At 48.2% G+C, this 105184-nt stretch carries 83 protein-coding genes; 33 read left to right on the plus strand and 50 right to left on the minus strand.

The features are described from left to right. The first annotated feature begins 98 nt into the window (after positions 1-98). The 5 genes from AC1RJL_RS15350 (at position 99) to AC1RJL_RS15370 (ending at position 6837) form a co-directional block, all read left to right on the plus strand. The gene (locus AC1RJL_RS15350; protein WP_492915546.1) at positions 99-2660 is read left to right on the plus strand and encodes a hybrid sensor histidine kinase/response regulator; all 2562 of its coding nucleotides are present in this window, start codon (positions 99-101) and stop codon (positions 2658-2660) included. A gap of 10 nt (positions 2661-2670) precedes the next feature. Beyond that, on the plus strand, positions 2671-3603 hold the full coding sequence (locus tag AC1RJL_RS15355; RefSeq protein WP_492915547.1) for a chemotaxis protein CheB: 933 nt from the start codon (positions 2671-2673) through the stop codon (positions 3601-3603). 62 nt (positions 3604-3665) lie between these two features. Next, on the plus strand, positions 3666-4148 hold the full coding sequence (locus AC1RJL_RS15360; RefSeq protein ID WP_492915549.1) for a chemotaxis protein CheW: 483 nt from the start codon (positions 3666-3668) through the stop codon (positions 4146-4148). 15 nt (positions 4149-4163) lie between these two features. Further along, complete coding sequence (locus tag AC1RJL_RS15365) at positions 4164-4511, plus strand: FKBP-type peptidyl-prolyl cis-trans isomerase (protein WP_492915551.1); 348 nt, start codon at positions 4164-4166, stop codon at positions 4509-4511. A 28-nt stretch (positions 4512-4539) separates the two neighbouring features. Next, a complete protein-coding gene (locus AC1RJL_RS15370; RefSeq protein ID WP_492915554.1) occupies positions 4540-6837 on the plus strand; it encodes a thrombospondin type 3 repeat-containing protein in 2298 nt (765 codons plus the stop codon). Between the two features lie 248 nt (positions 6838-7085). Here AC1RJL_RS15370 and AC1RJL_RS15375 read toward each other — a convergent pair whose 3' ends face one another. From AC1RJL_RS15375 to AC1RJL_RS15390, 4 genes are read right to left on the minus strand one after another with little or no spacing between them, the layout of a single operon-like run. Beyond that, positions 7086-7343, minus strand: coding sequence for a hypothetical protein (locus tag AC1RJL_RS15375; RefSeq protein ID WP_492915556.1), 258 nt, complete (start codon positions 7341-7343; stop codon positions 7086-7088). 16 nt (positions 7344-7359) lie between these two features. Then, a complete protein-coding gene (locus AC1RJL_RS15380; protein ID WP_492915558.1) occupies positions 7360-7812 on the minus strand; it encodes a lysozyme inhibitor LprI family protein in 453 nt (150 codons plus the stop codon). A gap of 25 nt (positions 7813-7837) precedes the next feature. After that, entirely contained in the window at positions 7838-8092 is a 255-nt protein-coding gene (locus tag AC1RJL_RS15385; protein ID WP_492915560.1) for a hypothetical protein, read from the minus strand. 35 nt (positions 8093-8127) lie between these two features. Continuing rightward, complete coding sequence (locus tag AC1RJL_RS15390) at positions 8128-9933, minus strand: S8/S53 family peptidase (RefSeq protein ID WP_492915562.1); 1806 nt, start codon at positions 9931-9933, stop codon at positions 8128-8130. 178 nt (positions 9934-10111) lie between these two features. Between AC1RJL_RS15390 and AC1RJL_RS15395 the strand changes: the two genes are divergently transcribed. Further along, a complete protein-coding gene (locus tag AC1RJL_RS15395; RefSeq protein ID WP_492915564.1) occupies positions 10112-10339 on the plus strand; it encodes an AbrB/MazE/SpoVT family DNA-binding domain-containing protein in 228 nt (75 codons plus the stop codon). 81 nt (positions 10340-10420) lie between these two features. On the opposite strand, the gene AC1RJL_RS15400 is transcribed toward AC1RJL_RS15395, so the two are convergent. The 12 genes from AC1RJL_RS15400 to AC1RJL_RS15455 all read right to left on the minus strand — a co-directional run bounded on the left by AC1RJL_RS15400 (position 10421) and on the right by AC1RJL_RS15455 (position 26104). Next, positions 10421-10777, minus strand: coding sequence for a hypothetical protein (locus tag AC1RJL_RS15400; protein ID WP_492915566.1), 357 nt, complete (start codon positions 10775-10777; stop codon positions 10421-10423). A 229-nt stretch (positions 10778-11006) separates the two neighbouring features. Further along, entirely contained in the window at positions 11007-11732 is a 726-nt protein-coding gene (locus AC1RJL_RS15405) for a 16S rRNA (uracil(1498)-N(3))-methyltransferase (RefSeq protein WP_492915568.1), read from the minus strand. A 2-nt stretch (positions 11733-11734) separates the two neighbouring features. After that, the gene (locus AC1RJL_RS15410) at positions 11735-12862 is read right to left on the minus strand and encodes a prenyltransferase/squalene oxidase repeat-containing protein (RefSeq protein WP_492915571.1); all 1128 of its coding nucleotides are present in this window, start codon (positions 12860-12862) and stop codon (positions 11735-11737) included. Next, positions 12859-13647 carry a class I SAM-dependent methyltransferase gene (locus AC1RJL_RS15415; RefSeq protein ID WP_492915573.1) on the minus strand — a complete coding sequence of 263 codons (789 nt, stop codon included), beginning with the start codon at positions 13645-13647 and terminating at the stop codon, positions 12859-12861. The genes AC1RJL_RS15410 and AC1RJL_RS15415 overlap by 4 nt, the downstream gene beginning before the upstream one ends. Then, positions 13634-15037, minus strand: coding sequence for a glycosyltransferase family 4 protein (locus AC1RJL_RS15420; protein WP_492915575.1), 1404 nt, complete (start codon positions 15035-15037; stop codon positions 13634-13636). Before AC1RJL_RS15420 ends, AC1RJL_RS15415 begins: the two co-directional genes overlap by 14 nt. A 62-nt stretch (positions 15038-15099) precedes the next feature. Next, positions 15100-16236, minus strand: a complete 1137-nt coding sequence (locus tag AC1RJL_RS15425; RefSeq protein ID WP_492915577.1) for a DUF5924 family protein — start codon at positions 16234-16236, stop codon at positions 15100-15102. Positions 16237-16915: 679 nt separating this feature from the next. Beyond that, positions 16916-17941 carry an alpha-L-glutamate ligase-like protein gene (locus tag AC1RJL_RS15430; protein WP_492915579.1) on the minus strand — a complete coding sequence of 342 codons (1026 nt, stop codon included), beginning with the start codon at positions 17939-17941 and terminating at the stop codon, positions 16916-16918. Continuing rightward, the gene (locus AC1RJL_RS15435; RefSeq protein ID WP_492915581.1) at positions 17938-19536 is read right to left on the minus strand and encodes an inactive transglutaminase family protein; all 1599 of its coding nucleotides are present in this window, start codon (positions 19534-19536) and stop codon (positions 17938-17940) included. The genes AC1RJL_RS15430 and AC1RJL_RS15435 overlap by 4 nt, the downstream gene beginning before the upstream one ends. Positions 19537-19599: 63 nt before the next feature. Then, on the minus strand, positions 19600-20415 hold the full coding sequence (locus AC1RJL_RS15440; RefSeq protein ID WP_492915583.1) for an ATP-dependent zinc protease family protein: 816 nt from the start codon (positions 20413-20415) through the stop codon (positions 19600-19602). A 112-nt stretch (positions 20416-20527) separates the two neighbouring features. Next, entirely contained in the window at positions 20528-21412 is an 885-nt protein-coding gene (locus tag AC1RJL_RS15445) for a lysophospholipid acyltransferase family protein (protein ID WP_492915585.1), read from the minus strand. Between the two features lie 179 nt (positions 21413-21591). Beyond that, the gene (locus AC1RJL_RS15450; protein WP_492915587.1) at positions 21592-25005 is read right to left on the minus strand and encodes a glycosyl hydrolase; all 3414 of its coding nucleotides are present in this window, start codon (positions 25003-25005) and stop codon (positions 21592-21594) included. Positions 25006-25537: 532 nt separating this feature from the next. Next, entirely contained in the window at positions 25538-26104 is a 567-nt protein-coding gene (locus tag AC1RJL_RS15455; RefSeq protein WP_492915589.1) for a CBS domain-containing protein, read from the minus strand. A 394-nt stretch (positions 26105-26498) separates the two neighbouring features. Between AC1RJL_RS15455 and glyQ the strand changes: the two genes are divergently transcribed. From glyQ to AC1RJL_RS15480, 5 genes are all read left to right on the plus strand, one after another. Further along, complete coding sequence (glyQ, locus tag AC1RJL_RS15460; protein ID WP_492915591.1) at positions 26499-27467, plus strand: glycine--tRNA ligase subunit alpha; 969 nt, start codon at positions 26499-26501, stop codon at positions 27465-27467. After that, positions 27467-29593 (plus strand): glycine--tRNA ligase subunit beta, encoded by a 2127-nt coding sequence (gene glyS / locus AC1RJL_RS15465; RefSeq protein ID WP_492915593.1) that lies wholly within the window; start codon positions 27467-27469, stop codon positions 29591-29593. The genes glyQ and glyS overlap by 1 nt, the downstream gene beginning before the upstream one ends. A gap of 63 nt (positions 29594-29656) precedes the next feature. Further along, positions 29657-29962 carry a hypothetical protein gene (locus tag AC1RJL_RS15470; RefSeq protein ID WP_492915595.1) on the plus strand — a complete coding sequence of 102 codons (306 nt, stop codon included), beginning with the start codon at positions 29657-29659 and terminating at the stop codon, positions 29960-29962. 50 nt (positions 29963-30012) lie between these two features. After that, on the plus strand, positions 30013-30588 hold the full coding sequence (gene gmhB / locus AC1RJL_RS15475) for a D-glycero-beta-D-manno-heptose 1,7-bisphosphate 7-phosphatase (RefSeq protein ID WP_492915597.1): 576 nt from the start codon (positions 30013-30015) through the stop codon (positions 30586-30588). A 24-nt stretch (positions 30589-30612) separates the two neighbouring features. Further along, complete coding sequence (locus AC1RJL_RS15480; RefSeq protein WP_492915599.1) at positions 30613-31386, plus strand: lysophospholipid acyltransferase family protein; 774 nt, start codon at positions 30613-30615, stop codon at positions 31384-31386. A gap of 93 nt (positions 31387-31479) precedes the next feature. Here AC1RJL_RS15480 and AC1RJL_RS15485 read toward each other — a convergent pair whose 3' ends face one another. The 14 genes from AC1RJL_RS15485 to AC1RJL_RS15550 form a co-directional block, all read right to left on the minus strand. Further along, positions 31480-31878, minus strand: a complete 399-nt coding sequence (locus AC1RJL_RS15485) for a hypothetical protein (RefSeq protein WP_492915601.1) — start codon at positions 31876-31878, stop codon at positions 31480-31482. 64 nt (positions 31879-31942) lie between these two features. Beyond that, entirely contained in the window at positions 31943-32701 is a 759-nt protein-coding gene (locus AC1RJL_RS15490) for a GNAT family N-acetyltransferase (RefSeq protein ID WP_492915603.1), read from the minus strand. Positions 32702-32735: 34 nt separating this feature from the next. After that, positions 32736-33176, minus strand: a complete 441-nt coding sequence (locus AC1RJL_RS15495) for a DMT family transporter (protein WP_492915605.1) — start codon at positions 33174-33176, stop codon at positions 32736-32738. After that, entirely contained in the window at positions 33173-33799 is a 627-nt protein-coding gene (locus AC1RJL_RS15500) for an NAD(P)H-dependent oxidoreductase (RefSeq protein WP_492915607.1), read from the minus strand. The genes AC1RJL_RS15495 and AC1RJL_RS15500 overlap by 4 nt, the downstream gene beginning before the upstream one ends. 93 nt (positions 33800-33892) lie before the next feature. Beyond that, positions 33893-34486, minus strand: coding sequence for a Crp/Fnr family transcriptional regulator (locus tag AC1RJL_RS15505; protein WP_492915609.1), 594 nt, complete (start codon positions 34484-34486; stop codon positions 33893-33895). A 151-nt stretch (positions 34487-34637) separates the two neighbouring features. Continuing rightward, positions 34638-36722, minus strand: coding sequence for a pectate lyase family protein (locus tag AC1RJL_RS15510; protein WP_492915611.1), 2085 nt, complete (start codon positions 36720-36722; stop codon positions 34638-34640). Between the two features lie 743 nt (positions 36723-37465). Beyond that, positions 37466-37789: a Na+/H+ antiporter subunit G gene (locus tag AC1RJL_RS15515; RefSeq protein WP_492915613.1), complete on the minus strand. Its 324-nt coding sequence runs from the start codon at positions 37787-37789 to the stop codon at positions 37466-37468. A 10-nt stretch (positions 37790-37799) separates the two neighbouring features. After that, a complete protein-coding gene (locus AC1RJL_RS15520; protein WP_492915615.1) occupies positions 37800-38069 on the minus strand; it encodes a K+/H+ antiporter subunit F in 270 nt (89 codons plus the stop codon). Further along, positions 38063-38629, minus strand: a complete 567-nt coding sequence (locus AC1RJL_RS15525) for a Na+/H+ antiporter subunit E (RefSeq protein WP_492915617.1) — start codon at positions 38627-38629, stop codon at positions 38063-38065. Before AC1RJL_RS15525 ends, AC1RJL_RS15520 begins: the two co-directional genes overlap by 7 nt. 12 nt (positions 38630-38641) lie before the next feature. After that, positions 38642-40144 carry a monovalent cation/H+ antiporter subunit D gene (locus tag AC1RJL_RS15530; RefSeq protein ID WP_492915619.1) on the minus strand — a complete coding sequence of 501 codons (1503 nt, stop codon included), beginning with the start codon at positions 40142-40144 and terminating at the stop codon, positions 38642-38644. Next, entirely contained in the window at positions 40141-40515 is a 375-nt protein-coding gene (locus AC1RJL_RS15535; protein ID WP_492915621.1) for a Na+/H+ antiporter subunit C, read from the minus strand. The genes AC1RJL_RS15530 and AC1RJL_RS15535 overlap by 4 nt, the downstream gene beginning before the upstream one ends. Next, on the minus strand, positions 40515-43367 hold the full coding sequence (locus tag AC1RJL_RS15540; RefSeq protein WP_492915623.1) for a monovalent cation/H+ antiporter subunit A: 2853 nt from the start codon (positions 43365-43367) through the stop codon (positions 40515-40517). Before AC1RJL_RS15540 ends, AC1RJL_RS15535 begins: the two co-directional genes overlap by 1 nt. 679 nt (positions 43368-44046) lie before the next feature. Then, a complete protein-coding gene (locus tag AC1RJL_RS15545) occupies positions 44047-47004 on the minus strand; it encodes a pectate lyase family protein (RefSeq protein WP_492915625.1) in 2958 nt (985 codons plus the stop codon). Positions 47005-47189: 185 nt separating this feature from the next. Beyond that, positions 47190-51500 (minus strand): pectate lyase family protein, encoded by a 4311-nt coding sequence (locus AC1RJL_RS15550; RefSeq protein ID WP_492915627.1) that lies wholly within the window; start codon positions 51498-51500, stop codon positions 47190-47192. A gap of 176 nt (positions 51501-51676) precedes the next feature. Here AC1RJL_RS15550 and AC1RJL_RS15555 point away from each other — a divergent pair, with 176 nt between their 5' ends. Next, complete coding sequence (locus AC1RJL_RS15555; protein WP_492915629.1) at positions 51677-52003, plus strand: hypothetical protein; 327 nt, start codon at positions 51677-51679, stop codon at positions 52001-52003. Between the two features lie 196 nt (positions 52004-52199). Here the strand turns inward: AC1RJL_RS15555 and AC1RJL_RS15560 are convergent, their stop codons facing one another. The 9 genes from AC1RJL_RS15560 to AC1RJL_RS15600 form a co-directional block, all read right to left on the minus strand. Further along, complete coding sequence (locus tag AC1RJL_RS15560; RefSeq protein WP_492915631.1) at positions 52200-54185, minus strand: pectate lyase family protein; 1986 nt, start codon at positions 54183-54185, stop codon at positions 52200-52202. A 99-nt stretch (positions 54186-54284) separates the two neighbouring features. Next, the gene (locus tag AC1RJL_RS15565; RefSeq protein WP_492915633.1) at positions 54285-57608 is read right to left on the minus strand and encodes a pectinesterase family protein; all 3324 of its coding nucleotides are present in this window, start codon (positions 57606-57608) and stop codon (positions 54285-54287) included. 103 nt (positions 57609-57711) lie between these two features. Then, the gene (locus AC1RJL_RS15570) at positions 57712-60165 is read right to left on the minus strand and encodes a fibronectin type III domain-containing protein (RefSeq protein ID WP_492915635.1); all 2454 of its coding nucleotides are present in this window, start codon (positions 60163-60165) and stop codon (positions 57712-57714) included. Between the two features lie 60 nt (positions 60166-60225). Then, entirely contained in the window at positions 60226-63180 is a 2955-nt protein-coding gene (locus AC1RJL_RS15575) for a TonB-dependent receptor (protein WP_492915636.1), read from the minus strand. Positions 63181-63813: 633 nt separating this feature from the next. Then, positions 63814-64974: an ATP-binding protein gene (locus AC1RJL_RS15580; RefSeq protein ID WP_492915638.1), complete on the minus strand. Its 1161-nt coding sequence runs from the start codon at positions 64972-64974 to the stop codon at positions 63814-63816. Between the two features lie 104 nt (positions 64975-65078). Then, positions 65079-66398, minus strand: coding sequence for an ATP-binding protein (locus tag AC1RJL_RS15585; protein WP_492915640.1), 1320 nt, complete (start codon positions 66396-66398; stop codon positions 65079-65081). 154 nt (positions 66399-66552) lie between these two features. Beyond that, on the minus strand, positions 66553-67254 hold the full coding sequence (locus AC1RJL_RS15590; protein WP_492915642.1) for a response regulator: 702 nt from the start codon (positions 67252-67254) through the stop codon (positions 66553-66555). Positions 67255-67301: 47 nt separating this feature from the next. After that, entirely contained in the window at positions 67302-67700 is a 399-nt protein-coding gene (locus tag AC1RJL_RS15595; RefSeq protein ID WP_492915644.1) for a DUF3019 domain-containing protein, read from the minus strand. A 61-nt stretch (positions 67701-67761) separates the two neighbouring features. Next, complete coding sequence (locus AC1RJL_RS15600) at positions 67762-68664, minus strand: MipA/OmpV family protein (RefSeq protein WP_492915645.1); 903 nt, start codon at positions 68662-68664, stop codon at positions 67762-67764. 289 nt (positions 68665-68953) lie between these two features. Here AC1RJL_RS15600 and AC1RJL_RS15605 point away from each other — a divergent pair, with 289 nt between their 5' ends. Next, positions 68954-69715, plus strand: coding sequence for a hypothetical protein (locus tag AC1RJL_RS15605; RefSeq protein WP_492915647.1), 762 nt, complete (start codon positions 68954-68956; stop codon positions 69713-69715). A 115-nt stretch (positions 69716-69830) separates the two neighbouring features. Here the strand turns inward: AC1RJL_RS15605 and AC1RJL_RS15610 are convergent, their stop codons facing one another. The 7 genes from AC1RJL_RS15610 to leuA form a co-directional block, all read right to left on the minus strand. Further along, entirely contained in the window at positions 69831-70904 is a 1074-nt protein-coding gene (locus tag AC1RJL_RS15610; protein ID WP_492915650.1) for an efflux RND transporter periplasmic adaptor subunit, read from the minus strand. 62 nt (positions 70905-70966) lie between these two features. Further along, positions 70967-72232 (minus strand): ABC transporter permease, encoded by a 1266-nt coding sequence (locus AC1RJL_RS15615; RefSeq protein ID WP_492915652.1) that lies wholly within the window; start codon positions 72230-72232, stop codon positions 70967-70969. A gap of 10 nt (positions 72233-72242) precedes the next feature. Then, positions 72243-73481, minus strand: a complete 1239-nt coding sequence (locus tag AC1RJL_RS15620; RefSeq protein ID WP_492915654.1) for an ABC transporter permease — start codon at positions 73479-73481, stop codon at positions 72243-72245. A gap of 5 nt (positions 73482-73486) precedes the next feature. Continuing rightward, on the minus strand, positions 73487-74215 hold the full coding sequence (locus AC1RJL_RS15625) for an ABC transporter ATP-binding protein (RefSeq protein WP_492915655.1): 729 nt from the start codon (positions 74213-74215) through the stop codon (positions 73487-73489). 275 nt (positions 74216-74490) lie between these two features. Beyond that, positions 74491-75783, minus strand: coding sequence for an ABC transporter permease (locus AC1RJL_RS15630; RefSeq protein WP_492915658.1), 1293 nt, complete (start codon positions 75781-75783; stop codon positions 74491-74493). After that, on the minus strand, positions 75773-77023 hold the full coding sequence (locus AC1RJL_RS15635; RefSeq protein WP_492915660.1) for an ABC transporter permease: 1251 nt from the start codon (positions 77021-77023) through the stop codon (positions 75773-75775). The genes AC1RJL_RS15630 and AC1RJL_RS15635 overlap by 11 nt, the downstream gene beginning before the upstream one ends. A 435-nt stretch (positions 77024-77458) precedes the next feature. Further along, on the minus strand, positions 77459-79126 hold the full coding sequence (leuA, locus tag AC1RJL_RS15640; RefSeq protein WP_492915662.1) for a 2-isopropylmalate synthase: 1668 nt from the start codon (positions 79124-79126) through the stop codon (positions 77459-77461). A gap of 372 nt (positions 79127-79498) precedes the next feature. On the opposite strand from leuA, the gene AC1RJL_RS15645 reads away from it, so the two are divergent. Continuing rightward, positions 79499-79963 (plus strand): Lrp/AsnC family transcriptional regulator, encoded by a 465-nt coding sequence (locus tag AC1RJL_RS15645; RefSeq protein WP_492915664.1) that lies wholly within the window; start codon positions 79499-79501, stop codon positions 79961-79963. A gap of 416 nt (positions 79964-80379) precedes the next feature. On the opposite strand, the gene gyrB is transcribed toward AC1RJL_RS15645, so the two are convergent. From gyrB to dnaA, 4 genes are all read right to left on the minus strand, one after another. After that, positions 80380-82800, minus strand: coding sequence for a DNA topoisomerase (ATP-hydrolyzing) subunit B (gyrB, locus tag AC1RJL_RS15650; protein ID WP_492915666.1), 2421 nt, complete (start codon positions 82798-82800; stop codon positions 80380-80382). A gap of 60 nt (positions 82801-82860) precedes the next feature. Next, positions 82861-83979 carry a DNA replication/repair protein RecF gene (gene recF, locus AC1RJL_RS15655; protein WP_492915668.1) on the minus strand — a complete coding sequence of 373 codons (1119 nt, stop codon included), beginning with the start codon at positions 83977-83979 and terminating at the stop codon, positions 82861-82863. A 52-nt stretch (positions 83980-84031) separates the two neighbouring features. After that, positions 84032-85135, minus strand: a complete 1104-nt coding sequence (dnaN, locus tag AC1RJL_RS15660) for a DNA polymerase III subunit beta (RefSeq protein ID WP_492915670.1) — start codon at positions 85133-85135, stop codon at positions 84032-84034. A 91-nt stretch (positions 85136-85226) separates the two neighbouring features. Further along, on the minus strand, positions 85227-86777 hold the full coding sequence (gene dnaA, locus AC1RJL_RS15665) for a chromosomal replication initiator protein DnaA (protein WP_492915672.1): 1551 nt from the start codon (positions 86775-86777) through the stop codon (positions 85227-85229). A gap of 556 nt (positions 86778-87333) precedes the next feature. Between dnaA and rpmH the strand changes: the two genes are divergently transcribed. From rpmH to AC1RJL_RS15760, 19 genes are all read left to right on the plus strand, one after another. Beyond that, positions 87334-87471 carry a 50S ribosomal protein L34 gene (gene rpmH, locus AC1RJL_RS15670; RefSeq protein WP_151033402.1) on the plus strand — a complete coding sequence of 46 codons (138 nt, stop codon included), beginning with the start codon at positions 87334-87336 and terminating at the stop codon, positions 87469-87471. A gap of 107 nt (positions 87472-87578) precedes the next feature. Beyond that, positions 87579-88109: a ribonuclease P protein component gene (gene rnpA / locus AC1RJL_RS15675; RefSeq protein ID WP_492915675.1), complete on the plus strand. Its 531-nt coding sequence runs from the start codon at positions 87579-87581 to the stop codon at positions 88107-88109. Then, the gene (gene yidD, locus AC1RJL_RS15680) at positions 88087-88389 is read left to right on the plus strand and encodes a membrane protein insertion efficiency factor YidD (protein ID WP_492915677.1); all 303 of its coding nucleotides are present in this window, start codon (positions 88087-88089) and stop codon (positions 88387-88389) included. Before rnpA ends, yidD begins: the two co-directional genes overlap by 23 nt. A gap of 1 nt (position 88390) precedes the next feature. Continuing rightward, positions 88391-90055, plus strand: a complete 1665-nt coding sequence (gene yidC / locus AC1RJL_RS15685; RefSeq protein ID WP_492915679.1) for a membrane protein insertase YidC — start codon at positions 88391-88393, stop codon at positions 90053-90055. 4 nt (positions 90056-90059) lie between these two features. After that, on the plus strand, positions 90060-91424 hold the full coding sequence (mnmE, locus tag AC1RJL_RS15690) for a tRNA uridine-5-carboxymethylaminomethyl(34) synthesis GTPase MnmE (RefSeq protein WP_492915681.1): 1365 nt from the start codon (positions 90060-90062) through the stop codon (positions 91422-91424). 122 nt (positions 91425-91546) lie between these two features. Next, positions 91547-92332: a nucleotide-binding protein gene (locus AC1RJL_RS15695; protein WP_492915683.1), complete on the plus strand. Its 786-nt coding sequence runs from the start codon at positions 91547-91549 to the stop codon at positions 92330-92332. Between the two features lie 738 nt (positions 92333-93070). Next, positions 93071-94987: a tRNA uridine-5-carboxymethylaminomethyl(34) synthesis enzyme MnmG gene (gene mnmG / locus AC1RJL_RS15700; protein ID WP_492915685.1), complete on the plus strand. Its 1917-nt coding sequence runs from the start codon at positions 93071-93073 to the stop codon at positions 94985-94987. Between the two features lie 86 nt (positions 94988-95073). After that, complete coding sequence (gene rsmG, locus AC1RJL_RS15705) at positions 95074-95709, plus strand: 16S rRNA (guanine(527)-N(7))-methyltransferase RsmG (RefSeq protein WP_492915724.1); 636 nt, start codon at positions 95074-95076, stop codon at positions 95707-95709. A gap of 36 nt (positions 95710-95745) precedes the next feature. Continuing rightward, positions 95746-96549 carry a ParA family protein gene (locus AC1RJL_RS15710; protein WP_492915687.1) on the plus strand — a complete coding sequence of 268 codons (804 nt, stop codon included), beginning with the start codon at positions 95746-95748 and terminating at the stop codon, positions 96547-96549. A 27-nt stretch (positions 96550-96576) separates the two neighbouring features. Beyond that, a complete protein-coding gene (locus AC1RJL_RS15715) occupies positions 96577-97488 on the plus strand; it encodes a ParB/RepB/Spo0J family partition protein (RefSeq protein ID WP_492915689.1) in 912 nt (303 codons plus the stop codon). Between the two features lie 286 nt (positions 97489-97774). After that, positions 97775-98173, plus strand: a complete 399-nt coding sequence (locus tag AC1RJL_RS15720; RefSeq protein ID WP_492915691.1) for an ATP synthase subunit I — start codon at positions 97775-97777, stop codon at positions 98171-98173. A 39-nt stretch (positions 98174-98212) separates the two neighbouring features. Next, complete coding sequence (gene atpB / locus AC1RJL_RS15725; RefSeq protein ID WP_492915693.1) at positions 98213-99118, plus strand: F0F1 ATP synthase subunit A; 906 nt, start codon at positions 98213-98215, stop codon at positions 99116-99118. 73 nt (positions 99119-99191) lie between these two features. Further along, positions 99192-99431 carry a F0F1 ATP synthase subunit C gene (gene atpE, locus AC1RJL_RS15730; RefSeq protein WP_039916140.1) on the plus strand — a complete coding sequence of 80 codons (240 nt, stop codon included), beginning with the start codon at positions 99192-99194 and terminating at the stop codon, positions 99429-99431. 51 nt (positions 99432-99482) lie between these two features. Then, complete coding sequence (locus AC1RJL_RS15735; RefSeq protein ID WP_492915695.1) at positions 99483-99953, plus strand: F0F1 ATP synthase subunit B; 471 nt, start codon at positions 99483-99485, stop codon at positions 99951-99953. Between the two features lie 11 nt (positions 99954-99964). Then, the gene (locus AC1RJL_RS15740; protein ID WP_492915697.1) at positions 99965-100501 is read left to right on the plus strand and encodes a F0F1 ATP synthase subunit delta; all 537 of its coding nucleotides are present in this window, start codon (positions 99965-99967) and stop codon (positions 100499-100501) included. A 22-nt stretch (positions 100502-100523) separates the two neighbouring features. After that, positions 100524-102068 (plus strand): F0F1 ATP synthase subunit alpha, encoded by a 1545-nt coding sequence (gene atpA / locus AC1RJL_RS15745; protein ID WP_492915699.1) that lies wholly within the window; start codon positions 100524-100526, stop codon positions 102066-102068. Between the two features lie 80 nt (positions 102069-102148). Beyond that, positions 102149-103012, plus strand: coding sequence for a F0F1 ATP synthase subunit gamma (atpG, locus tag AC1RJL_RS15750; RefSeq protein WP_492915701.1), 864 nt, complete (start codon positions 102149-102151; stop codon positions 103010-103012). 112 nt (positions 103013-103124) lie between these two features. Next, positions 103125-104504: a F0F1 ATP synthase subunit beta gene (gene atpD, locus AC1RJL_RS15755; RefSeq protein WP_492915703.1), complete on the plus strand. Its 1380-nt coding sequence runs from the start codon at positions 103125-103127 to the stop codon at positions 104502-104504. Between the two features lie 81 nt (positions 104505-104585). After that, positions 104586-105011 (plus strand): F0F1 ATP synthase subunit epsilon, encoded by a 426-nt coding sequence (locus tag AC1RJL_RS15760; RefSeq protein WP_492915704.1) that lies wholly within the window; start codon positions 104586-104588, stop codon positions 105009-105011. The last annotated feature ends 173 nt before the right edge of the window (positions 105012-105184 follow it).

The following is a 105184-nucleotide window of genomic DNA, read 5'->3' on the forward strand; positions in this document are numbered from 1 at the left end:
CCGAAGCCGAAGCCGAAGCCGAAGCCGAAGCCGAAGCCGAAGCCGAAGCCGAAGCCGAAGCCGAAGCCGAAGCCGAACAGGATGATTATCTGGCCGGGATGGATGAGCAAGTCGAGGATGAGGATTATGATCCCGAAATCGTCGAAATCTTTATCGAAGAAGCGGGCGAATTGCTCGAAGACATCGACCGTTCATTAAATGAATGGCAAGACGACTGGAACAATACCGACTGCGTTGAAGAGCTGAAACGTTCGCTGCATACCTTCAAAGGTGGCGCACGTCTGGCCGGCTTGAGCGATCTGGGCGACTTGTCGCATGACTTTGAAACCATCCTCATCGAAATGCCGCAAGATGCGGAACTCGACCAATCATTTTTCAACCGCCTGCACGATTACCAGGATCGCATGCACAGCGGTGTTGAACGTGCCCAGGCGCGCATGAGCGGCGTGCCCGCATCTACAGCCGGCATCGAACCCGAACCGCCGTTACTGGAAAACTATGTTGATGACGAGCCCGAATTCGTCAGCGTCGATGAGGTAGTTGCCGAAATCAGTTTCACCGCAGAAAAACCAAACGCAGAAGATGATGCCCCGACGTTCAACAAACCAACCATCGTGGTGGACAACACCCGCGATATCGGCGGAGGTTCGCTCGATCCTGAAGGCGGCTCAAACCCTAAACCGAATGTCTTGACCTTTGCCCCCAAAGCCAAACCGTCAGCGGCAGCTACCGGTGTTATTCCCGGTACCGAATACGGTGGCGGCCTGCGCTCGGGCAATAGCGGCCCTGCGCAAGTACAACACTTGGCAGCGCGCCGTACCGGCCCGCAAGAAGTGGTCAAAGTCTCGGCCGAATTGTTGGAAGAACTGGTTAACCTCGCCGGTGAAACCTCGATCAGCCGCAGCCGTATGGAGCAGCAAGTCAGCGACCTGGGCGGATCAATCGAAGAGATGGATTCCACCATCCAGCGTCTGCAAGAACAGCTGCGCCGCCTCGATATCGAAACCGAAGCGCAAGTCTTGTTTCGCCAGGAGCAGATGGCGCAGCACGAAGAATTCGACCCGCTGGAGATGGACCGCTACTCGCAATTGCAGCAGCTATCGCGCTCGCTGATCGAGTCCGCCTCCGACTTGATGGATTTGAAATATACCCTCGCGGACAAAACCCGCGATACCGAAACCCTGTTGCTGCAACAATCGCGGATTAACACCGACCTGCAGGAAGGCCTGATGCGCTCGCGCATGGTACCTTTCTCCCGTCTGGTGCCGCGCTTGCGCCGGATCGTGCGCCAGGCCGCCAGCGAGCTGGGTAAAGAAGTCGATTTCGAGCTGGACAACGTCGAAGGCGAACTAGACCGTAGCGTGTTGGAACGCATGGTTGCACCGCTCGAGCATATGTTGCGTAACGCGGTGGACCACGGCATCGAAATGCCCGACGAGCGTATTGCCGCGGGTAAAAATCCGAATGGCCGCATCCTGCTGACCCTTGGCCGCGAAGGTGGCGATGTCATCCTGCGCCTGATCGACGACGGTCGCGGTATCAACCTCAAACGCGTACGCGAAAAAGCCGTTGAACGCGGCTTGATGGCTGCCGATGCCCAACTCGCCGATCAGGACATTATCCAATTTATCCTCCACGCCGGTTTCAGTACCGCCGAGAAAGTCACCCAGATCTCCGGCCGCGGTGTGGGCATGGACGTGGTGCACTCCGAGATTAAACAGCTCGGTGGTGCCATGTTTATCGACTCCAATTGGGGTCAGGGCACTGAATTTACCATCCGCCTGCCGTTTACCGTATCGGTCAACCGCGCGCTGATGGTACAGATTGGCGACGATCTCTATGCCATTCCGCTCAACAGTATCGAAGGTATTGTGCGCGTCAGCCCCTTCGAGCTGGAGCACTATTATCAGGATGAGAGCGCCCGCTTCGACTACGCCGGCGAAAACTACTTGGTGCGCTACCTCGGCAGCCTGCTCGACTCCAGCGCGCAACCGAAACTCGATGGCCAGACCCTGCCGCTACCGGTCGTACTGGTGCGCAGTACCGAGCATACCGTGGCACTGCAAGTAGATCGCCTGCTCGGCTCGCGCGAGATTGTGGTAAAGACCCTCGGCGCCCAATTCAGTGCGGTGCGTGGCGTATCAGGCGCCACTGTAATGGGTGACGGTAGCGTGGTGGTGATTCTCGACCTGCACGCGATGATCCGCGAGCAGCTCGCGCTCGGCCTGCAAAACGCGATTTTACTGGAGCCGCTGCAAGCCGGCCTGATCGAAGAAGACCAGTCTGAAAAAACCATTATGGTGGTGGACGATTCGGTAACCGTACGCAAGGTAACCGGCCGCTTCCTGGAGCGCGAAGGTTTCCGTGTAATCGCTGCCAAAGACGGTGTGGAAGCCTTGCAATTACTCCAAGATCACGTTCCCGATGTGATGTTGCTGGATATCGAAATGCCGCGTATGGACGGCTTCGAAGTGGCGAAAAACATCCGCACCAGTTCGCGCCTGAAGCATCTGCCGATCATCATGATCACTTCGCGCACCGGTGAAAAACACCGCGAGCGCGCCTTCAGCCTCGGCGTGAACAAGTACATGGGTAAGCCTTATCAGGAAGATTTGCTGCTCACCAATATTAATGAATTGCTCGGCAAAACCGTGAAGTAAGGCGGCGTCCATGCTGCAACTGGGAATACTGGTCGATAGTGCCCATAAGCAGCAAGCGTTGGCCCAACTGGTCGCCCAGTCGGGTCATAAAGTGGGTTGTCATTTGTTGTTGGGTAGCACCCTGCCCTCCGCGCAGGAACAAGCGAAACAGCAACTAACGGAGCAGACACTGGACGCCTGGGTTGTCGATGTTGCCGAAGACTATTGCGACGAGTTGCACTTACTGGAAACGTTGTTCGCGCAGAGCCGGGTGCCGATTCTCCTCAGCGATAGCAGCGAATTTACTCTGGGAAGTGAGGGACACAGCGCCTGGTTGCGGCGCACCGGGCTGCGTTTGCAGCGTCTGCGCGGCGATATCAACTTGCAGCAGGCCAATCCCGCCACCGAACTCTGGGTGCTGGCGGCCTCGACCGGCGGACCGGCAGCGGTAAAACGGTTTTTGGCGCAGCTACCGCCCAATCTCGGCGTCGCTTTTTTGTATGTCCAACATATCGATGCCAATCAGTCGGTGACCTTGAACCGGATGATGACCAACGCTGGCAGTTACCCGGCGATGGTCGCCACCCAGGGAATCGTATTGGAAGCAAACAGCCTGACTTTGGTAACCGCGCGCGACCCGGTCGAGATACTCGCCAACGGTACGCTGGTGATCAATTATGGCCAGTCATGGAAAGGCAGCTATGCGCCCTCCATTGACCAGATAGCCGCCAATGCCGCGCGGATTTACCGCGAACAGTGCGGCTTGATTATATTTACCGGCATGGGTGATGATGGCGCGGCGAGTTGCCGGCTGGTAAAGCAAGTGGGCGGCAAGGCCTGGGTACAATCGCCCGATGATTGCACCAGCGATTCCATGCCGGTATCCGCCCTCGCCACCGGCTGTGTCAGCCTCAGCGGCACACCGGAATACCTGGCGCGCGCGCTGGCACAGTTGAAACGCTAATAAACCGAATTTCGCTAAGTACAATTGAAGAAGTACAACGAGACCAACAGGATCACACGTTCATGAGAGCTCCCCAGCGCATCGAGAAAAAAATACAAGAAGTCGCCAGCCTGCTCATTCCAATCCAGGGGCGCTTGCTACTCGCACCCAACGTGACCGTGGCAGAAATTGTACCTGTCTCCCAAGTTATCCCCGTGCAAGATGCACCGGCCTGGTATCTCGGCAACTGCGCCTGGCGCGAACAAACCATCCCGCTGCTGTCGTTTGAAGTGATGAACGGCGAAGACAAACCCGGCGTCGCCTCACGCTCGCGTTTTGCCGTACTCAACACCACCGGCGTCAACGAATCCCTGCCCTTTATCGCCATCCTCACCCAGGGTCTTCCGCGCCTCGCACGCGTCACCGAAGAAGAAATTACCCAGCGCGAAGATGCCGACAACAAACCCTACGAATTAATGCACGTCTCCTGGGCAGGCGAAGAAGCGGTCATTCCCGACGTGGAAGCCATTGAGCGCGCCTTCCTCGAATACCTGGGCAATCATTAAGCCGGAAAAAATTGCATGTCTGAAACCAACCAACTGATTGTCGAGGACCTGATCCCCGGCACCGGCAAAGCCGTGATCAAAGGCGCACTCATCACCACCCACTACACTGGCTGGCTCGAAGACGGCACCGAATTCGATTCCTCCCACCGCAAAGGCAAACCCTTCCAATGCGTCATCGGCACCGGCCGCGTCATCAAAGGCTGGGACCAAGGCCTGATGGGCATGCAAGTCGGCGGCAAACGCAAACTCCAAGTCCCTGCACATTTAGCTTATGGCGAACGCCAAATCGGCGCGCTCATCAAACCTAATTCTGATTTGGTATTTGAAATCGAATTACTGGAAGTACTTACCAGAGAAGATTAACTTCACCCATTTTATTTTTGAGAAAAGTATGAAAACCACTGGAATTCTAATTATTTTTTTTGGCTTGCTTTCTGCGTGCGGCGGCGGCGGGTCAAACAATAAAAATTCGACAGAAAATAACCTTTCTTCGTCAAGCTCATCGTCCGTAAATTATTCCGTGACACCTATCACAGAAAAATCGGCTGCACGTTTGGCGGGTGCTTTTCTGGATACACTTGCTTTGGCAAATATACCACCACAATTATCACCCAAATATGAATTAAATGATGGTAAAAAAACCGGAAAGTGTGACAACAACACAGGCTCATATGAAATTACCATTACTGATGGTGGGAAAAAAATAGACGAATCCTACAGCAATTGTCTAACTCTCGTTTTCTATACAGAAAACACTGGAGAGGACCTAACGCTTTCGGGAAAGCAAACAAAAACACAGTCTAAATCGAATAATCAAGACCTTATTCAGTATTCTTGGAATCATTTCTCGTACACTGATTCTTTTTCAGAAAAGGAAACTCTACATGGAAACGCAGAATTTAAAATTTCAGATAAAAATATTGCTGTTAAAATCAATGCGTCAGTAGAAAACTCGAAGCAAGGTAAATTTGAGATTAATAATTTCAATGTAGAACTGGATAAGAATAGTTCAAATTATTCAAACATATTACAAGCTAATGGGAATATTAAGTTAGCTGATGTGGCTGCTGCAAATGTTCAGTACTTAGCAACAGAAGCTAAAGTTATTCTAGCCGGTTTAAATTCCAACCTTAAAATTTACGAATCAAATAAAAAAATTAATATCGATCTAGATAGTGACAACGATGGGGTAATTGATGCAGCTGTATCACTCGCTCCTGACATTGTAGACTCCCTGTCAGAGAAATCCTTACTCACCAGTATTTCTCCTGCAATTACCGAGGGAAGTAACCATATAAATCTAAACTCATTAAAGTTAAAACCGTTTTCATTAAAAGAAAAATTTACTCACCCGTTAGGGCATTTATTAAGGATGCATCTGGAGTTTATTGAAGGAAATGAAAATGACTGGCAACGAATTGATGCCACCAGTTTTGCACTCAAAAGCCCTGCATCCAAAGAGTACACAACCTACAGGTTCTATGCTTACGCAACCGACGGATTTGGAAATCAGTCGCAAAAAATAGATATGACTGTTCATATCAGCGCAGATACTGATGAAGATGGTAATTTTGATATCTATGATAATGATGATGACAATGACGGTGTCGAAGATAGAGCTGATGCATTTCCGCTAGATCCGACAGAATCAAAAGATACCGACGGCGATGGAATTGGTGACAATAAAGATCCCGATATCGATAACGATGGAGTCTTAAATGCGTTAGATGCGTACCCCTTAGATCATAATTGCCAAACCATTGAAGAAGGCGATGGGAAAAAATGTTATCAGTCAATAATATCACCGAATGTCCTTTTTGTTGATGAAGATGGAATTTTTTACATTATGTCTTTAAGTAAAATTATCAACGGAGTACATACTGGAAAACACGACATTATTAAATGGGACTCAAAGTCTAAACGTGTTGTTGAGGTCGTAGATGAGATCATACCCAATCAAGCCATCAGAGGCATTTATGCCAATAACTCGCACCTATTTATATTTCATTATCAGGATTCGAAAAACATTTACGCATATAATACTGTTACAAACGAAGTAACTAATTATTTTGAACATAGCGATAAAATCTTAACCTTTACTCAAGATAGAGGATTTATGGTTTTAAATGTTATTGACTCGAATGGTGATATTTTTTACGAAAGTTACAATTCTAGAGGAGAGCTAGTTTCTAAAATCAATTGGTTAGTTACTATTGATAACATACCAACAGCGTTAATATTTAGAAATTCTGATCTTATACTATTCTGTAAAATTTCAATTTCAATAGATAACAATGGACAATTTACCGAAGTAGGCGACAGAGCACAAAGATGGAAAGATCCTTGTAATAGTAGTTATGATAAAATAATTTCTCCAGAAGGAGATTTCGCAGTCTTGGCAGGAATCTACGATAACTCAGGAAAACTACTCTTCGAGGGGGGCAGTTGGAACCTTGGCGTTCACAATATATGGACAACTCAAGGATTCACTTATGCCAGTTATTCTAATGGGCATTTTGAACTCAATGTAATCAGCCCTCATGGTGATAAATTATTTAATAGGGCCTTGCCGGATGGAAATTATGAACCTCATATCTATTTTAGTAATGACAGAATTGTTGTGTTCTCGTATCAGGAAAAAGGTGGTATTCGTATTGGTGTGTACGATCAAGAACTAACTCCCCTTTAATTAACTGAAAAATTACCACCGCGCGCTTGAGACTTTGCAAAAAAATTTATGCACATCCAAGCGCGCCGAAAAGTCTACAACTGAGCAACTAAATTTATTATGGACAATTTCATAATATAAAAAGGCATTAACTGAGTTTACACTCTCCCTCCAATGATAGAGATAAGGTTTACGCAAACTATACTCTTAACAGAAAGTAGATATTTTAAATATTGAAGTCATACATATAACTTCTAAATCTTACCATTCTACTTCTTTGAACCAAGCTGCTCTTCTTCTATTCTTGTTTTAATACCCGCCGAGCCCCAAGCAGTCGCAATTTTTGCTTGTTCTTCCGCGCTCATTAGTTCAAAGTTTCCGACAAGCGATTTATCAAATGTTAATTCATCGTGATGGATTGCAGCACCGGATGCGGTGACGGTGCGCCTAACGCTGTTAGTCGATGAGTTGTAGCTCACACTTACGTGGAGGCCTTCATATTCAAATTGCAGATTGTTATCTGACATATCAATTCCCTCGCTATTAAAATTTTTTTGCGTAATGCATTAACTGAATCACTCTGTTACGCACAATACTCGCTTTATATTGCCCGCGTGAGATACCGGATGAGGTGCCGAAGTCTTTGTTGGTCCAGATGCTATCAATAAAAGCGAATTCGAGGTCGCGGTATTTGATCCAGCTAAGTTGGGACACTTTGAGTTGTTTTTGTTTATCTTCCGGGAGTTTGGTGCGAAGGGTTTTGTAGACGGTGTTGAGTTCTTTGTCTAAAAACTTCAGGTAGTTTGCGTAGACAACGGAATAATCTGCAGTGGTGTTGCTCGGTTTTTCGATGGCGGTGATAAAGGGTTTTTCGCGGGTTTCAAATTGGGCGACTAAATCCGGTGCATCGGGGTTATCGATTGCGAAGCTTGGGTTGCTAAACACGATCAGTGCTAACGTCGCCATGGCTAACCATGAGTTGTAAATTTTCTGCATTTTATTTCTCCGTACCAGTTTAAATTTATTTCTTTGAACCTAACTGCCCGTCTTCAATTCTGCTTTTTAGACCTGCCGCACCCCAAGCGATCGCTATTTTTCCTTGTTCCTCCGCGCTCATGACTTCAAAATTTCCTACAAGGGATTTATCAAAACCTAATTCATCCTGATGGATTACCGTACCGCCTTCGGTCACGCTGCGGCTCACGCTATTGGTGGATGGATTGTAAGTCACACTTACGTGCAAACCTTCGTATTCAAATTCCAGATTATTTGACATAGCAATTGCTCCTGATTATTTACAGCTTACATTAATCAACGTATCCGCTTTAAACTTTGCACAGTAAGATCCAGCGCTTTGTGCATATCCAATCGCGCAGACAGGCCGACGTCGGGATGGTTGATTTCGTTGTTTCTTTCTGAGGGTAAAATCGGTGAGGTGAGATCATCGGCGTCGATGGGTTCGAAATCAGATTCTTCACCAATCGTCATCGCGCTGCGGCGTAATAAGATACGCAGTTGTTCCGGTTCCAATTGCGGATTTATCGAGAGCATCGCTGCAACCAAACCGGCAACCAGCGGCGTCGCATAAGAAGTACCGCAATGTTTTTCACCTTCTGCATTCACTTTTAATACCGAGCTGTGAACACAAGCGGCTGCGGTGATATCGACGCGCATATCAATATTGGATGCACCGCGTTTCATAACATAATCCGGATCATTCACCTTTGCATTTTTCTTATTGCTGCGTTCATGACCGCCGACAACTAATAACTGCTCAGTTACAAATGACGATGGCAACCGATATTCATCAAGGCCGGAAAAAGAGGCGCCGTTGCCCGCCGAATTAATCACGATCACATCGGGATGTTTCATGCGTAGCCAGAGAAAAAATTCTTCCAGCAATTCTTCATAACCACTCATCGCGAGGCCGGATCTCACCAGTGAATCTACATCCTTGCCATCCACATTTTTTGCGCCCACGCGATGGATGCCCCAACTCCAATTGAGCACACGCACGCCGTCTTCAACGAGATTGACTGATGCGGCGATATTCGCGGTAATGCCCGCATCGGAATTGCGATCCACAATCACATCAAAACCCGGCCCCGCTTTATCCAGGCCACGCAGAAAACCGGAATTGCCACCATTATTCCAGGCCGCAGCAAAAATCCCGGCGACGGTAGAGCCATGGGATTCCGGTTTTTGCGCATCGCGCGCGTAGAGACAAATACGTTTGCTATCGCGACGGCAATCACCGCGATAATCGGCAAAGTCGGGCGAATCAAAATCGACATTGCGCTCGATAACGCCGATCTTTATTGGCTGCGTGGGAATGGGTTGGGTTTTGGCGGGAATGCGACGTAAATAAAAATCAACGGCATTAAGAAAACGATTCGATGCCCACTCACCTTTATTGATCAAGTCCTCGCTAACAGAACCGTCACCCAAATAATTAGACGTGCCTGTTTCGCCTTCGATTTCTTTTTCTGCACCGGATTCTTCGATAATAACGGCATCAACACCTATCTCACTGCCAAGGCGCAAAACCGTTGCATCGCGCTCAATAAGATTGCGCGCGGGCAAGCGCAGTTGATAAGTATTTAAGGGCGGGATCAGACCGACAATTTTTGCGTTATATTTTTTGGCCAGACGGCGCACCTCGGTAATGCCATCATAATTTTCTTCAATAATGATACTCACCAGATCGACATAAGTCGTCAATCCATCCATATTTTTGCCAACTTCGTTTTTATTCGCCGCTACCACATGGCTGCCTTTCAAACTCAACCAAACCGGATTGCTTTTTTCCTGCCCCTGCTCCAGCCACAAGGGTGCACTGTTAAAATTAGCCGTAGGAATTTTGATTCTTAAAACACCACCGTTACGCTTCACAACAGCAGGCGATAACACTTTCCCATCCAGCAACACCCGCAACTCTTTATCGACTAACTTACCCTGCGTGCTGACACAAAACTCCTGCTCCGCCTGCGCAAAAAAATCACCACAGCGCTCAAGGTGGTCAATACGCAATCCATCGGCTTGCGCCCGACCCGCAACCAATGCCAACAATAAAACGATATTAATTAGCCAATACCGACAACAGGCAATTACCTGCATAAGATCCACTCGCTCGCAGCACTCAACTAAGAAATATGTATCTTATTGCGCCATTACGGCATTTGTATGTCTGGTTGAATACCAAACAACAATAATTCAGTATCAAAATCAGGTGAAACTGTGCAAATATCGCTCTATCAAGTACGTCTGGAAAATGGCTCATTCATAGGAGAACTCAATGCAAATCGCCAAATGGGGTAATAGTTTGGCCGTTCGAATACCCGCAAATGTATCCAAGTCGCTCGAACTCAACGCTGGGGATGAGGTACAAATCATCGCCTCAGCCCACGGTTTTGAAGTGATTAAAAATGAGAGCAAGGTAAAAGCATTGGAAACCATCAAGCGCTTTCAGGGGCGCTTGCCCAAGGGTTTCAGCTCTGATCGGAATGAACTGAACGGAAAATAAGATTTATTGATTTCGGAAGATATGCAGCATGGTCAGAAAAATGAGCAATTGACTATCAATAATCCACCCAACTTAAAATTTTTATAAGCAGGCTGCATAGCCGGGCATAGGACGATCAAAAAGTCCTTTTATGGGTTTTATGTCGCGCTGTATTTTTATCAAATCACCATTTCCATTTATTTTTACGCAGGTATATAGCACACCTAAATCGTTATCTGCCTTATGAGAAAAGAATACAGCAACGAAAAGCTTTCCATCCTGTTCGATAACATCTATGTGGCGATAAGGAGACAGTTCCAGTTTTGCCAAATCAGAATATCTGAGCTTAATGTGCTGCAATGCACTAAATATCACTGCAGTTTTATCAAATGAAAATAACTCACCTGCCCACAAGGATTGGGAAAGAAAAATTCCTGCAATTAATGATAGTCTCTTCATATTAACTCCTTAAAAGCAGTCAATCTAAACCTATTATTCGAAACAATAGTAACGCGCATTATCTCACCCATCGAGATTAGGGCATCAATATCATATTACTTTAACTTCCTCAGCCTGTCTGGCACCATCTTGGAGAACTACTGAGAAATCCTCGTTAGTTGAATTTTTATTACGCTCAACCCTTGAATAGATACTCTTCGTTTTTCTCTGTCGATATTCAACGCAACATTTACAAATCACCCCACAAATACTGCACCAAACTAATTGCGGCTACTGGTGCTGTCTCGGTGCGCAGCACGCGCGGGCCGAGGGTGAGGGCGTTGAAGTTTTTTGCTTGCGCTTGTGCTATTTCATTTTCGCTTAATCCACCTTCGGGGCCGATTAATAAGCTGAGGCTTTGTGGTTTCTGTTCGGCGGGTAAGGTTTTGCTGTCGCGATGATGGAGGACAAAGCGCAGGTCAGAGTTGACGGTTTGCAACCAATCGGAGATAGGTTGAGGTGTTGCAAGTTGCGGTAATAAATTGCGTTGGCATTGCTCGCAGGCGCTGACGAGGATTTGTTGCCAGCGATCCATGATTTTTTCCTGCCGCTCACCGCCCACTTTCACTTCGGTGCGCTCGGTAATTAACGGAGTAATTTTGGTGACGCCAAGCTCGGTGGCTTTTTGCAATACCCACTCAAAACGTTCGCCGCGCGAAATACCAATCGCCAATTCCAATACCAATGGTGATTCACGGTTATCTACAGTATGCGCTGCAACACTAACGGTCACATGCTTTTTACTGACCTCGTGAATAGTTGCCGCAAACTCACCACCTTGGCCGTTAAATAAAACCAGTTCGCGGCCGGCCTGCATACGCAGCACTTTGCTCAAGTGATGCGAGGCAGATTCTTCAAGCTCGGCCAGCTCACCGGTTTTTAAAATTTGTTCGGTGAAAATTCTTGGGATGCGCATAGTTATTCACTTAAAGATATTTCAGTCGTCGCCGGAAGCGATTGATCCACTTTATTTAACGCAGATTGTAAAAATAATGTCGCGGCGCCTGTGTGTTCAGTGAGTGCATCTGCAGCCAATAAAATTGCGCCCGCTGTCCAGGTCGTTTTTTCGCGCGGCCAGATAACCTGGTCGCGAAAATTGTAGCCAGTCCAATAGCCGCCGTCTTCATCCATAAACTGGTGCAACCAACTGAATAAATTAACTGCCTTTGCGTGTTCGCCTGCCGCTAACAGCGCCAGTGTTAATTCGCAGGATTCCGCAACCGTTACCCAGGGTTCATCACTGACACAACGGCAGCCGATATTATTTTCGACAAACGCTGTCCATTTGGATTCAATGCGCTGCTGGGCTACCTTGCCTTGCACGATACCGGTGAGGATTGGATAAAACCAATCCATTGAAAAACGTGTTTTTGGTTCCCAGGTGCGGTCAAAACATTCTGGGTGATGGCGCAAGGTATTACCCAGTCGGGTGTGCGATTTGCGCCACTGTATTGCGGTTTCTTTCAGTAGATCAACGGATGCATCCATGACCCCGGTAAATTTATCGCTGAGTGTTTCTGCAATGAAAATTGCACACTCAAGGCTTTTATAAATCGAACTGGATGCAGTGACCAGTGCATCTTTTTTCGCGCTGCCATCTTCTGCGACGGCCCAATAAATTTCGCCAGTGGGTGATTGGTGGCGCAATACAAAGTCGATTGCTTTTTTGACTGGCGGAAAAAATTCGCGCAGGAACTTCACATCTCCCGTGACCAAATAGTAATGCCATATACCGGTAGCAATATAAGCAATGAAATTGGTTTCGCGATGATCTGTATCGACAGGTTGATCATCCAGATAGTTAGCCCACCAACTGCCGTCAGCCAATTGTTCTTGTACCAACCACTCGTAGGCGCGCTGCGCAGCTGCGTATTCGCCACCGATAGTTAAACCCATAGCTGCTTCAATATGATCCCATGGGTCAGCTTTGCCACCGGCAAACCAGGGAATGCAGCCATTGGGCAATTGGGTTTGCAAAATATAATTGATTGTCGGGCGCAATAAACTTTCAGGAAAGAACCCTTTTGAAAGTAACAAATTTTTCATGTACTACCCTCTCCCCTAGCCGGTAGAGTAACGCAAGGAGCAGTTACCGGAGGAAGGGCGGGCGCCCGGCTAGGGTTGGGATCGTTTTTTTTGAAATACATCACCACACTTTTACCCAACAACGGATTCAAACATTTTTCCAGGGTTTGGGTAAGCCAAGGCTTTTCCATTAAGTCCCATACCAACAACCGGTGATACGCTTTGATCAGTGGATTCTGGTCTTGTGTTTTCCACCACAGGCATTTCAGCCACCAAAACGGAGAATGCAGGGCATGGGCCCAATGGCGTTTGTAGAATAAAAAATTGTTCCGCTCGATTTCCCGGCGCAACTCGTTACCGTTAAAAATCCGGATATGGCCACCTTCCACTTGATGATATTCATGGCTCAACCACCAGCAAATTTTTTCCGGCCAGGCGCGCGGTACAGTGATGGCTAATAATCCACCGAGTTTTAATATGCGTTCGATTTCTGCCAACACAGCTTGGTAATTATCAATGTGCTCCAGCACTTCACTGCAAATTATTTTATCGAAGCTGTGATCTGCAAAAGGCAAACGAGTTGCATCGGCTTGCTGTAAATAGAATTGTTTTGCCGCAGCACTTTGCGCAAAAGGCAAAAAACGCTCACGGCTGGTCAATAAATCGCGATGGCTTAAATCGACACCGATTGCCGTTACATCACCATGTAAATAAACATTGATTACATGGCGGCCTTCGCCGCAGCCCAAATCTAACACGCGGTCGCCACTTGCGAGGGGAAAGTCGCGGAAATTAATAGTGAGCATTCGATACCTGCTCACGCATAATCTGGTGATCTTCTGCTTGCGCGCGAATTGGTGCGCGGCCTAGTACTTGATAGTAAAAATGTTCCATTTTTTTACCCACACAATCCCAGCTGAGCTGTTGCAGGATATGCTCCCGCCCCACAGCGCCCAATTGATTGCGCAGTTCATCGTTCACTAATAATTCGCGCAATGCCGTTTGCAGATCATCAATATTACCTGCACGCACCAGCCGTGCAGCATTGCCGACCACTTCGGGCAAGGCGCCGCCGTTGCTGCAAATCAGTGGCACACCGCAGGCCATTGCCTCTGCTGCAGGTAAACCAAAACCTTCGTAAAGTGAGGGCACTATGGCGATGCTTGCCCGTGCGTATTCTTCTACCAGTTGCTGGTTACTGATACCGGATTTAAATTGCACTACATTTTGCAGATTTAGCGACTGCAATTCTTTTTCAGTTTCGCCTTGCTCTTTTAGTTTTCCAATGACCACTAGTTGCAGCTGGGGAAATTCTGCGCGTGATTGCGCGATGGCACGCAATAAAATACTCAGGCCTTTTAAGGGTTGGTCGGAGGAGGCCGTGGTAATTAAGCGAAGCGGGATACGCTGGAGATAGTCGAGCGGTTTAAAAATACTCGCATCGACACCGTTGGGAATGACCTGGATTTTTTCTGCCGGGCGATTAAAAGCGGCAACTATATCCTGCTGCGATTGGCGCGATACGGTGATAACTTGTTTGAGTTGCTGCACTACATTTTTTTGCATAGTCAAAAAACTATACCAGCGCCTGATTAACCAGCGCTGACTTTTTTGCGTTGCCGCGGCGAGCGCGAGATCGCGATCCTGCGTGATGGGATGATGCACGGTGGCGATTACCTTGACGCCGCGTTTTTGCAAATCGAGCAAACCGTAACAGAGGCTCTGGTTGTCGTGGACAATATCGTAGTGCGGTTTATGTTTGCGAAAATGTTTATTCAACCGGCGACCAAAACTGTAAGGTTCACCAAAAGCACCGCTCACCTTACTCCACCATTCGTAAAAATCGGCAAGCGATAAAAAATGTTTGGGGCGCAGCGCGCGGGTTGGATTCGGGTGCGCGTATAAATCGAGGCTCGGCAATTGGATTAATTGCACTCGCGGATCAAGTTCGGGATAAGGCGGGCCGGAAATCACATCGACCTTGTGCCCTAAATCAACCAGGGATTTACTCAAATAATGAAGGTAAATACCCTGTCCGCCCACATGGGGATGACTGCGGTATCCGAGCAAGGCGATACGCAAATTGCCACCGCTTTGCTGTTGCGTACTTTCTTGGGCAGCGTCGGTATCGGCCTGCGGGATATCAGCTTCGGCCGCTGTCAGTGCGGTTTTGTAGGTAACGGGCGAATAAGACATGAAACGGCTTACCTTGTTGGATCTGCGCATTATAGGCGTAGCGATGACATGGTAACCAATCCTTATTCTGTCGTTGTGGGAGTAATTGTGGGAGTGCTCGCCGGTGCATCAGCATAATCAGTGGCAGGTTCAGCGGTAGGCGCCGATGACGAAGCAGATGATGGCGCTGGATTTTCGCGTGAAGCCTGTTCAACCACACGGAAACGCAGTACACCAATCACCTGGTTCGCTTCCGTCACCACGCGAATCTGCCAACGGCCAAGCGAATTCGCGGGGAAGTTGACCTTGTGCGACCAAGCGCGATAACCGGCTTCGCGACCGCCGTTAATATCCAGCGCCACTTTATCGATTTGTTGGCCGTTCAACTGCCATACATGATAAATCCGTTCGTTCAAACCGCGCGGGGCGTGGATCGAGGTGTAGGCAAATATGCCGTTGCGCAACTGCTGCGGACTAACGGCAGCAAGCGAATTCTTGGGTGAGCGCTTGTCGCTATCGATATGGTCGGTGATCGCCACTTCGGTTAGCCACAGGGTGGCGGGCGGCACCCAGGGGCGCGCCATAAACGCAATTAAAGTTACAGCGACGGCGAGCAAAATAATCGCAATACCGCGTTGCCACCAGCGCCATGCCAATTCACCGGCCACGCTCGGCAAGGTAATCACCAGCGCAATACCCAATGACAAAGCGTAACTTTTTGAAGTCGGCAGTTGGAAAATTATCGGTAGTGCGGTGAGCAGAACCGCGAACAGGGTAACGCCATGAAAGGTGAAATACAGCCAGCGGCGCGGCGCGAGCCAGCGGAAATAAAGTGGGTCGATAATCGACACCAGTGCGGCAAATAACAGTACACCGGTAAAGAGTGCCTGTCCGCTATTCCACGCTGTGGTGATGACAAAAAACGGGATGATAAAAAACAGGCTTTCCTGATGCACCAACTGTGCAAAGTAACTCAGCAGCGGTGGCGGTAATTCCCAGCCAAAACGATTGACGACATAGCGGCGCAGGACTTTTTCCAATATCAGCCAGCACCAGCTCGCCAACATCAAAACAGCAATTATCTGCGCGATTTCTTCCTTGCGTTCGACGAGGAAAAAACTCGCCAGGCCAGAACCGAACCCGAACAGCGGCATCGCCCATGGAAAGCGCTCGGTCAGCGCTACTATTCGCGGCACCCACAGCGAAAGGGTTTTAAACATTTCCGGCCATCACATTTCCGGTCATAAATAGTTACCCGTGTCATCCTGTAATCAGATTGCGCAGAGTAACGCTTCCGGGATACATGTTTTTGTCTGTTTTACCGCATAAAAAGCGAATGATGAGGGACAGGGGAAATCCTAGTGTTTACGACCGGCATCAAAATGTTTATCGACTGCTGCTAACGCAAGGCCGCCGACAAATAACAACACCAACACTACCACCAGAGATACAGTACCGATAATGCCTGAAACTAACATAGTGACTTCTCCATCTGATTAACGCACTGATAATCAGTGCTCTCAGAGGTAGAATGCATCTTCACTGCCAGACAGGTTTTGATTTCAATCAAACAATTTTTTGCGAGGTTTGATCTAACGCAAGGTTTGGATTCAGTGGTGGTCGTGCGCGGCTCTTATGTCTTCTTTCTGTCGATCAAGCACAGCAAGCGTCACTCCCGCTAGTAAGAATAATGAATAGGCTCCAAGGAGCAAGGTGAGTAAGACTACGCCTGAAACAACCATAGCAATGTCCTCTAAATGGCTTTCTTATTGGCTTTGACAATGCAATCAGAGAGGAATTTGGTAATTGCAGCGACGTTTTTAGTCGTAGTTGGCTAAAGCAGCGCGATTGAAATAACCTGGAGATGTATCGGCATCCTTGCCGGTAAATCCATCGACCTTAAAGGCCGTCAGCAGTAAATGTTTTCATTACATAATCAACGCGCTGTTCGGCGGTACGGTGCATGCGTTCTTTAAGCGACTCGACATGGCGCAAGCGCGGCAGCAAACCGCGGCCATTCGCGACCTGGATGGCAAGGCCGGGGCGGGCGTTGAGCTCAAGCAACTGCGCGCCGCGTACTTTATCCAATACCAAATCAATACCGATATAACCCAGGCCGGTCATCTCGTAGCATTTGGAGGCGAGCAGCAGCCAATTGCGCCAATCGGCGATCCGGATTTCGTTGAGCGCACGCCTGGTATCCGGATGATGAGTCACTGGCTTGGAATGTTGCACCGCTTTGAGCGCGCGACCGGTGGCGATATCCAGCCCCACCCCCACGGCGCCCTGGTGCAAGTTGGCTTTGCCGTCGGACTTGTGGGTCGCGAGGCGCAGCATCGCCATCACCGGATAACCTTTGAAAATAATGATGCGGATATCCGGCACGCCTTCGTAGGAATAATCCCTGAAATAGTCGTCGAACTGGATCAGGTCTTCCACGATCACCACATCGGGCTTGCCACCCAATGAATAAAGACCTGCGAGGGCGTTACTCATATGGCGACGGATATCTTCGATAGTGATTTCCGCACCTGAGGCCTTGATAAATTTGTCGCCGCGGCGGCCGATGATCACCAGAATTCCTTTACCGCCCGAACCTTTAGCAGGTTTGACGGCAAAGCCTTCCAGCGCCATCAGTTTGTCTTCGATGTGGGCAATTTCGTGTTGCACATTGACGACGAAAAACAATTTTGGCGTTGCAACTTCGTATTCTTCTGCCAGCAACTTGGTTTTGAGTTTGTTATCCACCAGCGGAAACAAACTGCGCGGATTGTAGGCGGCGATAAAATCGTGGTTGCGGCAGTTCATACCGAGGATGCCCATGCGTTTCAAATTCCACGGGCTGACCCAGGAGTTCCACCAGCGTTTTACGCCTGCAGGGTGCACCGCCGTTACGGGCGCGGGAGTGGTTGGTGTTTGGCTCATACCCCGGCCCCCTTGTTTGAGTCGCCCGGCGTGGACACGCCTGCTTTGGGCTCATCCAGTTTACTCACCTCGGCGTTATCGACCATGGCGCGAAAGCGGCGCAATTCGGAGAGTTTGTAACCGGTGTATTGACCCATCAACATGATCAGCGCGAGCGCCACCAGGTTGAGCTCGGGGAAGTTGAAGGTCAGGTGACCTACCAGCGAGAACTGCATCAGGGTGTATGCAAGTACCGCCACCAACAAGCTGCCGCCGCCCTGTACCATCACTTCTTTGGGGCCCTCTTCTTCCCACAGGATCGACATACGCTCAATGGTCCAGGCGATAATGATCATCGGGAAGAAGGTGATAGTCATTCCCGTATTAAAGCCCATCTGGTAGCCGATAAGGCTGAGCGCGGAGATAATAAAGATCACCAGCACCACCAGTGTCGCAATCCGCGAAATCAACAATAAGTTCAGCCGCGAAAGATAAGTCCGCAGTACTAATCCCATCGCCACCACTGAGACAAAGCTCACTACACCCAGCACCAGCGACGTTTGCAAAAACGCCATAGCGATCAGGATTGGCATAAACGTGCCCGAGGTTTTGAGGCCGATAATGATGCGCATAAACACCACTACCAAGGCGCCGATCGGCAGCAGCAGCAACAGCTTGAACATGCTCTGCTCTTCAATCGGCAGATGCTGGATGCTGAGTACGCTGAAGACGCTGTCTTTGTACTGGGCTTTGATCAGGTCGAGCGCCGGAACGGTTTGATGGATCATTGAGAAGCTGACACGCGAGCGGTTACCGCCCGCAACATCGAGGATCGACTCGCCGCCGGTGTGCCAGAGCAACAGGTTTTCCGGTACACCCTGCTCGCTGGTGTAGGGGTTAAACAGCACCCAGTGATCTTCGTCATAAACCTGTACCAAGCGGGTCAGGTTTTGGTGGCGACGGGCATCTTCCAGATACAAACCCAACGCCGGGCGTGCGGCTATACCCGCCTGGTTGATCAATTTTTCCAGCAGCACCGATTTTTCTGTTTGCGCCGAGAGCAACAGCGCCGAGTTCTGGTCGAGGGTTTCGGAATTGAGCAGCTTGAGCAGCTCGCGCGCAAGGCTCTGCGGTGTACTGGATTTAGCCCAGGCAGTGTCCAGCACTTGCAGGGCGGCAGTCTCTTGCGATGGGCCGTCCCAATCGACATGAACGGCTTGCGGCGCTTGTGGCAGCGACGCGCTTTCCGCACCGGAATCAACTTCGATAAATTGGGTTTTGTAATAAATCGTCTGGGGGCCGACCGCTTCGCGCTTGGACCATTCGCCGCGACGTACACCATTTTCGCTCACCACCGAGTATCCATAACCGGGCGCCGCAGCCTGTTCGCTGAAACTGCGATAGCCGGGCGGGTCATCGGGCAGACCCAAGCGGGCAGTGACCGGTTCGCCGGTCGCATCAAAATCAATCCGCGCTTCAATTAACCAGACCGGCTTTTGTACGCCGGGGGTGAAGGGGATTTCCATTTGGCTGTGGCGCATCCAGGCTGTCGTCAAACCAACTAAAACCAGCAGGCCGATCACGGTGTAAAAGGGGGCGCGGGAAGGCTTTTTCATTAACAGGTTTCCTTAAATGCGGGCCGTGCACAGCCGGCGGAACCGCCGGCTCGGGGAATTGGACTAGTTTTTAGCCGCTGATGAACTGTTGGCGGAGTCATCAACACGTTGCAGGGGTGCGAGGTTATTGCCGCTCACATCCACCAACATCACATCGCGCAGCAGGTTGCGGCCAATCAGGAGGGGGAATTCGGAATCGCTGCGATCCGCGAGGATAAATTCGCCGCGCTGGGTGAGCTTACCGATGGTGAAACGGATCTCCACTACCGGACGGCGGTCAGGTGTGGGGTTGGCGGACTGCACCGTCTGGAAGCGCAGGCGTTTACGCTCCAATACATGCGGCTCTTTGGTCTCGGGATTGTAGATAGTGAAGCGCACCCACTCTTCTCCGTTGCGTTCAAACATCTGGATATTGCGGGCATCCATCACCGAATTAGGTACATTGGTGCTGATGCGCGCCTGCATCATTATGTTCAAACCGGCAATCAGCGCCTGCTCGCGCAAGCCGACAATTTGCTTGTCGGTCTGCGGTTGTTCTTTGGCCTGGGCTTTCGGATTGGCAACCACTGGCGGTGCCGGACAGACAATTTTGGTATCGCGCCGCTCAAGCACTTGCAACTTGGCTTCCACGACTTGTTGTTGCGCGGTCATCTGCTGTTGCACTTGTTGCACCTCGCGCAGGATCTCGGCTTGCTGTTCGCTAAATAGCTGGCCCTGGGTTTCTTGCCTGGTGATACAGGCTTGTGCCGCAGCCAATTCTGCCTGGGTCTGCTGCTGTAATTTTTGTTGGGTACAGGCACTGAGTAGAAACGCAGTCATGGCCACCAGCGTCAAGGTACGCACTGGCTGGCCGGCCATCAAAACAGATTTTTTATTCATCGCAACAACCGGAAATTTCAGAAAAATAGTTATAAAAAAACAAGTGGGCTAATTGTAGCCGCTGGTTTCCGCTAAAACACCTTTGTAACGGGATTTATACGGTGAATTGGCATCACTTGAATTGATAGTGTTTGGGATACCCGGGAGGCAGACGGCGAAAGCGTTTGTACTCCCATTGATACTGCGCCGGCGCGCGCCGCACGCAGGCAGCCACACTGGCGTTTAATCCGATGACAGAGGTGTGCTGGTCGGCGCTGTAGATTTGTTCGTCCGCCTCAATTACCACCAGCTTGAAACCACCGTCCACCCGCTCGGCGTAACAGGAGCACACCGCGCAACCGGTGCGCTGGATCAGCCCGTGTACCAGCGTCATGGTCAAGGCTGGCTGCCCGAAAAAGGGGGCTATCTCGCCGCCGGCTTCGGGCGCCGGAACCTGGTCGGGCAAAATGCCGACAATAGTGCCGCCCTGCAACGCTTTGAACAGCATCATTACGCCCTTGCGATTGGTCGGCGCCATGGTGATATTGAGCTTGCTGCGGCCGGCCAATACCAGCTCATCCATGTTGGGATTTTCAAGTGGTTGGTACATCGCCGTAAGATTGGCCACACTCGCGAGATAAGGCGCAACCACTTCCCAATTACCATGATGGGGCGCCAGCACCAGAACACCTTTGCCTTCAGCCAACTTCGCGCGGAGGATCTCATCCCCCTCCATCGCCACAATCTTGCCCTGTAGCCAGGACCAGGGCTGACGCCAGATAGACGCTGCTTCCATTGCAGTTTTGGCAGTTTGTTGCAGGCTTTGGCGAGCGAGGCGCTGCTGTTCGGCGGGAGATAAATCGGGAAAGCAGAGGGAGATATTCGTGCGCGTGACCTTGGCTGCACGGCTATTGCTCCACCACATCAACGTGCCGATAAGACTACCGAGTGCGCGCAATAACCCAAGGGGCAAAAGTGCCAGCCATTTAAATATCAGGGGAGCCAGATGGTCTTTCATGGAGCCGGTACCCGTACCTTGTTCTAGAGGCGCGAAGCTTACCGGAAAATCGCGGGGGAGGCAGTATCGCGTCCTGAAATGTAAACGAGAAAAACCCGGCGTCCTTGCGGACGCCGGTTGGCAAATTGCGCTGCCCCTCCCCAGCCAGCGCACCAGTCCCTGCTACAGGCTATGACTCATTAGGGCTGAACAGTCCACTGATGTGGCTGGTTGTTATTGTTAGCTTCACCGCGGGTAGCGGTATTCACCGTGAAGTAATAATTGATGTTGGAGCTCGGCGTCACATTGGGGATGGTAACTTCAAAACTGTTGCCCTGCACACGGATCATGTTGTTCCAGCCAGGCGTGAAGCACCAGGCCCAGTTGATACTCTCGCTGGCGGTAAAGGTAATTTTCACCCCGCCGTTGCTGTAAGTCGCCGTTGTAACATAAGCCACCGGAGCGCCGTTGGGCATCACCGCTGAGGCCGAATAACCGGCTACTGAACTGGCGGTACTCGACGGTACCGATGCACTCGACCTGGAACTGGAGATACTGGAAAGCACCGATGAACTGGACAGCGCGGAGAAGCGGGAGCTGGCAGTGCTCGATGCGACCGAAGAAGATACCACACCGGTGTAAGTCGCGGCTTTCCAGTTACTTTCCCCGGGGCCGGGATAAAACACCTGGCCGCTCGCTGGTGTAAAGGTATAGAAACGGACCTCTACCAGATCATTAGCTACATAGGCAGCACTGCGGCTGGCTTGGTAGGTATAGGTACCATCGCCATTATTGATCTCACTCCCTGCCTGTGCCTGCAAATCAATCACCACAAAGTCTTGCGCGCCGTTGCGGCGGGCAAACAAATGCACTTGCTGTTTGCGTTCGGGCAGGCGGATGCTGAACTGCATACCGCCATTGGCCAGCACCGTCATGTTGATGCCACCCGTTGTCACAACTGACGATGATGACGCACTGGACAGGGACGATGAGGACCGGCTGGAGGAAACCACCGACATACTACTGGCCGATTTACTGCTAACCGATGCGCTACTGGCAGAAGTAGCGACTGAACTGGATACAACAGCCAGGCTGCTTGATACCGCACTGCTGGACGACACAGGCGCGGCCACATTCGTATAGACTTTAAGTTCGCCCGGGTTGACCATCACTGTGGTGCCATCATTGAAGGTCACATTTTTGGCATTGGTTGCACTGGGGTTATACACCACATAAGTGCGGTCATTATCCTTGCGGAAGACGGTAAACGTGCTGTGGTTGGTCGCCACCACATCGTTATCGATACGGCCAAAACGGTGGAAGGTCTTGATCCAGGCGTAAGTATTGGCAAGCGAGTTGCCTTCTTCTGTCGCTGCGCTGGGGCCAGAGACCGAATTGCGCATACGGCCTTCGTTAGCGTTGAAGTTAGCCAAGGCTGCAGCTGGGTCATAGACCGCTTGATAGGCATAGAAAATCGCATCCCACATGGAAAACATGGTGCGGCCATTGGCCATGTAGTCAAAGTTTTTCTTCGCGTAGTCAGGGTATTGGCCAAGGTAGAGGGAGCCGGACTGGATCGGCAGCAAAATAATACCGTGCATGGCTTCCGGCAGGCCGCTGAACCAGGTGGCGTAATCGGTCTTGCCGCCCCACACCAGTGATGCCATAGGACGGGTATACGTGGGGTGATAATTGGTGCCATGCACATTGTTCCAATACTCCTGGATCGCAGTCATCTCGGTGGTGTAGAGGAAGATACCGGCATCGCGCACCGCGGTATTCCCTGTCTCCTCACCCCAGAGGATCATCGCCGTCCAGGCATTCATCGCCTCGGATGAGGACTCGTTGTTATTACCCGCACCAAAGCGCGCATGGCCGGACGCCCAGGAATGGCCAGCGTAGATATCGAAGTTGCGCAAAAAGGGAAACATTTTGCCGGTAGTGCTGGTAGCGGCATTGCGCGGACGCTCCCAGTTGCCGTAATCGCGCATCAGCAATTCGATCATGCCGCCAAATTGTTGGGGCTGTGCCCAGTTTTTGTCCGTGCGCGCCAGCTCTGCTGCTGCCCGCACAAAATAGCCATAGTGGAAGTGATGGTCATTCAACTCCTGGAGGCTGCCGAAGCTGCCATCAATCCCCAATAACGTGCCCCAGTTGCTGTTGTAATAGAACAGGTTTTTAGCAAAGGGGGATGGTTCCAGGTCGTCAATGACATCCGCTTTTAACCAGCCTTCCAAGCGCCATTTCAATTCGTTTTTGAACTGGGTTGCAGCGGCGGTATTGCCCACTTGCTGTGCCAACGGGATCAGCGATGCCACCTTGCCCAGGCGTTTGCCGGTGTAATAGGTATCGCGATGGGTGAAGGTCTCGCTGCGCACATTATCGATCAATCCCGACAGGCGGGCCTTGTCCGCCGTATCTGTCAGCGCGGGCATGGAGGGAATCACACCTTTGAACGTGGTCGCTGTGGTAAAGGCACTGCCTTCGGCCAGTTTCATCGTGCCGCGCGGGGTGAAATAGCTGTCGCCCGTCAGGCTCGCACCTGATGCCAGCTGCCGCCACTGGTGCGGGTACAAGCCCATCAGGGTGCCAGTCCCTGTGCTTTCGCTGTAGTTGCTGGTGGTCACGGCATAGGTGCTGAGCAACTTGCTGTCACTGGCGCGATAAGTCCAACTGACCTGCGAACCGGTGACATGGTTGTACGCATATTTGCTCACTAACGGCAGCACCGCACGGCTGGGCAGCGCTGCAACCGTGAAATACTGCTTGCCGCTCGGCAGGTTAGCGGTAAAAGCCGATGTGCCCAAGCCTGTCCAACTGGTACCGGCAGGGGCAAAGGCCGCGTAATTGCGCCCCTCGACTGAGAAACCAATCACTGCTGAGGTACTGTTACCCGACCAGACTTCCGGTGTTTTGGCAGCGGCAGGTGCTGTGCTGTGGGTGGCAAAACGGATGGTCGGGTTACCGCTGGTATAATGGGCAAACACATAGGGCGATCCATGACCAAAGGTCACATCCATAGCCCCTGCGCCAGCCTCCATACGAGTGGTGACAAACCAGTCGCTGTAGTTGTGGACTTTGGCACTGTAGTTACCGCTGGCAGCGGTATTACCCAGCACAAAATCAAGCTCCTTAAAATACACCGTCTCGTGGATCGGCTGCTCAACACCATTCACCCATTGGGTAGCCGGTGCCGGCATGGTGCCGACAAAGGCGTAATCTATCGCCCAGAAATCCTCAAAGCGCGGGGCATAAAGACGCACGCCATTGGTCTCCGGTTTGATCGCAAACGGGTGGGCATAACTGACATTGTGGCTACCGCGGGTACCCCAATCCAGCCAGGGGTCATTCACTCCCGCCCACAGGATCGAACTCCACCAGGAGTTGGTCGGCATTGGCTGGTTAGCCAGGTTAGTGGTGATGTGTTTAGTGGTTTGCACATCGCGGTTATCCGGAATGGCAGCATCAATACGATTATCCCAACTGGTTAAATAGCTGCCACTGCCGACGGCAACCGGGCTGTTTGTGGGGGTAGTGCTGGGGGGTGGATTGGTTTGCGCCGATACCTGCGCTGCCAGCAGCATAATCGCTGCGGCCGGTAAAATAACTTTCATATGAACCTCTAGAGGATAAATTGTTATTGGTTATTAGAGGGGTCATCTATCCTGTGGACCCACCGAATATGCCTGGCATGACCTGCTTTTTATTAACCGTCTTTATCAACTACCTGTGTTTAAAAAAGACTCACCAGTTACAAATCCGAACCGACAGAATCTACCCCCGCACGCATCGGTGTCGTCCCAGTTTGATACCGCCGGCAAGGTGGTATCCGAACCGGCCTGATGGTCATCTGAAAAGATAAATAAGTTAATAAAATCAAATAGATAAAGAAGTTACATTAAGTAACAGACGCTGCCTGGAATTTAACGATTCCCAAGGCGCGCAAGTGCCTTTACAGGTATTGGGACTGGGACGCCGGTTGGCATAACCCATGGCACAGACACTGCGCCGGACTTGAGAGCGGTGCCTGATACAACCATGAAAAGCGAGTCCCATAGCCAAAAAAAAACAGGCACAAAAAAAGCGCCTTGCGGCGCCGAAGAAGGGTGGAAATACAACAGATCAAACAGGGTTGGGTGGAGTAAATCAATACACTTTGATAGCAGTAAAAATATCGACAAACGTCAACTCTTTCTCAATTTCTACGGGCGAGTGCAGGCGGCGGGCAATATCGCGGGCACAGACTACACCGCGAATATGGTGCGCATGTGTATCGACTACCAACAGATATTCCTGATGCGCATTTTTCATGGTGGAAACCACATCGCCCACGGTGGCGTGTTTGAACTGCTCGAAATCGATAGCATTGATATTGGCGCGGGGATGCATCAGGTCGCGCACTAATAATTCGTCATAGTTGATGCGCAGCGCCATTTGTTTCAGCATCAGGTTGTGATGCGAGAGATCATCAAGACTGATTACACCGATAAATTCTTTATGCTCATCGACGACCAGTTTGATTTTAACGTTCTCTGCCTGCATCACTTCCACGGCCTCGGCGGCCTCAAGATGCACACTTACCATCGGCGGCGTGTGACGGCGGAAGTCAGTCAGGATGGCCAGCGCTGGTGTATTGCCCTGCACATCATCAAACTCTTCCGGTTGAACCAAATGGTCTGCTGGTGCCAACTCAAATACGTTTAGATTTTTCATAGTAAACCCCGACTTGGATAATGAATCACTACCTGAGAGCAACCAGATAACGTCGGAGCATCTATTTAGTAGTTAACAGCTACTGAAAAATGACGTCGTACTGATTTATCTCTTACGTCTGTGATTGCACCATAGGCGCCTGGTTCGGCGTTTAACACCGCAAAAACGGTCTTTTACGGCGGATTTACTCGGTGTTTACGCGGCCTTTACTCATCGGTGTCCTGACGCACCTTACCTTGTACAAAAAATCGGCAAGCGCAGAATTGATTAACACCATGGAATTTTTGCAGATACGGCGCTGGCGCTGCCATTAGGTCAGCAAGGTCGCTATAATCCCGCACTTTTCGCTCTTATCATCCACAATTTCGACCAACTTCTACCAATCAGGTCTGCCATGTCCGAAAAACGTTATGACGTAAGCACCTTCCAGGGTTTGATCCTTGCCCTGCAAGACTACTGGGCGCGCCAAGGCTGCGTGATTCTGCAACCGCTCGACCTCGAAGTGGGCGCCGGTACTTTCCACCCTGCGACCTTCCTGCGCGCCATCGGCCCGGAAACCTGGAATACCGCCTATGTGCAGCCCTGCCGCCGCCCGAAAGACGGCCGCTACGGTGAAAACCCCAACCGCTTGCAGCATTACTATCAATTCCAGGTCGCGCTGAAACCATCGCCGGACAATATCCAGGAACTCTATCTGGGTTCTCTGCGTGAAATGGGCATCGATACCACCATGCACGATATCCGTTTTGTGGAAGATAACTGGGAATCGCCAACATTGGGCGCCTGGGGCCTGGGCTGGGAAGTGTGGTTGAACGGGATGGAAGTCACCCAATTTACCTACTTCCAGCAAGTCGGCGGCCTGGAGTGCTTCCCGGTAACCGGTGAAATCACTTACGGTATCGAGCGTATTGCCATGTACCTGCAAGGTGTGGATTCGATTTTCGATCTGGTGTGGACCATCAATCCCAATGGCGACAAAGTCACCTACGGCGATGTATTCCATCAAAACGAAGTGGAGCAATCCACTTACAACTTTGAAGAAGCCGACACCGCATTCTTGTTCAGCAATTTCGATTTCTACGAAAAAGAAAGCCAGCGCTTGATGGAAAAAAACCTGCCACTGCCCGCGTACGAAATGGTGATGAAAGCATCCCACGCATTTAACCTGCTCGACGCGCGCCACGCGATTTCCGTCACCGAGCGCCAGCGTTTTATTTTGCGTGTACGCACTTTATCGCGCGCCGTTGCCCAAGCCTATTTTGATAGCCGCAAAGCCCTCGGCTTCCCACTTGCGCCTGAAGCTTTAAGAAATGAACTGCTTGGTGCTGCAAGCGCCGCCGGCTCCGCTGAGGAGAATAAATAATGTCTGCTGATTTTTTAGTTGAGCTGGGAACCGAAGAGTTACCGCCAAAAGCATTGAAGAATTTGATGGCCTCGTTTGCCGCAACTATCGAGAATAATTTAAAGGCAGCCGAGTTATCCTTCACCGCGATTAAACCCTTTGCTGCACCCCGTCGTTTAGCCGTGCTGGTAGAAAACCTCGCGAGCGAAACGCCATCGAAAGAATTGGTTGTCTGGGGTCCACCAGCGGCGATTGCATTTGATAAAGAAGGCCAACCGACCAAAGCAGCGCTCGCGTTTGCAGAAAAAAACGGTATCACTGCCTCTGCATTAAAAGCAGAGAACGATGGCAAAGCGGAAAAACTGGTTGCGCGCATTACCACTGAAGGTAAAAAAACCGTCGAGTTGCTTGAAGCGGTTGTAACCGACGCGCTGGCAAAATTGCCCATCGCCAAGCGCATGAAATGGGGCGCGAAACGCGAAGAGTTTGTACGCCCGGTGCATTGGTTGGTTATGTTGTTTGGCAGCGATGTAATTAACGCATCGATATTGGGTTTAACTGCTGGCCGCACCACTCGCGGTCACCGTTTCCATTACAACAACCCTATCGACCTCGTTAAAGCGAACGATTACGCCAGCGTATTAAAAGATACGGGTTTTGTTGTTGCGGATTTTGCCGAACGCAGCGCAACCATCAGGCAACAAGTGGAAGCCGAAGCGAAAAAAGTGGGCGGTGTTGCGGTGATCGATGCGGATCTGCTCGATGAAGTAACTTCGCTTGTTGAATGGCCAGTAGCACTGACCGGAAAATTTGAAGAGCGTTTCCTTGCCGTTCCTGCGGAAGCATTAATCGCCTCCATGAAAGAACACCAAAAATATTTTCATGTGGTGGATGCCAACGGCAAGTTGAAGAACAATTTCATCACCGTCGCCAATATCCAAAGCAAAGACCCGTCGCAAATTATCGACGGTAACGAGCGCGTAATTCGCCCGCGTCTTTCCGATGCGGCATTCTTCTTTGAAACCGATAAGAAAACTACGCTCGCATCATTGCGCGAGCGGTTGAAAACTATAGTATTCCAGGCGCAGCTTGGGACTATCTACGATAAAACCGAGCGCGTTGCCGGCTTGGCAAAACTAATTGCCGGCACATTAAACGCTGACACCGCATCGGCTGAACGCGCCGCACAATTGTGTAAGTCTGATCTTGTAACCAATATGGTGGGCGAGTTCGACGATATGCAAGGCATCGCCGGTTATTACTATGCAGTTAACGATGGCGAAAACGCCGAAGTCGCCGCCGCGATGAACGAGCAATATATGCCGCGCTTTGCGGGCGACCAACTGCCGACAACGACTACCGGCGCGATTATCGCACTGGCTGATCGTCTCGATACCATCAGTGGTATTTTCGGAATCGGCCAACAACCTACCGGCTCCAAAGACCCATTTGCGTTGCGCCGTGCAAGCATTGCAGTTCTCCGTATTCTGATAGAAAAAAATATAGCTCTTGATTTGCGTGATTTAATACGATTTGCTGTAAATCAACATCCCCTACTCGCGACATTTAACGTATTACATAGCGCCGCAAAACATAATGATTCAACAATAACCAGTGAAGATATTGTTGATAAAGTACTTGGATATATGCTGGAGCGCATTCGTGCGTTTTATGAAGATGCAAATATCCCGGCAGAGGTTTTCCAATCGGTAACGGCAAAACAATTGTCGCAACCACTGGATATCAACCAGCGTGTACTGGCGGTAAATGAATTCAGCAAGTTGCCGCAAGCACAAGCATTGGCTGCTGCCAACAAGCGTGTATCGAATATTCTCGCCAAACAAAATGCTGTTGTGAGTAGCAATATAAACGCTGCGCTTTTGCAGGAGGATGCCGAGAAAAACCTGGCGCAAGCCGTCAGCGCAAAAGCAGCGGTGGTTGCACCTTTGTTTGCAGCGCGCGAATACACCAAAGCACTGGCAGTACTCGCCGACTTACAACAACCGGTCGATGCATTTTTTGACAGCGTGATGGTGATGTGTGATGACCAAGCGCTGCAACAAAACCGCTTGGCCTTATTATCCAAGCTGCGTGGATTGTTTTTGGAAGTGGCCGATATTTCTTATCTGGTACCGGCCAAAAATTGATTTCATCAATAGAAGCATTGCCGAGCTTTGCTTTGAAATGCATGAGTTTAAGATGGAGGTTTCATGAAAAAAGTAATTTTGGGATTGTCGCTGTTATGCAGTGTTTCTGTTGCTAATGCTTATACCGAATGCGTTATTACAATTAATAAAATTTATGCTGGCGATGATGGAACCATTTGGGCGACTTATGATGAAGGTGGTGTTTTCAATATTTATAAAGAAGATCCAAATTTAAAAAATTCATTAACATTAATGACTGCCGCTTTGATGGGTGAAAATAAAATGGTTGTTCGCTTCAAATCAGACAATGTCCCTTGCAATCAAGGAAAAACTGCTGATTTCGCAGGAATTTGGTTATTAAGAAAATAAAATCTTTCATTAATATGCCTATTCATAATGGTTTTTTGCGGTAAACATACATGAAACTAATCATCCTCGACCGCGACGGCGTTATTAATCACGACCGCGAAGACTTTGTAAAATCTGCCGATGAATGCATACCTATCAGTGGTAGCATTAACGCTATCTCACGTCTGAGCGAAGCCGGTTTCACAGTGGTGATTGCAACCAACCAATCTGGATTGGCCAGAAATAAATTCGAGCTGGAAGATCTGGAAGCCATGCATGAAAAAATTACTGGCCTGGTGGAAGAAAACGGCGGGGAAATTGGAGCGATTTTTTATTGCCCGCATCATCCCGATGAAAATTGCAAATGCCGCAAACCTAAACCCGGCATGTTGGACGCCATTGAAGCCGAATTTAATACCTCGGTGGAAGGCTGCTATTTTATCGGCGATAGCCTGCGCGATTTACAAGCGGCAATCCAGAAAGCGTGCAAGCCCGTATTGGTAAGAACTGGCAATGGTGTACGCACACTCGCGCAACTGGCAGTTCCGGGTTTACAAACTGACGCACCATTAGTTACACACGAGCAAATACAGGTTTTCGATAATCTCGCTGCCGCTGTCGATTTTATTATTGACGCTACGCCTTAACAAAAACAGATAACGGAAACTAACGTGCTCAAACTTCGCAGTCTTATCTTCACTATCGGCTACAACATAAGCAGTGGTTTAATGGGTTTTATTGGCGTCATTATTTGGCCCATTTTCCCCTATGCCTGGCGCTGGCGCATAGTCACTTGCTGGAACCGTTTTGTAATGTTCTGGCTACGTCTGTGCTGTGGTGTACGCTTTGAAATTATTGGTAACAAACACGCTGACCAATTTCCCTGTGTGGTTATGGCCAAACACCAGAGCACTTGGGAAACCATGTTTCTGCAATATTATTTTGGCCCGGTCAGTACAATCCTTAAAAAGGAATTATTTTACATTCCGTTTTTCGGTTGGGCGCTAGCAAGCTTGCGTCCTATCGCCATCGACCGCAACAACCCGATACAAGCACTGAAAGATATTAAAAAGAAAGGCATTTTGCGGTTGCAGCAGGGCAATAATTTTTTGATTTTCCCCGAAGGCACACGTACACCTGTTGGACAGGTTGGCAACTATGCTCGTAGTGGTGCCGACATTGCGATCACCGCCGGTGTACCGATTATCGCCGTTGCGCACAATGCAGGCGAATGTTGGCCACATAAAGATTTTTTAAAATATCCCGGTACCATCCGCATTGTTATCAGCGAACCTTTTGTCACCGAAGGCAAAGACCGCAAACAATTAACCGAAGAAGTCAAAAACTGGATTGAAGGTGAAATTGCCAAAATGCCGCCGGCAAGAAGAGATGGTGTGCGTATTGTGTCAACTACAACGGAGCTTGAGCAAAGCCCATCGGAGTAAAATGATGGGTGTTGTTAAAAAAATCCCCGCAACCTTTAGGTTGCGGGGATTTTTTTATGTGGAATATCGTCTTAACCTACACTATTTTTTCAGTTAATTGTATATGCGGTGATCTACACAATTACCTACAGCAGATGCCTGGGCACCGCTGAGGTTACAGCTCCTGCTTGTTTCATTCCGAATATTCCAATAAGGCATGGTAAAAGTAAAATTAACAACTTCCGTTTTCACCGCTTGTGGCGCAGGATTTCCACTGCAAATCAAATAATGAATAGTAACCTGCACACCGTTAGTGGTTGCACCATTGGGTACACCGCTTGTGGGGCCATAGGTGTTAGAACTGGAAAGATTCCATGCACAATCAGATTGCATGTAATTACCATAGGTTCCACTTAACGCTATATCGCCTGCAAATGCTTGCGCGGAAAATACCAAAGCTGAAATAACACCTGTTGTAAGCTTCACTATATTTTTAATGGTTAGCATTTTCATAGATTAGTTCCTTTATAGTTTTTACCATTATTATTAATGGCGCTTTTTATACTAGAACCAACTGTTAATTTTGCAACGAAGATCCAGACGACACACGTTTGTAATTTTTGATTACAAACTGCGGTACAAATCCGAGTTGGCGATAAAGCGGCTCTCCCACCGCCGATGCCTGAAGCATCAGGAAGTCTCCGCCCAAATCGATAGACAGATTAATGACATATCGTATTAGCGCCCTGGCAAGTCCTCGCCCGCGATAGGCTGCCGGAACTCCCACCAAATGAGCACCGACAACCGCGCCGGTCTTATAAACCAATGCAGTCGCCACCGGTTCACCATCTTGCTTTACCAATAGCAAGGTCACATCAATATCCCTTGCTACTTTTTCGATTGCCGCAATATCAATCCAATAACTGAAAGCCGCACTTGCAGTTGCTGTCCAGGCTTCCAAATCCTGTTGAGTTTGTACCTTCGTGATATCCAACACTGGAATCTTCTCGCGTTGTGCAGTTTGCAAATCAAGGTACATGGCCAACTGCTGGAATGAAACAGTAAAGCCTTTATCAAGTAGATTGTGCTCCAGTTGTCCAGACTTCTCACCCGCACCCATCCACACCGGAATAACAGCACGCGCTGGTAAATGCGGCAATAAATTATCGATAGCGGTGATCTGGTTTGCGCTTGCACTCCAGTCAAACCAAAAACGATTCGGCCAGGTATGCGAAATGGTTAACCCATCCAGCACAAACGCCGAATTATTTTCCACGCCCATTTTCCGCCAGAGCGAAGTCAGGTTATCAATATTTAATTGATTTAAATAATTCACAACTATCACCTTTTAATAAATTAGTGCAGGTATGTTACGAGCGATTAATTAATACGATACCGATAACCATCGCGAGTGCGCCCATAGATTTTGAAAAATTGATTGGTTTGATAGGCAAATCGAACCAGCCAAAGTGGCTAACCAACATCGCAATAAATAATTGCCCTGTCAGCGCAAAAGACATCATAGGGCCAACACCCATACGCGGAATGAGAAAATAAAACGAGGCAACACCGAATGCACTGATCGCACCGGAGAACCATAAATGCAGCGGTACAGATTGCACATTGATAAGCGAAGGTAATTGGCGTGTTGTGAGTGCGATAACAATCAGCACACAACAACAGGCCACAATAAATGTAATCGCGGCGGAGAGCAGCGGGCTTTTTAGTAACACACCCAGCTGCGCATTCATTCCCGCTTGCATTCCGATCGCTGCACCTGCAAGCAACGCCAACCATGAAAAATAATTCATAGCAGGGTTACCATATCCTTCGCATCAAAACGCACTTTCTTTTCACGCGCGCTTTTATCTTGCGGATGGCGAATACCAATCGGGCATACGGCTGTGGTGGTGAGGTTTTTTTCGCGCAAACCTAATACGCGGTCATAACTGTCAAATTCAATTCCCGTCATCGGGCAGGTATCGATTTGCATTAATGCGGCACAGGTCAGGAAATTTCCCAGCGCGATATAGGCTTGCTGGTGCGCCCACGCCTGCCGTTCGGTTTTATCCATTACTGCCAGCGCGGCTTTGTAATGCTCCTGCATATCCACCAGTTGTGCAGCTGCAACACCGCGCGTTTGTGAAAATTGTTTGATATAGCGATCCACAGTCCCATCGCCAATGTTGGTGTGCGCCGCAAACACCATCAGGTGCGAGCAATGAGCAACTTTTTCTTGCCCAAGTGAAAACTCAACCAATTGCTGGCGAATAGACGGCGATTGAATCACCAGTAAATGATAAGGCTGTAACCCATATGAGGACGCGCTGAGCCGCGTTGCATCCAGCAAGTGTTGCACCTGTTCAGCTGCAATTATATTTCCGGAAAATTCCCGCACGGCGTAACGCCAGTTAAGGGCATTAATAAGCTTCATCGTTCACTCCCATTGCTATAACCAATATGGCCAGCATAGGACGCCAACGAATCCATTTCATTTACATAGGTTGATGAATTGAGAACTAATCAATCAACTCAGCTTTTTGCGAATACGGCTTAATTGTGTTGGAGTGATACCGAGATGGGAAGCAATATGGTGTTGCGGCAAACGCTCGACCAGAAAGGGATAATCCTGGATAAATTGTTGGTAGCGCCGGGTAGCATCTTCCTGGACTATGGCGATTTCGCGTGCGTCTTTGGCGAGCAGCCAGTTTTTTTCCAGATAAAAAATCTGGAACAGTTTTACATCCTCGCGCTGGTGGAGCAATGCGCGGTATGCAGGGAAATCAATTTCAATAATCTGTGCTGGCTCCAGGGCCACAATCGCAAACGCCGATGGCTCATGGCGCAATAATGCAGTCATGGAGCCGGGAAAAGTCCCTTCGTAGAAAAAATTCTTATTATATTCATTGCCCTTCTCATCAGTGATAAAGGTTCTGAATAAGCCGGAATACACAAAGGCAAAAGAGGATGGAATTTCCCCCAGTGAATACAGCACCTGATGCTTTTTTAATTCGCGGTATTTACTGATCGCTACCAACGCCGCCCAGGTTTCCTCACTTATAGGTGAATAGGAATCCATGGCTTTTTTCAATGCGTCAAATGCGTCGATTGCAGCGCTCATGAAAAATCCCGATCATAAAAAGTATGTGTTGATTGTAGGTAATTCGCTAAAGATCCTCCAAGATTTTTTACATAATAAGTTTTACATAATAAAAAGCCCCGTTGCAAAACAACGGGGCTTTCCAGTGCGATTGCAGCTAACTATTCAACGCTTATCGCGTTTGGCAAGGTACTTTACCCAAACCGAGTACGTAGTACTTGTCACCTGCCAAGGGTGAGTTGTAAGGGATCTGGCCATATTTACCTGCTGTTGCGCTCACATAATCAATCAAGTCCTGACCGGCCGCAAAGCGCCAATTATTGATCGTAGTTTGCGATGCAGCAGTGTAATTGCTCGCTAAATTGGCGACTGTACCATTGATAGCAGTGAGCGCTGTTTGGGTAGAGCCAGTCACGTTACAGGCAGCATCACTAAACCAAAGGAAGTTGCGATCATTGCGGAACGAACCATCGCTAATATCCTTAAACAGATTCTTGCTGATCTCTGCGAGTGATGCCTCAACGGTGCTCTTTTCCTGATGCACTGAATTTACTACAAACACACTGTCTTCCATCAATGCACTGGCACCCACACGTAAACTTAAAATCTGGTTGCGATAATTGACAAACACATTATTGAACATATGGGTTTTACCATGGCGCAACAGCGGCACACGGCGCAAGGTATTGCCCAATAATTTATAACTGTCGTCGGTGGTGATAAATGCGTTGTTGTGCATAGTGGTGGTGATTTGTTTATCAATCGTGTGGCTATCGCTGGAACCGTGCAACACTGCGCGTTTTACATTGACCAAACGGTTGAACGACATAGTCACATTGTAAGCGCCGACTTTTACATCGAATGCGGAATCGCCGGTGGTATCAAAGGTATTTTTGTGAATCCAGATATCGTGCGATGCACCGGTAGAGCGAATCATATCGGGATCAACATAATGGTCTTCGGTGTGACCCGCACCTTTGAAATTCAAATGGGTGAGAATCACGCTGTTGGCAGTTTGGGTTGGTGTGCCGGTTTGGTCTTTACCAATCGCAAAGCCACTGAACAGGAAATAAGCCTCGCTGCCGCGACCATCAATGGTTTTGTTAGAGCCGATCACCGGGTTGCGAATCGGGTTGTTGGATTTGTTCATCGCCGTGTTAAAAAATTGTGTTACGCAATTTGCGCTGCTCACACCATTTTTTGCGCACCACTGCGTGTAGTTCACACATTCGGCTTCAGTCGCACCGAGAATGGATTGCACAGTTGCATTGCTGCAACCCAAACGGTACATACCAATTTCGCTTGGCTGCGCGAATTGAATTTTGTCGAACACAATCCAGTTGTGCGCTTCACCGGTAATGGCGGTAAGAATTTGTTGCTCGACCGAGGTGCTGGAATTTTTGGTGATGATGGTGAGTTTGCTGTTGCCGTTCGGATCAAAACCGCCGAGCGCTTTTTCGCCGTAGCCAACCGGCTTACCCAATGTTTTCGACAAACAACTCACAATTTCCTGATCGGTTTTTAACGAGGTATCGCGCCAGTTAACCGACGGATTAGTTGCAATGCGAATACAGTCAGCGCTGATGCTGCCATTGTTGGGAATCGAGGAAACACTGCTGCCGGACTTACTGGATACAGGAATACTTGAAGCAGCAGTGCTCGATGCCGGAACACTGCTCGGAGCAATAGAAGATTTGCTACTGGAGCTTGATGATGTGCTGCTTACTGCGGTTGAGGATTTTGAAGAACTCACCGCCGCACTGGAAGACGATTTGCTCGATGAGGCCACAACACCAGTTGCGTTATAAACTTCAAATTCTGCAATACCGGGTGCGCTGGTCGCATTCACAATCAGGTTAATTTTTTTCGCGCTGCGTGAACCCAGGTTAATGACCTTCTCCGCACCGATTCCAGTACCGGTTGCCAATACCGCGCCGGTATCGTTATTGACCAAACTCCATGTGGTCACTTTGCTGCCCGATTCGCGCAGGATCACAGTGTTAAACGTTACCGCACTGCCCCACTTTATCGAGACACGTTGATTGCTGGTACCGCTGGCGAGCGACACAGTAGCAGTATTGCCATCGCGTACCAGCTTGGTGTTATCAAAACCCGAACCATCGGCTCCGGCGGAGGGACCGGTCACGGCCAAATTGGAACCCAGGGTCTGTGCTTGCACTGCGCAGGCCAGCAGGCTGGCAGCGGCGCCATATGCCAGGCAGTGGCCAATACGGCGAGTCATTGGTGTTATTTTCATGATGATTACCTTATTCGTGGCTATATCGTTGTTATTCGGATGGTTGTTACGCAAAAAACAAACGCATTCCCGCCGGCATCGCAGCAGGGATAAAGACCGAAAAACGCCGATACGCTCGCCGACAGGCAAACGCGATTTATGGCTGCTGGGCAGCACTCGTTTGGAAGGAAAGCTTAAAAAATTCTTAAAACAACTCTTAAAAAACCTTGGGGGGATGAACAACCTTACAACTCATCCCGGGCACCGGTTTTATTTTTATTATCCAGCGACCCGGCAGGATCGCCTTGAAGGCTAAACCTGCGGCGTACACGCCATGCACATGTTGTCGAGGGTTGCCATACTGCGCCCCGGCGCTGACAGCGTCAACGGCGATTTGATCAATTTCAGCGGCTTATTGTGACAAAAATACTAAAAATGCCAGCGAAAACGATTGCATTATTTTGCTAAAAATCATGTAACCGTTTGCTTGTACTTTTATCCGGCACCGGGGCAAACCGGCAGCGATCCTAAAAGTTTGGCGCTTGTTGCCCGGTCATCAATACACGTGATCATGACTTCCCACATCCACCAACATAATGTCTTGGTCGGTAATGATAAGTTCCAGCACGATCCGGTAACCCCATATTGATGGATACCGAGGAAAGTCCGCTTAAACGGCCTTGCAAGCTGTGTAACCTGAGTGAGGGGTGATAGGGATTTAGCTCCAGTAACTCAAGCGTTTTTTATTGCTGAGTAAAAATATTCTATTCCCAGGGTTTATTGCGCGTCCGCTCCATCGCTTCCAGTTTTAAATGCAGCGCTGCTTTGGCGGCAATATGCGCGCTCACGGGAGCGGTGATGAACAGGAACAGGGCGATTAACAATTCATGCAGACTTAAGCCATCGCCGCGGTTGGAAAAGAAAATGACAGAACCGGTAATCACACCGCCGACACCGAGGGTGGTGGCTTTGGCAGGGCCGTGCAGGCGCATGTAAAAATCCGGCAGGCGGGTGAGGCCGATTGAGCCGATCAATGCGAAAGCCGCACCGACGAGAATAAAAAAACTGGCGAGATATTCAATCCACATATTGGTTTTCCTATTCGATGATATCGCCGCGCAATAAATATTTGGACAGCGCGACTGTGCCGATAAAACCCATGATCGCAATCAGCAATGCCGCTTCAAAATACAACATGCTGCCTTGAAAGATTCCGAACAACACCAACAGCGCAATGGTATTGATATACATGGTGTCGAGCGCAACTATACGGTCGGGCAATGACGGGCCAATCACCAGGCGGCGCATGTTCAGCGCGATGGCGACACAGAACATAAACATGGCGATACCTACAGCAGTAGTCAGCATTCAAATATCTCCTTGAGCGGTGCTTCGTAGCGTTCTTTTACCAAGCGGATTTCCACCTCCACATCGGTAACATGCAAACAATGCAGGAGCAAGTAACGGCCGTCTTTGCTCACATCGGCGGATACAGTGCCAGGGGTGAGCGAGATAATGCTGGCGAGCAAAGCAATAGTGAAATCATGCTCGATATCGAGCGGGACTTTTACGAAGGCCGGTTGCAATTTATCGACCGGGCCGAGGATGCGCACAGCGAGGTTGAGGTTAGCGATGATGATGTCGTAAAAAATGATGGCGCCCATTTTCATCACCAGCAGCGGCTTGCGGATATGCAGGGCTTCCGGCCAAAAGGCTTGCGTGAGCCAGGGAATCAACCAGGCCAGGAAAGCACCAAGCAGAAGCTGGCCGGGGGCGATGCTGTTATTGAGTAGCAACCAGACAATCACCATATAGACGCTGAGCATCTTGTGCGGAAACCAGCGGCGCGGCTTGAGCTGGTTTCCGCTCGTGCCCGAAGAGTTTGACGTAAGGTTTGGATCGGGTTTCGTGTTTGAATCCGGATTCATCGTATTTCTCTCCTATCGTACACGGAATTGCTGCATCGCCTGCAGGTACGCGCCCGGCTCCAGCAGTTGCCGCGCTACTGCCTGGGTATATTCCAGCACCGGGCTGGCTGCAATGGTGACAGCACCGACACAACAGAGCAGGCCAATTACTGCCAACAGTGCACCTTTATCGGCGGCGGGTGCCGATTCGACCTGATCGGTAGTCTGCCAGAAAATCATTGAACCGGAGCGACTCAGGGCGATCAGCGTAATCAGGCTACCGCCCAAGACGATCAGCCAGAGCACCACCGCATCGGCTTGCACACCTGCTGCGGTGAGCAGGAGCAACTTGCCGATAAACCCGCTAAAAGGCGGCAAACCGGCAACCGCCATGGCGGCGATAAAAAACAAAACACCGAGCAATGCTGATTGGCGCAATCGCGGACCTTCGCCGATATGGTCGAGCAATTCACCGCGCTGGCGCAGGATTAAATCCGCCAGCAGGAATAACGCGCCACAGATCAACGTAGAGTGGACGAGGTAATAGAGACTCGCCGCCAATCCGGCCTCGCGTTCAAGGGCGATACCGGCAAGCAAGGTGCCGACCGAGACAATCACCAGATAGGCTATTTGCACGCGCAGCTCCCGCGCCGCCAAGGAGCCGAGTAACCCCAGCACCAGGGTGACCAAGGCAATAGGCCATAACCACATCCACGCAAAATTAGCTAAAGTGCCGGCATCTTCGCCGAAAATCTGCGTGTAAACCCGCACAATCGCATAGACACCCACTTTGGTCATGATCGCAAACATGGCAGCGACGGGTGCGCTCGCCGCGGCATAAGCGCGCGGCAACCAAAAGTACAAGGGTGCCATAGCCGCTTTAAGCCCGAATACCACTAGCAGGAGGATGCCGGCAGTGGCAGCCAGAGGTGCATCGGCGGGATCGAGTTTGGCGATTTTATCGCCCAGGTCGGCCATATTAAGTGAGCCGGTCACACCGTAGAGTGCCGAAACTCCCATCAAAAACAGTGCAGACCCCACCAGATTGACGATTACATAGTGCAATCCGGCGCGCGCGCGCTCCACACCACGGCCATGCAATAACAAGCCGTAGGAGGAGATCAGCAGGATTTCAAAAAACACGAACAGATTGAACAGATCGCCGGTGAGGAAAGCACCGTTCACCCCCACCAGCAGGAAATGCACCATCCCGTGGAGCCTGTCGCCCGGCGCATCATGACCGCGCACCGCGTAGGCGAGGCTGAAAAATGCAAGGACGGCCGTCACCAGCAGCATCATCGCGCTCAGGCGATCCAGTACCAGCAAAATGCCAAACGGCGGTAACCAGTTCCCCGGAGCATAAAGGCGAATTTGGCCGTCATTGGCCTGCATCAATAACCCGATACAAATGGCGAGCGACGCGGTAGCGGACAAAAGGCTGATGCTGCGGATCAGCCTGCGCCTCCCCGACAGCAAAATAAGCAGGATTGCCGTGATCAGCGGCAGGACAATGGGCGCGAGAATAGCGTGGTTCAAACCTCGTCCTCCTCTAGCGGCCGCACGGGCTTGATCGGCTTTTCACCGATGGCCGCGCTGCCATCTACATGGTCGTTGCCCAGTTCGGCCCGGGCGCGCAGGGACAGCACCAGCAAAAATGCGGTCATTGCAAATCCAATCACAATCGCGGTCAGCACCAGCGCCTGGGGGATTGGATCGGCATAGGTTTCAGACGAACCAATCACCGCCGGTGCACCGGAGCGCAATCTGCCCATCACAAAGATAAACAGGTTCACCGCGTAGGAGAGCAACGTGAGGCCGAGGATCACCGGAAAGGTACGGGCACGCAGCAGCAGATACACGCCGCAACTCACCAGCACTGCAATTACTATTGCAACGAGGACTTCCACTAGCGGGCCTCCTTGGTATTCAGGACGCCTGATCCGGCATTTAATGAATCGGTTAACGGCTCGGGCTCGGGCTCAATAGTCTGCGCAAGGTTGCCCAACTGCGATAGCATCAATAAAGTCGCGCCTACCACTGTGATATAGACACCCACATCAAACATCATCGCCGTGGCCAGCTCTATCTCCCCGATCACCGGTATATGCAGATGAGTAAAGGCAGTAGTCATGAAGGGATAGCCAAATAGCCAACTGCCCATGCCCGTGAAGGCCGCTACCAGAATTCCGACCACACTCAAGCGCCCGTAATCTACCGGCAAACGCTGGCGCACCCACTCGGTGCCGCTACAGATGTATTGCAGGATCAGGGCGATGGCGGTAATCAAACCGGCGATAAATCCCCCGCCCGGCTGGTTGTGGCCGCGCAGGAAAATAAACACCGACACCATCAGCGCGAGCGGGAAAAACATACGCGACAGCACGGTAATGATGATGGGGTAAGGGTCCCGCGTCCATTGGCGACCGTGACGGTCAGTGCGCGGTACCGGCAACTCCAGCCCTTGCAGCATCAGGTACACACCCAAGCCGGCAATCGCCAGTACGGTGATTTCGCCAAAGGTATCAAAGCCGCGGAAATCGACCAGGATTACATTGACCACATTGTGGCCGCCACCGCCGCTGAGACTGTTCGCGATAAAGAAATCGGAGAGGCTGGTATCGTATGGCCGGGTGAGGATCGCCAGGGTAAACAGGCCAACCGCTATACCCGTGCCGCCCGCCAATACCATATCGCGGAGCGCCCTCGGCCAACTGGATTCGTAGGGGGTGAGCTGGGGTAAGAAATAGAGCGCCAGCATCAGCAAAATAATGGTGACCACTTCCACCGAAATTTGGGTGAGTGCCAGATCCGGCGCAGAGAAGCGCACAAAGGTGAGCGACACCACCAGCCCCACCGCACTCAATGCCAGTAACGCGGCGTAGCGATTGTGGTGGCTGGATACAGTGACAATGGCCGCCACTATCATGATGGCAGCCATGATCAAGCTAATGCCGTCGACCTGTGTAAGCGGAATCTCGCCCAAAATGTTGCCGAGCGGCCAGAATTCGACCGTCGCCATTACCAGAGTCGCAGTAATAATCACCGCCACTGACCGTTGCAATGAACCGTTTTCCACCGCATCGGTACAGCTCTGGGCGAAACGCACCAGCCGCTGGATGCGCTTTTCAAACACCGCTTTCTGGTCCACGCGGTAGCCGCGCTCATAGAAGGCAAACAAGCCTTTACGCTGGTAGTAGAGCAATAATCCACCGCCCAGGGCGACAAAACTCATCAACAGCGGCAAGTTAAAGCCGTGCCAAATCGCGAGGTGATAACGGGGAACATCCGTACCCAATACCGCATACGCCGCGGCATGCAACAGTGGTGATACCAGCAGGTTGGGCATTGTTCCCAATGCCAGGCACAGTAACCCAAGCACGGCCATGGGCAGGATCATATAGAGCGGTGCCTCATGGGGCGGATAGATGGGCAGGTCTTTGTTAGGTTCGCCGTTAAAAAACACATCGTGGATAAACCGGTAGGAGTAAGCTACAGCGAAAATACCGGCAAATGTCGCTAACAGCGGGAATATGTAGCTGAAGTTGCCGAGTTGATCGAGTTTCAGGGTTTCCGAGAAAAACATCTCCTTACTCAGGAAACCATTGAGCAACGGCACCCCGGCCATGGCCGAGGCCGACACCATCGCCACCGTCGCCGTCACCGGCATAAACTTCGCCAGCCCGAAAATCCTGCGCATATCGCGGGTGCCGGTTTCGTGGTCAATAATACCCGCGGCCATAAACAGCGAGGCTTTGAAGGTCGCGTGGTTGATGATGTGGAAGAGCGCAGCGATGGTGGCGAGTTCGCTACTAAAGCCTAACAACATGGTGATCAGGCCGAGATGGCTGATGGTCGAGTAGGCCAGCAGGCCTTTGAGGTCGTGCTTGAACAAGGCATTGTAGGCGCCGAATACCAGGGTGGTCAGGCCGGTAAAGGTCACCAGGTAAAACCATAAATCCGAACCCGCTAGTGCCGGATACAAACGCGCCAGCAAAAACACGCCCGCCTTAACCATAGTGGCCGAATGCAAATAGGCCGATGCCGGCGTAGGCGCGGCCATGGCGTGGGGTAACCAGAAATAGAAAGGGAACTGGGCCGACTTGGTAAAAGCGCCGATCAAAATCAGGATCAGTACCACAGGATAGAGCGCATGCGCCTGGATCATCGCCGCCGAGTTAAAAATAATCTGTAAATTGTAGGAGCCTACGATCTGGCCGAGGATCAGCGCACCGGCAAGCAAACTCAATCCGCCCGCGCCGGTAATCGCCAACGCCATACGCGCGCCTTTACGCGCATCGGTGCGGTGCGACCAATAGCCGATCAGCAGGAACGACATCAAGCTGGTCAGCTCCCAGAAAACGACCAGCAGCAGCAGGTTATCCGACATCACTATGCCAAGCATCGCCATCATAAACAGCTGCAAGAGCGCATAGAGGCGACCGAGGGAATCTTCATTGGAGAGGTAATAGCGGGCGTAGAGAATGACCAGCAACCCGATAATCAGGATCATCAGGGCGAAAATCATCCCCAGTCCATCCAACCGCAAACTAAAGTCCATACCCAGTTGGGGCAACCAGGGTTGATGCAGGAAAAACATCCGGTGCTCAAGCAAGGCCGGCATATATTGCAGCAGCAGGATCAAAGATAACCCGGGACCAAGCGCTGCCGACATTGCACAGATATTACGCCCGAATCGCTCCGTCAGCAGTGGTAACGCGGCTCCCAACAAGGGCAATGCAATGATCAGCAGTATTTCCATGCAATTTCCTCAAATACCAAAACCTGGGGGATAGCACCTTGTACTAACCCGTCTGGATGCGACGCGACCTGGATTATTACCACTGCCAGCATTTCTTGTCAGCGCTATTCCATCCTCTGGCAGGAAAAATTTCCTGCTGGCGCTTACCCCTCGCTCGCACCAAACCCGTACCTTAACGGGTTTTGTCAGTATTAGGCAATAATTTCAAAGGAATCAAATACTTATTCAGGTAAACGGCAACCCAAAACAAAAACCCCCCGCGGATTTGATCAGCGAGGGGCTTTCGATAAAACGCTTGATATTTTCGGGATAGCTCCGGTCAGGTGGGCGCCAATACAAAAAGCACAAGGTGAATAAGAACTAACGCAGAACAAACCAACAGTTGTTGGCGAAGGCTTAAAGTAGCCATAGTTAATACCTGCTTTCTTGGGGTGGGGCATGAGCCCCCATGTCAATGATTCTGTTTTTATTACTATAGTTTGCAACCGCCACGCAGGTTCGTTACTGAAACTTGCTGGCTGATTAAAACAAACCACTGCAAATCCCTATTGACGTGCCAGATATACCATAATTACAAAAAGATACAAAATATCAATTGGCAAAAAAAACGCCAAATTCCCTAAAAAATTATTAGATAAATTATAAGCGACACTGCAAGTCCTTTTGCTGCTGCGTGTAATTACTGACAAGTCGTTGGCGATAACGCTTCCATATAAGCCCGGTCGGCTGACAACGGCGAGTTAAACGGTGCCTCGCCTTTTTTACCCGCCGTCAGGGTCACGTAATCAATCAAACCCTGCCCCGCTGCAAAACGCCAGCCGTTGATCATATTGAGCGAAGCGGCGCTGTAGTGTTGCGACAAATCGGCAAGGGTACCGGCGGTTTGGGTTAACTGGCGCTTGGTAGTCTCATCCACTACACAAGTGCCACTGCCAAACCAGAAGAAATTGCGCTCATTGCGCAGATTGCTACCGCCGCTGATCGCATCGCCCTTAATCAGGTTGCTGAGAATTTCATTGAGGGAATTCTCCAGGCTGCTCTTCTCTTTGTGGCTGATATTGGTGACGAAAGCATTGTCCTCCAGCAATACACTGGCGCCGACGCGCGCGCTCAATACCTCTTTGCGGTAATTGATAAACACATTGTTAAACATATGGGTTTTTCCGTGGCGCAACAGCGGTACACGACGCAAGGTGTTACCCAATAACATGTAACTGTCATCAGTAGTGACAAAGGCGTTGTGATGCATAGTGGTGGTGATCTGCGTATCGATGGTGTGACTATCACTGGAACCATGCAGCACCGCACGTTTTACATTCACCAGTCGGTTAAACGACATAGTGATATTGTGCGCACCGACTTTCACATCAAACGCCGAGTCGCCGGTGGTATCAAACGTATTTTTGTGAATCCAGATATCGTGCGATGCACCCGTGGAGCGAATCATATCCGGGTCAACATAATGGTCTTCAGTGTGGCCTGCACCGCGGAAATCCAGATGGGTGAAAATCACACTTTCTGCAGTTTGGGTCGGCGAACCTTCAAAATCTTTACCAATCGCAAAACCGCTAAACAGGAAGTAGGCTTTACTCATACGGCCATCAACCGTTTTGTGCGAACCGATTGGCGGAATACGAATCGGAATATTTTTATTGTTCATCGCCTTGTTGAAAAATTCGGTGCGGCAAGCAGATTCACCACTCACACCCTTGCGACTACACCACTGGTGATAATCAATACATTCCGCTTCACTGGCGCCAAGGATTGATAGCACCGTCGGGTTGCTACAGTGCGTGCGGTACATACCAATTTCGTGTTCATTGGCAAATTCCGCTTTATCAAACACAACCCAATTGTGGCTGTTATCTGTCAATGCATTTAACAATTGTTGTTCAATAGATACGCCGGAATTTTTGGTGATGATAGTGAGTTTACTGTTGCCATTCGGATCATAACCACCTTTTGCATTTTCACCGTAGCCAACCGGGCGACCGAGTGATTCATACAGACACTCAACGATTTCCTGATCAGTTTGCAAGCCGGTATCACGCCAGTTCACATTCGGGTTAGTGGCCAAACTAATACAATCCGCGCTCAGGTTAATATTCACAGGAATGTAAGGAGCAGAGCTACCGGATGATGAAAACGCAGTGGAACTATTGGTAGAACTTAAACTGCCTGCCGACGAATTGCCGTCAGCACTGCTATTACCTGCTGATGAATTACTGCTGGAAGTACCTGCTGTGCCAGTCTGTTCAATAACCAGATTATCAATGGCCAAGGTAGCACCACTTTCTGCCCTGATCTGGATAAAAGAATGTGCGGTTCCTATAGTGGAGCGCAAGACAAAACGTTGCCCGACAATTAGAGTATTGGCATTTTCGTTAAATATTTTATCGCCTGAGGTGCTGGCGTTATCCACAAAGATTTGTATTTTTCCAGTTCCGGATGCCTGCACTACATCAAACGATAAAACGTATGGTTTACTTAAATTCAGGTCCTTCCCCGCTTCGCCGATGGTGAAACGTGCCCCGGTTATTTTAATAACACCATTTTCAAAAGCGGGTGTGCCGCCCGATTTTTTATATAGGCTCAAACCACTGCCATTAACGCGATAAGTGGAATAAAAATTATTAGCGGTTGCGCCATCAAAATTTTCACTGAAAATTACCACAGTTGCAGCAGCAGAACTCGATGCACCCGCATCCTCGCTACTAGTGGCCGAGGAACTGGAGGCAACATTTTCACTGCTATTAATAGAAGAATGGGAACTGGTCACGTCACTACTAACTGAGGAGCTTGATGAAGCAACAACAATTTCGCTACTGATTGATGAACCAGTTGCACTGTCTTCACTGCTGTTTGCGGACGAACTTGCATCAATAACAGTTTCACTGCTAAATGAAGAGCGTGAAGAAACAGATTCCTCGCTGCTGTTAACAGATGAATTATTTTGCACCGCAGAGGATTGACTTGAACTGCTGGGTGAAGGTTTGTTGATTAATTCCAACGTTGTTTGGAAATGCGCTACCGCTTGCTCAGCAGATATCAATTCCTTATGTGCGCTACCGGCTGCTTCCAATAACGCTTTTACTGCTGGTAGTTCAGCAAATACATCGGGGGCAAGAGTGAAATCCAATGCCGCACCGGCTGCGATCGCGGCGGCAGTAATTTCAATTCCGTTAGATGCATCTCCGTCTTTATCGAGGCTCTGCAATAAACGTAACATATTCACCAGTTGGTTATCTGCCAAGTTGGTCGTATTGGCGATATCAAGTGGAGTGATAATGTTGCCCGCGATAACGCCGGGCAATTCAAGCTTGCCAATAAAGAAGGTAATTAATTCGCCCGCGCGATAATTAAATTCACCACTGGCATTGGTCGAGCCCGATTGGCTTACTGTGCGATAGCCGATATTGGTAACGGCTGAATCGAGAAATACCCCTGTCACAATCGGTGCCTGGCTACTTACCTGATTGGAACTGCTGACTGAACTGGCAATACTGCTCGCGGATAGGATGGTACTGGAGAGAGATGAAGCCGACGTTGTGTTTTTACTGCCTGAACTCGAACCCGAGCCGCCACAACCCACTACTAGCAGGCTGAGCATGACGGCCGAAAGGATGTTAATCTTCATAGTTTTATTCCTGACAAAACAATCTGTTTTTATTGTGCGATAACAAAAATTTCTATTAAAAATAGAATTCTGGTTAGCTATCAAGACCGTTAACTATTGCCGGTTGATGTGAGCCAATTACCTGGCTGCAATTTATGGAGATAAAACACCCGGAATTGCTCCGGGCGTTTTATTTGGTTTTAATATTAATTTTGAACTATTGAAATGTTATCAAATGCAAGTGTTAAATCATCTTGCGGAGCACCAAATACACCCACATACCATTGCGCAGGAACTGCGCTACCTGTAAATGCAGTGTTATCTGTTTCGGTAAAATTCACACCATCCGTTGAATAAGAGCGCTTAAATCTCGTCACGCCAGAGGTTGCCAATACCTCTACTCGCAACCAGGTATTTGCTGTAGTTGAAGCGACATTCATGCCCGGAACATCTGATCTGCTCCGGGTACCAGAGGCATCATTTATCTTATTGGATCTGGACCCTATTAACGTCGGAGCACCTGCATTACCACCGGTGTAATATTCAAGTGAGGTAAAACGTGCAACATCAGCAAAATTAGCTACAGGATTCAGGCTTTCCAACACTATGATTCCATAGCGGCTGGCATTATTAAATCTGGCAAATGCACCGCTACCAGTTGGTGATACCGTGGTTAATCTCGCCGTAAAAGTAAACGGAGCCGTTACCTGTTTATACGCAAAGTAAAAGCGGAAATTAGTACCAGAATCTGACGAACCACCAGCAGCTGTGATTGTAATTGCGCTATCCGAAGCAGAAATTATTGAACCAGATGGAGCCGTGCCGCCAGTGCCAATAATATTCACTGCCTCACCAACCCAACTACTAACTGGCGGATCTTCGCCATCATCAGCAACCGGTGTACCACTTGTACTTGCACTGTACTCACTGCTGCCATTAGCGTTTGCTGCACGCACAAATACAAAGTAAGTTGTGTCGTTGGTTAAACCGGTAATTACCACACTGGTGCCAACAACAGAATTATTTTCAAATACTGTTGCGTCATCCACTGAATCCACAGTGTTGTAAATTACCTCGTAGCTGGTAGCGCCGCTAACGGCACTCCAATTTACAGAGAGTTGTTTATCACCCGCTGAAACCATAGGCGCATTGGGTGCAACAGGTGTAGGTGCTACACAAGTCCCTGCGGCAGGTTCGGTGCTGGTATCAGCTTGGTAACCAATCCATAGGTCGTCGATGGTAATTTGAGCAGAACTCTCTGCACGCAGTGCAATAAACGATGTGGAACTACCCACACTCGAAGTAATCACTACGCGTTGACCAACTATCATTGAACTTGCCGCGCCGCTATAAATGCGACTTGGGTTGCCATGAATTGAATTACCTTGACCAGTGGTGTTGTTATCTACAAACACTTGGAAATTGCCAACACCTTGAACTGCTTTCACACAGAAAGAAATGCGGTAAGCCTGGCTTAAATCAAACTCGCCAGTGGTCACTGCGTCTGCAGATGTAGTCAATACTTCCGGTGTGATATTACCTAAAGATAAACGGGCATTACCAAAAGTCATTGTTCCATTGGAAAAAATCGGTGTACCACTAGTGCTGAAATAGAAAGGCGTTTCCTCTGTAGCCAATGCTTTGTAAGCCACACTGAAGAAACCAGTTGCATCGACCACATTATTAAAATCTTCTGTCAGTGGTAGCGGAATATTCACAATGCCAGTCGATGAGCTACTGCTGGAAGTAGAAGATTCTTCACTGCTCAACTCAGAAGATACTACTGAACTTGACGATGACACTGAACTGCCTGCGGAAGATTCTGATGAACTGGATTCTGCTTCACTGCTGCTTGCAGATGACACCGGGCTTGAAGTCTCTTCACTGCTAGCAATTGAAGACGCTACTGAACTTGATGATGCTTCTTCACTACTGGCAGAAGATTCTGATGAACCCGAAGCATTTTCATCCAGATATTCCAGTTTCAAGTTATCAATAGTAATGCTAGTGGAACTTTCAGTACGGAATGCAATAAACGATGTAGGTGTACCCACAGTCGGTGTAATTTCAATTAATTGTCCTGCCGTCAGGGTATTCACAGCAGTATCAAATACTCTGGAGTTTGCACCGTGTATTGAATTAGCAACACTAGTGGTGTTGTTATCGACATATACCTGCACTTTACCCGTACCGGAGGTCGCAACAACATTAAATCTGATACGGTATGGACGGCTTAAATCAAAATCACCGTTAGCGCTGGTATCAGCCGCAGTAGTGTTTGTACGTGGTGGGCGATGACCAATAGTAAATCGTCCTGCAGAAATTGTGAGTTCATTATTACTTACGGTAATACCACTGCCACCGCCAGTAATAAAATAAAGTGCTGCGCCAGAGTTGGTAGAAATAGATTGATAGGCAGCGCTGAAAAGTGTTGCTTTATCAATATCAAACGTTTCGCTCAGAGCAGCACCGCTACCAACAGAAGAATCCGCACTGGATGATTGCCCACCGGTTGCATTACTACTGGAAGAATTCGCACCTGATGAATTTGCATTTGAAGAATTGTTGCTGGAATCGCTACTACTGGAAGTACCGCCATTACCAATCTTACCTACCCCGGCGTTAGCCATTACGATTGCAGGTACATCGTTAGCGGCATCCATTGTCACGGTGTAAGGCACGGTCACTACACACGTAGATTGCAACTGACCATCGACTACTGCAGGAATTGCATGCGCCTGGCCATTCTCTACCGTACGGCTGTAATAGATGGAAGGTAAAACGGTGTTGTCATTATTGGTTTGCCAGCAGCCGGGAGTTGGCGAATCCTTGGAGGCAATCAGCGGATTATTTACGTTGTAGAAGTAGTTACTTTCTACCAACACTTTTGCATTTGAACGTGAATTGATCGCGTGGATCATGTAGGTTTGCGTTGGATTAGACCAATAGTTGTTGTAAACGTGTACCAGCGCATTGCGAACCAGGGGAGTGCGTTGCTCAATATTTTTATACCAGTTGTGATGGAAAGTAATATTGTTGTTGGAATCGTTATCATTGAAACCAACCAGGCCGGCACGGCTTGAATCGTTATACAGGTTATAAGATACAGTGACGTTGGTAACACCGGATTTCATATCCAACAGTGAATCGTAACCGTCTTTTTCACCGCCAGACGCTTCCAGCCAGTTATGGTCAATCCATACACGATCTACATTGGTTTCCATACCAATTGCGTCACCACCGTTAGAAGTAGGCGAGCCACTTTTCTTCACATTACGAATATGGACGTTCTGGATAATAATATTGGTTGCATCGCGTACATGAATACCAATTTCATCAAACAGTGCATTAGTGCCTACGCCGATAATAGAGATATTGCTGGTCTTTTTAATTTCAATGACATCAGCTTGCGTATCACAACCTTCCGCAGTGGTATTGCCGTGATTGATAGTGCCATTCACCATAATAATCACTGGCGCAGTTCGGTTGCTCTTGCGCACACCGCAGAGTGCAGCGTTTAACTCAGTACCGGTTGATACAGTAATAATCGGACCACCCGCACCACCCGTCACACCGGCATGGGCTGCAAAGCCTTCTATTTTTGCCGGTCGAAGTCCACCCGGATCAATTGGCTCGCTACTATGTGATGCAGATGAATTATTGCCTGGCTGCGAGCTATTAGCTGCAGCAGAACTTGAGCTGGCAGCTGCCTCACTGTTTGCTGAAGCACTCGAAGGAACAACTATTTCGCTGCTAACTGAAGAGCTTGACGGTGCAACCAGGTCACTGCTCGCCGACGAACTCGATGGTACAACTACTTCGCTGCTTGCTGAAGAACCTATAGTTACATCTGACGACTGACTGGAGCTGCTGGACGATGGTCCATTAATTAATTCCAGCGTAGTTTGGAAATGCGCTATCGCTTGCCCGGTGGAAATCAATTCTTTATTCACACCACCGGCGGCTTGAAGCAAATTTTGCACCGCAGGTAACTGTGCAAATATTTCCGGTGCCAAGGTGAAATCCAACGTAGTGCCCGCTGCAATAGCGGCGGCGGTAATGTGGATTCCATTTTCTACATTGCCATCCGCATCAAGGCTTTGTAATAGCCGCAGAATATTAATGAGCTGGTTATCGGTCAGGGTTTGGGTATTGGCGATATCCATCGGCGTAATAATATCGCCCGCCACTACCGCGGGCAGTTCGAGGCTGCCGATAAAAAAAGTAATTAATTCGCCCGCGCGATAATTAAATTCGCCATTGCTGTTAGTGAATCCTTGTTGGGTCGCCGTACGGTAGCCAATATTTTCTACCGCTGCATCGAGAAATACACCGGTCAATACCGGAGCCGGACTACTTGCCTGGCTGGAGGTAGTTGCCGCAATGGAAGATAGAGCGATAGAGCTGGTCGATGTAATAACGGAGCTACTGTTTTTGGATGATTTGTTGCTTGAACTGCCGCCACAACCAACCATCAGCATGCTAAGTGCAATAGTGATTAAGAGTGAGATTTTCATTATTGATTCCTGATAGAACAATGTAATTTTTATTGTTGCAATAGCAAAACTACCGCGGGGGAAGCGCAGTACTCTTGCGGGTTATCAAGACCAATTACAATTACCGATTGACACCGAGCCGGTTTACCGACTTCTTAATAGAAACACCAGCACACGAAAAACTCCGGGCACTGTTTGTGGGGAAACATTATGTTGCGGCCGAAAACGTCACAACGGATTTAAACAAAACCGGGGTTGATAAAACTGATAAGGTGGGAGAAAACGAGCGCAGGAATTTGAAGCATGCAAAAACAGACGAGCTACTGTTACCAGCAGTCAGGCATGGAACCATCAACATTAGTGTTTTCATTGGTCGTTTTCTCAAGGTTATTGTAATAATCGATAACCAACCAATGCCGATATTATTATTGCGGCTAATCCTTTCCAATTATTCTGATTTTTCGTTATTTTTATCTTCTCTGACCATTATGAAAAGATGTGGTGCTTATTGTTTATTTTTTTAGGCTATTAATCAAGTCACAGTCTGCTTGGCAAACATTTACCTATTCATTTTCATTTTTCTGTTACCTATCCACACAGAAAAATATCATTTATTAAATTTTCCTGCTTCACAGCGCAACACCGCTGCTGGAGAACCTGAAAAATTCACCATAAGAAAAAATGACCGACAGATGCCGGTCATTTTGTTTTTTCATTTGCTTACTGCAGGCGGTCTATTTGGGTAATGTTTACGCCACCCGTTGAAATCCCTTCCCTGCCATAAAGAAACTTGACCGAAGTGAGTTGATGACTGGCGTCCCCACTGAAAGTGATACTTGAACCTGCATCCCCGCCTGCTGTTGCATAAGTGGCATCCGCTGTTGCCAGGACCAGATTATCACTACCCGCCAACGCTATTTTCGCGGCTGTTGCAGCGGAACCGGTTTGTTTAAAGTTGACGGTAATGGTAAATGCCTTGCCGGCTTCAACCGGAATAGCAATGTAGGTACGCACATTATTGGACAAGGCTTCTCCGACAGCAGGCATCATTACCGCATTACTGGTAAAGAATGAGCCATTGGTATTCCACCAAGGTAATGATGTTGCATTATTGGCAGAGCCGGCCGGGCGATAGCGTAAAACATTGGCCGCTGTTGAATAGAAATGTAAACCGTCAACGTCGATATCGGCAGCGGCCTTGATGTTGTTGTCTGCACTCACTGAATAAGTTGCTGCGAATAAATCCGTTCCAGCAATAGCATATGCAGCGGAATCATAGCCCCAGGTTTTGGTTACCGCCGGCACAGCGCTGCTCGAACTTGATGACTCGCTACTCGCTTGGGAACTGGATGATGCATTTGTCTCGGGTAAATTCAAACAGCTGGCAATTTTATTCCGGCCTGCGTAAGTCATCACGTGATTTTTTACATCCACAGTAGCCATCGCGTTGTAGGCATAGGGTGGGATAAAATCCGAATTGGAATTATTGCCCCCTGCATAACAAGGCGGTGTCACACAACTGGCGTTGAAGCTGCCACTCCAGGACGAATTGGTAAAGGTGTTACCGGTTGCGTTCCAGAATCCGATCGCACTGCTATCGCCCGACCAGAGCGCATTTTTTACATTTTCGAAAACGTTATTATCAACTCGCATTTTTGCGCCCATGCGCGAGTTAATGCCAGAGCCGCTCACATTTTGGTAATAACTATTCCACACATGGCCTTCGCCGAAGCGGAACAAAGGCAGACGCGAATTTACATCTTTCCAGTAGTTGTGATGGAAGCTGATGGTACGGCCTTTATCTTCTTCTGCTGCATTATCGGATGAACCCCAGAGTGATGTTTTCCAACTGTTGTGCATGTAGTTGTATGAGATAGTGACGTTTTGTACTGCGCTGCGGCCACTGACTAATTCATCGTAATAATCTTTTTGGTATTCATCCGGATTCGCTGTACCCGCTGGCACAGCGACGGCGAGGTCATTATAAAATTCGTTGTGGTCGATCCAGATGCGGCTTACCAAACCATCTTGTCCATCCAGGTTGATATGATCGCCCGCACCGCGCGCTTGCGGTACTTCATGAATTAATAAGTTACGGATAATGATATTGCTCGCCCCATGACTGATGCGGATGCCGACACCGTGGAATTCTCCGCTCGCAGCCAAACCGATAATTGACACATTGCTGCGACGCACACGGATTTCGGCGTTGCCGGAATTTTCCCAGGTGATAGTGCCGCCAATGTAAATCACCAGCGGTTTGTCTTTGTAAGTGGCGTTGGTCGCGCTCAACGCATTATTAAGTTGCACTCCATTTGTCACAGTGATGACATTGTTACCCAAGCCGGCATCCGCACCACCGGTTACGCCAGTACCACCGGCAGCGGCGTAACCTTGCGGCGTGTTGAAGTTGTCGCAACTGGCGAAATCCACACTGGAACTGCTGGAGCTACTTGCACTGCTCACCGGTTCGCTGCTGCTGGATAAACTGCTGCTTATCGCCGTGCTACTGGATATACCGATACTTGCAGCACCGCTCGATAAACTGCTTGCCGATGTAATAGAAGTATTACTACTGGACAAGCTGCTGCTTGACGACAATTGTGTAATCGATGAGGCATTGCCACCACTACCACCGCCGCCTCCACCACATGCTGTAAGCGCAACCGCTGCCGCGAGACTGAGAACAAAATTGGTTTGCTTCATAAAAACATTACCTCTATTACTGCTGTAGTTTTTTGCATCCCAGCCTGAATGGAAAACGATAGGCCGTAGCCCGATCGTTTTTTCGGATCAACTTAATATTTATTTGGTAATGTCGATATTCCAGATACGGATTCCGCCACCGCCATCACCGTTGCGACTCATCAAAATAAACAGCTCTGACACATTCGGGTCAGTCACTGTTGCAGTGAGAGTTGTTCTCGCCGGGTTGCTGCAAGACGATCCCACTTTCCAGGTTTTACCTGTCTGGTCAACGATTGCTATTTGACCGTTTTCACACGCACCAGCTGCCGTTGCACTGCCATTTGAATAGGTAATACTCAGCGTTACTGGCGTTGCCACCGGTGTATAAGGCACTGAGACAAAACGAGTTACACCACCAGCAAGGTTCAACGCTGCCGGATTTACTTGTGTACCACCTTCCACAAAAGTCACCGGTGTTGCCTGGGTATCGTCTTTCACTGAAGTCCCGTTGTAGTTAATCGCGTAAGCCGAACTGTCACTGGTCAGGTGTAAGCGCAAACTACCCGCTGATGCGGAATAGAATTTAATGCCACTGATAGTTACCGGTACTGCAGTCGCATTAAAGTTCGCATTACCGTTTGCGGCTGGAGCTGCTGCTACCGCCGTTTGCAACTCGGTGTAGGTTGGAACCCAACTCGTTGTTGTCGGTGATGAAACACTGCTTGAAGAGCTGCTCGCATCACTGGAAGAATTACCGCCATTCACCACCGAACTGTTTGATGAACTATCAACCGAACTTGCTATCGCTGAAGATGAACTTGATGAAGAAGACGATGAATTTGTCAGCACACCATCCACATTCACACAATCACTAATATCACCTGGTAGCGGATTCCAACCGGCGCCATTGTTAAATGCCGCGAACACTTGCGTACGGCTGCAATAACCTGCAGCTTCTACCAATGACAATTGATGGCCAAACTGACGGCTTGCGACATTTAAAGCTGCGCCGTTCAAATCCATAGTGTTGTACTCACGCCAACCAGTGGTGGCCGTACCAGTAGCAGGGTTGGCTGCTGGTTGTGAATTCACACCCAAACCGGCCCAACCTTCAGCGGCGATATGCGCACCCATTTTGGTGTTCACAAATACGATATTGTCGAAGGTGGTTGTGCCGCCTGGACTGCGTGCCAAATAATGAGAGCCATCAATTGGCAATTCATTGGTCGGACCAGCGCCACCCGTCAAACTGCTGTTGAGGAATACAAAACCTTTATCACCTGCGGCTTCAACACGCGCCTGTAATACGTAGCCACCATTGCTGTTGCCGGTAGATCGGCCGAGTGAGCGGATTTCGCTTTTCTCAAACAGAGAGGCTTTGCTGTAACCCCAAATAAAGTCGACGTTACCGGCAACGAGGGTATCGTAGAACCAGGTCCACCCTTTCAATAACAGGGTGTCCTGCTCGCTGATAAAGTTGGCGTTTTTGGCGATCAAGCGACCCGTCGGACTATTGAAGTAAATCGTTTCCGCTTGCCCACCTGCACCGATGAGGGTGGTATTTTTCAACGTTAGCGAATCCAGCGTGAGCATATCGACGGTAGCCACGAGCATCAGTGCGCGACCATCCGACCCCGAATTTAACAACTCGTTGTTGGGATATTGGATAACCGTGCCGGTGCGGCTTTCACCTTGAATGGTCAAGTTATTTTTAGCGCGCAGATATAGAGGCTCTTCATAAATACCATTGCGTACAGTGATGGTTGCCGGCGTATCAAGCGCGATATTTTTCATCACAAAGTTAAGCGCAGCCTGCACCGAGCGGAAGTCGGCAGTGCTGCCATCATCATCAACACTAAGCGTAGTTTTTGTGATATCCGGACCAGCAGCGCGGGTGGTGAAACTCCAGCCGCTATCTTTACCAATTCCAGCAAATGGCTGACCTGCGAGCGTCGCACCGGTAAAGACTGATGCGCTGATTGCTACGTAATAAGCAGTACCGTATTCCAATTTGTTAGCATGCAATGAAATGCTGGCGGTGTTACCACTGATGCGCACCGGACGAGTTTTAATACTGCGCAAAGTACCGTAACCAATTGCATCGCTTTCATCGGTCAACGCGATTTTATCCACCAGCGAATTATCACTGGTTTTGAAAATGCGGATTGAACCAGTCGTACCGAGGGTCGGTGCAGAATCAAAGGTCAGCTTGAGTGTGGCATCTTCATAAGCACTCACCTCGCCCACTGCTGGCGCGGTCAAACCGCTCAGGTTGTAAGTTGCAGTTGGCATTACAAATTGCGGGGCGATTGTTGCGGTGATTTTGCGAATCAGATCAGGCTTGGATGCACTGGTAAAAGTGATAGTGGCAGTGCCTGCGCCAACCGGCGTAAGAGTTACGCTGGTGCCACTGATGCTAGCGCTGAGTACTGCATTATCGCTGGAGACAACGGTAAAAGTGTCCTTCGTACCAGTGTCCGTTTTAGCGTCAACCGAGATAACGCGCGGTGCATCGCCTACTTCAGCTGCATAGGTTGTTGCAGCGGGCGAGAGTAATAATGAAGCGGGTTTATCATTGGCATTGCCGACTTTTACATCGTCTACTTCAAATGATTTGTTCGCAGTCCATAAACCGATCAAACCGGTACCGGTGAAATCCGCATCGGTAACGCTGCCAATATTTTCACCGTCCAGATAAACCGTGAGGTTACTGCCAAGTACTTCAAAGCGTAGCGTATACCAAACGCCATCCAATTCACCGAGGGTGCCTTGATCGATCACTTTTTTCACTTGTTTAGGTCGGCTAATTGAACCCGCCTTCATTTTGGCGATTTCTACTTGCGTGCTGGTATTAGCGTTTTGCACATTGAGTGCACCGGCATACCAGTTGTTATCATCCACATAGCGTGCAATTAAATAAATTTGTTTATTACCAGTTGTGCTGTTGGCACGCGGGCGAATTTTCGCCTCCACGTAATAATCAGCCGAGGTAACCCCTGCAAAGGCGTCAGGTTTGACTAACGCAATCACACCGCCGGTGCTTGCTGCGGTATAACGCAAAATATGATTGCCATTATCATCAGCGATATCAAATGTACCATTCGGCCCGGTAGTATTTTCGGTTGCCGCTTTCAACGTCCATTTGTCATAGTTGTTCGCACCAAAATCATCGCAAAAATACAAACCAGTCGCCGGGCATGCCCAGGCAACGTTTGCAGGTTCACTGCTTGATGAACTTGATGATGATTCAGGAACTGAACTCGGTGCAACTGAAGATGGTGTTGAACTACTCGCTGGCACACTTGTTAAAACGCTCGACACCAGGGAGCTGGATACACCGACTGAACTTGAAGAGGCTGGTTTGGATTTATTGTCTGAACCGCCGCAAGCACTTAGCACTCCAGCAATACACAAGCTGAGTAATAGTGGTGATGTTTTCATAGTGGTTCTGCTTTTATTATTAATCTTATGAATGTTTTTTGATGGAAAAATAAGCCGATCTCGATCGGCTTATTGTTCGCGTTAAAACTGTAAATACTTCTGTTTACTGAGTGCGATCGATCTGGGTAATGTTTACACCACCCGTCGTAAGCCCTTCACGTCCATAGATAAGCTGCACTTCTGTCAAACTGTGGGTTGCATCAAGGCTTAGTGAAATACTTGAACCACTATCGCCACCTGCTGCGGCAAAACTGGCATCCGCTTCCGCAAGTACTTTTCCTGGCGCTGCTCCACCAATGAACGCAACCTTGGCCGCTGTTGCAGCTGAGCCAGTCTGCTTGAAGCTCACTGTCACTGTGACCGCCTTGCCTGCCTCAACCGGTATACCAATATATGCGCGTACATTGGACGGGGCGTCACTACCGACCGCCGTTACCATTGTTGCGTTATTGCTGAAGAATGAGCCATTGGTATTCCACCACGCCAGGCTGGTGGCATTGTTAGCAGAGCCAGCTGGTCGATAGCGCATTACGTTTGCTGCTGTTGAATAGAAGTGCAGACCATCTACGGTGATATCGGCACCTGCTTTGATATTGTTGTCACCGCCTCCTGCATAGGCAGCGGCAAACAAACCGGTGCCCGCCGCTTCAAAAGCGACCGGGTCATAGCCCCACGTCCTGGTCACAGTGCCTGCTGTGCTGGAACTGCTATCTGATGAAGCACCACCGCCCGTCACACTACTGACTGAAGAGCTGCTATCACTGCTTGAACTGGCGGGTATTGAACTGCTGGAAGATGAGCTGGTTGCCGGAGTAGAACTGGCTGGTATTGAGCTGCTAGAAACTTCGGCGACTGAACTGGCAGCTGCAGATGAGCTTGCTTCGCTACTAGATGAGCTTGATGGCTCCAATGGACTATCGGCATAGCTCTTAACCAGCTCCGTCAAATCCATACCACCCGAACCTGCGCCCTCACGTGAATAGAAAACGCGTAGCTCTGTAGTGCTATGGCCTTCAGCTAATGACACCGGAATATCTACAGTAACGGTGCTATCGGCGATAACAACCACACTGACAACACGATTATCCTGATCGACAACAACAGCCTTACCTGTTTGGCCGCTACCAGTTTGTTTTACGGTAAAAGTAACTGTAGCCGCACGTCCACTTACCACTGGCACACCAACGTAAGTTCTTAGTTCTGGCACAACTTCGCCTACAGCAGGTACACGACTATCACTTGAACGGAAAGAATTACCGTTGTAGTTCCAGGCATTGCTATCAAAGCGATAACGCAACGCCGTACCGTTGTTCAAAAAGATTGTTAAACCATCTGCTTCATAAGGAGTTTCACTTACGGTTACTGCTACAGTTCCAGTGGTAGCACTTAATAACGCGCTGTAACTAAAGCTATTGAAGCCCCACTCTTTGCTTGCGTCAGTACCCGTTGGTGCTACTGGTGTGCCTGAACCTGAAGGGCTGTAATCACTACTACCTACAACGTTCTTCGCTTTAACCCAGACGAAATATTCCTGGCCATTAGTCAAACCTGTTAATTGCGCGCTCGTACCCGAAACCGGATTACCGCTAAAGGCTGTTGCTGAAGCCGTATCATTTACAGTGTTATAAATAACTGCATATGTTGTATCCACACCAACACTAGTCCAACTCGCAACCAATTCTGCATCGCCAGCAATAATCGTTGGCGCAGCAGGGGCTGTTGGCGGGGTTTCCGGTTGGGGTGCTACAGAGTTTTCAGCAACACAAGCAGGCAAGGTAAAACCATGCGGCTCGCCCACATACTCAATTACCAGATCATCAATAACTGCCCAACCACCGCTGGAAACACGGAATTGAAAGAATGATGTACTACTGCCAATCAAACGATCTCCTGACGCCTTCGGGACGATCACTTCCTGACGAGTACCAGGTACCAAAGTGTGAGTAGCAGCTTGCAAAATGCGAGACGCGTTGCCCGCACCATAAATCGAGTTGTTACCACCAGTAGTATTGTTATCTACGTAAAGTTCAAAGTTACTCGCACTGGCAGCACTCACCTGCACCACACAGAAAGAAACTTTGTACGATTTACTTAAATCGAATTCACCCCAGGTAGGAATACTGGTATCAGCAGTTGTGGTATTCACTTCCAACTTGGTTTGTCCCAAGGTCAGACGACCATTTCCAAGACGCAATTTACGATTCGCATCTGCGGTAATCCAGGAGGTGGCGGTTGGTGATGGGTTACCAAATTCATCTAAAAACCCACCTGCGGGAAAGTAAAATGGCTTGGTCGCATCACTATTCAACGCTTTGTAACCAGCTGAGAAGAAGGTACGCGTATTAATAGCGCCATCAAAACTTTCACGATATGGAATAGCTTGCTTAACAAGCGAACCTGTTGATGAAGTACTGCTACTGCTTGCTGATGATGGCGGAACATAATCATCAGGGAATAATGTGTCTGGTTTGGATGATGCACTCTTGGGGTCACTACCGCCACAAGCAACCAAGCCAGCGCTCAAACATATCGCGCTTAATAACGTTGTTTTTTTCATGTTGAAATTCCTCAATAAATTCTAAGTCGACAATGAATAGTTGGCTGTTACTCACAGGGCTTACAAAAATTTGTAGCTCATACCCAATAAATATGTACGACCATAATCTTCGGAGGTAAACAGCACCTTGCCGCCAGAACTTTTATTACCACTGAAATAATAGGTGTCTACATGATCAGTCAGATTGGTCATGTCAAAGCTAAATTGCAGTGCCTTGTTGAATTCGTAGGTTGCTTTGAAATCGAGCGTCGCACTTGCATCCTGATAAACATCAGCCCAAGTGCGGCAATTTTCTGCATAACCTAATGCTGCATCTGCAGCAATAGCAGTTGCATTACATGAACCCACACGCTTGAGAATTTCGCTGCGGTAATTGCCGATCAACCGCGCACTTAAACCTTTACCTTCCCAACCTACAGAAACGTTAATTGTTTCATCCGCTTGCTCGGGCAGTTTGATAGAGCCAACGCGAAGGGTATCGCCAACTTCTGCCTTACTATCCATCAAGGTCATGTTTGATTGTATAAAGATACCGGACTCAAAGAATTTCGAGTAAGACAATTCAACACCGTAGACTTTGGCAGACTCACCATTGGTGGCGAAATTTACGCGATTAATCATTAAATCATTGGCAATTCCGAACTGCGTTATTTGATCCAATGGTAATTCCAGCGGCAGTTCATCTCTGCGCAATGAAGCACCACGTACATCCACGATAAAATCTTCGATGTCTTTGTAGAACGCTGCTATTTGCCAGTTATCACCATTTTGGCCATACCAGGAAATAGAGGTGTCGAAGTTAACGGCGGTCATGGCAACCAAATTAGGATTGCCAATATTCAACGTGTTACCACTACCCATAGTAAAAGGTGTGCCGCCCGTAGTAGTAATTTGTTGCTGGCTATTAATAACACCACCATTTGCTGGCGGGTTGTCATTACATACCAACGTCTCCGGATTACACAGCACTACACGGCCAACGACTTCACCAAAAGCACGCGCCTGATCAAATGATGGACGAGTAAAACTGGTCCACACAGATGCACGCACTAGCATATCTTCAGCCATGTCATAGCGGTAATGAATGCTGGGAAGGAAATCGTTATAAGAAGTTTCTGTGTCTTGCAATGGAATTGCGATATCGAGATTCGAATTTTCTGCATTATCAGTTTCAGTGAAGCGATCATTGCGAATTGCCAAATAACCGTCTGACGCGAAATCCGTTTGCTCATATCGTGCGCCTGCAATCAACGTTGATTTTTCAGACGTTTGAAATTCCGCCATGAGATAGATAGCTTGTGCATCTTCTGTTAAAAAATAATCCTCTTTACGGCTTTCCTGACCGGTGAGATTAGGATCGGTGTATTTTGCAATACGTGATGTTGCTGCAAGCAAGCGTTCAGTCTCGTTGCGAGTAATAAAATCGTATTGCATATCAGGGTGCGCAGGTGTGTAAGTCTCGAAATCCGCGAGTGATGAGTTGCGCAAATCGTCACATACAGCATCGCCCCCACACGCATTCGGGTAGTTACCTGGTACGATGCTCCAGCGATCTTTGTTGCGGTCACGTTCACGGGCCTTCACAACAAAACCGGTCTTAATGTAATTAACAAAACCCTCTTCGAAATCGCGACGCAAATTTGCACTGATTTGATCGAGTGTATCGGTGCGGAAACTATCTTCGATAAAAATATTATCGTAAGTCATACCCCCCTGCTTACGCTTGGTAGGGTCCATTAAAAAATAACCACCGGTATTCACTAAATTAGCGGTCGTAGTTTCTGCAAGGGCAGCCATTTCAGCCGGGGAAATTATTTGCGCAGCAATATAGTCTTCACCTGCTCGACCCAGCATTGCCAAATCCTGGATGCGGAATTGCACCCGGCGGCCATCGGGTTTCGAGAACTCACCGACAGAATGTGAATAGTTGTAATCGAGTTTCCAGGTGTCGTCAGCGAAATTATGTTTACCACCAATATCAAAAGCGTCCGTGGTCGCTTTCCCTTTTTGGATGAAAAATTGATGCTGTAATTCAGCATCTGTAACACCAAATGTATTAGTGGAAGGGTCTGTATAGGGGACTTCCTGCTCAACGGTAAATGCAGTGTCGAAGCGATAATATTCGCGCAATGCGATATCCATGTCTTCCAGCGATGTACGACTGTAGCGAATGTAGAATTCATCAGTATCCGTCGGACGCCAACCCAAATCGACTGATACGGCAGAACGTGTGCGCTCTGCCTGCTCTTCACGTGCTTCAAATTGCCATGGCGTTAACATGCGCTCTCCAGATGGAGCAGTTAACCCTTTATGATTTTGCTGGCGGTACGTTAAATCCTGGTCAGCATGGTGCTGAATTAAGTAACCATCAGTCCCACGCTCTTCGTAGGACATGGAATAACCCACACCTATAGTGTCATCAGCAAATAAATTAGTGCCTTGAATGGACACTTTAGGAGAAGCATCGCCGTTGTAGAGCTGCTCGGATACCTGAGCACTAACGCGCAACGTATCTTTCTTGCGATCAAATGCATTTACCGTTTTAACATTGACGGTACCACCGATAGAGTTCAAATCCATATCAGGAGTAAGCGATTTGAATACTTCAATTGAGCTCAACAAATCCGCCGGAACACCATCTAATGCAAAAGCACGGGTATCTGAACTAGAAGAGGCTAACTCATTACCATTCATACTCACATTAACAAAACCGGGACCAAGGCCACGCACACTGACAAACTGTCCTTCACCCTCGGATTTTTGTAACGTAATACCCGGTACACGTTGTAAAGATTCGGCGACGTTTTGATCAGCAAATTTACCCGCATCATCCTGGGAAATTACCGAGCTGAAAATATTTTTGGAGCGCTCTTCTTCCCGCGCATTTAATTCCGCGCTGCGAACACCCGTGATTGTCACTTCCTGGACATTATCATCTTCAGCTGCCGTCTGCGCCTGTAACTGGCCTGCGGCCACCAGAGCAATACATAGTGGTAATAAACGTTTCTTGTGCATCGTCTTCCCCTCTTGTTATTTCTTAGAGTTGCTTGGAGTTATTGTGAAAAATCAAACGCGGCCTATGGACAGCAAATAGTGAAGAATAGAATTCGGCACGATCAATACACTGATCTGCGGCACCAGCACAGGTACCCATATTCGATAAGAGGAGATCCTACGGAAATGACAAGCAAACGCCTGCGCAATGCAAAGGCATTGGAATACTGCAGCACCGGAACGCGGTACTGGGAGTAGATGCGAAAATGAAGTTTTTATTGCCATTATCTCGTGTTCTTCCCCGCTAAATCCTGATTAAAGGACGCGTAGAATCATCACCAAAATCAGTGATGATTTTGGTCTTGACCGAGATAGACACTATTGCAGATAGCTGAAAAGGTCCGGGGGAGAAACCCGTCCCGAAGAGCACTTTTTAGTGCTTCTTACTCATTTTATTGTCGTTAAACACAACGAGGGGGGGATGTTACACCGATCTTGAACAGAATTTCCACCCTCGAACTTTGTTTAATATCATGTGTTACTTTTAGTAGCTATTGGCTTCCCACATAACAACTCCAGTACTCCCGCGCTTCAATCGGTACACTGAAATTGATGTGTAGCACTTATCCATCCACGACTGTTCGTTAATACCGTCTATTCTAAAAATACATGAAGACTATCGAATTCAAGCGCAGTAATTCCATTGCTAAATTGTTTGGAGTCGCCCGCATAAACCAAATGCGCATTTACCATTTGCGGCGATAATTCCATAATACGTTTTAACCCGCGTAGTAATTCCGGCTTGTAAGTGGAACTGGATTTAATTTCTATAGGAATTAATTGGCGGCCTTGCTGAAATAACAAATCAGCTTCAAGACCATTGCTATCGCGAAAAAAATACAGGCTATCAAGCTTTCCCTTATTATAGAGATTCTTAACAAAATCCATTACAACCAGATTTTCAAATAAGCTCCCGATCAATGGATCGCGAGCGACTTGTTGCGGGTTTTCTATTCCCAATAAAAAACAAAGTAGCCCGGTGTCTACAAAATAATATTTGGGGGTTTTGATTACGCGTTTACCAAAGTTTTCAAAATAAGGCACAAGTTTGTAAACAATAAATGAAGCCTCCAGTATTGATAGCCAATGTTTTATCGTAGTTGCGCTCACACCAACATCGCCAGCGAGGGATGAATAATCCATCAATTGTCCTACCCGTCCTGCCAGAAGCTTCATAAACTTTTGAAACTGGGTAACATCTTTCAAGTTGATAAGCTGACGAACATCGCGTTCAACATAGGTTTGGTAATAATTGGCATAGGCTTGTGTCGGGCGCTGTTGTTGATCGTAAATGCGTGGCAAAAATCCCTGATAAATATAATTTTCCGCATTTTCAAAACCCAGATTATTTTCACGCAACTCGGCAATGGAAAATGGCAGCAAATGCAATATAGCGGTACGTCCAGCCAATGATTGAGTTATCGCCTCACGCAAAGCTAACTGATGGGAGCCGGTAAGAACATAGCGCCCATTTCCATGCTGGTTATCTACTGCTATCTGCAGATAGCTAAGTAGTTCTGGCAAGCGTTGAATTTCATCAAAAATTACCTTGCCAGGATATTGTGCCAAAAATGCCTTGGGATCATCCCGCGCAAAGTCACGTGTTTCCGGATGTTCAAAGTTTACATAGGCATAGTCCGGTAAAAACTGCCGTGCAAGCGTGGTTTTACCTGCCTGACGGGGACCAAGGATACTTACTATGGGGTACTCTGCAAGTAATTGGACAAGCTCGGATTCAATATGGCGTTTAATCATAAGTAGAGATAATTCTATGTAATTTCAAAGTTCAACTTTGGAATTACATATTGCTATATTATGTTCACGAGCGCCATAGATATTATTAAATAAATTCAAGAACATTATTGTTTTAACTTCGGCCAACGAATCTGCGCCCTTGCACCGCCGAGGATTTCCGGTTCAGCAAACTGCGCACTGCCGTGATGCCATTGCATGATGCGTTTGACGATAGCGAGGCCTAAACCGAAGCCGCCGGTGGAGGAGTGACCGGAGGTTTGGTCACCGTCTTGCTCGGCGTAGTAGAGACGCACGAAGGAATCGAATACGCGCTCGCGTTCGCTGGCGGGAATTCCGCGGCCGTCATCTTCTACAGTGATAATGTATTCGCTATTTGTTTGCATCAACTCAATACGGATGCGGGATTTTGCGTAGCGCGCGGCGTTGTTGATAAAATTTTGCAGTACAGTTTCAATCAGTTTCCACTCGCATACAAATTCAGCGTTATTGGTGGTATCGCAAATTTCCAAATGTAACTTACGTTGGTTGTGACGGGCAAAACGCAATTGCAATTCGTCGAGTAAGTCGCGCATATAGCCGCTGGTTTGTTTTAGCTGTTGGCTCTTTTGTTCAAAACCGGCGTAGGCCAAAAGCGCGCTGATAAGCGATTCCATCTCGGCAATATCCTGCTCCACACTGCGCAATTGGCGGCGTCCTTTTTCATCCAATTTTTCTTCTTCAATCATCGCAAGTGCAAATTTCATCCGCGCGAGCGGTGTACGCAATTCATGTGAAACAGCGTTGGTCATTTCGCGATGCGAGGCAATTAATTCGCGCAATCGCTGCGCCATATGGTTGAATGCTTGCGCGAGTGGATAGAGCGCAGAGGTGGGCGAAATATTTAATGTTTCCGGCACACCGTCTTTACCAAGGGTGCGGGTCTGGCTTTCCAATTTTTTACTGTCGCGCGATAACGGCCAGACCCACAAATAAATAACCAGGGCGATACCGAGATAAAACACCAACAACAGCACACGGTAAACCGGTGATTCACTATCGTCATCCACCGGAATACTGAGCATAATGACTTGATCAGTCTGGGCAAGCCTTTTGTACCACACCACATTGTTATCGCTGGTCGCCGCCAGAATTTTTCCCGCGTGTAATTCATGCATCGCCGCTGATTGAGCGAGGTCATCAAGCGGTAATAATTCCAGGCTGAGATTTAATCCAGTGCTGAGTTGCTGCGCGGCCTGTGTATAACCTGTGTCAGATTGCGGTTGTTGCGCCAGCAAATCCTGTTCGATCATCTGGAAGAGCGCATGGATTTCTGCGGTTGGTTCTTGTTCGGGCGCAACACTTTCCCAAAACTGGTTTAAGCCCCAACCGATTAACACCACTGAGGCAACAATAAAAAAGTACAGCGAAATAAACGCGCGGTTCACGTCGCTATCCCTCTCTTACTGTTCTTTTTACCCTCACTCCCAAGCTTCGCTGGGGAATGCATAATCAAATAAATTCGCCGCATAAATAAAATTACACGCTCCCAGGCAAAGCCTGGGAGCGAGAAGGCATTAAATTGAATCAGTGCGACCGGCATTATTTCCAGGCATCAGCAATAAACAAATACCCCTTGCCCCAAATTGTTTTGATACGTGTTGGGTTATCCGGGTTATCATTCAATTTTTTGCGCAATTGGGAAATGCGCACATCAATGGTACGATCCAAACCGTCGTATTCGCGATTGTAGATATGGTTAAATAAAAATTCGCGGCTGAGGATTTGCCCGGCCTGTGCCGCCAGTGATAACAGCAAATCATATTCATGGCTGGATAAAATAATATCTTCACCTGCGAGTACAACTTTGCGCGCAGTCGGTTGAATACATAACTCACCAAACACCAGCGCCTCTTGTTCGCGCGGATCATTTTGATAGTAACGACGCATGAGTGCACGGATGCGTGCAAGCAATACACGCGGTTCGGCGGGTTTAATAACATAATCATCCGCACCGTATTCCAAACCCAGCACTTGGTCCAAATCCGAATCGCGCGCGGTAAGCATTAAAATCGGGCCTTTGAATTGCGGGCGCAATTCTTTACACAGCGTAAGGCCATCTTTGCCGGGTAACATTAAATCCAGAACAATTAATGCGGGATTTAAATTTTGCGCCTGACGGATAACACGGTTGCCGTTTTCTTCGATAGCAACTTGATAATCATTGCTCTCAAGAAAATCTTTTACCAGCTGCGCCAAACGGCGATCGTCTTCAACCAATAAAATTAAATTGTTTTGCGACATAAAAGTTCTCTGTAAAAAATCCCGTTTGCGCCTTAACCAATGACAACCTAGAAAAAGCTCCAGGGATTACGTCTGGCTTTGCGGTATTTTTTTTCGTTGTACACCACTTGAAAACGCTGGTCGCTCAACGAAATGTTGCTATCCAATTCGCGCAATTGAAAATCGGTGCTCACACTTGCGGTCAATTCAAATTGGTATTCACCTTGCGTGGTTTCTTGCCAGCAACGCAGCGGCTCAACTTTATCGGTTTGATAGAGACACAGCGAACGCGCCTGCGCCGATAACCACTTCACTTCCAATTCATCGCGACAGACTTCTTCACCCGCATTTAATACGCACAGGCGCGGTTTAATCGAAAACTGGATCAGCGGCAATGAAGATGAACTCGCACGCCCTGAATTATTATCGAGTGGAACATCGGCGAGCGTATAGCTTCCCGGCAGCAAGGCTGCCAGAAAAAGAGATGCTGCGAGAGGCGTTATAGCGCGTGAGCTCAGCAGGTTCCCATTAGAAATGGTACACCCCCCCAATGAAAACAGTGATCACTTTATTGTCATTTATTAGTGGACTTGCTGAGATTTCATCGGGTAACTGGCGATAATTGGCCAAGAAACGCAAATCCCAGCGTTCAGTCAGTTGGTAATTCCAATCAAAACGTGCAATCGGGGTCACCGCGGCATTGGTAGCGTAAGTGCCACGAAGATCTGCCTCAGGCAAGGTAACTCCGTAGTAATAATTCACCACTTCGCTACTCTGCCAGATAGCACCAACAGACGTTACTATCCGATGACGACCACTGATCCAATTCCTGGCAAGTGCTATGCGTACTTCGTCACCATGATGGATACCAGTAAAATCGCTCACATACTGCAATTGCAGATCGACAAGATCAGTGCTCAGGCTGTATTCAAGTCCACCCAAACCAGCCATACGACGATTGTGCAAATCGCGCTCCGGCACATCTCTAAAGCTTGGGGCCACCAATTCTTTATCATCGTCGAGTTCAATGACCGGAATATTTTCCGTCTGGTTGCCGGTCTTGCCGGTGGTTGCAAAGCCGTTTGCATCGATAAAAAAGTTGCTTGGACTCCAACGATGAAAGAAGACCTGATCGTAACCGGGTGTGACAAACAGGTTGAGCTGCTGGCTTTTGTCCCCCCACAAGATCACACCGAAATCAAGATTTTGGATAAAAAAACGTTCGCCGTTGTAGTTCACTTGTGGAATTAAAAATAGCGGGATGTCCGGCGTTGCCTCAAGCGGATTAGTACGTGTGCCCACGCCAATACCCAGGCTCAACTCCCATTTACCTATTTCGACACAATCGTCCGTTGCAGGCGCACAGGCTGACGCACTGCCAGTAAAAATAGCAGGGATAAAAACAGCAATCAGCGCGTGTAACAGTTTCATAAGTAAGGGACAAAGGAGTTGGACATTACAGTGTTATTTATAGATGGCTTTAGCAATTGCTGTTGTAATGATTTGTAGTCCAGCAATACACTTATTACAAATAATTACAATTTAATTCATATGCGCTACAACTTCCATCATCAGCGCGATCCAGGGTACCAGTAAGTAATAGATGATTACATTTTTTAACGACATGCTACATATCTTCCACAGACACAATCCCGAATGCTGCGCAAAATCAACCAAGTTAAATAACGGGAAATACCCTTAAAAATTTCGGAGTATATTCATGCCCCCATTCTCTCTATTACCACTCGCCTCATTGAGAAAAGCCCTGCTTATCCTACCGCTGTTGGGTTTACTTACCGCTTGCGGCAGCGATAACAACGATATCAAAGTGGATCCCAATACCAAGATGCTACATATCGATTTCAACGATAGCATTACCGGTTGGAAAACAGGTTTTGCAGATTACCCCCAAGGTGAAGAAGAGTTTTATGAATTGGGTTCGAGCCATAGCAATCTGCCGGCCCAATTAACCACTACACGCAAAGGTTTTAAAGTTACCGGCAATAACCACAGCGATGACCTGTTTATGTTCATAACCAAACAAGTCGATGGGCTTGAGCCAAATACCCGCTACAGTTTTCGCTTTAAAGTTACCTTTGGCACCAACGCGCAGAATAACTGCATGGGCATTGGTGGATCACCGGGCAACAGCGTGTGGATTAAAGTTGGCGCAACAAAAAATGAACCCAACGCGGTAAATGATGGCACCGGCTTTTTGTTGTTGAATTGGGATAAAGGCAATCAGGCAACTGGCGGTAGCGATGCAATCATTGCCGGTGACTTTGCAAATTCACAAGAATGCAGCACGACAAGCGAAACAGCACCTTATCTGAAGAAAACCCTGATTACTGAAAAAGGCAGTTACACTACGGTTTCAGATGATAAAGGCAGTCTCTGGTTACTCCTGGGTACCGATTCCGGTTTTGAAGGCACCACCACAATTTACTTTATGGAATTGGAAGTTGCCGCAACCAAAATTTGATTTGCTTCCGTTAATTATATGAAATAAAAAAGAGCCACAATTAGGGCTCTTTTTTATTTCACTTGATAATACTGGCTTAATTTCTCTAACATTTTTTATCGATGGTAATTCAGGATTAACGGTGCTTGATCTTATCACCTTCTTTTAGACCTTTGACGATTTCGATATTAATACCATCTGAAATGCCGGTTTTGATTTCGCGTTTCTCATATTTTTGTGGGCCGGTTTCAACTTCCACAAATTGTTTTTTATCTTCTACGATCAGGTTACCTTCGTTGATCGCAACAACATTTTCTTTCTTGTCCAATACAATATCGGCGTTCGCGCTATAGTTAGAACGCAGGAATAATTTTTCACTTAATTTTACCGCTGCGCGTATCTGGAACTTGATAGTACCCTGGTCAGTAACACCCTTTGGCGAAATATATTCAAGTACCGCGGTAAAAGGTTCGCCTTCCAACGCACCTACATCCAATACCAATTCCATGCCTTCGCGAATCTTGCCCACTTCTGATTCGTCTACCATGCCCTCAAAAATCATATCGTTCATATCGGCCAAGGTAGCAACGGTGGTTCCCGAGCCAAAAGAACTGGTCTCAACGATAAATGCACCTTCTTTGTAAGGTAAATCCAACACCATACCGCTCACTGTGGCGGGAATCATATTAGAAACTTTATCTGACTTTTTCGTTGCACCGGATTTCATCAACAATAAGTTGTTTTCTGCCGATGTCACTGCTTCGCGCTGCAAGTCATAGGTCAATAAAAATTTGTTGTATTCAGAGGCAGAAATTAATTTTTCGGCATAGAGTTTTTTCTGGCGATCAAATTCAACGGTAGCATTTTGCAAATTGAGTCTGGCAGTCTCCAATTGTGACTCCGCCTGGTTGAGCATCACCATACTGGGCGCCAGGGTGATCTTGGCGAGGATGTCACCTTTATTCACGGTCTGCCCAGCCACTACATACAGCTGCTCTACTACACCGGATACTTGCGATTTAATTTCAACTTCGCGGCGGGGAATGACTTTCCCCACCGCCACTGTCTTTTTCAGAATGGTCGTTTTAAATACCGCATCCGATTGGTATACAACAGGTTTTGCCTGGGATTTGTTGTATAGAAATACCGCTGTGCCGATAAACACTATGGCGATTAAACCCAAAACTGCGTACCAGATAAACTTTTTCATGGTGTCCTTCTTACGATTGCTGAAAATAAAATTGTTAACATTATTTGTTGCGCGAAAAATTTTTACTCATCCTGCAAGGCTACTATCGGATTCACACCAGCTGCTTTTGCAGCGGGCATTAAGGATGCCAATAAACCTGATATCACTAAAACCACAACCGCACTGATTGCAGTGTTAAAATCCACTTCCGGATTGCGGAACATACCCGCACTGCCGCCATTGGCCTCCATCATTTTATTGATTCCCTCAAGCAGCAATACACCGACCACCAAACCGAAATAACCTGCAACTGCAGTAATGAAAACTGACTCTTGTACAATCATGCCGATGATCGACCCCGGTGTTGCGCCCAACGCTTTGCGTAAACCAATTTCGCGGGTGCGCTCTTTTACAACGATCAACATAATATTACCCACGCCAATCGCCCCCGCCATGATAGTGCCAATAGCAACTATCCAACTAAATAGATTGATGCCGGTGAATAGCCCGTAAATTTTGTCGAACTCTTGTTGCAAATTAAAACTACCTAAAACACCTACGTCTTTAGGATCGATTTTATTGCGCTCAAACAAATATTTTTTTACATCGGCTTCTGCTACCGCTGCATGCACACCGGGCTTTGGAATCACCACAAAACTGCCGACCCAATCCACTTGGTTAAAGGCATAACGCAAGGTATCGTTGGGGATATAAATTTTTTCTTCTTCACCGCTATTCGGATTAGTCGAACTGGATTTATAAACGCCCACCACCTGAAAACTGATTCCGGAAAGGGTAATGTCTGCACCTATAGGGTTTTGGCCCGGCTCAAACAATACATCCCTAACCCGCGTTCCAATAATGGCAACCTTGCGTCGTTTGCTATCATCAATTTCATTGATGTAACGGCCTTCAATTATTTTTTGCTGGTGGATATTTCCCATACCTGCATGCGTTCCCTGAATGGAAAAGCTGCCATTATTTTTTTTGTATACGGTATAAGCCGGTGAACCACCCCAAATACCAACACTGTTTTGTGCATAAATTTTTCCGACGCTGGCAACACTATTTTGTATCGCTTCAACGTCATCTGCTTTCAGGCGGATTTGTCGGCCAATCGGCAAGCCCTGATAAGCTAATTGCGTAGGCCCCTGCGACCATATCCAAACGGAATTGGGAATTTCTTTAAAATCTTCTACCACACCATTTTCCAACGCCTTACCCGCACCCAGCAAAACTGTCAGCATAAAGATGCCCCAGAACACACCAAATGCAGTGAGTGCTGTACGCAATTTGTGTTGGTTGAGGGTGAGAAAAATCTCTTGCCACTTTTCGGTATCAATTAGCATGATGTGCTCCCTAATCCGCGCGCATAGCTTCAACAGGCATGATGCGCGCGGCTTTTAACGCAGGTACTAATCCTGCCAAAGCACCGACCACTACCAATAAAATAATCGCCGTAATGGCTACCTGGAAATTAACTTCCGGATTTTGAAAGAAAGGCAAGTTGGCACCGGCAGAGCGCAGCCCGAATGACACCAATTCCAATAACCCCACACCCAACACCAAACCGGCATAACCGGCGATGGCCGTTACCAAAATAGATTCCATTAGTAATGTGCTGACAATACCGAACGGTGTTGCGCCCAAGGCTTTGCGAATACCAATTTCCCGGGTGCGCTCTTTCACGGTGATAATCATGATATTGCTTACACCTACGATACCGGCCATTAATGTTCCCAAACCGACAAACCAGATAAAACCATTAATGGCGAGGAATAATCCATTCACCATTTTGGCCGGCTCGGCCATATTAAATGAGCGAATTGCGCGGCGGTCATCCGGTGCTACCTGATGGCGCTGCTTTAATAATTGGATAACATTTTCTTCCAGTGCAAATCCATCTTGTCCCTCTTGCGGACGCAGCCAAATTGAACCTATCTTATCGCTCGTACCAAATAATTTTTGAAAAGTTATTTGCGGAATATAAACGCGTTCGGAATCGCGGCCGCGATCACCTTTATCGTAAAAAACACCCACGACTTTCATCACTACACCGTTGATGCGAATATTTTTTCCAACTGGATCTACATCTTTACCGAAAAGACGCTCGCTCACTACCGTTCCAATAACAGTGATTTTGCGCATTTGCTGATCATCAAGTGGATTTACTTTGCGGCCAAGGTTAAAGGGAATGGATTCCTTAATTTTAAAATATTCGTCAGGTACACCATGCACACCAAAAGAGCCGGTTTTCTTTTCGTAAACCAATGAAATTCCGTCGCGCCTATTTTCCGCAGAAATAAAACGCACACCGGGAACTTTTTGCGTGATGGAGTTGATATCGTCTTTGGTTAATTCGATGGTACGACCAACGCCCCTGCCGTTATGGGCAACCGAGGTAGTGCCGGTGTACACCACGATAAAATCCATAACGTCCGAACCAAAACCGTCATAGATACCGTTCTGCATTCCACGCCCGGCACCGAGCAACAGAATCAGCATGAAAATACCCCAGAACACACCGAAAGCAGTGAGTGCGGTGCGCAATTTATTTTGACGCAAGGTATAGAGGATTTCCTGGAAACCGTCGAACATGATGCTTATCCTAGAATCTCTTCTTCATCCTGATCGGCAATTGCTTCAGCGATATGCGAAGGTGAATGTTTGCCGGAAATGATCAACCCGTCTTTCAACACAATTTGGCGCTGCGTTTGATCAGCAATGTCTTGCTCATGGGTTACTATCACAATGGTGTTGCCCAATTGATGAACTTCTTTCAATAATGCCATTACTTCATGCGTCGTCTGGCTATCGAGTGCACCGGTAGGTTCATCGGCGAGAATCACTTTTGGCTTGGTAACCAATGCGCGTGCAATCGCAACGCGCTGTTTTTGTCCGCCTGATAACTCATTGGGCATATGATTGGCGCGATGGGACAAGCCCACCATTTCCAAATATTGCTCAGCGCGGTAATTGCGCTCTTTACGGCCAACGCCCTGATAATAAAGTGGCAGGGCGACATTCTCGGTAGCATTTTTAAACGGCAATAAATTGAACGACTGGAATACAAAGCCCAATAATTCATTGCGCATTTTTGCGGCGGTTTTTTCCTTCAGGTTTTTTATTTCACGGCCCGCGAGAAAATAATCGCCCTGGTCGTGGTTATCCAAAATACCGAGGATGTTAAGCAAGGTGGATTTACCCGAGCCCGAAGAACCCATAATCGATACCAATTCACCTTCGCGAATGTGCAGGTCTATCCCTTTAAGCACATGCAGTGGCTGTTCGCCCGAGTGATAGTATTTATGGATGTTATTTAATTTGATCATGGCGATTTTTCCTTTAGTACGGCGGGTGTTCTTGTGAAAGACACCCTATGACTGCATTATTCTCACGCAAGCTTAATGGCTTTTAACTGTTTTACCGTTTTTTTTACGTTGGCTTAACAATTTAGTGACATCTGTCAGCCACACTATTACTTATCATCACGAAAACTATTAACAGTTTGTAACATTCACACGGATTAAGATTGACTCTCATACATCGGTTAAGTAATAGCTTTGATGCAATTCAGCGATATTTGGATTCATCCAGCTAAAAATAATTATTCATCTTGTAGTGCAACGATAGGATTAACCGACGCGGCTTTAATAGCGGGCAACAAAGCGGCCAATACACCCGTTATTACCAATACTGCCAGGGCCAGTAATGCCGTGCCTATATCAATAAACGGCGATGCAAACATTCCAGCACCTTGCCCCAGATTAACCAACACAACTTTAACTAGCTCCAGCAACAGGACACCCACTACCAGACCGCTGTAACCCGCAAGCAAGGTGATAACCAGAGACTCGTGCATAATCATCAAACTGATATTCAGCGGCGTCGCACCCATAGCTTTGCGTAAACCGATTTCACGGGTGCGTTCTTTAATCACAATCAGCATAATATTACCCACACCAATTACACCGGCGATGATAGTGCCTATAGCAACCATCCAACTAAACCCTAAAATCCCGGTGACCAGATTCTGTTGCTGCTGAAAAAACTTCTCATGATTCCAGGTTCCCAACACACCCTTATCATCCGGATGAATTTTTTTGCGTTCATACAATAAATCTTTAACGTTTTGCTCCAGATCCACTGCGTTGTAACCAGGCTTGGGTGTGAAAAAAATCAGATCGAATTTTTCCATCGCATTAAACGCCCGTCGCGCTGTTTCGTTGGGTACCATGATCGAGCTATTGCTATCATTACCGCCCTCACCACTCGATATATTTTTATACACACCAATAACAATAAAATGTACGCCCTGAATTGAAATGGCTTTTCCCAATGGACTTTTTTCATTTTTAAATAGCTGCTCGCGCACGCGTGTACCAATCACCGCCACTTTGCGTTTTTGCAACTCATCCAATTGATTGATGTAACGCCCTTCTACTAATTTGCTCATGTTGCCGAACTCATAAGGTAACCAATCGGCATGGCTACCTGATACCGAAAAAGAACCCGACTCTTGTCCGTAAATTACTTGCGTTGGACTGCCCCATCCGCCAATACTATTTTTGCCATCCACCATTTTAATTGCGGGAATTTTTTCGCGGATTGCATTTACATCATCTTGCGTCAAACTTACCCGGCGACCTTTGCTCAAACCCATGTAGGGGATTTGTGTCGGGTTAGATGACCACATCAACACTACGTTGGTATTTTCACCGAAATCGCCAATCACTTTGTTGCCAAAGCCGGTACCAAAACCAAGTAGCACTACCAGCATTAAAATGCCCCAGAAGACACCGAATGCGGTGAGACCGGTGCGCAGTTTTTGTTTGCTTAGGCTTTTTAAAATTTCTTGCCATTTATCAATATCGATCATCATGCTGTCCTTATTCTGCACGCATGGCTTCGGTCGGCATAATGCGCGCAGCACGCAATGCTGGCACTAATCCGGCGAAGATACCGGCGCACACCAGTACGACGAGTGCCATCAAGGCAATATTGATATCAATCTCCGGTTGCTGGAAATAAGGTAATTGAATATTCATTTTTGTCAGCGCCACCGATGTTCCTTCGAGCAGGGCGACACCAAATACCAAGCCGGTATAACCGGCGATTCCAGTTACTAATACCGATTCAAATAGTAGCGTCCACACAATTGAAACAGGATTCGCACCCAGTGCTTTGCGTATTCCAATTTCGCGTGTGCGCTCTTTCACGGTGATAATCATGATATTACTCACACCTACCACACCCGCAAGCAAAGTACCTATTCCCACGATCCAGATAAAAATATTCAAGCCGATAAACATTTTGTTAATTTCGGCAGCGTCACGCGCTTTATTGCTAACAAAAATTGCACGTACATCATCGGGTGCAACACGCTGGCGTTGTTTTAGCAACGCCAGGATTTTTTCTTCCAGTTCAATTGCATCTACACCCGCTTTTGGCCGCACGGTAATTAACGATACTTCTTTACCGCCACCAAAGGCTTTTTTAAATGCGCTCACCGGCATATAGATGCGTTCAGACATTCGGCCTTGATTACCCTTATCGTAAAACAGGCCAATCACTCGAAACGCAATGCCATTAATATGGATCTCTTGCCCCATCGCTTCTGCATGGGAAGTAAATAACCGCTCGCTAACGCTGGTACCAATCACCACCACTTTGCGGCTCTCGTCCATATCGAGCGGATTCAAACGGCGGCCATCATCGAAGCGTACTTTTTCTTTGATATTAAAATATTGGTCGGCAACACCTAGCACACCGAATGAACCCGACTTGGGACCAAAAGTAACGGAGATATCGGAGTTGATAAATGAACCCATCGGATTTTCGCTGGAAATGTAACGCACATCCGGCAGTTCGCGACGGATTGCGTTCATATCATCTTCGGTAAATTGGATTTGCCGGCCTATTGGCATACCTTTAAATGCTACCGATGTAGTAGATGGAATAATCCACATTGAATCGGCAACATCATTACTCCATCCCTCGGACAAAGCTTTTTCCATTCCACGCCCCGCGCCCAATAACAAAATCAGCATAAACAATCCCCAGAAAACACCAAAAGCAGTGAGTCCGGTACGCAATTTGTTCTGGCGAAGGGTAAAAAGGATTTCCTGCAAACTATCCATGATGTTTTCCAATCTGCGTGCTATGCAGTAGCAGTGTTGAACCAATTATCGATTGGACACAACCACAATCCTATTGGATTCACTTCTAATATTTTTATTATCAATCGCAAAGAGGTTCTCTAGTTCCGTAAACCAAGCGCTGACCCAGTATAAACAGCTTTTTAAGCGCCAGCGGCAATGCATCTGTAAAGACGGGGTAAAATTCTCTCCCGACCAGCACATCGGGAGAGCCGCCTATTCAAGTAGAAAAATCGTGCTGATCACTTGAAAGCCGGTACGCGGAAAACCAAATCCCAGGTTGGGGGGTTATGGGACTTTGGCAATCCCTGTGATAGGACGTGGATTATTTATCTTTGGATTCAATAAAAAAACGCAATCCCTTTTAGTTAATTTAAAGGGACTGCGCTTTTTTTCCTAACACGGATTTGCTTGTTATTAACTGATTGCGCCGCTGCGGTTAACACCGTTGATCAGCGCTTTTACTGCCGAGGTAATAATGTTGCGGTCCTGGCCTACACCGTAAACCGGTTTGCCGTTTTTCACTTTAATTTCAACGTAGGTTACTGCTGCTACATCGGAACCTTCACCCACTGAATGTTCGTGATAATCGATCACACTTACTTCACCGTCGATAAACTGGCTGATCGCATGCGCTGCTGCATCAATTGGTCCGTTGCCGCTGCCACTGATTTGCACAGTCTGGTTTTGGTGCTGTGCGTGGATAACAATATCAACTTGATGATTATCATCCTGCTCAGTGAATTTGCTTGATTGATAAGTGATAGGTGAATTTACCGCAAAATATTCGTCGTTAAAAATGCTGACAATATCGTTGCCCTTCACTTCCTTACCAGTGCTATCACTGACTTTTTGCACTGCTGCACTGAATTCAATTTGCAAACGGCGCGGCAACTGCAAACCGGCTTCTTGCTGCAACAAGAAACTCACTCCACCTTTACCCGATTGTGCATTCACTCGCACTACCGCATCGTAACTGCGACTCAAATCAGCCGGATCAATCGGCAAATAAGGCACTTCCCACAGGGTATTTTTCTTTTGTACCGCAAAACCTTTTTTGATTGCATCCTGATGCGAGCCGGAGAAAGCGGTGAATACCAATTCACCGGCATAAGGATGACGCGGATGCACAGGCAGTTGCGTACACTCTTCATGCAGCTTGCGCACTTTATCGATATCAGAAAAATCCAGACCGGGATGCACGCCTTGCGAATACAAATTCAATGCAAGCGTAACCAAGTCAACGTTACCGGTGCGTTCGCCGTTGCCGAACAAACAACCTTCAACACGATCAGCGCCGGCCATCACCGCCAATTCTGCTGCTGCAACAGCAGTGCCGCGGTCATTGTGCGGATGCACGCTGATGATAATGGAATCGCGGTTATTAATATTGCGATGCATCCATTCGATTTGGTCTGCATAAGTATTGGGTGTATTCATCTCCACCGTTGCAGGCAAATTCAAAATCATTTTCTTTTGCGGTGTCGGTTGCCAGATTTCAGCGACGGCATCGCTCACTTCTTTTACAAAATCAATTTCAGTAGACGAAAATACTTCCGGCGAATATTGGAAAGTCCAATCCACTTCGGCTGCTTTTGCAGTTAATTCTTTACACCACTTGGTTCCCTGGATCGCAATATTTTTTACACCTTCTTTGTCGGTGTTATACACGATTTTGCGGAATGCCGGAGCCAATGGATTGTACATGTGCAAAATTGCGCGCTTGGCACCGCGCAAACTCTCCACGGTTTTTTCAATCAAATCGTAACGCGCCTGTACCAATACTTCGATAGTGACATCGTCGGGAATCAAATTCTCTTCGATCAAAATGCGCGTGAAGTTGAAATCAATTTCACTTGCCGAGGGAAAACCGATTTCGATTTCTTTAAAACCAATCGCAACTAATTCTTTAAACATGCGCAATTTGGTTGCGACGGACATAGGGTCGATTAGCGCCTGGTTGCCATCACGCAGGTCTGTGCTCATCCAGATCGGCGGTTTTTCAATGTGCTTGTTGGGCCATTGGCGGTCGGGCAATGACACACCGACAAAGCGCTGGTATTTGCTGGATGGATTGGAAAGCATAATCGACTCCGAAATTTTTTGCCTGGTGCCTGGAGAATTGTATGGAGAACCTCTGAATAATCCGCCGGGTAAACAATTACCCAGAGGTTCCCATGAGCTGTAGTACGTTCTTGTGGTTATGGTCAATATCAAGTCGGTCTGGTCTGGCAACTGAGGGTCATCGGCTGCCGGTTTCATGTGGTGCGATCGCACTGGTAGAAACCCCATCCCGGCGCGGATAACGCACGGCCTTTTATCAACATGTGGCTAGTATAGGGAGGTAAGATTGGCAGATGATTGCGAAGCTTGTGTTAATATCAATAACAGAACAATATTATTGCTTTAAATCGATATTTAATAGAATTAATTACCGATAGACTGGAGTTTACCGCTATGGACCTCGACCGCTACGACCGCTTGATCCTGGAAGCGCTGCAGGAAAATGGCCGCATCTCCAACCAGGAATTAGCCGACAGTATCAGTCTGTCGCCCTCCCCATGCCTGCGCCGGGTGCGTGCGCTGGAGGAATCCGGCCTGATTGACGGCTACGTCGCCCTACTCAATGCCCGCAAACTGGGACTGACGCTGGTCTCATTTATCCAGATCAGTATGGATAAACACACCCCTGACCGTTTTGATGTATTTGAGAAGACAGTAGAAGCCTATCCTGAAGTGCTCGAATGCCATTTAATTACCGGACAATCCGCTGACTACCTGTTAAAGGTAATTGTGAAAGATATGGATGCCTACCAGCAATTCCTGCTGCAAAAACTCACCCGTATTGAAGGTGTCAGTGGCGTGCATTCATCGTTTGTATTGAAATCGCCCGTTGATAAAACGGCATTGCCCGTGGGATAACTGCCGGGTAGCAATAAAAAAGGGGCGGATTGCCCCCTTTTTTATTAATCGCTTATTTCGCTACTTTGCGCTCACGTCGATCATTCTTACGTCGCTCGTGTGGCACATCCTGGGGTATACCTTCACGATATTGACGTCGATCTAGCCGCTGGCGTTCTTCCAGTGCATCCTCAATTTGAGTTAGTAGCACCTTGGGCGTTTTCTTCTCGCTTGTCATTAAAGTCTTCTCGCTACCTAGTTAATCTAATGCAGAATCACTCACTACGGCCTGAGTATAGACCAGCCAAAATCGAATAATTGTAAATTTGACGACATTTCTTATTTCATTTGTGCATATAAAAAGCCGAATTCTTACGAATTCAGCTTTTATTTTATATACAAAATAAACTATTAATTAATATAAATTAATAGTTAAATTAAATATCCAAGTTAGCTACAGCCAATGCGTTGGTCTCGATAAAGTCGCGGCGTGGTTCCACGTTATCACCCATCAGGCAGGTGAAAATCTGGTCGGCAGCAATAGCATCCTGAATAGTCACACGCAGCATACGGCGGGTTTCCGGATTCATAGTGGTATCCCACAATTGCTCCGGGTTCATTTCACCCAGACCTTTATAGCGCTGGATGTTATAGCCTTTGCGTGATTCTTTCATCAACCATTCAAGGCCTTCGGCAAACTTGAACAAAGGTTGTTTGCGTTCGCCGCGCTGGATATAGGCACCCTCTTCAATCAGGCTTTCCAGTTTGCTCCCAAGCGCAACTATAGAAGCATATTCACCTGACGCAAAGAAATCATGGTTGAATGGATAAGGAGTAGCTATGCCATGCGCGGTAATTTCAACTTGTGGCAGAAACAGGTGACGCTCACTGTCTTCACGTACAGTGATGATGTAGCGCTGGCTGCCGGCACGGGCATCAATGCTGAAATGTGCGGCCATCTGGTCACACCATTGCTGCATATGACCTTGATCAGCCAAATGCTCAGGGCGAATTGCCGGCAAGTAGATCATTTTTTCCAACACATCTGCCGGATAGAGACGCGACAAGCGCTCAATAGTAGCCATTACCTTACGGTATTCATGAACCAGCCTCTCGAGAGCTTCACCTGTAATCGGCGGTGCACTCGGGTTTACATGGAGGGCCGCATCTTCCAATGCTGCCTGGGTAAGAAACTCGGTCATGGCAGACTCATCTTTCAGATATTGCTCCTGCTTGCCCTTGGCGATTTTGTACAACGGCGGCTGGGCGATATAGATATGGCCACGCTCAATCAGTTCGCGCATTTGGCGGAAGAAAAAAGTCAGTAACAATGTACGGATATGGGAACCGTCGACGTCGGCGTCGGTCATGATAATGATACTGTGATAACGCAGTTTTTCCGGATTGTAATCCTCTTTACCAATGCCGCAACCTAACGCAGTGATGAGGGTTCCTACTTCCGCACTGGAAAGCATTTTGTCGAAACGCGCTTTTTCTACGTTGAGGATCTTACCTTTAAGCGGCAGGATCGCCTGGGTTTTACGGGCACGGCCTTGCTTGGCAGAACCGCCCGCAGAGTCACCCTCTACCAGGTAGAGTTCGGAAAGGGCTGGATCTTTCTCCTGGCAATCGGCCAACTTACCCGGCAAGCCGGCAATATCCAATGCGCCTTTACGGCGAGTCATCTCACGGGCTTTACGCGCGGCTTCACGGGCGCGAGCGGCATCAATCATCTTGCCTACAATGGCTTTGGCTTCTTGCGGGTTTTCCAGCAAGTAAGCGCCGAAATGTTCGTTCATCTCCTGTTCTACCGCGGTTTTCACCTCGGACGACACCAGCTTGTCTTTAGTCTGGCTGGAGAATTTGGGATCAGGCACTTTTACCGAGATAATAGCAGTCAAACCTTCGCGCGCGTCGTCACCGGTAGTGGCAACTTTGGCGTTTTTGGCAATGCCTTCTTTCTCGATATAGGTATTTAAACCACGGGTCAGCGCGGCACGAAAGCCCGCCAAGTGGGTACCGCCATCGCGTTGCGGGATATTGTTGGTGTAGCAGAAAAGGTTTTCCTGGAAGGAATCGTTCCACTGCAGCGCCACTTCCACGTCTATACCATCGTCGCGCTTGAGCGAAACAAAGTGCACCATCTTATTAATTGTCGTTTTGTTCTTGTTCAAATGGTCTACGAAAGCACGCAAACCACCTTCGTATTGATAAACCTCTTCCTTACCACTGCGCTCATCCTTCAGCACAATGCGCACGCCCGAGTTCAAAAACGATAGCTCACGCAGGCGTTTAGCCAATAATTCGAAGTGGAATTCGATATTAGTAAAGGTAGCGGCGGATGGTTTAAAGTGGATTTCAGTACCGGTAGTGGTTGAATCGCCTACTACTTTTAGCGCTGCATCGGGTACACCGTGGCGATAGATTTGCTCATGGATCTTGCCGCCGCGACGGATGGTCAACTTCAGGTATTCCGATAGAGCGTTTACTACCGATACCCCCACCCCGTGCAAGCCGCCTGATACCTTATAGGTATTGTCATCGAACTTACCACCAGCATGGAGCACAGTCATGATAACTTCAGCCGCCGATACACCTTCTTCATGCATCTCGGTAGGAATACCACGGCCATTGTCAGATACAGAGACAGTTTCGTCAGGATGAATAACGACGCGAACTTCATCACAGTGCCCCGCCAGCGCTTCATCGATAGAGTTATCCACGACTTCAAACACCATGTGATGCAGGCCTGAGCCGTCATCGGTGTCGCCAATATACATCCCTGGGCGCTTACGCACCGCATCCAGGCCCTTAAGGACCTTAATACTGGACGAGTCGTAAACATTCTCTTCTGACATAGCTATTCTCCGCTTTTTTGTTCAGTAGCAACCAACATAAGCAGGTTGCGCATAATCTCATTAGGCAATAACTGGAGGAATTAAATTCACCTCAGTCACCCTGCCCTGTTCCACGTGGAACATTTTAGGGGTTATTTCGCTCTTATCACGCCAGCTCGATAGCAAGGTTTCAGACTCCACGCCAGTAATGAATACTTGGGTATTCATGGTATCGAGCCAATGAACCAATAGCGCACGGTGTTTTTCGTCTAACTCTGCCGGTAAATCATCCACCAAATAGATCGACTTACGTCCGGTAATTCTACTAAATACATAACCTTGGGCGATTTTGAGCGCACAGACTAGCAGCTTTTGTTGACCACGCGAGAGTACTTCTGCGGCATCCAAGCCGTTCACCGTTATTTTTAAATCTGCCCTATGACTCCCAGAATGGGTATAACCATGACGTTTGTCGCGCTCAAAAGTATCAATAAGGACATCATTATAGGATTTATCTTTATCCCAGCCGCGATAATATCCAAGTGCTATACCATCAATATTGACAAATTCCTTTAGCAAGGCAGTCAAGGTGTCATCGAATTGCACCATACACCGGGTGCGAAACTCGTGGATCTTGTTGGTTAAATCAACCAGTTCCCTATCCCAGGGTGCTAATTCAAAGGGATCTATTCTATCATGCCGCAACAGGCTATTGCGGTGTTTAAGGCAGCGCTGGATAGCTTTCCATGCAGGGAAGAAATTAGGTTCCACGTGAAACACTAACCAATCAATAAATTGCCTTCTGACTTTCGGACTACCCTCTAGCAATAAAAAGGTATCAGAATTAATCACTTGCACTGGTAGGTAAGCAGCAAGATCAGCAGCAGACGGTACCAACACACCATTGGCCTTAAAACTGGCCTCTCCATCCAAATGCCTGCTTATTCCAATAGGTACATCTAATTCATCATCAGTATGAACCCGGCCAAAGACAGTGAAAGATTTCTGTTGATGATTGATAAGCGGCTTATGCTTATGACTGCGAAAAGAACGGCCCAAGGCGAGAAGGTTAATAGCTTCCAGCAGGCTGGTTTTACCTGAACCATTCTCGCCGTAGATAAGATTCACCTGCAAAGAAGGGGTGATATCCACTCCTTCCAGATTACGCAGGTTTTGAACAAATAGACGTTTTAAGGTCATACGACCAACAGGCGCAGAATGGTTAGAATACGGGGTGACTACCAATGCACCTTTACAGGCGCATCGGCATGACTACATAGAGGGAATCACTGTTTTCCGGCTCTTCCAACAGGGCGCTTGAATTGGCATCTGACAAAGTAATCTTCACATTTTCGTTACTGATTACGTTGGTTACATCTTGCAGGTAACTCACGTTAAAACCAACTTCCAGCGAGTCACCGCTGTAATCCACAGTAACCTGCTCTTCCGCTTCTTCCTGCTCAGGGTTGTTGGCGACAATAGTTAAAGTACCATCAGACAACAATAAGCGAACGCCGCGATATTTCTCGTTGGATAAAATCGCCGTGCGGGCAAACGCTTGTTTCAATTCCAGACGTGAACCTATCACTACCTTATTTCCACCGCGCGGCAGTACGCGCTCGTATTCCGGGAACTTACCATCGACCAGTTTGGAAGTGAAGGTGTAATCCATTGAAGTCACACGGATATGGTTGGAACTTAATACCACTTCAACTTGTGCACTTGAATCATCGAGCAAGCGGGATAATTCCAATACACCTTTACGCGGCAAAATTGCCTGGACAACATCGCTGCTATTCACCGCAACTGCACGAGTACACATAGCCATACGATGGCCATCGGTGGCGACTACACGCAATTGATCCTGGCGTACTTCCCATAACATACCATTCAAATAATAACGGACATCTTGTTGGGCCATCGCAAAAGCCGTGCGCTCAATCAGGCGTTTAACTTCCTGCTGGGCACAGCTGAAACGCAAATTACCGGGAGTATCTTCTACATTGGGGAAATCGGCTGCGGGCAAGGTGGACAAGGTAAAGCGGCTGCGGCCGGACTTGACCATAATGCGGGTTTCTTCGAGAAAAAACTCAATGTTGCTGCCATCAGGCAGCGATCTGCAGATATCTACCAATTTACGCGCTGGAACGGTAATTTCACCGGATACCCCGGCTTGCTCCAGGGTAATGCGGCCAACGATTTCGACTTCAAGATCAGTTCCGGTTAACGACAACTGATCGCCATTCAACTGAATCAACACATTGGACAACACCGGCAGCGTTTGACGACGCTCCACCACACCAGCTACCAGTTGTAAGGGTTTGAGCAAGGTTTCGCGGGATACGGCAAATTTCATGTGATGGTCTCTTAAGTAATCTTCCGGGACTTATTGAGGTTTTTATCTCTGGCAATGCTTTATTACTGTTGGTACAAACAGCGTTTATAAATCAAGTCGTCAACGAACGCAGCAAGTTTTTCATATCTTCGCGGATATCAGCGGTCTCTTCCTGCAATTCCTTAATTTTGCGACAAGCGTGCAATACCGTAGTATGGTCGCGGCCGCCAAAAGCTTCGCCAATTTCAGGCAAGCTATGGTTAGTCAATTCTTTCGCCAAGGCCATCGCCACCTGGCGTGGGCGCGCCACTGAACGACTACGGCGCTTGGAAATCATGTCATTCATTTTGATCTTGTAATACTCGCAGACTACCCGCTGAATATTATCGATTCCCACCTGTTTATCCTGCAACGCCAATAAATCTTTTAAGGCCTCACGTACCAGTTCGACATCAATGGATCGCCCGGTAAAATTAGCACTGGCGATGACCCGCTTGAGCGCGCCTTCCAGATCACGCACATTGGCGCGAATTCGCTGGGCGATAAAGAATGCAGCCTCGTGCGGCAAATCAATATTCACCTGCTCTGCTTTCTTCATCAAAATTGCAACGCGGGTTTCCAACTCCGGGGGTTCTACGGCAACTGTCAAGCCCCAACCAAAACGGGATTTTAACCGCTCTTCCAAACCATTGATTTCCTTGGGGAAGCGATCACAGGTAAGGATTATCTGCCGGCCACCTTCAAGCAGTGAATTGAAGGTGTGGAAAAATTCTTCCTGCGAACGCTCTTTGCCGGCGAAGAATTGGATATCGTCAATAAGCAATGCATCCATTGATCGATAGTAGCGTTTGAAATCATTGATCGCATTGAGCTGCAACGCTTTTACCATATCGGCAACAAAACGCTCGGAATGCAGATAGACCACTTTGGCGTTTGGATTGCGCGCCACCATGGCGTTGCCCACTGCCTGCATCAAGTGGGTTTTACCCAAACCTACGCCACCGTATATAAAGAGGGGATTATAAGCACCACCCGGATTCTCGGCGACCTGCCGCGCTGCTGCCAAACCGAGTTGATTGGATTTACCTTCAACAAAAGTCGCGAAGGTGGAGGACAGATTTAAATAGTTACTGTGTTTTAAGCCACCTTCAACGTCCAGATCAGGTGTTGGACGAGGGTTATCAACGAGGACTTCTTCAGCGATATTAGTGGATTTACCGTCATAATCCCCGATTTTATCCGCTGAATTAGGTTTTTTACCAACAGAATAAACTTCAACAACAAGATTATCGCTCTTACCGCTGTTTACAAAAGCCAGATTATCCACCACCGGATTCACATCAATCGCCACTGGCTGCCTACTAAAGGTTCGCGCTGGCGCTGATATAACTGCCGATTGGAAACCAGCAGCAGGCCTCGGTGCTACACCGACTGCCACTTGCAAACCACTGCCCTGATGATAATGACTGGCAAGTTCGCGAATGCGATTAAGAAATTTCTCAGCCACCCAATCGCAGATAAAGCGGTTGGGCGCCAACAAACGCAATTCCTGGGGTGAGGCTGACTCATCAATTTGCAATGGCCGAATCCAGGTATTGAATTGCTGCGACGGCAATTCATCCTGCAAGCTGGCGGCACATAATTTCCAAATCGATTGCAGCAAAACAAAAACTCCAGGAACGCGGATTGCGCTTATTGTTTATTGACATAATGAACTTGCTATCGACCTATTCTGTATCGACAGATATCAAAATAATGTCGACGCACTGCCAGAGTGCTTTATATCGACGTCGTTGATATTGATTTATAGATAGACGATAACCAAAACAGCCCGCATTGGATAAATCGCGCAGGCAGGTTATACAAGGGAGCCAAGTCTACTCCCGCCCCCAAAAGTTATCCACAACAAAAGCCAAAATAAATTTAATGGGTTAAAACTTAGCCATTAAAATTCAAATAGTTACCTTCCAACTGGCAGCTAATTGCGCGATCGTAAATGACATTAAAAATAACCATTGAAACCTAAAACCTGTGGATAAACCTGTTAATAACATATGAATCATTTGGGGAAAAACAGGTAAAAAATGTGGACAGCTAAATCACCCGGCTTTTGTAGATTATTTGCTCAAAATTATTTGCTTTAGTCTGTGGCATTCATTAGAATCCCGCCTCTTTTCGCACACCGTGTGAATTAACTCAGGATTTTTAACAGGTTTATCATGAAAAGAACATTCCAACCCAGTAATCTGAAGCGCGTTCGTAACCACGGTTTTCGTGCTCGTATGGCTACCAAAGGTGGTCGTTTGGTTTTAGCTCGTCGTCGTGCTAAAGGCCGTAAAGCGCTGACCCAGGTTTAATTGGCTCCCGCTTCCTGGTTCACTAGCAGTTTGTTGAAATTCGTTATTGGCAAACGTGAGACAAAGTAGTCGATAACGGTCGTTCCCAGACTATTTTTAGCGCACTTATGCCAGCCAAAATAGAATTTCAACAGCCTGCTAGTTCGAATCAACCCCAAAGCCTCTCCCGCTTTGGTTCTGATTCCTGTAATACCTCCTTTCGATTTACCAAATCCCTACGTTTACTTTGCGCCGCTGATTTCAAACCGGTGTTTGATAACGCTCCATTTCGCGCTTCGCACCAGCATTTTTTGATCCTTGCTCGCCTCAACCAGCAAGCGCAGCCGCGTTTGGGTTTGGTCATGGCCAAAAAACATATGCGTCTTGCGGTTGAACGCAATCGCATGAAACGCCTGATCCGCGAAAGTTTTCGCCTGCACCGGGAGGATTTTTCCGGTCTGGATGTGGTGGTGTTATCGCGCAAAGGGATGGATGGTTTATCGAATAGTGATTTTACCCGGCAGTTAAACCAACAATGGCAGCGAATTTTCAAAAAAGTGCGCCATCATCGGTTAACATCGCAAGCGCAAACTCCACCGGCTAACCAGCCAGTGGAAATACAGCAGGTAAATGCGGATGTTAAAACAGCTGATCAATAAGGCACACCAGAGCCTGATCTGGCTGGCGATCAAATTGCTCCATGCTTATCGCTACTTGCTAAGCCCCTGGATTGGCAACCAATGTCGTTTTTATCCCAGTTGTTCACATTACTCGGAAGAAGCAATTGTGCGGCACGGGTTTTTTACAGGGTCTTATCTAACCTTGCGCCGCCTACTAAAATGCCACCCCTGGCATGAAGGCGGGCTGGATCCGGTGCCCGAACTGAAAAAAACCTGTTGTTCTTCTATTCATTCACACACTACTGATGGCAGTCATTAAGATGGATTGGCAAAAAAACTTATTAATTGCAGCGATTCTCGCTACTTTGTTAATGCTGGTGATTCGCTGGCATGAATATCAGGAAAAGCTTCCCGTACAACCAGCGGTCGCTTCCCAAACAACAGCAGCCAGTAACAGTTCTGCGCAAACAGCCATTCCCGCTGCCAACAGTGAAATTCCGGTAGCCGCCAACAGTTCGTCTGAAACTGAAAAAACTACCCTGGCAGCTACCCAACTGATCAGCGTAAAAACTGATAGCCTGGACCTGACTATCAACCCTCTGGGTGGCGACATAGTGCAATTGGCACTGCCGCGGTACTTCCTCAAATTGGATACCCCTGACCAACCTTTTGTATTGCTGGATAACCGCAACAATCATACTTACTTGGCGCAAAGTGGTTTAATCGGCACCAACGGTACCGATACTGCACAGGGTCGCCCATTATTTACCAGTGATAAAACGGCTTACACCCTGGCCGACAACGCTAAACAACTCGCTGTGGATCTGGTGTTGCAACAAGGTGAAGTGACTATTACCAAGCGTTTTACCTTCACCCGTGGTGAATACCTGATCAAAGTGGAATACCTGATCGACAACCAGAGCGCCAATGTCTGGTCGGCCCAGCTTTATGGCCAGATCAAACGCGACAGTCAAAACTTCGTGAAAGTCAGCGCCCTGGAAATGAACCCTTTTCTCGGTGCAGCGATTACTACGCAGGAAGAAAACTACAAGAAAATGACCTTCTCCAAAATTGCTGAAGGTGAATTCAAAACCAGTCATCAAGGCGGTTGGGTTGCAATGGTGCAACACTACTTCATCAGTGCCTGGATTCCCGATGCCAATAGCGAAAACAGTTACAGCCTGCGCAAGTTAGGCACCAATGACCTCTATTTACTTGGTTTTACCGGCAAAGTGACTGAAGTTGCTCCAGGTACCCAAGGTGTTATCGCTGCCGATTTCTACGCAGGCCCGAAAGACACCGAGCGTTTGGAACAAATCTCCCCACATCTTGACCTGACCGTGGACTATGGTTGGCTCTGGTGGGTATCCAAACCGTTATTTTGGGTACTTAAATTTATCCACAATCTGGTCGGCAACTGGGGTTTGGCGATTATCGGTTTGACCTTGTGCGTGAAACTGCTGTTCTTCAAACTCTCGGCAACCAGTTACAAATCCATGGCGAAAATGCGCAAGCTGGCGCCCAAACTGGCTGAGATGAAAGAGCGCTATGGCGATGACCGCCAGAAGTTCTCGCAAGAAATGATGAAGATGTACAAAACCGAAAAGGTAAATCCATTCGGCGGTTGCTTGCCTCTATTAATCCAGATGCCAGTGTTCCTAGCACTTTATTATGTATTGATGGAATCAGTTGAACTGCGCCACTCGCCATTCTTCGGCTGGATAACTGACTTATCGGTAAAAGACCCTTACTTTGTATTGCCGATTATTTACGGTATTACCATGTATTTTATGCAGAAGCTCAACCCGCAGCCAACTGATCCTATGCAAGCGCGCATCATGCAAATGCTGCCGTTGATCTTTACCTTTATGTTCCTTTGGTTCCCGGCCGGTCTGGTACTTTACTGGGTGACCAACAACACCTTGTCGATTGTCCAGCAATATATTATTACCAAACAAATCGACGCCGAACCTGCAGCTAAATAAGTCTATGATCATTACCGACACCATCGCCGCCATCGCTACCGCCACTGGCCGCGGTGGTGTCGGTATAGTCCGCGTCTCAGGTCCTAGAGCCGGACTTGTTGCCGACCAACTCCTCAAGATCAAACTCCAACCACGCCATGCCCACTATTGCGATTTCTCAAGTCGCAGCGGTGACGTTCTCGATCAAGGCATCGCCTTATTTTTCCCGGGCCCCAACTCATTTACCGGTGAAGATGTCCTTGAACTCCAGGGTCACGGCGGGCCAGTTATCCTCGATTTACTGTTGCGCGAAATCACCCAGATGGGGATTCGCCTCGCCCGCCCGGGTGAGTTTTCCGAGCGCGCTTTTTTAAATGACAAACTTGATCTGATCCAGGCCGAAGCTATCGCCGATTTGATCGACGCTACCAGCGAACAAGCGGCGCGTAATGCGTTGCACTCGCTACAAGGTGCGTTTTCCAAACGAATCCATGAACTGGTCGAAGCCCTGATCCATCTGCGGATTTACGTGGAAGCCTCAATCGACTTCCCCGAAGAGGAAATCGATTTTCTCAGTGATGGCAAAGTCGCGCGCGATCTGGATGGCATCATCGGTAAGCTACAGCAGGTATTTAAAGAAGCACGCCAGGGTGTATTGGTGCGCGACGGTATGCGGGTGGTGATCGCCGGTCGACCTAACGCCGGTAAATCCAGTTTGCTTAATGCACTGAGCGGCCGTGAATCCGCCATCGTAACCAGTATTGAAGGCACCACCCGCGATGTGCTGCGTGAACATATCCATATTGATGGTATGCCGCTGCACATTATCGATACTGCCGGCTTGCGCGAAAGCCCGGATGAAGTCGAGCAAATCGGTATCCAGCGCGCCTGGCAGGAGATCCAGCAAGCCGACCGCGTCTTATTATTGGTCGATAGTCGCCAAACCCAACTGGCTGATCCCCATGAAATATGGCCGGAATTTGTCAAAAAACTGCAAGATCCAGGCAAGATCACCCTTGTTCGCAACAAAATTGACCTCAGCAATGAAGCAGCAGGGCTGTTTCACTCAAGCGCAAATAACATATATATAGGTATTAGTGCTGCAACCGGTGCCGGGATCGATGAATTAAAACAACACCTGAAAACCATTATGGGTTTTAGCGAGAGCGGCGAAAGCGGTTTTACTGCCCGCCGCCGTCACTTGGATGCACTTGAACGCGCGCACGCTTTCCTCGCATCCGGCAAAGCACAACTGCAAGGCTATGCCGCCGGTGAATTGCTCGCGGAAGATTTGCGCCAGGCACAAAATGCATTGAGCGAGATTACGGGTGAATTTACCCCGGATGATTTACTGGGGCGCATCTTCAGTAGTTTCTGCATCGGCAAATAAATGATTCATAATTATGCGTCGCTGGATTCCCGCTAAATCCACCTAATGTGAGTCTTCACCAAGATATCTGTCAATGTGTGTCTATACTGTTTATTAATTAAACAGTATAGATTTTTCACGCCATGAAAATTCCGGCTCTACCTGATAGCACTAAACCCCATACAGATCCTTTAGTCGCGATACAACTGCTTTCTGCCTGCCGTATTCTGGTTATCAACGGCAAAGGTGGCTCCGGCAAAACAACCCTGAGTACCAATCTCGCTGCCTGGCTGGCAAAACGCGGTGATACGACAGTATTGGTCGACGCAGATCCGCAAGCTTCAGCCAGTTATTGGCTCTCATCGCGCGCGCCGGAATTACCTAAAATTTTCGGCGTAAAGATTGACCCTACCAGCCGGATAAGCCGCAGTTTCCAATGGCGTGCCCCAAAATCTACTCGCTGGTTAATTACCGATGCCGCACCCGGCCTCACTGATAACGCGCTGGACGACATTATCCAGAACCACGATCTCATCATAGTCCCGGTATTACCGTCCGATATTGATATCCGCGCCAGCGCACGTTTTATCGGCGAACTCCTGTTAAGCCGCAGTATGCGTCGCCAGCGTCGACCGATTGCGGTGGTTGCCAATCGCGTAAAACAGCAAACCAGTGCCTGGGAAAGATTACAAAAATTCCTGCTCAGCTTGAATATCCCCTACCCCGCCACTTTACGCGACACCCAATATTACGTACGTGCCTACGGTGAAGGTCGCGGTGTCGCCGACTATCCACAACAAAGCCATGAACGCGATCGCAAAGACTGGGAATTACTTTTATGTTGGTTAGACGCACAAGTTTCAGCCAAACAATGGCTGGATGAAACCTTCGCTGAAGATCCCGCTAACGATATCTCCAATGTGTCTTAAATTGGTGAACCTTCCACTAAAAGAAACCTTAATACAGACTTATCTTCAATCTTTTCCACACAGTTACACAGGTTATCCACAGTTGAATCGAGTTTTATTGCGTAAATAGTTGTTTTAAATACCGTTTTAGTTATCGAATCAAACTTGTGTGTACAACCCTGTGGGTGTTGATGACAAAAGCTGGGCAGGTTTTTGGGGATAAGTGGGAATTTCTCCGCTTTCTGTATAACAATGGCTTTTATAACCAGCTTCCAAGCAGCTTAAGCCCAGCTTGCGCGAGCCTTTTCCAATGCCTTATCATCTATTTAACCTGTTGAAAAATAATTACTTTTTTAGCTTATCCACAGAAAAAGTGATCTATATATATAACAACATCTTTTAAATACCTGAATAACAATACATATATTCATTTCATACATTATTTTCCTTTGTTGTAACGCGAGCTGTTTTTTTGAATAACTAGGTTATTGGACAAATGAGGTCCATTCTTCACTCTGGAACACGCCGTACTTTTTGTTTAAGGAAAGCATTCATGGGGGCTCGACAGTGGAGTCCCACCGCTGGTGATTCCAGAGTAAATACCGGATTCCATCTGCGATATTTCCGTGACGAAAAAAAGCATTGATTAATCCCTGTACAAGTTTTGTGCAAATCGCTGACAGGCCCTATAATGTCGCCCCTTTTGTTCCACGTCTGTCCAAGGTATTTGTACGCAGCCCGGCTGCAAGGTAGTAAGCGATGATTTTTCCGGATCGTTTTGATGTGATTGTGATCGGCGGCGGCCATGCCGGCACCGAGGCCTGCCTGGCGGCGGCGCGCATGGGTTGTAAAACCCTGCTGCTCTCGCACAACATTGAAACCCTTGGCCAAATGTCCTGTAACCCGGCCATTGGCGGGATCGGCAAAAGCCATCTGGTAAAAGAAATTGATGCCATGGGCGGTGCTATGGCACTCGCGACCGACAAAGGCGGCATCCAATTCCGCGTGCTCAATGCGCGCAAAGGCCCGGCAGTGCGGGCGACTCGCGCTCAGGCCGACCGTATTCTCTACAAGGCGGCGATTCGCCATACCCTGGAAAACCAGGAAAATCTGTGGATCTTCCAACAGGCCGCTGATGACCTGATTGTGGAAAATGACCAGGTGCGCGGCGTGGTTACCCAGATGGGCCTGAAATTTATGGCCACTCAAGTGGTGTTGACAGCCGGTACTTTTCTCGGCGGTTTGATCCACATCGGTATGCAAAATTATTCCGGCGGCCGCGCCGGTGATCCGCCGTCGATTGCACTGTCCAAACGCCTGCGCGAATTGCCGTTGCGGGTTGATCGCTTGAAAACCGGCACTCCACCGCGTATTGATGCGCGCACAGTGAATTTTGATGTGTTGGAAAAACAGTGGGGCGATGAACCGCGTCCGGTGATGTCGGTGATGGGCAACCGCGCCATGCAACCGCAACAAATTTGCTGTTACATCACCCATACCAATGAAAAAACCCACGATGTGATTCGCCGCAACCTCGATCGCTCGCCCATGTACTCAGGGGTGATTGAAGGTATCGGCCCGCGTTACTGTCCGTCGATTGAAGATAAAATTCACCGCTTCGCGGATAAGGATTCACACCAGGTATTTATCGAACCGGAAGGTTTGACTACCCACGAACTTTATCCGAACGGAATTTCCACCAGCTTGCCGTTCGATGTGCAGTTGGAAATCGTGCGTTCGATGAAAGGTTTTGAAAATGCGCACATCCTGCGTCCGGGTTACGCGATTGAATACGATTATTTCAATCCGCAGGATTTGCAACACAGCCTGGAAACCAAAGTGATCGGCGGATTATTTTTTGCCGGCCAGATCAACGGCACTACCGGTTACGAAGAAGCGGGTGCGCAAGGCTTGCTTGCCGGAATAAACGCGGCGCTGCGCGCGCAAGAAAAAGCGGCCTGGTGCCCGACCCGTGACCAAGCTTATGTCGGTGTGTTAGTGGACGACTTGATTACCCTCGGCACCAAAGAACCCTATCGTATGTTTACCAGCCGCGCCGAATACCGTTTGTTGTTGCGCGAAGACAATGCCGATTTGCGTCTCACCGAAAAAGCGCGCGAATTTGGTTTAATCGGCGATGCGCAATGGAAAATTTTCTGCGACAAGCGCGAGCAAATCGCACTTGAGCAAGAGCGTCTGCGCTCTACCTGGATTCAGGCCGGTTCTGCTGAAGCAGAACAAGTAGAACAAAAAATCCAGACTAAATTGACACGCGAATACAGTTTGATGGATTTGCTGCGTCGTCCGGAATTAACCTATACCGATATAGCTTCACTCAAAGGTGATCCTATCGCCAATGAAGCAGCAGCAGAGCAAATTGAAATCGACGCAAAATATTCCGGCTATATCGAGCGCCAGCAAGAAGATGTTGATCGTTTGCGCGCTTACGAAAATACCTTGATCCCGGATGATTTTGATTATTCAGTAGTTGATGGTTTATCAAACGAGGTCAAACAAAAATTGACCGCTGCGCGGCCGCAAACACTGGCACGTGCTGCGCGCATTTCAGGAATTACGCCAGCGGCAATTTCACTGGTGCTGGTCTATTTGAAAAAGCGTGGTGTGTTAAAACGTTTGCAGGTAGATGCAGATACGCCTGAACAACAAGCATCGTAATTTTACTGCCGCTTAAACCAAGAGAATTGTGAGTGACCGATTTACATAACGAATTACGTAATCAATTGCTGCGCGGTGCGACTGAAATGTCGGTCGTCCTGAATGACGGACAGATTGAAAAATTATTGGCTTACGTGTGTGAGTTTGAAAAGTGGAACAAAGCCTATAATCTTTCAGCAGTGCGCGATATTCACCAAATGGTAGCACGTCACCTGCTGGATAGTTTAAGTGTGGTGCCCTGGTTTCAGAATGGAAAGGTTCAGGGTGGAAAGTCGCAGGCTGAAATTTTTTTTTCCGCTGCGCGGGTAATTGATGTCGGCACCGGCGGTGGATTACCTGGAATTCCGTTGGCAATTATGTTCCCGGAAAAACAATTTACCCTGCTCGATAGCAACGGTAAAAAAACCCGCTTTTTATTTCACATTAAAACCTTGCTGGGTTTAACCAATGTGACGGTTGAGAATCACCGGGTAGAAGAGTTTCAACCGGAGCAAAAATTTGATGCGGTGATCAGCCGCGCGTTTGCCAGCTTGCAAGATATGACCGAGGGCTGCGCACATATGTTGGCACCCGGCGGAATTTTTCTGGCGATGAAAGGGATATTCCCGCAAGATGAACTTGTGTCCATCGCCGATAAAATTGAATTACTAGAAAGTGTAAAACTGTTGGTTGCAGAAACAGACGGCGAACGCCACTTGTTAATTTTGCGGCCGCAACAATAAAAATTTTCAACCACTGTGTGGTTATAGGATTTTCACTTGACCAAGATATACGCCATTGCCAATCAAAAAGGTGGAGTCGGTAAAACGACCACCTGTGTGAATTTAGCAGCATCACTGGTAGCAACCAAAAAGCGTGTCTTGTTGGTGGATCTTGACCCACAAGGCAACGCCACCATGGGCAGCGGCGTAAATAAAAATGAAATTGAAGAAAATATTTACGATGTGTTGACTGAACGCGCAGCGATTAAAGATTGCATCGTTGTTTCTGAAAGCGGCAAATATCATGTGTTGCCCGCCAATGGTGATTTAACGGCAGCTGAAGTAGAAATGCTGGCGCTGGATAACAAAGAGCGCCGTTTACAAAATGCGCTCAACCAGGTGCGGGACCAATACGATTATATCCTTATCGACTGCCCACCTTCACTTAATATGCTTACCTTGAATGCGCTCGCTGCCTGCGATGGCGTTATCATTGCAATGCAATGTGAATATTATGCATTGGAAGGTTTGTCGGCATTGGTCGGCACCATTAACCAAATTCAAAAAGTATTAAATCCGAATTTAAAAATCGAGGGACTGCTGCGCACCATGTATGATCCGCGCAACAGTTTGACTAACGATGTATCGGCGCAACTGCAGCAGCATTTCGGCGATCGTTTATATCGCACCTGCATTCCGCGCAATGTGCGTCTTGCAGAAGCGCCGAGTTTTGGTATGCCGGTATTGGCGTTTGATCGTCAATCCAAAGGGGCAATTGCGTATCTCGCATTGGCTGGGGAAATTTTGCGTCGCAATGAAACAAGCAATAAACCCGCTGCTGCAGCAACAGAAACTCTCTAACAAAAAATTGATATAAGGCTGATTCAGATGTCGACAAAACGCAAAGGATTAGGAAAAGGCTTGGACGCACTGCTCAGTGCCGGCCTTGGTGTAACAGCACCTGCGCCCGAGATGCCGATTAATCCTGCGGAAGTGGATAGCAAACTGGAATATCGCGACGGCAAACTCGCGCATTTACCGGTGGAATTAATTCAGCGCGGCAAATATCAACCGCGGCGCGACATGCATACCGAAGCCTTGGAAGAATTAGCCGAATCGATTAAAGCCCAGGGCGTAATGCAACCGATTGTGGTGCGCCCGATTGGTGAAGGTCGCTACGAAATTATTGCCGGTGAACGCCGCTGGCGTGCGACCCAAATTGCCGGCCTCGATAAAATCCCCGCTGTAATTCGCGATGTACCCGACGAAGCGGCAATTGCGATGGCGTTGATTGAAAACATCCAACGCGAAAATTTAAATCCGATTGAAGAAGCAGTTGCACTCAAACGTTTGCAAGATGAATTTGAATTGACCCACGCGGAAGTTGCGCAAGCGGTAGGTAAATCGCGCACGACGATTACTAACTTGCTGCGCCTGATTGCATTGAGTGAGGAAGTGAAAACCTTACTCGAACACGGCGATCTGGAAATGGGCCACGCGCGCGCATTGTTGACGCTTGATGCGGAAACCCAACGCGCAATTGCGCGTCAAATTGTTGCCAAAGGCTTGTCGGTGCGCCAGACCGAAGCATTGGTGCGTTTGCATCAAGAAGGACAACAAAAGGACAAATTAAAACCGGAAGTTACCGTCTCTGCTGATATCCGTCGTTTGCAAGATCAACTTTCCGATACCTTGGGCGCGGGTGTAGAAATCCAACACGGCGCAAAAGGTAAAGGCAAATTGGTAATCAGTTACAACTCGCTTGATGAGTTGGACGGAATCCTCGGCCATATTAAATAAATTTAATAGCATTGAGACCGCTGCCGAAGATGCCTTTTCCCTATATCTAGTTGCCATCAACAACTTCAAACACTAGTTACAGTAAATAAAAAAATACTTGGCAAATTTACAACAAATTTACTAGGCAGTATTTGGCTTTGGTGCTAGCGCGACGGTTGCCGCTAGGGGGCTTAATCACTATAATGCGCCACGTTTGGGCGTTTGAAACATAAGCTTGTTACCAATGGTAATAAGCAATTGTTTATGACAAAATGCCGCCGCAAAAAATGGGGAGCCCTGAACCAGTATGTCGCGTTATCTCAAAGGGCGTGACTTTGCTCTCCAGACAGTGGCAGTCCAGTTATTGGTAACCTTGGCAATCAGCGCCATGGGTCTTGCGGTCAACAGTCAGATCGCAATTTCATTGTTTGCAGGTGGAATTATTTGTGTGACAGCCAATGTGTGGCTGGCACTAGTGGCGTTTCGTCCCGCATTGGGCGCGCCCACCCAGAAAATCCTGGCGGCTTTTTACGTCGGTGAGTTGGGAAAGTTTGTTATCACAGCCCTGTTATTTTTGTTGGCGTTCAAGAAGATAGCGTTGCTTCAACACGCGCCTTACGCCGCAACCATGATTCTGGCTTATGTGATGGTTCAGGTAATTGCCTGGCTATATCCGCTATTGCGCAGCCCTGGTGGGCGCCGCTAGCGTGAACCGATTTCAACTTTGGTCATTTGGGATTTAACGATGTCATCCGCTGAACACGCAGAAGCACTAACATCTTCAGAATATATCAAGCACCACCTAACCAATCTTACCTATGGCAAGTTGCCTGATGGTAGCTGGGGTTTTGCACACAATGGCGACGAAGCTGCACAAATGGGCTTTTGGGCTGTTAACGTAGATACCATGGGTTGGTCCTTATTTTTAGGTGTATTGTTTTTTATCATTTTCCGCAGTGTTGCTAAAAAAGTAACCTCGGATGCGCCTACCGGCTTACAAAACTACGTTGAAGCAGCTGTCGAATTTGTCGATAGCAACGTCAAAGGTATGTTCCCTTACAAAAATGCCATGATCGCACCTCTGGCGCTGACCATTTTGGTGTGGGTATTCTTTATGAATGCGATGGATTTGGTCGCTATCGACCTGTTGCCGGAAATTGCCAAACTGATCGGTGTTTCGCTCGGCGCTGATCCTCACGCAGTATTCTTCAAAGTAGTTCCATCTACTGACCCTAATATTACGCTCGGCATGGCCGCATGTATTTTCTTGTTGATTCTGTTCTTCAGCGTCCGTGAAAAAGGTGTGATTGGTTTTGCTAAAGAGCTGTGCTTGCATCCGTTCAGCAGCAAAAACGTGATTGTGCAGATTGCAGTAATTCCGGTGAACTTTATTCTTGAAGCAGTAAACCTGATTGCCAAACCGGTATCACTCGGTTTGCGTCTTTTCGGTAACCTCTACGCCGGCGAAATTATTTTTATCCTGATTGCGATTATGATCGGCGCTAATTTGGTTCTCGGTTTCTTTGGTATTTCGCTGCAGATTATCTGGGCGCTGTTCCACATCCTGATTATTGCATTGCAAGCGTTCATCTTTATGGTGCTGACCATTGTGTATATGAGCATGGCTTACCAAACCGATGAGCAGCATTAATTTTTTTAGTTTGTTTTTTTAAGTTTTTGTTTTTCGTTTTTTATTTTTATCAACTTAAGTAGGAGAAAACACTGTGACTGAAGCTCAAGCTTTGATTTATTTGGCAGGTGCACTGGTAATTGGTTTGGGTGCTGTAGGTGCTGCTATTGGTGTAGGTATTCTTGGTGGTAAGTTCCTGGAAGGCGGTGCCCGTCAACCGGAATTGATCCCGATGTTGCGTACCCAGTTCTTCGTTGTTATGGGTCTGGTCGATGCGGTTCCAATGATCGGTGTTGGTATCGGCATGTACATCCTGTTTGCTACAGGCGCCTGATTTTAAGTAGTCGCGTTAGCGATTTAATCCCTTTAACAAAGGCATCTAAACGTGAACCTGAACGCAACTTTTATTGGTCAGATGGTGGCATTTGTCATCTTTATTTATCTGACACATCGTTTTGTATGGCCACCCATTGTTGCGGCAATGGCTGAGCGTACCAAGCGTATCGCTGATGGTCTCCAGGCTGCGGATAAAGCTGAAAAAGATCTTGAGTTGGCCAAACAGAAAGTGGTTGAGCAGTTAACTTCTGCCAAGAAAGAAGCTGCCACTATTATTGATCAAGCTAACAAGCGTGCAATCGAAATTGTTGAAGAGGCAAAAGAGAAAGCCCGTTTGGAAGGTGATCGTCTGAAAGTCTCGGCCCAAGCTGAAATTGATCAGGCTACCAGCCGTGCGCGCGAAGAATTGCGCAGCAAAGTGGTAACCCTGGCATTGGCTGGTGCAGAAAAGATTCTCGAATCTTCTATCGATCAAAATGCTCACAACGAGTTGGTAAACAAACTCGCTGCCGAGCTCTAAGAGAGGTAGATATGGCTGAACTAACCACCTTGGCTAGACCTTACGCCAAAGCAGCATTTGAATTCGCCCTGGCTGCAAATAAATTGCAGTCATGGCTGGAAGCTCTGGAAGTTTCAGCCGCTGTTGCAGAACAAGATCAGGTAAAAAAGGCCTTGGGCGTTTCTGGTCTGTCTGCTGCGCAAAAAGCTTCCATCTTTGTACAAGTTTGTGGTGAGAAGATGGATGAAAATCAACAGAATTTCATCCGCACCCTTGCAAGCAATAAACGTCTGGCGCTGCTTCCGTTTGTGAAAGAGCTGTTCGCCAGGATGAAAGCCCAGCAAGAAAAAACCATCGATGTTGAGGTGACCGCAGCTTACGAGTTGCCGGTTGACTTGATAAACAAATTGGCTCAAGCACTGAGCGCCAAATTGGATCGTAAAGTCAGTGTTCAAGGCTTGGTTGATAAGAGCCTGCTGGGTGGTGTTGTTATCCACACCGGCGACATGGTGATTGATGGTTCAGTACGTGGTCGCTTGGCGAAGCTCGCCGAAGCAATGAAATCCTAATGTTAGGGTCGAGGAACAGAGCATGCAGCAACTGAATCCTTCTGAAATCAGTGAAATCATCAAGCAGCGTATCGCTGGCCTTGAGTTTTCAACAGAAGCACAAAACGAAGGTACTGTCGTTTCCGTAACGGACGGTATTATTCGTATTCACGGTCTCGCCGATGTTATGTACGGTGAGATGATTGAATTTGAAGGCGGCATCTACGGGATGGCACTGAACCTGGAGCGTGACTCTGTGGGTGCAGTAATTCTCGGCGATTACCGCGGTGTGGCCGAAGGCCAAAAATGTAAGTGTACCGGCCGTATCCTGGAAGTTCCTGTCGGTCCGGAAGTGCTGGGTCGTGTGCTCGACGCATTGGGTAATCCCATTGACGGTAAAGGCCCACTCAACACCAAAATGACTGATGCTATCGAAAAAATTGCGCCCGGCGTAATTTGGCGTAAGTCGGTAGACCAGCCAGTACAAATTGGTTTGAAAGCAATTGATGCGATGGTACCTATCGGCCGTGGCCAGCGTGAGCTGATCATCGGCGACCGTCAAATCGGTAAAACCGCGATTGCGGTTGATGCGATCATCAACCAGAAAGGTTCCGGTATTAAATGTATTTATGTTGCTATCGGCCAGAAAGCCTCTTCTGTAGCAAGCGTTGTACGTAAGCTCGAAGAGCACGGCGCTATGGATCACACTGTTGTGATCGCAGCGACCGCTTCCGATCCAGCAGCAATGCAATTCCTCGCCGCTTTCACTGGTTGCACCATGGGTGAATACTTCCGCGATCGCGGTCAAGATGCACTGATTATTTATGACGACCTGACCAAACAAGCTTGGGCTTACCGTCAAATTTCGCTGTTGCTGCGTCGTCCACCGGGTCGTGAAGCTTATCCCGGCGATGTGTTCTATCTCCACTCCCGTCTGCTTGAGCGCGCATCGCGCGTGAGCGAAGACTATGTAGAGAAATTCACCAACGGTGAAGTGAAAGGCAAAACCGGTTCTTTGACCGCTCTGCCGATCATTGAAACCCAGGCCGGTGACGTATCTGCATTCGTACCAACCAACGTTATTTCGATCACCGACGGACAGATCTTCCTTGAATCGTCCATGTTCAACTCGGGTGTTCGCCCGGCGATGAACGCCGGTATTTCGGTATCGCGTGTAGGTGGTGCTGCACAGACTAAAGTGGTTAAAAAGCTCTCCGGTGGTATTCGTACCGCATTGGCGCAATACCGTGAATTGGCTGCGTTCTCGCAGTTTGCTTCCGACCTGGACGAAGCGACCAAATCACAATTGGAACACGGTCAACGTGTTACCGAATTGATGAAGCAAAAGCAATTTGCTCCATTCAGTGTTGCACAAATGGCGCTGGTCTTGTTCGCTGCTAACGAAGGTCATCTGAAAGATATCGCCGTTAACAAGGTGCTGGATTTTGAAGCTGCCCTGCTCTCTTTCGCAAAATCTGAATACGCTGACACTATGGCTCACATTGATGCCACTGGCGATTGGAATGGCGAATTGGAAGGCAAGTTCAAAGAGCTGATCACCAAGCTGAAAGCAAGCCGCACCTGGTAATTTGGCGGTCAATAAAAGCCGATGAACTATCGGCTTTTATGACCTCAAGCGTCTTAGGCCGTTAACCTGAGTTCGAGAGTATGGCAAGCACTAAAGAAATCCGGACGCAAATTTCGAGCGTCAAAAGCACGCAGAAAATTACCAGCGCGATGGAAATGGTCGCTGCGAGTAAAATGCGTCGTGCACAAGATCGTATGCAATTGGGCAAACCTTACGCCAATCGCATCCGTGAAGTAGTCGGGCATCTGGCTAACTCCAGCCCCGAATACAAACACCGTTTTATGAAAGAGCGCGAAGTGAAACGCGTTGGTTATATTCTGGTGTCCAGTGATCGTGGTCTCTGCGGTGGTTTAAACACTAACCTGTTTAAAGCCGCTATTAGGGACATGAAGCCTTGGGCGGACAAGAATATTGAAATCGATTTGTGTCTGATCGGTGCGAAAGCAGCACAATTTTTCAAAAGCTTCGGTGGCAATGTAGTTGCTTCCACGCGTGATATCGGTGAGGCTCCAGTGGTTGCTGATTTGATCGGTAGTGTGAAAGTCATGCTCGATGCGTTTGAACAAGGCAAGATCGATAAATTGTTTTTGGTGAGTAACGATTTTGTTAACACCATGACGCAAACCCCAACGGTTCGCCAATTGTTGCCCCTGGTTGCTGAAGAAAATACCAAGTTGAAACATCACTGGGATTATATCTACGAGCCAGATGCTGAGTTCCTGTTAAAAGGTTTGTTGACTCGTTTTATTGAATCGCAAGTCTATCAAGCGGTAGTTGAAAACGCGGCGTCAGAACAAGCTGCGCGAATGATTGCAATGAAAAGCGCAACCGACAACGCCGGTGAATTAATTGATAGTTTGAAACTGATTTACAACAAAGCGCGTCAGTCAGCCATTACGCAAGAGCTGTCAGAAATCGTCGGCGGTGCAGCAGCGGTATCTTGATACCCTGCTCTCGCTGCGCGCAGCAAGCCAAACTGTTTTTGTGTTTAATCCTTCAGCCCCCTGAGTTTTATTAAAAGGGATCTGAGGTTTCTGGAACAAAGAGGAACCGGAAATGAGTAGCGGACGTATCGTTCAGATTATCGGCGCGGTTATCGATGTGGAATTCCCACGCGATGCAGTGCCTAAAGTTTATGATGCACTGGTAATTACCGACGGCAACCTGACCCTCGAAGTTCAACAGCAATTGGGTGACGGCGTTGTGCGCACTATTGCCTTGGGCTCTTCCGAAGGTTTGCGTCGCGGCCTGGTTGTGACCAACACCAACGAACCAATCCGTGTACCTGTGGGCAAAGAAACCCTGGGTCGTATTATGGATGTGTTGGGCAACCCTATCGATGAAGCTGGTCCAATCGGCGAACAAGAGCGTATGCAGATTCACCGCGCTGCGCCGAAGTATGAAGAGCTGTCAGCGTCAGACGATTTGCTCGAAACCGGTATCAAAGTAATCGACCTGGTTTGCCCCTTTGCCAAAGGCGGTAAAGTAGGTTTGTTCGGTGGTGCGGGCGTAGGTAAAACCGTAAACATGATGGAACTCATCAACAATATCGCGAAAGAACACAGTGGATTGTCGGTGTTTGCCGGTGTAGGTGAGCGTACCCGTGAAGGGAACGACTTCTACCACGAAATGAAAGAGTCCAACGTCGTTGATAAAGTGGCGATGGTATACGGCCAAATGAACGAGCCGCCAGGCAACCGCCTGCGCGTGGCGTTGACTGGCTTGACCATGGCGGAAAAGTTCCGCGACGAAGGTAAAGACGTACTTTTCTTCGTAGACAATATTTATCGTTACACCCTGGCTGGTACTGAAGTATCTGCATTGTTGGGTCGTATGCCTTCAGCGGTAGGTTATCAACCGACTCTGGCGGAAGAAATGGGCGTTCTGCAAGAGCGTATTACTTCTACCAAGATTGGTTCTATTACCTCTGTTCAAGCGGTATACGTACCAGCGGATGACTTGACTGACCCGTCACCGGCAACCACCTTTGCGCACTTGGACTCAACTGTAGTACTGAGCCGTGATATTGCTGCAAAAGGTATTTACCCGGCGATCGATCCACTGGATTCAACTTCACGTCAGTTGGACCCAATGATCATCGGTAACGAGCATTATGAAGTAGCACGCGGTGTGCAAACTGTATTGCAACGTTACAAAGAACTGAAAGATATCATCGCGATTCTGGGTATGGATGAATTGTCAGAAGAAGACAAACAAACCGTATCACGCGCGCGTAAAATCGAGCGTTTCTTGTCCCAGCCTTTCCACGTAGCAGAAGTATTTACCGGTTCACCGGGCAAATACGTTCCACTGAAAGAAACCATCCGTGGTTTCAAAGGTTTGTTAGCCGGTGATTTCGATCATTTGCCGGAACAAGCCTTCTACATGGTAGGTTCTATCGACGAAGCGGTCGAAAAAGCTGCCAAACTCAAGTAATCGCCAACCCCCGTGCTAAACCCACGGGGGTTGTCTGCTGATCTGTTTGGATCAGCATTATTTCAGTGAAGAGACACAAGTATGGCCATGACTATTCAATGCGATATCGTCAGTGCTGAGCGTGAAATTTTCTCCGGCTTGGTGGAGATGGTAATTACCACCGGTAGCGTAGGTGAAGTGGGTATCGCCTACGGTCACGCACCTTTACTGACCGGCATCAAGCCAGGTCCTGTGCGTCTTATCAAGCAAGGCGGCACTGAGGAAATTTATTTCGTTTCCGGTGGTTTCCTTGAGGTTCAGCCCTATCACGTGACCGTATTGGCGGACACCGCCCTGCGTGCCGACGATATGGATGAAGCTGCTGCCCTGGAAGCACAAGAAAGAGCGCAACAACAACTGTTGGAACAATCCAGTCAGATTGACTTCCAACGCGCCGCCGCCCAATTGGCAGAAGCTGCTGCCCAATTGCGCACCTTGCAGGCGATCAAGAAAAAAGCAGGCAAGTAAGCGGAACAATCTGTTGTTGATGTGATAAAAAGGCGATCTTCGGATCGCCTTTTTTATTGGTTTGATTGTCCCGTCCTGAAATAGGTTTACACATTGGAGACCTATTATGGAAACAACCGTTACTCCTCCCATAAAACGCACCCAGCGTGATTACACGTTAGGCTTTAAATTAC

The sequence above is a fragment of the Cellvibrio sp. GW822-FHT04B05 genome (genome assembly GCF_058800985.1).

What these genes read in the sequence shown, in the direction of transcription:
- AC1RJL_RS15350 (WP_492915546.1), top strand. Translation starts at nt 99, where the DNA reads ATGGATGAGCAAGTCGAGGATGAGGATTATGATCCCGAAATCGTCGAA.
- AC1RJL_RS15355 (WP_492915547.1), top strand. Translation starts at nt 2,671, where the DNA reads ATGCTGCAACTGGGAATACTGGTCGATAGTGCCCATAAGCAGCAAGCG.
- AC1RJL_RS15360 (WP_492915549.1), top strand. Translation starts at nt 3,666, where the DNA reads ATGAGAGCTCCCCAGCGCATCGAGAAAAAAATACAAGAAGTCGCCAGC.
- AC1RJL_RS15365 (WP_492915551.1), top strand. Translation starts at nt 4,164, where the DNA reads ATGTCTGAAACCAACCAACTGATTGTCGAGGACCTGATCCCCGGCACC.
- AC1RJL_RS15370 (WP_492915554.1), top strand. Translation starts at nt 4,540, where the DNA reads ATGAAAACCACTGGAATTCTAATTATTTTTTTTGGCTTGCTTTCTGCG.
- AC1RJL_RS15375 (WP_492915556.1), bottom strand. Translation starts at nt 7,343, where the DNA reads ATGTCAGATAACAATCTGCAATTTGAATATGAAGGCCTCCACGTAAGT.
- AC1RJL_RS15380 (WP_492915558.1), bottom strand. Translation starts at nt 7,812, where the DNA reads ATGCAGAAAATTTACAACTCATGGTTAGCCATGGCGACGTTAGCACTG.
- AC1RJL_RS15385 (WP_492915560.1), bottom strand. Translation starts at nt 8,092, where the DNA reads ATGTCAAATAATCTGGAATTTGAATACGAAGGTTTGCACGTAAGTGTG.
- AC1RJL_RS15390 (WP_492915562.1), bottom strand. Translation starts at nt 9,933, where the DNA reads ATGCAGGTAATTGCCTGTTGTCGGTATTGGCTAATTAATATCGTTTTA.
- AC1RJL_RS15395 (WP_492915564.1), top strand. Translation starts at nt 10,112, where the DNA reads ATGCAAATCGCCAAATGGGGTAATAGTTTGGCCGTTCGAATACCCGCA.
- AC1RJL_RS15400 (WP_492915566.1), bottom strand. Translation starts at nt 10,777, where the DNA reads ATGAAGAGACTATCATTAATTGCAGGAATTTTTCTTTCCCAATCCTTG.
- AC1RJL_RS15405 (WP_492915568.1), bottom strand. Translation starts at nt 11,732, where the DNA reads ATGCGCATCCCAAGAATTTTCACCGAACAAATTTTAAAAACCGGTGAG.
- AC1RJL_RS15410 (WP_492915571.1), bottom strand. Translation starts at nt 12,862, where the DNA reads ATGAAAAATTTGTTACTTTCAAAAGGGTTCTTTCCTGAAAGTTTATTG.
- AC1RJL_RS15415 (WP_492915573.1), bottom strand. Translation starts at nt 13,647, where the DNA reads ATGCTCACTATTAATTTCCGCGACTTTCCCCTCGCAAGTGGCGACCGC.
- AC1RJL_RS15420 (WP_492915575.1), bottom strand. Translation starts at nt 15,037, where the DNA reads ATGTCTTATTCGCCCGTTACCTACAAAACCGCACTGACAGCGGCCGAA.
- AC1RJL_RS15425 (WP_492915577.1), bottom strand. Translation starts at nt 16,236, where the DNA reads ATGTTTAAAACCCTTTCGCTGTGGGTGCCGCGAATAGTAGCGCTGACC.
- AC1RJL_RS15430 (WP_492915579.1), bottom strand. Translation starts at nt 17,941, where the DNA reads ATGAGCCAAACACCAACCACTCCCGCGCCCGTAACGGCGGTGCACCCT.
- AC1RJL_RS15435 (WP_492915581.1), bottom strand. Translation starts at nt 19,536, where the DNA reads ATGAAAAAGCCTTCCCGCGCCCCCTTTTACACCGTGATCGGCCTGCTG.
- AC1RJL_RS15440 (WP_492915583.1), bottom strand. Translation starts at nt 20,415, where the DNA reads ATGAATAAAAAATCTGTTTTGATGGCCGGCCAGCCAGTGCGTACCTTG.
- AC1RJL_RS15445 (WP_492915585.1), bottom strand. Translation starts at nt 21,412, where the DNA reads ATGAAAGACCATCTGGCTCCCCTGATATTTAAATGGCTGGCACTTTTG.
- AC1RJL_RS15450 (WP_492915587.1), bottom strand. Translation starts at nt 25,005, where the DNA reads ATGAAAGTTATTTTACCGGCCGCAGCGATTATGCTGCTGGCAGCGCAG.
- AC1RJL_RS15455 (WP_492915589.1), bottom strand. Translation starts at nt 26,104, where the DNA reads ATGAAAAATCTAAACGTATTTGAGTTGGCACCAGCAGACCATTTGGTT.
- glyQ (WP_492915591.1), top strand. Translation starts at nt 26,499, where the DNA reads ATGTCCGAAAAACGTTATGACGTAAGCACCTTCCAGGGTTTGATCCTT.
- glyS (WP_492915593.1), top strand. Translation starts at nt 27,467, where the DNA reads ATGTCTGCTGATTTTTTAGTTGAGCTGGGAACCGAAGAGTTACCGCCA.
- AC1RJL_RS15470 (WP_492915595.1), top strand. Translation starts at nt 29,657, where the DNA reads ATGAAAAAAGTAATTTTGGGATTGTCGCTGTTATGCAGTGTTTCTGTT.
- gmhB (WP_492915597.1), top strand. Translation starts at nt 30,013, where the DNA reads ATGAAACTAATCATCCTCGACCGCGACGGCGTTATTAATCACGACCGC.
- AC1RJL_RS15485 (WP_492915601.1), bottom strand. Translation starts at nt 31,878, where the DNA reads ATGAAAATGCTAACCATTAAAAATATAGTGAAGCTTACAACAGGTGTT.
- AC1RJL_RS15495 (WP_492915605.1), bottom strand. Translation starts at nt 33,176, where the DNA reads ATGAATTATTTTTCATGGTTGGCGTTGCTTGCAGGTGCAGCGATCGGA.
- AC1RJL_RS15500 (WP_492915607.1), bottom strand. Translation starts at nt 33,799, where the DNA reads ATGAAGCTTATTAATGCCCTTAACTGGCGTTACGCCGTGCGGGAATTT.
- AC1RJL_RS15505 (WP_492915609.1), bottom strand. Translation starts at nt 34,486, where the DNA reads ATGAGCGCTGCAATCGACGCATTTGACGCATTGAAAAAAGCCATGGAT.
- AC1RJL_RS15510 (WP_492915611.1), bottom strand. Translation starts at nt 36,722, where the DNA reads ATGAAAATAACACCAATGACTCGCCGTATTGGCCACTGCCTGGCATAT.
- AC1RJL_RS15515 (WP_492915613.1), bottom strand. Translation starts at nt 37,789, where the DNA reads ATGTGGATTGAATATCTCGCCAGTTTTTTTATTCTCGTCGGTGCGGCT.
- AC1RJL_RS15520 (WP_492915615.1), bottom strand. Translation starts at nt 38,069, where the DNA reads ATGCTGACTACTGCTGTAGGTATCGCCATGTTTATGTTCTGTGTCGCC.
- AC1RJL_RS15525 (WP_492915617.1), bottom strand. Translation starts at nt 38,629, where the DNA reads ATGAATCCGGATTCAAACACGAAACCCGATCCAAACCTTACGTCAAAC.
- AC1RJL_RS15540 (WP_492915623.1), bottom strand. Translation starts at nt 43,367, where the DNA reads ATGGAAATACTGCTGATCATTGCATTGCCCTTGTTGGGAGCCGCGTTA.
- AC1RJL_RS15545 (WP_492915625.1), bottom strand. Translation starts at nt 47,004, where the DNA reads ATGAAGATTAACATCCTTTCGGCCGTCATGCTCAGCCTGCTAGTAGTG.
- AC1RJL_RS15550 (WP_492915627.1), bottom strand. Translation starts at nt 51,500, where the DNA reads ATGAAAATCTCACTCTTAATCACTATTGCACTTAGCATGCTGATGGTT.
- AC1RJL_RS15560 (WP_492915631.1), bottom strand. Translation starts at nt 54,185, where the DNA reads ATGAAGCAAACCAATTTTGTTCTCAGTCTCGCGGCAGCGGTTGCGCTT.
- AC1RJL_RS15565 (WP_492915633.1), bottom strand. Translation starts at nt 57,608, where the DNA reads ATGAAAACATCACCACTATTACTCAGCTTGTGTATTGCTGGAGTGCTA.
- AC1RJL_RS15570 (WP_492915635.1), bottom strand. Translation starts at nt 60,165, where the DNA reads ATGAAAAAAACAACGTTATTAAGCGCGATATGTTTGAGCGCTGGCTTG.
- AC1RJL_RS15575 (WP_492915636.1), bottom strand. Translation starts at nt 63,180, where the DNA reads ATGCACAAGAAACGTTTATTACCACTATGTATTGCTCTGGTGGCCGCA.
- AC1RJL_RS15580 (WP_492915638.1), bottom strand. Translation starts at nt 64,974, where the DNA reads ATGATTAAACGCCATATTGAATCCGAGCTTGTCCAATTACTTGCAGAG.
- AC1RJL_RS15590 (WP_492915642.1), bottom strand. Translation starts at nt 67,254, where the DNA reads ATGTCGCAAAACAATTTAATTTTATTGGTTGAAGACGATCGCCGTTTG.
- AC1RJL_RS15600 (WP_492915645.1), bottom strand. Translation starts at nt 68,664, where the DNA reads ATGAAACTGTTACACGCGCTGATTGCTGTTTTTATCCCTGCTATTTTT.
- AC1RJL_RS15605 (WP_492915647.1), top strand. Translation starts at nt 68,954, where the DNA reads ATGCCCCCATTCTCTCTATTACCACTCGCCTCATTGAGAAAAGCCCTG.
- AC1RJL_RS15610 (WP_492915650.1), bottom strand. Translation starts at nt 70,904, where the DNA reads ATGAAAAAGTTTATCTGGTACGCAGTTTTGGGTTTAATCGCCATAGTG.
- AC1RJL_RS15615 (WP_492915652.1), bottom strand. Translation starts at nt 72,232, where the DNA reads ATGCTAATTGATACCGAAAAGTGGCAAGAGATTTTTCTCACCCTCAAC.
- AC1RJL_RS15620 (WP_492915654.1), bottom strand. Translation starts at nt 73,481, where the DNA reads ATGTTCGACGGTTTCCAGGAAATCCTCTATACCTTGCGTCAAAATAAA.
- AC1RJL_RS15625 (WP_492915655.1), bottom strand. Translation starts at nt 74,215, where the DNA reads ATGATCAAATTAAATAACATCCATAAATACTATCACTCGGGCGAACAG.
- AC1RJL_RS15635 (WP_492915660.1), bottom strand. Translation starts at nt 77,023, where the DNA reads ATGGATAGTTTGCAGGAAATCCTTTTTACCCTTCGCCAGAACAAATTG.
- leuA (WP_492915662.1), bottom strand. Translation starts at nt 79,126, where the DNA reads ATGCTTTCCAATCCATCCAGCAAATACCAGCGCTTTGTCGGTGTGTCA.
- AC1RJL_RS15645 (WP_492915664.1), top strand. Translation starts at nt 79,499, where the DNA reads ATGGACCTCGACCGCTACGACCGCTTGATCCTGGAAGCGCTGCAGGAA.
- gyrB (WP_492915666.1), bottom strand. Translation starts at nt 82,800, where the DNA reads ATGTCAGAAGAGAATGTTTACGACTCGTCCAGTATTAAGGTCCTTAAG.
- recF (WP_492915668.1), bottom strand. Translation starts at nt 83,979, where the DNA reads ATGACCTTAAAACGTCTATTTGTTCAAAACCTGCGTAATCTGGAAGGA.
- dnaN (WP_492915670.1), bottom strand. Translation starts at nt 85,135, where the DNA reads ATGAAATTTGCCGTATCCCGCGAAACCTTGCTCAAACCCTTACAACTG.
- rpmH (WP_151033402.1), top strand. Translation starts at nt 87,334, where the DNA reads ATGAAAAGAACATTCCAACCCAGTAATCTGAAGCGCGTTCGTAACCAC.
- rnpA (WP_492915675.1), top strand. Translation starts at nt 87,579, where the DNA reads ATGCCAGCCAAAATAGAATTTCAACAGCCTGCTAGTTCGAATCAACCC.
- yidD (WP_492915677.1), top strand. Translation starts at nt 88,087, where the DNA reads ATGTTAAAACAGCTGATCAATAAGGCACACCAGAGCCTGATCTGGCTG.
- yidC (WP_492915679.1), top strand. Translation starts at nt 88,391, where the DNA reads ATGGATTGGCAAAAAAACTTATTAATTGCAGCGATTCTCGCTACTTTG.
- mnmE (WP_492915681.1), top strand. Translation starts at nt 90,060, where the DNA reads ATGATCATTACCGACACCATCGCCGCCATCGCTACCGCCACTGGCCGC.
- AC1RJL_RS15695 (WP_492915683.1), top strand. Translation starts at nt 91,547, where the DNA reads ATGAAAATTCCGGCTCTACCTGATAGCACTAAACCCCATACAGATCCT.
- mnmG (WP_492915685.1), top strand. Translation starts at nt 93,071, where the DNA reads ATGATTTTTCCGGATCGTTTTGATGTGATTGTGATCGGCGGCGGCCAT.
- rsmG (WP_492915724.1), top strand. Translation starts at nt 95,074, where the DNA reads ATGTCGGTCGTCCTGAATGACGGACAGATTGAAAAATTATTGGCTTAC.
- AC1RJL_RS15715 (WP_492915689.1), top strand. Translation starts at nt 96,577, where the DNA reads ATGTCGACAAAACGCAAAGGATTAGGAAAAGGCTTGGACGCACTGCTC.
- AC1RJL_RS15720 (WP_492915691.1), top strand. Translation starts at nt 97,775, where the DNA reads ATGTCGCGTTATCTCAAAGGGCGTGACTTTGCTCTCCAGACAGTGGCA.
- atpB (WP_492915693.1), top strand. Translation starts at nt 98,213, where the DNA reads ATGTCATCCGCTGAACACGCAGAAGCACTAACATCTTCAGAATATATC.
- AC1RJL_RS15740 (WP_492915697.1), top strand. Translation starts at nt 99,965, where the DNA reads ATGGCTGAACTAACCACCTTGGCTAGACCTTACGCCAAAGCAGCATTT.
- atpA (WP_492915699.1), top strand. Translation starts at nt 100,524, where the DNA reads ATGCAGCAACTGAATCCTTCTGAAATCAGTGAAATCATCAAGCAGCGT.
- atpG (WP_492915701.1), top strand. Translation starts at nt 102,149, where the DNA reads ATGGCAAGCACTAAAGAAATCCGGACGCAAATTTCGAGCGTCAAAAGC.
- atpD (WP_492915703.1), top strand. Translation starts at nt 103,125, where the DNA reads ATGAGTAGCGGACGTATCGTTCAGATTATCGGCGCGGTTATCGATGTG.
- AC1RJL_RS15760 (WP_492915704.1), top strand. Translation starts at nt 104,586, where the DNA reads ATGGCCATGACTATTCAATGCGATATCGTCAGTGCTGAGCGTGAAATT.